Here is a 115343-nt window from a genome sequence, read left to right as displayed (position 1 = left end):
GGCGTCAGTGCGTGCGCGCGCAATGATGTCCTCGTGGTCAAGGACACGAAGCAGTTTCAGTGTGGAGCGGCCCCCGGATTGGGAAGCGCCAAGGATGTCGCCCTCCCTGCGAAGCTTCAGGTCCTCTTGGGAGAGCTCAAAGCCGTCAGTGGTTGAGGCAACGGCTTCCAGGCGGCGCCGGCTCGGGTGACCTGGTTCCAGGGTAGTCACCAACAGGCAAGTGCCGGGCAGTCCTCCGCGGCCCACCCGCCCACGCAGCTGGTGGAGCTGCGAAATCCCAAAGCGGTCAGCGTCCAGGATCACCATAAGGGTGGCATTGTGGACGTCCACACCCACTTCGATGACGGTGGTGGACACCAAGACCTTGGTCTGGTTGGCCGCGAACGAGGCCATGGTGTCGGACTTGAGCTGCGGGTCCTGCCGGCCGTGGAGCGGTGCCACCGGAACTCCGGACAAGGACGGCTCATCGAGGAGGCTTTCGACGACGGCAGTCACCGACGCGAGCTCCCGTGACGCACCGTCGTCCGCGAGGTCGGCGTCGCTTGGTTCCGCTTCACCCGGGCTGAAGTCGCCGTCGTCGTCCGATCCGATCTTGGGGCAGACGACGTACACCTGGTGGCCCGATTCGACTTCTTCACGGGACCGCTTCCAAATCCGGTCCACCCAGCCGGGGTTCTCGGCAAGGCCCACCACGTGGGTTGAAATGGGGGCGCGCCCCGCCGGAAGCTCATCAAGGATGGACGTTTCAAGGTCGCCAAACACCGTCATGGCAACAGTCCGCGGGATGGGCGTGGCCGTCATGACCAGCAAGTGCGGGGGCCGTTGTGCCTTTGCCCTCAGGGCATCACGTTGCTCCACTCCGAAGCGGTGCTGCTCATCCACCACAATCAAGCCGAGATCCTGGAAGCTCGTTTTGTCGCTCAGCAAAGCGTGCGTGCCGATCACGATGCCTGCATTCCCGGACGCGGCATCCAGCATGGCCTGTTTCTTCGCGGCGGTGGGCATGGAACCCGTCAGCAGCGTCACCTGGACGGTACCCTGAGCGGGATCACCACCAAGCATCCCAGCGCCGCCAAAGACGTGGTCCCGCGCAAGTTCCCCCAATGTCCGCCGGATGGAGTGGAAATGCTGGGCGGCCAGCACCTCAGTGGGGGCAAGCAGGGCGGCCTGGCCACCGGCGTCCACCACCTGCAGCATCGCACGGAGGGCCACGATCGTCTTGCCCGATCCCACCTCACCCTGCAGCAGCCTGTTCATGGGGGTGTCCCGTGCGAGTTCTTCCGCAAGCGTCTTTCCGACGGCGGATTGGCCGGCTGTGAGGGTAAACGGCAGGTTTTGGTCGAACTTACCCAGCAAACCGCCACTGATCGGCCGCCGGGCCGTTGCTTCCTCCGCCGCGAGCTGGGCCCGTCGGCGCGCCAGGGCTGTCTGCAGGACCAGGGCTTCCTGGTAACGGAAGCGCTCCTGTGCCCGCTGCCAGTCCTTGGGGGTCTCCGGCGAATGGATCAGGCGATATGCCTCGGCAACACTGAGGTGCCCGTCCCGATGAACGATACGCTCCGGAAGGGGATCGGTCATCGCATCCAGGTCCATGGTCTCCAGGAGGGCGCTGATGACTTTGTGGATGGACCAGCTGGTGAGTTTTGCGGTGGCCGGATACACCGGGATGGGCATCGCGGCGAGCTTTTCGGGGTCCATGGAGCCCTCAGCCCCGGGATCCTCGTCAAGCAGCAGGAAGTCAGGGTTGGTCAAGCCCAAGGCACCACCGTAGCGGGTCACCTTGCCCGAGAACATTGCCCGGCGGCCCGCGAGAAGCTCCGACTTGGCCCTGAAACCGTTGAAGAAACTGACCTTCAAAGTTCCAGGCACACTGGTTCCGCCGGCTTCATCGGTGACCACGACATCGGTAATGGAACCTCGCCGGGCACGCATTTGCCGGGTGGTGTTGGACAGCACCCGGGCAATCAGCGTGACTTCCTCGTCCAAGGGAAGGTTGCTGATGGGCGTCAGCTCACCCCGGCTCAGGTAGCGGCGCGGAAAATAGTTCAGCAAGGAACCGACGGTCTTAAGGCCCAGGTGTTTGTCGATGACGGAAGCGGACCGCTTGCCGATTCGGCGTTCCAGGGGCAGTTCGAGTTCAGAATTCATGCCGTGGCTGGCCCGGGTCACCGGGTACTTCCTTGTCCTGGGCGGCGGTGTCCGGGGCGGCGCCGGACGGAACCGCAAGCTGGCTGACAGCGATGTCCGTGGGTTCCCCCAACGAACGGATCAGGGCAACGGCGGGCTCAGGATCGGGGACGTGCACATGCACCCGCCAACGGTAGCTGGGCTCAACGGCTGGCTCGTCGTCATCCTCCGGGCCCTGCGCTCCGCCAACCTGGCTCATGATCACGGAGTCGCCCATTTCGTCCAGGCGTTGCCGGAGGATGGCCGCGTTCAGTGGAGACAGGCTGATGGTGCACATGACTTCAACACCGTCGTCGGCAGGCATGTGCTCATGGATATGGGGATCCTGCAGTTTGTAGCCGTGCAGGCCGTCCAACAGCTCATCCTGGAGCTCTTCGCCGAGGACAGCCGAGCGGAGGCAGTCGAGCACCAGCAGCATGCCAACGCCCCCGGCGTCGACCACGCGGGCTTCGTGGAGTTGCGCGAGTTCGTCTTCGGTGCGGACAACGGCCTGGTAGGCGGCATCCACCACGGCATCAAGCGAAAGGCCCAAGGCATGGTTGCTGTCATCACCGTTCTGGGCCGCTTCCACGGCCTGGGCCGCGTTGGCGGCTGCTTCGAGGACCGAGAGCATGGTGCCGGCAACAGGTTCACTCAACGCCGACCACGCCCGGATTTGCGCCCTGTTCAAGGCAGTTGCGAGCAGCGGCGCGCTCAGGCGTGACTTGCCGGCCAGGGGCTCAGCTGCTGCGCAGAGAAAGACGGCGAAGAGCGTTCCGGAGTTCCCGCGTGCCTGTTCCATGGCAGCCTGGCCGGCCCGCGAAAGAACCGCTCCCACGTCGTTGCCCGTTTCGGTGGAATCCGGCGTGGTGCCACCCAGGGCCGTGACAGCCGCCCGGACCGTGAGGTAAAGGTTGGTTCCGGTATCGCCGTCGGCTACAGGAAAGATGTTGATCGCGTTGAGGCGGTCACTATGGTTCCCCAGGACTACTTCCGCTTTGCCTAGCCAACGTTTCATGGCGTGCGCATTCGCGGCGATCTTAGTCTGCAAAGTGATCCCATCCAACGGTGTCAGCGGCTTGCCCGGCAATCCGGATACCGCTGCCTGGCGGCTCGACAACGGCTTGAACCGAGCCTATCGCAGTGAAGCCCTCCGGTAGCTGAATTCCAGCTGGGAACGTAGCCAGCAGCCCGTGATCCTCCCCGCCACCCAGGACCCAGGACAAGGGATCGGCGCCCAGAAGTGTTGCTGCCGGCTCCAAGGGTACCGCGTACGCCTTCAGGGCCGTGGGATCGAAGTCCAGGACTACCCCGCTGGCCGAGGCCAGCCGGTTGCCGTCGCGTAAAAGGCCGTCCGAGATATCCAACATGGCGGATGCTCCAGCCCGCGCGGCGGCAGGGCCCGCCGCCAGAGGAGGCAGTGGGCGGCACTGGTTGTCCACCAGGGCACGGAGTTCGCTTGCCAGGCTGCCCAGTGGAACATCGCTTTCAAGGAGGGCCCACCCGGCCGCGGCCCGGCCCAGTGTGCCGGCCACGGCGAGTTGGTGGCCGGGTTTTGCGCCCGAGCGCACCACCGGTGCAAGACCGTCCAGCGAACCCACGACGGCGACCGTCACCGCGATCTCGCGGCCACGGCCAAGGTCTCCCCCGGCAACGGAGCAGTCGATCGGGCCCAACGCAGTGATGGCCGCAGTCAGGCCGTCGGCAAAGGATTCGACCCATTGCACCGGCGTGCTCGGGGGCATGGTCAGGCTGACAACCAGCGAAGTAGCCGTACCGCCCATGGCGTTGATATCGCTGAGGTTCTGGGCCGCAGCTTTCCAACCGACATCAAACCCTGTGGTCCGGTAACCGTTGTTCCATTGCAGCCGGAAGTCCTGGTCCTGGGTCTGGGTGTCGATGGAGATCAAGGTGCGGCCATCCGGAGCGGCAACCAGGGCAGCATCGTCCCCGGGCCCCAACAATATTCCTGGACTGCGGTTCAGGCGCGGAAAGATCCGGGCAAGGAGCTCGGACTCCGAAAGGTCTTGGACGATCAATTGTTCTGCTGGCACGGCTCTACGCTATCGCGATCCACCGACAGGATAGCGTCGGGGCCGTTTCCACGGGTCATCCCGGATTGTGACCCGGACAACGCGAATCTGCGGGCCAGCACACGCGGGATAGGCTTGATCCATGCACCACAAGACCCTCCGACGGACTGCCATGTCCGCGTCACTGGCCGTTGCTTCCACCCTCGCCATCACGGCCTGCTCGCCGGCCGTGGACGTCACGGCAGCTTCGGATGCGGCCAATCCTGCCTGCGCCCCGATGATGGTGGCCCTCCCGGACCGGATCGGGGACGCCGCGCTCCGCAAGACCAACAGCCAGGCCACGGCGGCATGGGGTGACCCGTCGCAGGTGATCCTCCGGTGCGGCGTGAATGTTCCCGGTCCCACCACAGACCGCTGTGTGAGCGTCAACGGCGTCGATTGGGTCATCAAGGAAGGCGACCCCGTTTACACCTTGACGACGTTCGGCCGGGAACCGGCCACGGAAATCCTGATCGACCCCGCCAAGCTGGAAGCGGCCAACATCAGCTCCGCCACCGTCCTGACCGAACTCACCGCTGCAGTCGGCAAGATCAAGGCGACCGGCAAGTGCGTGGGCCAGGAAGACCTCCAGAACCTGCCGACCGGCAAGTAGTTGGCGCAGGCCAGTCTTGAGTTAGCGCAGGCCGGTCTTGCGGGTCAGCGCCAGCTGGATCAGTTCATCGATCAGTTCGGCATAGCCCAGCCCTGATGCCGCCCACATTTGCGGGTACATGCTCTTGGGGGTGAAGCCAGGCATGGTGTTGATCTCGTTGATGATCAGCTCGCCGGCAGGGGTGTAGAAAAAGTCGACGCGGCTGAGTCCTTCGGCGCCAACGGCGTCGAAAGCGACGGCGGCCAGCTCCCGTACGCGGGCGATGGCCTCGTCCGGCATATCGGCCGGGCAACTAAGTGCGGCAGCGCCGTCTTCCACATATTTGGCAGCAAAGTCGTAGAACTGGTGCTCTCCGGCTGCCACCGCAATTTCGCCGGGCATGGAGGTTCGGGGAACGTCGGTGCCACGTCCTTGGAGTACGGCGCACTCAATCTCGCGGCCAACGATTCCTGCTTCGATGACCAGCTTGAGATCGTGCCGGCGGGCTTCCTCGATGGCGGCGTCGAGCCCCTCCAGTGAATCCACTTTGGAGATGCCCATGGAGGAGCCGGCCCGGGCCGGTTTGACGAACACCGGGAACCCCAACTTGTCGACGCGCTTCCGGACAGCCTCCGCATCAGTGAGCCAGTCACGGTCAGTCACAGCCACATACGGCCCCACGGTCAATCCGGCAGCTTCGAAAACCACCTTCATGAAGTGTTTGTCCATGCCCACCGCTGAGGCCAGTACACCGGCGCCAACGTAGCGTGTATCGGACAATTCAAGGAGACCCTGGACAGTTCCGTCCTCGCCCCACGGCCCGTGCAGCAGCGGGAAGACGACGTCGACCGAACCCAGCTCCTGAGGAACCGCATTGGGCTCGGTGACGATCAACTGGTGTTCGCCCCCGACCTCCGCCAGGGTCACAGTCCGGCCCGACGGCGTTACCTCGGGAAGCGCTGCCGAGCTCAACGACCATTGGCTGGTGTCGCCTGACGCCAGGACCCATTGTCCCGACTTCGCGATACCGATGGGAATGACCTCATACTTTTCCCTATCGATGGCACCCATGACACCGGCCGCCGTGACGCAGCTGACCGCATGCTCACTTGAGCGCCCACCAAAGAGGATCGCGACCCGGGGGCGGTGTGTAGCGGGAGTGGAATCTTCAGTCACCATCAGTAGTCGCCTTCGGACTTCAGTGCCCGGGCCAGCAGTCGCGGCCCCAGGTCATCAACGGACATTCTGCCTTCAAGCACGGCCACAACGGCTGCCGTGATGGGCATTTCGACATTCAGTTTGCCGGCGAGCTCGTGGACGGCCGGGCCTGATTTGATGCCCTCGGCAGTCTGGGTCATCTGTTCTGCCACTTGTTCCAGGCTGAGCCCTTCGCCGAGCAGCCGGCCGGCAGTATGGTTACGGGAAAGCGCCGACGAGCAGGTGGCCACGAGGTCACCGAGACCGGCAAGCCCGGCCATGGTGAGGGCCTCTCCGCCCAAAGCCAGGGCAAGACGGGAAGTCTCCGCCAGCCCGCGGGTGATGACCGATGCCTTGGTGTTGTCCCCCATCTGGCGTCCCTCGCAAATACCCACCGCCAAGGCAATGACGTTCTTGACGATTCCGCCGATCTCCACACCAACCACATCGGTGCTGGTGTAAGGGCGGAAATACGGCGCGGTGCAACAAAGCGCAATGGCAGCCGCTGTTTCGTTATCGCTGCAGGCAACAACTGAGGCGGTGGGCTGCTCCCTGGCGATTTCCATGGCCAGGTTTGGTCCGGAAACCACGGCTACCCGTGAATCGGGGAGCCCCAGTTCCTGCGCAATGACTTCACTCATGCGCGCATCCGTGCCCAGTTCAAGGCCCTTCATCAGGGACACCACCACGGCGTCGGGTGCCAGGAGGGCTTTCCACTCCCCCAGTTGCGGTCGCAGGGACTGCGCGGGGACGGCCAGGACCACCAGCGTTGCGTCCTTCAGCACTTCGGCGACGTCGGTGGAAGCCGTAATGGACGCAGGCAGTTCGATGTCCTTGAGGTACTGCCCGTTACGGTGAAGCGAGTTGATCTCAGCCACGACCTCTGCGCGCCGCCCCCAGATCCGGATGCTGCGTGTGTCACCGGACGCGGCAGCCGCGTCAGCCAGGATCTTGGCGAAGGTGGTCCCCCATGATCCTGCCCCCAGGACAGCAATGGTCTCCGGAATCCCGGCAGGGCTCTCCACGAGGGTCATTCGCCGTCCTCCGGTTCCGGAGTGCCCGTGGATCCACGTTCGACAAAACGGCCGTGCTTGGACTGCTTGTGCATCGCGGGGTCCCACCGTTCCTTGGGAGCAGTCTCGCCCCGAAGTGTTTCAAGCAGCGAGGTGATGGCATCCATGATGACGTCCGTGGCCTCGGACAGCGTGGCCCGATCCAGCGGCCGGTCTGCGAAGGCGCTCAAGTCCACGGGTTCTCCCACGAGCACCCGCGCAGTCTTGCGCGGGAAGACGTGGAAACGCTTTGCGTACCTGGGAAAGACTTCATGGGCACCCCAGTGGGCTATCGGCACCACGGGCGCCCCGGTCTGCAGCGCCAGCCTGGCAGCACCAGTGTGCCCCTTCATGGGCCACAGGTCCGGGTCACGGGTCAGTGTTCCTTCGGGATAGATGATGATGGCGCCACCGGCGTCCACCACCTCCTTGGCGATCTGCAGCGAACGGTTGGCGCCGGCCGTCGAGCGTTCAACCGGAATCTGTTTGGTGGCCTGGAGCAGTGCACCCAAAACCGGGACTTTGAACAATCCGGCCTTCGCCAGGAAGTGCGGCGGCCGCTTCTGGTTGTAGACCATATGCCCCACGACGATGGGGTCGATCTCGGTGCAATGGTTGGGTACCGCGATGAAACCGCCCTGCGGCAGTTTCTCCAGCCCCTCCCATTTTTTGTTCATCAGGATGTTCATCAAGGGGCGCGCCAAGCCCGCCAGCAAGATAAACGTGGCACGGCTCTTGGCCGATTCCTTCACAGGATCTCCCGCTACTTGGTGGTAGTGATGTCGAAATCGGCGCCCAGGCCAGCCAGTTTCTCGGTGAAGCGCTCGTATCCGCGGTTGATGATGTCAATCCCGGTCACCTTGGAGGTGCCCGTCGCAGCAAGGGCTGCGATGAGGTGGCTGAAACCGCCGCGCAGGTCCGGGATGTCGATGTCCGTTCCCCGTAAGGGAGTGGGTCCGGAGATGACAGCCGAGTGCAGGAAGTTCCGTTGTCCGAAGCGGCAGGGGACGCTGCCCAGGCATTCGCGGTGTACCTGGATGTTCGCACCCATACGCGCCAGGGCTTCGGTGAACCCGAAACGGTTCTCGTAGACGGTCTCGTGGACGATCGAAACACCTTCGGCCTGGGTCAGCGCAACCACGAGGGGCTGCTGCCAGTCCGTCATGAAGCCGGGGTGAACGTCGGTTTCCAGGACCAGCGGGCTGAGCTTGCCGCCCGGGTGGTAGAAGCGGATGCCGTCGTCGCCGATGTCCATGCCGCCACCGACCTTGCGGTAGGTGTTCAGGAAGGTCATCATGTCGCGTTGGGAAGCGCCCTCGACGAAAATGTCGCCACGGGTAACCAGCGCAGCAGAAGCCCAGGAAGCGGATTCGTTGCGGTCCGGGAGCGCGCGGTGGTTGTAGCCCCCAAGGTCCTTGACGCCTTCGATGCGGATAGTGCGGTCCGTCTGGACGCTGATGATCGCACCCATTTTCTGCAGCACCGCGATGAGGTCGATGATCTCCGGTTCCGTCGCCGCCCCGATGAGTTCGGTGATGCCCTCGGCCCGGGTGGCACTGAGCAGTACCTGCTCGGTGGCTCCCACAGACGGGTACGGCAGGGAAATCTTGGCGCCATGCAGGCCATGGGGAGCAGAAATGTGGATCCCGCCCGGACGCTTTTCCACCACTGCACCGAACTGGCGGAGCACATTCAGGTGGTAATCGATCGGCCTGTCGCCGATTTTGCATCCGCCGAGATCCGGAATGAAAGCCTCGCCGATGGCATGGATCAACGGCCCACACAAAAGGATGGGAATCCGTGAGTCTCCGGCGTGCGCGTCAATGGCGGTACTTGAAGCAGTTTTGGCACCCTGGGGATCCAGCGTCAGGTCACCTGTCACGGGGTCCTTCACGACAGTCACCCCGTGGAGCTGCAGCAGGCTGGTGACAACCTCTACATCCTTGATTTCCGGCACGTTCCTCAGCACCGATGGTTCACTGCCCAGCAACGCCGCCACCATGGCTTTGGGCACCAGGTTCTTGGCACCGCGAACGGTCACTCGCCCGGTTAACGGGACGCCACCGCGGATTGTCAGAACACTACTCATCTATACCGGTTTCCTCACGACTACTCGCCCCCCAAACTTACAAAGGCTCCAGCTAAGCATAGAAGCTCGCGTTACCGAACCGAAATGGACGCACCCGGCGATCCAAGGATCGGTGTCGCTCCGAAGTCCAGTGACAAGGCGGTCATAGGCCCACGAAAAAGGACCCCCGGGCCCCAACAGGGCTCCGACGGTCCTCTCTCAGCGCAATTCCGAGGTCCCAGCTGCTACTGGACCTTCGCCGGCAGCGTCTTGGGTTTGAACGACGGCCGCGTTGCCTCGTATGCCGTGATGTCTTGCTCGTGCTGGAGGGTCAGCCCGATGTCATCCAGGCCTTCCAGGAGGCGCCAGCGGGTGTAGTCGTCGATCTCGAACGGAGCTACGACGTTGCCGCACTCCACTGTCTTGCTGACGAGGTCCACCTTTACCTCGGTGCCGGGCTGGTTCTCCAGGACCTTCCAGATCAGCTCGATGTCGTCCTGGGCAACCTGGGCTGCCAGCAGGCCTTGCTTCCCGGAGTTGCCGCGGAAAATATCGGCGAACCTCGAGGAGAGCACGGCCTTGAACCCGTAGTCCTTCAGGGCCCAGACAGCGTGCTCACGGGATGACCCCGTGCCGAAGTCAGGGCCGGCCACCAGCACGGAACCGGCATTGAACGGCGCCTGGTTGAGGATAAAGGACTCGTCCTTGCGCCAGGCAGCGAACAGGGCGTCTTCGAAGCCGGTCCGTGTGATGCGCTTGAGGTAGACCGCAGGGATGATCTGGTCGGTGTCGACGTTGCTCTGTCGCAGCGGTACACCAATGCCGGTGTGGGTTGTGAATGCTTCCATGGGATCCTCCTAGACTGCGGTTCCGGTCAGTGTGCCCGCGGAAACGGACTCGAGGTCCGAAGGCGAGCTCAGTGTTCCCCGGACGGCTGTGGCTGCTGCCACCACGGGCGAGACCAGGTGCGTGCGCCCGCCCTTGCCCTGGCGGCCTTCAAAGTTTCGGTTGGACGTGGACGCGCAACGCTCTCCCGGCTCCAGCTGGTCCGGGTTCATGCCCAGGCACATGGAGCAACCGGCGAAGCGCCATTCAGCTCCAAATTCCTTGAAGACCTTGTCCAGGCCCTCGGCTTCGGCTTCCAGGCGGACCCGCGCGGATCCCGGGACAACCAGCATCCGGACGTTGGGGTCTTTGGCCCGGCCGCGAATGATGTCCGCGGCGATACGGAGGTCCTCAATGCGGGAGTTCGTGCAGGAGCCCAAGAAGACGGTGTCCACGCGGATGTCCTTCATGGGCGTGCCTGCTTCCAGGCCCATGTACTGCAGGGCGCGTTCGGCGGCAGCCTTTGCGTTCTCGTCGCCAAAGTCTTCCGGGGAAGGAACCTTGGCGGAGAGCGAGACGCCCTGGCCGGGGTTGGTACCCCAGGTCACGAAAGGTTCCAGGGTGTCGGCATCGAGGTCGACCTCGACGTCGAAGGTCGCGTCCGCATCCGTGTGGAGCGTGTTCCAGTACTCGACGGCGGCATCCCAGTCCGCACCTTCGGGCGCGTGGGGGCGACCCTGCATGTAGTCGTAGGTGGTCTGGTCCGGGGCCACCATGCCCGCACGTGCACCGGCTTCGATGGACATGTTGCAGATGGTCATGCGCGCATCCATGGACAGGGACCGGATGGCCGAGCCGCGGTATTCCAGGACGTAGCCCTGTCCGCCGCCTGTGCCGATCTTGGCGATCACAGCCAGGATGATGTCCTTGGCTGTGACGCCGGGGCGCAGGGTTCCCTCAACGTTGATGGCCATGGTTTTGAACGGCTTGAGCGACAACGTCTGGGTGGCCATGACGTGCTCAACCTCGGACGTGCCGATGCCCATGGCCAGCGCACCAAAGGCGCCGTGCGTGGAGGTGTGCGAGTCGCCGCAGACTACTGTCATGCCAGGCTGGGTGAGGCCCAACTGCGGACCGACCACGTGGACGATGCCCTGCTCTTTGTCACCCAGGGAGTGCAGGCGGACGCCGAATTCCTTGCAGTTGGCACGCAGCGTTTCAATCTGGGTGCGGCTGGTCAGGTCGGCGATCGGCTTGTCGATGTCCAATGTTGGAGTGTTATGGTCCTCCGTGGCAATGGTGAGGTCCACGCGGCGCAGCTTCCTGCCCGCCAGGCGCAGGCCTTCGAAGGCCTGCGGAGACGTCACTTCGTGAACGAGGTGCAGGTCGATGAAGAGAAGGTCGGGCTGGGCATTGGCTCCTTCGCCCTCACCTTTGCGCACGATGTGCGCATCCCAGACTTTCTCGGCCAGTGTCTTTCCCACGGCCTGCTCCCTTCACTGCGGTTTGGTTGTTCCTAGACCACTGAAGCAGCACCGCTGCGAAATAGGCCAGTGAAACAACTTGCATCTCAGATATTGAGACGGCAATATCATTACATGGACAATTCTAGTGGAGTCGGTGTCATTGATAAAGCGGCCCAGGTCCTCGATGCCCTCGAGGCCGGACCAACGACGCTCGCCCAACTTGTAGCCGCCACGGGCCTCGCCCGGCCAACGGTTCACCGGCTCGCTCTGGCGCTGGTTCATCACCGTTTGGTGAGCCGCGACATTCAAGGCCGATTCGTCCTCGGCAGCAGGCTCGTGGAGTTGGCATCCGCTGCCGGAGAAGACCGGCTGATCGCCTCGGCAGGCCCCGTGCTCATCCAGTTGCGGGATGCCACCGGCGAAAGTGCCCAGATTTTCCGCCGGCAGGGCGACTGGCGCGTGTGCGTGGCTTCCGCGGAACGCCCCATCGGCCTCCGGGACACGATTCCCGTTGGTACCCAGTTGTCCATGAAGGCCGGCTCCGCCGCCCAGGTACTCCTGGCATGGGAAGATCACGACCGTCTTCTGGAGGGGCTGCAGAATGCCCGCTTTACGCCCACCGTGCTGGCAGGAGTACGACGCCGGGGCTGGGGTCAGAGCCTCGGCGAACGCGAACCCGGGGTCGCCTCGGTTTCGGCCCCCGTCCGTGGGCCTTCCGGAAGGGTGATCGCGGCCGTCTCCATCTCGGGTCCCATTGAGCGCCTCACCCGCCAACCGGGCCGCCTGCACGCCGAAGTGGTCTGCAACGCTGCCCGTGTCCTGACCGAAGCACTACGGAAGAACAACGACTAGTCCCCCACTGGTCTACGCTGTTCCAGCATCCACCCCTCCGGACGGGAGCCCAACATGAACAACTACGCGATATTCCTCCGGGGCATCAACGTCGGCGGGATCAACATCAAGATGGCCGACCTCAAGACTGCGCTCCACGACTACCCTTTCACCAAGGTCAAGACATTACTGGCCAGCGGAAACGTGGTGCTGCAAACCGAACTCAGCGCCAAGGACGTCAAGGACGAATTCGAGAAGTGCCTCAGGGATGCCTTCGCCTACGACGCCTGGGTGGTGGTTCTCTCTGCCGATCGGGTTGCCGAACTCGTAGAGGCTTGCCCTTACCCGGCCGACGACAAATCCACCCACAGTTATGTGACTCTGGCATCCGATACCGCCCTGCTCGACGAACTTTTCGACGCAGGGCAGGCATTGGACGGCGTTGAACAAGTACGGCTCGGCCCCGAAGCGTCCGCCTGGTTGGCGCCCGCGGGCGGCACGCTGGACAGCCCTTTCAGCAAGCTCTCTTCGAAAGCGCGCTATAAAGCCAGCACCACCACCCGGAACCTGCGGACCCTCATCAAAGTCAGGGACGCGGTCGCAGCACTCTAGGTCGAACGGGCATCCTTCAACGCCGCGTTATAGGCCTTGAGGCGTGTCATCTCCACCTCGACGGGCTCAACGATCCGCTTCTCCGCCACTGCGGCCACGGACACCTTCAATCGTTTCGCCGCTCCGGAAGCCCGCAACTTAGCTGCCCAGCCACCCAGGAAGCGGCCAACAATAGCCAAGAGGATTCCCAACGCCACTCCCCCGGCCACCATCAAAGTGGGCCACGGCCAGCCCTCCGATCGCGGGACGTCCGGCACCGGCATCTGGAAGTAACCCAGCGCGGCCAGGACTCCGAGCCAGCCAAGTCCACCCACCGCCACCACGAACGCCAACCATTGCAGGGAGTTGAACAGCGCCCACCACACGGGCCTCTTTGCGGCCTTCAGGTCGGTTCCGGCGATGGCCTGGTCCAAGGCATCGGGCAGTTGTTCGCGGCCGTCCCTGGCGACAGCGCGGATAGCGGCGCGCCACGGTCCCGGAGCACCTGTGGACGCGTCATCCACGAAGTCCCGGACAGCGGCATCCGTCCGCGCCCGCTCGGGCGCGCCTGCCGGAGGCAGGGAGGTCCGGCTCAGCTCCGGCCTAGTATCACCCCGGCCCAGGTTCAGCCTCCGCAAGGGGTCCGGTCGGAAGCGGAGCAGCCACCGGGTCACGGGCCATCCTGTCCTCCGGGCCGACTCCCTCTTGAACGAGCGCTGGACCGCGTCCACTACAACGGGCACGTTAGCTGCGGCAGCCAACTCCGACGCGAGCCGTGCCTTGGCATTTGCCTTGATCCCGCGCGCTTCGCCCTCTCCTGAGGCTCTGGCCAGTTCCGTGGCCGCCTTGGCTACATCGGCCGCGAGGCGCTGTGTCGTTGCCTCCCGCTGGACCACGACGTTCCTGATCGCATCGCGGACGGCCGCTACGCCGTCGCCCGTCAGCGCGGAAGCACTGAGCACGCGGACCTTCCCCAGGCCATCGCGGGCCAGGATGCCCCCCAAGGACTGCATGACGGCGGAGGCGTCCGTGGGGCTGAGCCTGTCCACCTGGTTCAGGACCACCAGCGTGACGGCGCCATGGGAGGCCATGGGCTTCAGGAAATCATTATGGACCGCCGCGTCTGCATACTTCTGGGGATCAAGGACCCACACCAGGACGTCCACCATGCCCACCATGCGCTGGGCGATCTCCCTGTTCTCTGCGCGGGTGGAGTCGAAGTCCGGCAGGTCAAGGAGGACCAGGCCTGTGTCTTCGTCCGCAAGCCCGGCCACCGGTGGCAGGGTGTGGCGCTCCTTGACCTCCAACCAGTCCAGGAGTGGACCGCTGCCGTCTTCTCCCCAAACTCCCGCCAAGGGCTCTGAAGTGGTGGGACGCCTCGCCGTCGCTGTCGCCAGCTCACTGCCGGAGACTGCGTTGAACAACGAGGACTTGCCGCTGCCGGTGGCACCAAAAAAGCCCACCACCGTGTGTCCTGCTGATAACGAACGCCGGGACGCTGCCCGCTCCAGGACGTCGTAAACCGATTGAAGCTCTTCGTCAGGAAGCACTCCTTCGGCAAGTTCCCGGGCTTCGTTGAGCGATTCAAGCCTGCGCTGCAGGCGGGAGGATTCACGGACCTGGCTGTGGCGGCTCATGCGGCTTCCGCCATGCGGCGAAGTGCGGTGGCGTGCCGGGCGAGGTCGTTGCCGGACCGTGGATGCGCTGCATCAAGGCGGCCCAGGAAGCGTTGCTTTTCATCGTCCAGGAGCCGTTGACATTGTGTGTGCAGGTCTTCCCTGGCCTGTTGCGCCAAGCGCCTGACCGCATCCTCCCCAAACACAGCTTCCAAGAGTTTCTGCCCCACTACTGCCGTTCCACCCGCGATCCCGATCTCAAGGCCTGTCAATCCGGCGGTCATCGAAAACACCACCACCATGAGCGCGGCACCCAGCCCGTTGATGCCGAAAGACAGCCAACGCGCCTGGGTCCGCTTGCCCTGTCCCTGCGTCCGGATCATCTCCATGAGGCCTTCCTGCCACGCGCGGATGGCGGCGGCAGACCTGGCATCGAATCCTTCGCTGGTGCCGGACAGGTCATCGGGGCCCAGCAGCTGGCGCCCCGCGGGATACGAACGCCATCGCCTGTCCACGTTCTCCGCGGCGTTGGCAGCCTCGTCCAGGATCACTGCCTGCAGCCCGGTTTCGATGGCCGTCTCCACCTTCACGGCGGGGGCGGGTTCGCCCCGGAAGAAGGCCCCCATGCGGTCACGCATGCGGCCTATATTCTGCTCAAGGGTCCGGAAGAACTCACCCGTGCCGACAAAGTCCTGCCACCGTGCCAGGACTTCACCCCGCAGGAGCGCTCCGTCTTTGGTTGCGGCGAGAATGCGTGAGAGTGCCAGCTCATATTCCTCCACGCAGCCTCCCTCGAGTTCGCGTGCTGCGGTGTCCTGCGCTGCCGCCGCGCCGGCTATTCCGTCGAGGCGGACGCTCACTGCCTTAACGGCTCCGTTGAGTGTTCGGCGGGCGACGTCGGCGCGGCCAGCTGCATTGGCGGCCAAGGCTCCCAGCCACTGGCGCAAGGGGGCCGCTGCGTCGTGGGGCAGCATTCCGAGTGCGTCCAGTTCGCTTTCCGGAACAACAAAGAGCTTCGCTTCGCCAAGGCCCTGCCGGTCCAGCATTGCCTGCAGATCGGCCCTGACCTCTTCCTCGGCGGCGGCCGGCACCCGGTCCAGGACAACGGCGACGGTGATGTCCCGCGAGGCCGCGTCAAGAAGCAGCCGCCAGGGGACGGCGTCGGCGTATCGGTTGGCGGTGGTGACAAACACCCAAAGGTCCGCGGCGGCCAGGAGCTGTCCGGCCAGCCTGCGGTTGTCATCGGAGATGGAGTCGACGTCGGGCGCGTCCAGCAGTGCGATGCCTTGGGGCACGTTGTCATGGCCCACCAGTACCAGTGACGTGATCGCCTGCGCGTCAGGGGCAGCTCCGGCCTGGTTGGCCGGCACAGGGTTTGCCGACACCGTGCCGCGGATCCGGTGCAGGTTTGGCAGGATGCGGTTCCCTTCGAACCACTCGGCATCCTGAGGGTGGTGCAACAGGATGGGCTGGCGCGTCGTGGGCCGGATAGCCCCGGCGCGCGTCACCGGAAAGCCGACCAGCGCGTTGACCAAGGTGGATTTGCCGGCTCCGGTTGAACCGCCGACGACGGCCAGCAGCGGAGCGTCCAGGCTCCGGTAGCGGGGAATGACGTAATCATCGAGCTGGGCCAGCGACTCCCGGATCCACTGGCGGGCTTCCTGCGCCTCAGGCACCGCCAGCGGCAGGGTGGTGGCCGCGAGTTCGGCGCGTGCAGCTTCCAGGGTTTCGACGGCGGCCGCAGCCCCTCGGGGTACTGGACTGGCCCCGGATGCTGATGGGTCTTGGTTTGCGATCACAGCATCATCATGCCAGCCCGATCACTACATGCCAGCCCGATCACTATAGGACGCTCGGGGCAGGCGCCAGGGCAAAAAGAAATCCCCCGGAACCGTGAAGTTCCGGGGGATTCAACTGTGACCCCAGCGGGATTCGAACCCGCGTTACCGCCGTGAGAGGGCGGCGTACTAGGCCGCTATACGATGGGGCCTCGCACTTTTGTCACCGTTTCCGGCGATCAAGCTGAATGAGTATTTCATACTTTCAGCTCCGCTCCAAATCGCTTCAGCGAAGTGGAAGGTTCCGATTTTCCGCGTATTCACGCGGATTTTCAGAGCTGGGATACCAGGACTCGAACCTAGAATGACGGTACCAGAAACCGTAGTGTTGCCAATTACACCATATCCCAAAGTGACTTTCGGACCGGAGTTCCTCGCCGCGGTTTCCCTTGGCTTTTCCCTCCGTGCCCCTCAGCACGAGTAATGACTCTACCGGAGTCTCGCCACCTGCACAAATCGTAAAGCCGTTACCTGCATCACACGGATCTCAGGCTGCGGTCGGAGCCGTCATCAGCAGGCGGGATAGGGAATCCACCTGCCGTCCAGTGAACTCCTCCACCACTTCCCCGGTCCTGTTCAACCACACGCCCACCAGTCCCGCCGCGGTTGCTCCGTCCGCATCGAGGAGTCGGTTATCGCCAACGTAGAGGGTCTCCGCCGGCGAAGTCCCCAGGAGGCGCACACCTTCGAGGTATATGGCGGGGTCCGGCTTGGGCACGCCAACGGTGTCCGTTCCCACCAGTGTCGCGATCCTGGCCAAACCGGCACTGTCCAGCTTCGCGCGCTGGTAGTCGTGGACGTTGTTACTGACCGCACCGTAGGGAATCCCCGCCGCATCCAGTGCGTCCAGGACCTCTTCAACGTCGTCGAAAGCCCGCACGTATGACGTCTGGCGCCGGTGATACTCGGCCACCCATGCCTGGGACTCCTCGCCGTCCCCCAGTTCCACGCCAAAGTGGCCCAGGGCAGCCCTGCCGCGAAGCAGCCGCTGCTCGTTGAACGTCAGCTCCCCTGCCAGGTAGCGGTCATAGAAATGCGTGGTTTCGTGCGTGAAGATACGTCCGAACTTCACCCACCCGGCCTGGTCCAGGCCGGGCAGGAGATGTTCGCTGACATCGCGCAACGCCGTCGTCATGGCGTACTCAAGGTCCACCAGGGTGTCATCAATATCGAACAGGACACCACGGATAGTGCCAAAAGTGCTTGCTATCGCCATGACGTCCGCCGTTACTGGCCGCGGAAAGCGCGGACGCGCGCCAGTGCGGAATCCTTGCCCAGGATCACCATGGACTCGAACAGCGGCGGGGAAATGCGACGACCGGAGATGGCAGTGCGCACCGGGCCGAACGCGGCGCGGGGCTTGATGCCCAGGTCCTCGACCAACGCCTGCTTAAGTGCAGCCTGGATGTTCTCGGCAGTCCAGTCCGTAATGGGCTCCAGTGCCGCCAGGGCCGCATCAAGGACCTCCTCCAGGTTCTGGGGCAGACCCTTCCGGGCATCGTCCGCGACGTCGATCGCGTCATCAGCCTTGAACAGGAAGGCCAGCATTTCCGGAGCCTCGCCCAGGAGGGTGATCCGTTCCTGGACCAAGGGAGCTGCCTCTGCGAGGATCTCCTCCTGCCGGGGGGTGAGGATCTCACCGACGAAACCGGCAGCGCGGAGGTAGGGAACCAGCCGCTGCTTGAAGTCTTCCGGAGCGAGCATGCGCACGTGGGTTCCGTTGATGGCTTCGGCCTTCTTGATGTCGAAGCGTGCCGGGTTGCCCAGGACGTCATGGATGTCGAAGTTGGCAACGAGCTGCTCCACGGTGAAGATGTCCTCATCCGCGCTCAGGGACCAGCCGAGCAGCGACAAGTAGTTGAGCAACCCTTCGGGGATGAAGCCACGCTCGCGGTGCAGGAACAGGCTCGACTCGGGATCGCGCTTGGAAAGCTTCTTGTTGCCCTGGCCCATAACGTACGGAAGATGCCCGAACTCCGGCATGTACTCGGCAACCCCAATGGCGTAGAGCGCCCGGTACAGCGCAATCTGGCGCGGAGTAGAGCTCAGCAAGTCCTCGCCGCGCAGGACGTGGGTGATCCCCATCAGGGCATCATCCACCGGGTTGACCAGGGTGTACAGCGGCGCACCGTTGGCGCGGACTACTGCAAAGTCTGGGACCGAGCCAGCCTTGAAGGTAATTTCCCCCCGGACCAGGTCGTTGAAAGTCAGGTCCTCGTCGGGCATGCGCAGGCGCAGTACAGCCTCCCGGCCTTCAGCCTTGAACTGGGCGAGCTGCTCCTCCGTCAGGTGGCGGTCAAAGCCGTCGTAGCCGAGCTTGGGGTCGCGGCCGGCTGCCTTGTGGCGGGCTTCGATCTCCTCCGGAGTGGAGTAGGACTCATATACGTGTCCCCCGGCCTTGAGCTTGGCGATGACGTCCTGGTAGATGTCGCCGCGCTGGGACTGCCGGTACGGTTCGTGCGGTCCGCCGACCTCGACGCCTTCATCCCAGTTGATGCCGAGCCACTTGAGGGCATCCAGCAACTGGTGGTAGCTCTCCTCGCTGTCGCGGGCAGAGTCGGTGTCCTCGATGCGGAAGATCAGCTTGCCGCCGGTGTGGCGTGCGTAGGCCCAGTTGAACAGGGCCGTCCGGATCAAGCCAACATGCGGAGTTCCGGTCGGTGACGGGCAGAAGCGGACGCGGACCGGAGTCTCGGCGTTGACGGCAGGGATGACGCTGGGGGCAGCGTTGGACGCAGAAGCAGTAGTCATAGTGGTTCCAACTTTACCGCTTGGCGCAGCCTGGGTTTCCCGGCCCTTAAGGCTCGACGGCGGCACTCGCCTTTCGTGCGAAAGGCGGGTGCCGCCGTCGTGGTTTGGCTTTGAAATGAATGCCTAGCGGCGGACCACCGGGTTGGAGAGCCGGCCGATGCCTTCGATCTCCACTTCGAAACGATCGCCTTCACTGACCAAGCCAACGCCGGCCGGGGTGCCGGTCATGATGACGTCGCCTGGAAGAAGCGTGAAGGCGTGCGAGACGATGGAGACGAGCTCGCGTACGCCGCGGATCATCTGGTTGGTGCTGCCGTCCTGGCGGAGTTCACCATTGAGGCGGCCCTGGATGGACAGGTCTTCGTGATCCAACTCTGTCTCGATCCACGGCCCAAGCGGCGCAGAGGTGTCAAAGCCCTTGGCGCGTGCCCACTGAAGGTCCGTCTTCTGAACGTCGCGTGCCGTGAGGTCATTGCCGCAGGTGTAGCCGAAGATCACGTCATCCGCGCGCTCTTCGGGAACGTCCTTGCAGATGCGGCCGATGACGACGCACAGCTCGGCTTCGAAGGAAACTTCCTCCGAGAACTCAGGAAGGACGATGGGATCATTCGGGCCGATCACGGACGTGTTGGGCTTGAGGAACAGCAGCGGCTGCTGGGGAACTTCGTTGCCAAGTTCCGCGGCATGCTCAGCGAAGTTCCGGCCAACACCGATCACTTTGCTGCGCGGAATGATCGGGGCGAGGAGCCGCACGTCCTCAAGCTTGTGCTTTACGTGGGTACGTTCGACGCCATTGAAGAAGGGGTCGCCGTTGATGACAGTGATTTCCTCACTGCCGGCCTCGCCTTCAACAACGCCGTAAAGGGGATCAGAATCAACTACAAAACGGGCGATACGCATGGGCCCAAGCCTACCGTCACGGCTCAGCTTCGCAGGTAATCCAACTGGGCAGCCACGGACGTCTCGGCGGCCCACCTGACGGAAGGGTCGACGTCGGGATACACGGCGTCGGTGACTGCCGCGATGGACGCGTCTTGGCCAAGGCGGTCAAGGGCTGTCCTGATCTGGTCCAGTCGCTGCTCACGGTGATTGCGATACTCCCGGCACTTTTCGTCCAGGGCAGGTAGCACGGGGCCATGTGCCGGGAGGAGTATCGCGGGCCCGAGTGCCTCCAGCCGATCCAAACTGGCCAGGTAGTCCCCCAGCCTGCCGTCCGGATAGTCCAGTACGGTGGTACCACGGCCAAGGATGGTGTCGCCAGTGAGGACCGAACCCGTCGGTCCGTCGTCCGGCAAGTGGAAGCACAATGAGTCGGAGGTGTGGCCGGGCGTAGCGATGACGCGGATTTCGACGCCGCCAATGGTCAGCACCTCGCCGTCGGCGAGCGGTTCTCCACCATGGCAATACCCGGGCAGGAAGGCACGCACCGGCGCGCCGGTCAGTTGGTGGAATCGAATTGAAGCTTCAGTATGGTCCGCGTGCCGGTGCGTGATGAGTACGACGTCGACACCTCCAGCCGCCGCCAGCTCGGCCAGGTGCTGCTCGTCGTCGGGTCCCGGGTCCACAACGGCGACACGGGCGGAACCGGGTGCACCGATGACGTAGGAGTTGGTGCCATCCAAGCTCATCGGACCCGGATTGGGGGCCAGCCGGAATCGCGTCAACCCACTGCTGCGCTGCAGGGAAGAGGAGGCGCCGCCCAGGGGTGCACTGCCTGGTGTGGGGTCAGCCGTTGTCGGGCTGCTGGAGGGTGAGTTGCGGGAAGGTGAGTTGCCGGAAGTCGCCATTGATTCAGAAGTCACCAGTCCATCTTGGCACTTCCCAACCCTCACTCACATCCCACCCCCTTCAACCCAACCCTCACTCACATCCCACCCCCTTCCACCCAACCCTCACTCACAACCCACATCCCACCCCCATCACCCCAACCCTCACTCACACCCCACCCCATCACCCCAACCCTCACTCACTTACTGGACAGCCGAAGTACGCTCGACGGCGATATTCGACGCCTACGGTTTGTGGCAACTTTGGCCGCTTGTACGCGGAAGGTGAGAGAGCGTCCACCGCAAACAGGCGGAAGGTGAGAGAGCGTCCACGGGAAGCAGGCGGGACGTGAGGGAGCGTTTGGATCAAACGGGTGGGACGTGAGAGAGCGTCCACGGGAATCGGGTGGGATGTGCCCGAGCGTTTGGATCAAGCGTCCGGGAAGCAGAACGGCGGCCCTTCCGCTTGATAACCAAGGGAAGGGCCGCCGTCGTGTGACCGGGGCTAGACCAGGCGGGTGAGCCAGCCGTGGGTGTCCTCAACGGTTCCGGTCTGGATGCCCAAGAGCTGCTGGCGGATGGCCATGGTGGTCTCGCCGGCCTTGGCGTCCTCGGCACCGATGAACTCGGTGGCGTCCTTGAGGACACCGATGGGGGTGATCACCGCAGCGGTACCGCAGGCGAACACCTCGGTGATCTCGCCGGAGGCAACGCCATCGCGCCATTCATCCAGCGTGATCTTGCGCTCGCTGACTTCGCGACCCATGTCCTTCGCCACCTGGATGACGGACATGCGCGTGACGCCTTCGAGGATGGTTCCGCTCAGTGCCGGGGTGACAAGTGAGCCGTCCTTCATCACGAAGAAGACGTTCATGCCGCCGAGTTCTTCCACGGCGTCGTCGTTGAAGTGGTCCAGGAAGAGGACCTGCTTGCAACCGTTCGCTTCGGCTTCCTGCTGGGCGATCAAGGACGCTGCATAGTTACCGCCGCACTTGGCCGCTCCGGTCCCGCCGCGGCCCGCACGGGCGTATTCACGGGAGATCCAGATGGAGACCGGCTTGAGTTCGCCACCGAAGTAGTTACCGGCGGGGGAAGCAATGACGCGGAAGGAAACCTCGCGCGCAGCACGGACGCCAAGGAAAGCCTCGGTGGCGATCATGAACGGACGCAGGTACAGGGCTTCGCCGTCACCGGAGGGAACCCATTCCTGGTCCGCCTGGACGAGTTCACGGATCGCTCCGAGGAAGTACTCTTCCGGCAATTCGGGAAGGGCGAGCCGGCGGGCCGACTTGTTGAGGCGGGCGGCGTTGGCTTCCGGACGGAAGGTCCAGACGGAGCCGTCAGCGTGGCGGTATGCCTTGAGGCCCTCGAAGATTTCCTGGCCGTAGTGCAGGACCGCAGCCGACGGATCAAGGGAAATCGGTCCGTAGGGCTCGATCCGGGCGTTCTGCCAACCGCCATTGCCATCGGCGTCGACTTTGTAGTCGACGACGGCGGTGTGGTCGGTGAAGTAGTCGCCGAATCCCGGGTTCGCCAGGATGGCTGCACGCTCCTCAGCAGACTTCGGTGTTTCCGAAAGCTGCTGGCTGAATTCGACGCCATGGGCAGTCTGAGTCATGTTTCCTCCACAGTCAGCTACCTGGCAGGGCGAACGCGGCCCCGAAGGGTGTGGTTCAGCGATGGACCAGGGAAGCAGGTAAATAATTCAAGACAAGCTTACGCCTGAGATTTGGGCCTAAAGTGCGGCCGCAATGGCGTCACCAACGGCAGCTGTGCTGCGCGGCTCGCCGGTGCGGCTTTCGACGTCGGCGACTACTGCCGCTTCAATCTTGCGGGCCGCCGTGGTGTAGCCAAGGTGGTCCAGGAGGAGCACTGCGGAGAGGATGGCCGCAGTGGGGTCGGCTTTCTGCTGTCCGGCGATATCCGGGGCGGAGCCGTGGACGGGCTCGAACATGGACGGTGCTGTGCGGTCCATGTTGATGTTGCCCGATGCCGCCAAGCCAATGCCGCCGGTAACGGCTGCCGCGAGGTCGGTGAGGATGTCGCCGAAGAGGTTGTCAGTGACGATGACGTCGAAGCGGGAGGGCTCGGTCACCATGAAGATGGTGGCGGCGTCGATGTGCAGGTAGTCGTGGGTAACCTCGGGGAATTCCTTGGCCACTGCCTCGACGGTCCGCTTCCACAGGTGCCCGGCGAAGACGAGCACGTTGTGCTTGTGGACGAGCGTGACGTGCTTGCGCGGACGCTCGCTGGCGCGGCGGAAGGCATCGCGGACGACACGCTCGACGCCGTGTGCCGTGTTGAGGGAAACCTCGGTAGCAACTTCGTGCGGAGTGCCGCCACGCAAGGTTCCACCGTTGCCCACGTAGGGACCCTCGGTACCCTCACGGACCACGATGAAGTCAATGGTGCCTGGGTTTGCCAGGGGGCTGCCGACGGTTCCGTACAGCCGGGACGGGCGCAGGTTCACGTAGTGGTCCAGGCTGAAGCGGAGCTTGAGCAGCATCTCGCGTTCGATGATGCCCGACGGGATGCGGGTATCGCCGGGAGCAGCTCCGACGGCGCCGAATAGAATGGCGTCACGGGTACGCAGGTCCGCCAGGACCTCCTCCGGAAGGGTCTCGCCGGTCTCAAGCCAGTGCTGTGCACCGAGCTTGTAGTGGGTCTGCTCGAGGGTGACGCCTTCCGCGGTGACGGCCTTTTCGAGGACCTTGACGGCTTCGGCGATGACCTCTGGGCCAATGCCGTCGCCTGGGATGACAGCGAGATTGATGGACGTTGCACTCATACGTCTATCTAGCCAAGCAATCCACATGCTGGTCAAAATCGTCTCACTCTGCGAACACCCCGTTACGCCGGGTTCAGACCACGGCATGATGCCCTGACACTCCAGCTCCGCATAGAGTCGTATGCGTGGATAGCAGGCATGCAATATACGAATGGTTCCGGGTCAACCGCTTCAAAGTGGACCTTACGGCTACGTGCCTCCTGATCCTGCTCTTTGGGCCGGTCTATCTCCTTGCCGGGCACCCGTGGCTCGCCCTCCTTTCCTGCAGCCTCCTGTTGCCCCTCGCTTGGCGACGCACCCGGCCGGCCATGGCCGCCGTCGTCGTTATCCTTGTGTGCCTCCTCCAGTGGGCGGTGGGTGCGGAACCCGTGGCGGGCCAAATCGCGGTTCCGCTCGTCATTTACGCCACCGCCGCTTACGGACCTGCCTGGGCAAGCCGGACAGTGTTGCTCGCAGGGATGCTTGGCGGCATCATGCTGACCACACGCGAGTTCTCCAGCAGTGCCGAGTCGGGCATCATGGGCCTGACCATCGGGGCCCTCTATACGGTGCTGATTTGGATGCTGGTGCTGGTGAGTTGGACGTTGGGGGACCTCACCCGCGTTCGACGACTCCAGCTCCAGGCATTGGAGGACCGCACCCGGCGCCTTGAAGTAGAACAGCAGCAGGAGCGCCAGTTGGCCGCAGCTGACGAACGATCCCATATTGCGCGGGAAATGCACGACATCGTGGCCCACTCTTTGTCCGTAATCATTACTCAGGCAGACGGCGCACGTTACGCAGCCGCAGCGAAGCCCGAACTCGCCACCGAAGCGCTGGCCACCATTGCCGCCACAGGCAGGGATTCCCTGGCAGAGATGCGACGGCTGTTGGGCATCCTCCGCTCCGACGACGACTCCCCCACCCGCCCGCAACCCCGGCTTTCCGATCTGGACGAGCTCCTTCTGGGTTTCCGCGCCGCGACGCTGCAGGTTGCCTTCGACCAAAGCGGCGTCCCCCGCAGGGCGCTTCCCGCAGGAGCGGAGCTGACCGCCTACCGCATCATCCAGGAGGCGCTGACCAATGTCATGAAACATGCCGGCCCGAAGGCCAGTGCGCGGGTGACGCTCGCCTGGCAAGGCAGGGGCCTGCAGCTGGACATCCTCGACGACGGGCGGGGCGCCGCCGCTGATCCGCCGGCGGCAGGTGGCGGCAACGGCCTGCGGGGCATGGGCGAGCGCGTGTCCCTCTACGATGGTTCCTTGACTGCAGGCCCCGAACAGGGCGGCGGTTTCCGCGTATCCGCTTTCATCCCCTATTCGGAGGCCTAAAACCATGTCCGATGTTCCTGCGCCCATCCGGGTTGCCCTGGTTGACGACCAACACCTGGTCCGCTCGGGATTTGGCATGCTGATCAACTCCCAGCCGGATCTGGAAGTCGTGGCCGAAGCGGCGAACGGCATCGAGGCTGTCCAGGCTTTGGGGGCCACAGCGGCCGACGTCGTCCTCATGGATGTCCGCATGCCCGGGATGGACGGCATTGAAGCCACCCGGCGCATCCTTGAGCAGGCAGCAGCCCAACCCGCGGGATCGCAGCGTGCAGAGGTCAAGATCGTGGTGCTCACCACCTTCGATCTTGATGAGTACGCCTTGGCTGCCATCCAGGCCGGCGCGAGCGGGTTCCTGCTCAAGGATGCCCCGCCCGAAGAGCTCCTGGAGGCGATCCGCACCGTGTACCGTGGTGACGCCGTGATCGCACCGTCCACCACCCGTCGATTGCTGGACCATGTGGCGCCCCTTTTGAGGACGCAGACGCCTGAGCAGAGCGAGCACGCCGCGGCGGTCGAAAGCCTCACCGCCCGCGAGCGCGAAGTGTTCCAGCTGATCGCCCAGGGGCATTCGAATCCGGAGATCGCAGCGGGCTTGTTCTTATCCGAGGCCACTGTGAAAACGCATGTCGGGCACATCCTGGCAAAGCTCGGCGCCAGGGACCGCGTCCAGGTTGTGGTCATCGCATATGAGACCGGCGTGGTTGCGCCCGGGGCATAGCCTCATCCCGGGTTCCTCCCGGGCTCAGACCACGGTATGAGTTGGCGTCCGCGGGAATCGGTCCCCGGCCCGATCCGGCAAGGGTGCACTGAAACCTAGCGTGGAACCATGACAACATTCACGCCTCTCCCCCACCCTTCAGGAACGAACCCGCCGCAGGGATCGGACGCCGCCCAAGCCCGTCCCGCCGTCGAAGCATTTGAGCTGACCAAAAGCTACGGACGCGCCGATACAAGCGTTACGGCCCTGAACAAGGTGTCGGTAAGTTTCGACGCCGGGAAGTTCACGGCCATCATGGGACCCTCCGGATCCGGCAAGTCCACCCTCATGCATTGCCTGGCGGGCCTGGACTCGGCGGATTCCGGGCGCATTGTCCTGGGTGGCACGGAGCTGACTGGCCTCAACGACCGCCAGCTCACGGCACTGAGGCGTGAACGGATCGGCTTCGTCTTCCAGGCTTTCAACCTGGTGCCTACTTTGACAGCCGAGCAGAACATCACGCTTCCGCTTGCGTTGGCGGGTACAACGGCCGACGCCGGATGGCTCGATACCGTTGTCAGCACGCTTGGTCTGAAGGATCGCCTGAAGCACCGTCCACATGAGCTCTCCGGGGGCCAGCAGCAACGCGTGGCAGTAGCCCGAGCACTGTTGACCCGGCCCGACGTCGTGTTCGGTGACGAACCTACCGGCAACCTGGACTCGAAGGCCGGCGGCGAGGTTCTAGCTCTGCTTCGCCGGAGCAGCAAGGAAATGGGCCAGACCATCATCATGGTGACCCACGATCCCGTGGCTGCAAGCTACGCGGACCGTGTGGTGCTGATGAGCGACGGCGGCCTGGTGGGGGAAATCCACGATCCCACGGCAGATTCTGTCCTGGCGGCCCTTGGCAAGCTGGGGGCGTAAGGCATGTTGCGCGTTGCACTGTCCCAACTGACTACGCATTACCGGCGCTTCGTGGCGATCGGCCTTGCCGTGATGTTGTCGGTGATGTTCCTCGCTGCCACACTCATGGTGGGCGCAAGCACCAACGCGTCCTTGGGTGCGAGTATCGGCGAGGCCTACCGTAAAGCGGACCTCGTGGCGACGTCCAAGAACGGCGAACCTTTCACCCAGGCCGCCGTGGACGCTGCTGCTTCTTCGCCCGCTGTGGCTGAGAGCTACGCGGAGCGGTCGACGTATGTGACCTTCCAGGCCGGCGGGGGTGAACAATTCGGCCGGCTCCGGAATGCTGCCCCTGTTTCCTTGGAGGGCGCCGTCCTCTCATCGGGGTCCATGCCCTCGCAGCCTTTGGAAGCGGCCGTGGATGTCAAGACCGCAGAGCACCTGGGTCTCACCGTCGGCAGCACCCTGGAATTGCACGGGGCCGGTCCGGTCAAGAACGCCAAGGTGACCATTACTGGGCTGACGCAGGCCACGAACGACCCCTTCTCTTCTTCGGCAGCCCAACTAATAGCCTCCGAGTCGGTACTCAACGCGGTGCAAGACGCCGGAGCCGGCTATACGGGCTTGCAGTTCGCACTGAAACCGGGCGAGGACGTGTCCGCGGCGAAGGACTACATTTCCCGCCGGATGGACGCTGCCGGGGTGGTGTCGCCCGTCGTTGAAACGGCCGAGGAGAAGGTCACCTCAACGGTCGCGATGCTCAGCGCCGGGCAGGACCAGTTGACGGTGGTCCTGCTCGCCTTCGCCGGGGTGGCCATCCTCGTTTCAACCTTGGTGGTAGCCAATACGTTCTCTGTGCTCGTGGCCCAACGGACCCGGGAATTGGCCCTGCTGCGTTGTCTGGGCGCCGGGCGTTCCCAGATCCGCGGCTCTGTCATGCTTGAGGCCTTCGTGGTCGGGTTCGTTTCCTCCGTGCTGGGTGTCCTTGCCGCCACTGGCCTGATGACGGCGCTGATCGCCTGGGCCAAGTCACAACCGGAGCAGGCTTTCGCGACCCTGGCAGTCCCTCCGTCGGCCATTGTTGCCGGCATGGTGGCAGGCACCTTGTTGACCGTCGTTGCGGCGCTGGTTCCGGCCAAGGCGGCAACCGCCGTCGCGCCTCTTGCCGCCTTGCGTCCCGCCGATGACGCGTCCGTCCGGAACCGGCGTGGCAAGCTCCGGCTCCTCATCGGACTGCTGGCTTTTCTGGGCGGTGCCGGCCTGCTGGCCTACGGCAGCCTGAACGTGGCGCTGCCGGTTGCGTTGCTGGGTGGCGCCGCGTCGTTCGTGGGCATCCTGCTCTGCTCCTCCCTTTTCATCCCCTCTGTGGTCGCCTTGGCAGGCCGGCTCGCGGCACCGGCCGGCGTGCCCGGCAAGCTTGCCGCCGTCAATGCCACCCGTAACCCGGCGCGTACTTCCGCGACGGCCGCGGCCCTGCTGATTGGCGTGACCTTGGTGTCCCTCATGATGACGGGCGCCGCGACGTCCCGGCAGGCGTTCAACGACACCCTTGCGGAGAACTACCCCCTTGACCTCTCCGCCCAGACTGCCGTGGACGGCACGGCCAACCTTTCCCAGGCAGTGGACAGGATCAAAACGCTCGACGGCGTCAGCGCGGCGGTCCTGCTGCAGGCCGTGGGAACCTTGAAGGACGCGTCCACCCCCGATGGCGGACAGACCGTGTACGCCCTCCCGGGAGCCGACGCAGGATCGGTGGTGCGGGATGCCAACCTGAAGCCGGCCCCTGGCGTGGTGTACCTGCCCGAAGATTCCGCCGCCGGGCGCGCGAGTATCGGCACGACAGCCGGCGATATTTCGCTCGATGCGAAGGTCCTGCGCACCCGGAACGTCCCTGCCTTCGTCGATGCAACCAGCATTACCTCCGCGGCGCTCCCGGAGACCCCTGGCATGGTGTGGGTGAAGTTGGACGACTCCGTCCCGGCGGACCGGGTGCAGGCAATCCAGAAGGAGATTGCGTCGGCCCTCGGTGTCCAGGAACGCACTGTCAGCGGCGCAGCGATCGAACGTGTGACGTTCAACAGCATCATCGATGTCCTGCTGCTCGTGGTCACAGGGCTGCTGGGCGTGGCCGTGGTCATTGCCTTGATCGGCGTGGCTAATACCCTGTCGCTTTCGGTTCTTGAACGGACGCGCGAAAACTCGCTGCTCCGTGCCTTGGGGCTGACCAAAGGCCAACTCCGCGGGATGCTGGCTATCGAAGCTGTGCTGGTGGCCGGAGTGTCAGCCCTCCTGGGCGCAGGCATGGGCATCGTCTATGGCTGGCTCGGCGCGCAGGCAACCCTGGGCGGCATGGCTACGGTGGTTCCCGCCGTGCCATGGCTCCAGCTGCTGGCAGTCTTTGGCGTGGCTGTGGTGGCCGGTCTCCTCGCGTCGGTGATTCCGGCCCGTCGAGCTGCACGTTTGTCGCCGGTGGAAGGGCTCGCCACTGCCTGACGCTCCATCACCAACTGGCGCTTAAACCCGAACGCTCCCGCATTTCCTCCGGTCCTGCCGGGTCGAAATGCGGGAGCGTTCCGCTGATGGGGATGGTTCGTGGAAGAGCGCTAGGCTTCGGCGGGTTCCTCGAAGCGCGGGAAGACAGGGGCAGGTGCCGGCAGTTCAGTGCCAGCGACAATCGGCGTGGCGATCGCAGCGAACTGGCGCGCGTCACCTTCCGGCTGTCCGAGGACCTCAAGGAGCTTGGCCGACGACGACGGCATCACGGGTTGGGCGAGGATCGCCACGATCCGGACCACTTCCAACGTGACGTAAAGGACCGTGTTCATCCGTTCCACGTCCGTTTTGCGCAGCACCCAGGGGGCCTGTTCTGCGAAGTAGGCGTTGGTATCACCGAGCACAGCCCAAATAGCTTCAAGGGCGCGGCTGAATTCCTGCTTTTCGAACGCAGAACGCGCGATGTCCAACAGTCCACCGGCCCGGGCCAGCAGGGCGTTGTCCTCGTCGGTGAACGCACCGGGCGTGGGTACCTTGCCTTCGCAGTTCTTTGCCACCATGGACAACGAACGCTGGGCAAGGTTTCCGAAGTTGTTGGCGAGGTCCGAGTTCATCCGGCCCACGATCGCTTCGTGGTTGTAATTGCCGTCAGCGCCGAACGGAACTTCGCGCAGGAAGAAATAACGGCACTGGTCCAGGCCGTACTGCGCCACGAAGTCCTGCGGTGCCACAACGTTGCCCAAGGACTTGGACATCTTGACACCGTTATTGGTCAGGAAGCCGTGGATCATGACGCGCTTGGGCAATTCAAGCCCTGCGCTCATCAGGAAAGCAGGCCAGTAAATGGCGTGGAACCGCGAAATGTCCTTGCCGATCACGTGAACATCGGCCGGCCAGAACTTCCTGAACTGTTCGGACTCGACGTCAGGGTACCCCACACCCGTGAGGTAATTGGTCAGGGCGTCCACCCAGACATACATGACGTGCTTCTCGTCACCCGGGACCGGAACACCCCAGTCGAAGGTGGTGCGGCTGATGGACAGGTCTTCGAGGCCACGCTTGACAAAGCTTATGACCTCGTTGAAACGGGACTGGGGAGCACCGAACTCCGGCTGCTCGCCGTAGAGCTCCAGGAGCTTGTCCTGGTAGTTGGAGAGCCGGAAGAAGTAGCTTTCCTCAGCCGTCCAGGTCACCAGCGTGTCCGTCTCCTTGGAGTAACGGAGGCCGTCCTCCTTGACCACGGTGTCGTCCTCGACGTAGTACGCCTCGTCGCGGACCGAATACCAGCCCTCGTACTTGGACAGGTAGATGTCGCCGTTGGCTTCCATCTTCTTCCAGATGGCCTGCGATGCGGCGTAGTGGTCCTGGTCCGTGGTGCGGATGAAGCGGTCATGGGAGATGCCCAGGTCCTGGCTCATCTGCTTGAACGCCGCCGAGTTCCGGTCCGCGAGCTGCTTGGCAGTGATGCCTTCCTTCTCCGCGGACTGCTGCATTTTGAGCCCGTGCTCGTCCGTTCCGGTCATGAAGAAGACTTCATGTCCATCAAGCCGCTTGAAGCGCGCCATGGCATCGGTCGCAATGACCTCATAGGCGTGGCCGATGTGCGGCACGCCGTTGGGGTAGCTGATTGCGGTGGTGATGTAGAACGGGGATTTCTCTGGAGACGTCACTCTAAAAAGTTACCTTTATTTCGGATGAAAGAGCTTAGTTAAGTTCGGTCAGCGTATCGCTGAGGCGTACCAACTCGTGGTCGTGGGAAGCCACCATGACAGCGATACCGTCGCTGGTGGTGTCCTTCAGGATTCCGATAATGCGGTTGGCCGCGGCACGGTCGAGGCTGGCTGTGGGCTCGTCCACTACCAGGACCCGGGTGCCCAGGATCAGTGCGCGTGCAATGGCCACGCGCTGGCGTTCGCCACCCGAGAGCTGGGCGGGACGGTGCCGCATCCGGCGGCCAAGCCCCACCAGGTCCAAAAGGTCCTTGGCCATTTCCGTGCGCTGTTCCACCTCGCCGTCGGGAACGGCAGGAAGCAGGACGTTCTCCAATGCACTCATGCCATCGATCAGGGCACCGCCCTGGTCCACGTAACCGATGAGAGCACGACGACGGTCGGCAATTTCGTCGTCGCCCATCGTGTCCAGGGGGACGCCTTCCCAGAAGACCTTGCCCGACGTCGGCAGCGTCAGACCGGCGCTGACCGTCAGGATACTGGTCTTGCCCGAACCGCTTCGGCCGGCGATGCAGTGCATCTCACCGGCGTGCAGCGTCAGGTTGAAGTCGTCGACGACGTCGACTTCCTCGGCTCCGCCTTTGTCGCCACCGTAGTGGATGGTGACGCGGCTCAGTTCCAGGGGCGTGGCGTGGTCCGCTGCCCGCACGATCGTGTTGGCGCGGGTCTGCAGCGACTCTTCGGGGGATTCCGGGGTGGCCGCCAGCTCGGGGTTGGGAGTCTCGGTCATTTGACTACTTTCGTTGCGATCGGAATCCAGCAAATAACGGCCAGCAACCCGGCCAGGCCGGCCCAAAGGGCCGCGTAGGGGGCAAGGAGAAGACCCAATCCCAGTGCGCCAAGGACGCCCAAAGGAAGAGCCACGGTGCCCACCAGTGCATTTTCGAAGAAGCGGACCTGTCCCAGCATGTCCGGGTTCCAGCCCATGGCACGCAGTGTGCCCAGGTACTCACGCTTGGCATGGAGCTCAAAGCGGCCGGTCACAAGCGTCAGGAGAAGCCCAACCACCACGCCAAAGACGGCAAGGATCACGCTGGGAGCCGCAATGCTGGCAGTCGCAAGACCACTCAGCGCACTGGCGCCTGCCGCACGGGGAATGTCGATCAGCAGGGCGATCAAGGCACCTACCGCGGCACCGAAAACGCCAACGGCCACAGCCAGCGAGATGGAGTTGAACCTGTTGGTGGTGAGCTGCCTGTTGGCGAACGTCAACGGGGAATCCACGGTAACCAGGCGCTCATCATGCTGCGGTTCCTGGTCAACCACGACGCGGTGGCGCAACTGCTGGGCGGCCAACAAAGCCGCTCCGATGTAAATGACCAGCATGGTCGCCGAGACGATCACGGTGGCAATGTTCCAGCTGAGGAGACTGAGGACCACTCCGGCAACCGTCAGTGCAGCGGCACCCACGGCGAACTCTTCAAGGACCCAGGACCGGATCCGCTTCTGGGTCCAACCCATGGCCCGCAGGATGCCGGCCTCGCTTCTCCGCTGGCGTATGTAGCTCACCGTTGAGGCACCGGTCAGGAGCGTGGCGCCCAACAGGGTCAGGAACAGGAGGGTGATGTTGGTTCCTGTCAGGGACCCGGAGACTGCGTCGGCAGCATCCTGGCGTACCCATGACTGCTGGACGGTGCCCAGGGGCGACTCCTTGCCGGCGTCGTCCTTGCTGTAGCCGGGAACAAAGATGTTGGCGTCTTCGCGGGCGGATCCAGCCACCACGGTGGCTTCGAGGCCGAGTTCGCGGATCTGGGTGGCCAGCTTCTCAACCTCGGGCTGGGCTGTCTTCCAGTTTCCCGCGGCGTTGGCACGGACGCGGACGGCGTCGATCACGTTGGCGTTGGAATCGTAACCACGGGCCGCGGCCAGGCCGTAGTAGTCAGTGATGGCGCCGGCAGACTGGCTGACCAGGCCCGTAGCGCTCAAGGAAGGCTTCAGGGCCGTGCTTTGGACGTCCTTGCCGTTGGCGTCCTTGCTCAGTGTCATCGGGGCGGGGTCGTAGCCACCCAAAGGCAGCTTGTTGACGTCACCGGCTGCGGCTTGGACGGCGGCCGGATCAAAGGTGCCATAAACCATGGGCAAGGGAGCAGCGGGCTTCTTGCCCGTTTCGAGGTCTTCCCGGTACGACCGTTCGTCGACCGGCTTGCGCTGGGTTTGGTCCACAGGCGCTCCGAAGGAGGACTTCTCAGGCAAGCGGTTCACAGTGACCCAGTCCCCCGGCGTGGCACTCTTGTCCGAAGCGCCGTTGGCGGCGTCCTCGCCGTCCTTGTACTTCGGCGCAGCTGCGAAAGCGGTGCTCCAGGTGGCCGGGTTGTACAAACCCTGGCTGAACGACGCCGTGCTGCCAAGCAGTTGGCTGTGGTCGGTGGAACCGGGCCACTCCAGGGCAAACGGGGACTTGGAAACGAACGGGAGGTAGTCCTTGTCCAAAGAACGGGTGACCGTGCCGACGTCCTTGACGACCTTGCCGCTTGCGTCAATTTCCTCGATCTTGACCGAGTACTGCAGGTCCAAGGAAGTACCCGTGCGCACGATCAGCGGGATCGCCTTGGAGTCGTTCGTCAGCAGGCCATCACGCTTGGCTTGCTGGTACTGCGTCATAAGCGGTGCCCAGTACTTGAGCTTGACGCCCAGGAAATCAGGGCCCTCCTCGAGCTGTTGCATGCTCAGGCCTGTGGTGAAGAGGCTCTCAAAGTGGCGTCCAATGGCTCCCGCGTCGCGGGCGTCCGCCGGGGGCGCCTTTTCAAGCGGCGCCAGGAAGTCGCCCGCTGAGCCCAGCAGGGCCCTTTCGGCAGCAGGATCGACGGCGACGACGGACTCAGTCACCTCAGGTGCCAGGGGAAGCGCGACAGAAAGGTTGAACAGGTTGTGCTCGGACCCGAGAGCCGGAGCCGGGAACTTGACGCCAGTCTCTCCCTCAGGACCGGCGATCCGGACGTTGCTGCCGCCGGCAGCTTGCTCCTGCACCAAGCGGCCCTTACCCAGGGTGCCCTCGGCACTGGTCTTGAAAAGAGTCTGCTGGTTGACTCCGTCAGAGCTGGTTGCCGATGCTGTCAGGCGGTACTTCTTCGGTGAATCGGACAACACGGACTCGGCCGCAGGCCACTTGCTTGAATCCATGGCGGAGGGGTCGCCCGCAGTGATAGCGCCGGCAAGGCCGGCGTTATATCCCAGGTAGTCCATCGCATTCAGCCGGGGGGCTTCCAGGTTCTGGGACACGCGCGAGACCAGGCTGATGGGAGCCGCTACGGCCGTCTGGCCCATGCCGCGGATTTTGTCCAGTTGATCAAAGCTGATGCCGCCCTGACCATTGGCAATCTCCGGCTGGATCAATGCACCGCCGTCGCCGTTCCGGGACTGATCCGGCTTTGCCTGGACCAGGATGTCGTAGAGTCCCCGCGAGTTCTCGTCCACTGTACGGTTCAGGGCTGCCTGTGACTGGCTCTGAACTAGGACGGACAAACACATGGCGACGATCAAAATGGCCGCGGTCAGCAGCAGCACACGGCTTCTGATGAACCTTTGGACGGCGTTCATTGGGCTCCCTGAGACCTTGATTGCGGGCGCGCACACATGGTCCGGCATTTTGCGAAAAACGCGGGAAATACCGGGCTGTATGTGCAAAAAGTTTGTGGCCGGCCTGCTGCCGGGTCCGAATCCCGGACCCAGCCATTGTAAGCAGACCGGCCACTCCTGCGTGCCTTAGGGTGTGTCGCAGGCACGCGAACATCAGCTGATACGGATCAGTCCTAGTCCTCCAGGTCCACTTCCCGGACCATGTCTGCACCGATCCCGGCCTTGATGGCTTCCAGGACCTGCTGCGGAACGGAGCTGTCGATGGTCAGGAGGGCAAGGACCTGCCCGCCCTCGGTCTGGCGTGCAACCTGCATGCCGCCGATGTTGATGTTATTCATGCCCAGGATGTGGCCAATGGTGCCGATAACGCCCGGGCGGTCTGCGTATGCCACGACCACCAGGTGTTCGCTGATGGGAATTTCAACGTCGTATCCGTTGACGCCCACGAGCTTCTCCACCTGCTTGGGGCCCGTCAGAGTTCCGGCAACAGAGATCTGCGAACCATCGCTGAGAGCTCCGCGGATCGTCAGGACATTGCGGTAGTCCTCAGCGTCCGGTGTGGTGATGAGGCGGGTGTTGATGCCGCGCTGCTCGGCGATGACAGGGGCGTTGACGTAGGAAACCTGCTCGGTGACCACATCGGCAAAAACGCCCTTCAGGGCAGCGAGTTCAAGGACCTTGACGTCAAGCGCAGCGATCTCGCCTGCCACCTCAACATCGATCTGCGTGAGGGAAGCATGGGTCAGGGCGGTGAAAATGCGCCCCAGCTTTTCGATCAGCGGGATGCCTGGACGGACGTCCGGTGCAATGACTCCCCCGGCGACGTTGACGGCGTCCGGCACGAGCTCGCCGGCCAAGGCAAGGCGCACCGACTTGGCCACGGAAACGCCTGCCTTTTCCTGTGCCTCATCCGTTGATGCTCCAAGGTGCGGAGTAACCACCACGTTGTCGAGCTCGAAGAACGGCAGGTCGGTGCTCGGCTCCTTGACGAAGACGTCCACGCCGGCACCAGCGATCTGGCCTTCCTTCAGTGCGGTGTAGAGGGCTTCCTCATCCACCAGTCCACCGCGGGCAACGTTGATGACGTACGCCGATTCCTTCATCTTCGCAAACGCATCCGCTCCCAGCATCCCCACCGTCTCCGGCGTCTTGGGCATGTGGATGGTGATGAAGTCGGAGTTTTCCAAAAGTTCATCGAGGGTGACCAGCTTGACGCCGAGCTGGGCTGCGCGCGCCGAGGTGATGTAGGGGTCGTACGCGAGGATCTCGGTCTCGAAGCCCTGAAGACGTGCCGCGACCAAGGCACCAATACGTCCGAGGCCAATGATGCCGATCTTCTTCTCGAAGAGTTCGATCCCGGTGTACTTGGAACGCTTCCACTCGCCGTTCTTCAACGCCGCGCTGGCCTGCGGAATGTGGCGGGCCAGGCTGAGGATGTGGCCCACAGTAAGCTCAGCGGCCGAGACGATGTTCGACGTCGGGGCATTAACCACCATGACGCCGGCCTGTGTTGCGGACTTGATGTCCACGTTATCCAGTCCAACGCCGGCACGGGCGATGATCTTGAGGTTCTTGGCAGCGGCGATCGCTTCGGCATCCACCTGGGTGGCCGAGCGAACCAGGATGGCGTCGACGTCGGCGATTGCGGACAGCAGCTGGGAACGGTCGGCGCCGTCGGTCTGGCGGATTTCAAAGTCCGGGCCCAATGCCTCGACGGTGGCGGGCGAAAGTTCCTCGGCGAGGAGGACGACGGGTTTGCTGGCTGACACGGGGTGGCACCTTACTTTGGACAACTTTGGGACAGAACTGGACAAGGAGCGGATGCGTGGCCCGGGCACGGCACCGGGACCAGCCCAGAATATCGAATCCGGGCTCTGTTTCCGGTGCCGGGGAGGGATGTTACGACCGGCCGGACCGTTGCTGTGAAGAAGTTCACAGCCAGGTTGCTGAGTAACCGGAAGGGAAAAGTGTGGGGAAACAACGACGCCCGCCCGGTTGTGTAGGCCGGACGGGCGTCTGCTGCAGTTCTTGGGCCGTAGGGTCCAATCAACCGGAAATCAGCGGGCTGCGGAACCCTCGACGTAGTCGGCGTCCTGCTGCTGCCAGGAGAAGAGCGAACGCAGTTCACGTCCAACTTCCTCGATCGGGTGCTGCTCGGCCTTGGCACGGAGTTCCTTGAACTCGACACCGCCGTTGTCCTGGTCGTCGATGAAGCGCTTGGCGAAAGCGCCGCTCTGGATGTCCGCGAGGACAGCCTTCATGTTTTCCTTCACCTCGGGGGTGATGACGCGGGGGCCGGAGACGTAGTCGCCGTACTCAGCGGTATCGGAAACGCTCCAGCGCTGCTTGGCGATGCCACCTTCCCACATGAGGTCCACGATGAGCTTGAGCTCGTGAAGTACCTCGAAGTAGGCGATCTGCGGCTGGTAGCCGGCTTCGGTCAGGGTTTCGAAGCCGTACTGGACGAGCTGGGAAACACCACCGCAAAGAACGGACTGCTCGCCGAACAGATCGGTTTCGGTTTCTTCGGTGAAGGTGGTCTTGATGACGCCGGCGCGGGTGCCGCCGATGGCCTTGGCGTAGGACTTGGCCAGGTCCCAAGCGGAGCCGGAAGCGTCCTGCTCAACAGCGATGATGTCCGGGATACCGCGGCCGGCTTCGAATTCGCGGCGGACGGTGTGGCCCGGAGCCTTCGGGGCGATCAGGATGACGTCGACGCCGGCAGGAGCCTCAATGTAGCCGAAGCGGATGTTGAAACCGTGTGCGAAGGCAAGCGCCTTGCCTTCGGTCAGCTTGTCCTTGATGGAGTCGTTGAAGATCGACCGCTGGTGCTGGTCCGGAGCCAGGATCATGATGACGTCTGCCCATTCGGCGGCGTCGGCAACGTTCTTGACCGTGAAGCCTGCGTCTTCTGCCTTGGCGGCCGACTTTGAGCCGTCCTTGAGTGCGATGACTACCTCGACGCCGGAATCGCGCAGGTTGAGGGCGTGGGCGTGGCCCTGGGAACCGTAGCCGACGATGGCTACCTTGCGGCCCTGGATGATCGACAGGTCTGCGTCGTCGTCGTAGAACATTTCAGTCACTTGCGTAACTCCTCTTGAGTGGTTTCTTAGATATTGATGGTGGTGCTGCGGTACTGGGCGCGTGCTCACGCGGAGCGGAGCGCCCTGTCACTCATGGAGCGGGATCCCCGTCCAACGGCCAAGGTGCCGGACTGCACTATTTCACGGATGCCGAACGGCTCCAGCACTGAAAGCAGCGCTGCGAGCTTCTCGGGGGTACCGGTTGCCTCAATCACCAACGAGTCTGTGGACACGTCGACGACGGCGGCACGGAACAGGTCTGCAGCCTGGGTAACCTGCAGACGTGTCGCGGCATCCGCACGTACCTTAACCAGGATGTGGTCGCGTTGTACGGAAGATTCAGAAGTGAGCTCCACAATCTTGATCACGTTGACCAACTTGTTGAGCTGCTTGGTGACCTGCTCGATCAGGTCGCCGTCGGCGTCGACGACGACAGTCATGCGGGACATGCCTGGAACCTCGGTGGGTCCCACAGCAAGGGAGTTGATGTTGAATGCGCGCCGGGCGAACAGGCTGGCCACGCGGGTCAGCACGCCGGGCTTGTCTTCTACCAGAACCGACAGTGTGTGGCGGGTCATGCCTAGTCCTCCTCTTCCCATTCGGGGGTCATGTTGCGGGCAACCTGGATCTGGTCATTGCTGACCCCCGAGGGCACCATGGGCCAGACCATCGAGTTGGGGCTGACGACGAAATCGATCACCACTGGTCGGTCATTGATTTCGAGGGCCTTCTGGATGGTGGCGTCGACGTCCTCGTCACGCTCGCAGCGCAGGGCTGCGCAGCCGTAGGCGTCAGCCAGCTTGACGAAATCCGGAATCCGGATGGTGTCGTGGCCTGTGTTCAGGTCCGTGTTTGAGTAGCGGCCTTCGTAGAACAGTGTCTGCCATTGGCGGACCATGCCCAGCGAGGAGTTGTTGATAATGGCGACCTTGATCGGGATGTTGTTGATGGCGCAGGTGGCCAGCTCCTGATTGGTCATCTGGAAGCAGCCGTCGCCGTCGATGGCCCAGACCACGCGGTCCGGCTCACCAACCTTTGCGCCCATGGCAGCCGGAACGGAGTATCCCATGGTTCCTGCACCGCCGGAGTTCAGCCACGCGTGGGGGCGCTCATACTTGATGAACTGTGCAGCCCACATCTGGTGCTGGCCGACGCCTGCGACGTAGATACCGTCCGGACCGGTCAGCTCGCCAATGCGCTTGATCACGCGCTGGGGTGCAGTCAGGCCGTCCTCGGGCTCGGTCCAGCCCAGCGGGTAAGTGTCCCGGAGGTTGCCCAGGAAAGCCCACCAGGAATCCAGGTCGGGGGTTCCGCTCAGCTCGAACTGCGTCTTCACGGCCTCGGTCAGTTCCGGAATGATTTCCTTGACCGATCCCACAATCGGCACGTCGGCGGTGCGGTTCTTGGAGATTTCCGCAGGGTCTATGTCGGCGTGGATGACCTTTGCGAACGGCGCGAACGTCTTCAGCACGCCGGTCACCCGGTCATCAAACCTGGCACCGAGCGTGATCAGCAGATCGGCCTGCTGGAGCGCGGTAACAGCGGACACGGATCCGTGCATGCCGGGCATGCCCACGTGCTGCGGGTGCGAGTCCGGGAATGCACCCCGTGCCATGAGGGTCGTGACGACAGGAGCGCCAGTTGCCAGGGCGAGCTCCATGAGCTCCGCCGAGGCGTGGCCCTTGACGACGCCACCACCGACGTAGAGGACGGGCTTGCGTGCTGCGGCGATCAGCTTGGCAGCTTCGCGAACCTGCTTGTTGTGTCCGCGGACCACCGGACGGTAGCCCGGCAGGTCCACCTTCGGAGGCCAGGAGAACGTCATCTGGCCAACCTGGGCGTCCTTGGCGATGTCCACCAGCACCGGGCCGGGGCGGCCCGTGGAAGCGAGGTGGAACGCCTCGGCCATGACATGGGGAATGTCGTTGGGGTCGGTGACCAGGAACGAGTGTTTGGTGATGGGCATCGTGATGCCCACGATGTCCGCTTCCTGGAAGGCATCGGTGCCGATGACTCCACTGGAGACCTGGCCGGTGATGGCCACCATCGGCACGGAGTCCATGTGGGCATCCATGATGGCGGTAACGAGGTTGGTGGCGCCCGGGCCTGAGGTGGCGATGCAAACGCCAACCCGTCCGGTAACCATGGCGTAGCCTTGCGCGGCGTGGCCGGCTCCCTGTTCGTGACGGACCAGGATGTGGTTCATGCTGGAGGCCATCAAGGGGTCATAGGTGGGCAGGATCGCGCCACCGGGCAAACCGAAAATATCATCCACGCCGAGTTCTTCGAGCGAACGGACAATTGCTTGCGAGCCGGTCATCACCGTTGGGGGTACAACGTTGTTCGGCCCAAGTACAGGAGAGAGAGGTGCAGCAGCGTCGACGACGACGGCCTCAGCCGTGCGGTCGACCTTTTCCGGAGCTTTGTGGGCTCCAGCGGACTTTGCAGCCATCAGCGAGGGGCTGATCGGCGATCCTTTGCTCATCGGACTCTTCCTTAGTGGATCTTCATTGGTGGGACTTGGGAATAAAAAAACCCCTCAGCCTTCCGGCTCTTCGAGGGGTTTGCGCGTGACGGTTCGTTACCAGTCGGGCTAAGCCACGCGCTTGGTAAGGACGACGACGCCGACGGTAACGAATGTGATCATGCGTTCAGTGTTCCCTCTTAGGGAGATACGTGTCAATTGACGACTATCGTATCTCACTATTTGGACAGCGATGTCCGCCTGCCGGACTCCGACTGTCTCAAAACAATCGGAGCCCCCGGCAGGATTCAGCCGCAGTAAGCCCCAGTGGAGGCACTGTGGACCAGCTTGGCGTACTTGGCGAGGACACCCTTGGTGAACTTGGCCGGCATGGGCTCCCAGCCGACCTTGCGGGCTTCGAGCTCGGCTTCGTCGACCAAAAGGTCGAAGGAACGGGCCGCGATATCAACCCGGATCCTGTCCCCGTCCCTGACAAAGGCGATGGGACCGCCGTCGACCGCTTCCGGTGCGACATGGCCGATGCACAGGCCGGTGGTACCGCCCGAGAAGCGGCCATCGGTGAGCAGCAGGACATCCTTGCCCAGGCCGGCGCCCTTGATGGCTCCCGTAATGGCCAGCATCTCGCGCATGCCCGGACCACCCTTGGGACCCTCGTAACGGATGACCACAACGTCGCCCTTGTTGATTTCGCCGTTGTCCAAGGCATTCAAGGCACCCTGTTCGCGCTCGAACACGCGGGCCGAGCCTTCAAAGACATCCGCGTCGAAGCCTGCGCTTTTCACGACGGCACCTTCCGGGGCCATCGAACCGTGGAGGATGGTGATGCCACCGGTCTTGTGGATCGGGTTGTCCAGGGCGCGGAGGATCTTGCCGTCGAGGTCCGGGGGGTTGATCGAGGCGAGGTTTTCGGCCAGCGTCTTGCCCGTGACCGTGAGGCAGTCACCGTGCAGCAGCCCGGCGTCGAGCAGTGCCTTCATGATGACCGGCACGCCACCGATCTTGTCCACATCGGTCATCACGTAGCGACCGAAGGGCTTGAGGTCGCCCAAGTGCGGGATTTTGTCGCCGATGCGGTTGAAATCGTCCAGTGTCAGCTCGACCTCGGCCTCGCGGGCAATGGCCAGCAGGTGCAACACCGCGTTGGTGGAACCGCCAAAGGCCATGGTCACCGCAATCGCATTTTCGAAGGCCTTCTTGGTCATGATGTCGCGGGCGGTAATGCCCAGGCGCAACAGGTTGACGACAGCTTCGCCGGATTTCCGGGCAAAGTCGTCACGACGGCGGTCTGCCGAGGGCGGCGCCGCGGAACCCGGGAGTGACATGCCGAGGGCTTCGCCGATGCAAGCCATGGTGTTGGCTGTGTACATGCCGCCACACGCACCCTCGCCGGGACAGATGGCCTTTTCGATGCGGGTGAGGTCTTCCATGCTCATCTTGCCGGCCGCGCAGGCACCCACCGCTTCGAAAGCATCAATGAGGGTGACTTCCTTTTCGGAGCCGTCTTCCAGCTTCACCCAGCCCGGCATGATGGACCCGGCGTAAAGGAAGACCGACGCGAGGTCCAGGCGGGCGGCAGCCATGAGCATTCCCGGAAGGGATTTGTCGCAGCCGGCCAGCAGCACGGAGCCGTCAATGCGCTCGGCCTGCATAACGGTCTCCACGGAGTCGGCAATGACTTCGCGGGAAACGAGGGAGAAGTGCATGCCTTCATGCCCCATCGAAATGCCGTCGGAAACGGAGATGGTGCCGAACTGCATGGGGAATCCGCCACCTGCGTGGACGCCTTCCTTGGCTCCCTGCGCCAGGCGGTTCAGCGAGAGGTTGCAGGGCGTGATCTCGTTCCAGGAACTGGCGACACCAATTTGCGGTTTGGCGAAGTCGTCGTCGCCCATGCCGACCGCGCGGAACATGCCGCGGGCGGGCGCCGCGTGGATGCCGTCGGTGACGACCCGGCTACGGGGCTTGATGTCCGGAGTGCTGTCTGTCGCATTGTGGGTGGTGTCACTCATGGAGCAAAGTCTATGTGCACCCGGTGCCGCAGCACGCCGTTCGCTCCCGGGTTAAGCGCCACCATCCAATTGTTGCGGACGTCCGCCGTCAGGCCCCGCCCGCTCCCCGGGCGACGGGAGCGGACCCGTCGAGTTCCCCGGCAAGAGCGGCCGCTTCACTTTCGAGCATGTCGAGGACGCCCCTGATGGTGGTGCGGGCAGCAACTTCCTGGCGCGCCAACGCCACAATGCTCCTGCTCGCCTTAACATCCGCGAGCGGGCGGAGCACCAGGCCCCTACGGGCGCTCGCCCTGGCCGTGTACCGCGGCAGCAGGCAGATTCCGTGGCCTGCGCCCACCAACGCCTCCAAGACCCGGAGGTCGGGATAGCGTTGCCCTCTTTGGGCAGGTCGCCCGGCATGCAGCTCGATCTGGCGAAGGACCGTATCGAAGGGAAACCCTTCGGGCACGCCTATCCAGGGAAAATCGATGACATCGTCCGGGCGCAGCTCGTTGCGGGCAGCCAAGGGATGCCCGGCAGGCATGGCCACGTCCAGGGCCTCTTCCAGGAGCGGCACTACGGTGAGCCCGCTCCGGGCGAACACGTCCGGCCCATCCACGCTGTGGGCAAGCACAATATCGTAGTCAGCTACCAAGGGGGCGAAGTGGGCCGTCCCGGGGTCCTCGAAGTGGGCATCGAAGGCTAGCCCTTCCACCGCTGCCACACGGTGAAGCACGCCAGGCAGCAGCATCTCGGCGGCACTGGGAAAGAAGGCAACGGACACCCGTGCCTGCCAGCCCTTCCTGTAACTGTCCACGGTGGACTCCGCCCTGGCCATGGCCGTGGCTATATCAGCGGCAGCGGCGGCCATGGCTTGCCCCGCTTCGGTCAGTTGCACACCGCGCCCGACTTTCTCCACCAGGACAACCCCGATTTCGGCCTGCAATGTCTTCAACTGCTGCGAGACCGCCGAAGCCGTGACATTCATGGCGTCCGCTGTGGCGCCAACACTTTGCCGGTCCGCCAATTCACGCAAAATCTGCAGCCTTTTGAAGTCCATGCAGCCAGACTAGGCGACCTGCGGGAATTCGGAGACCGTGAACATAAAAGCCATAATCACTAAGGAGACTGACAAATTTGGGTAAACCAGCAGGTCAAACGCTGGACAGCCCAAAGGCGGACACGTAACGTCGGAAATACCACGAGCTGCACCCCTGTGAGCAGAAGGGCATCCGCCATGGATTGGTTAATTTGGGTCATTGTCATTGTTTTGGTCGTCGCGATTATTTGGTGGCTCATGAGCCGCAACAAGGCGCCGGATTCAACCCCCACCCGGACCGGGGCAACAATAGCCCCAGCGGCCATGGAGCCGGGAAACCGGGGGGCCATCCCCGATACCGCAGCAGCAGCCGCGGGCGTGGCAGGTTTGGCAGGCGTAACGAACCTGGGCACCACAGCTGCCGAGGGCAGCGGGCCTACCCGCGAGGAACGTACGGCCGAGGAACCTGACGTCGTGGCGGAACCTGAGGTGGCCGAGGAAGCTGTGGTCGTCGAGGATTCGCCCTCCGCCGGTTCGTCGGACATTCAGCAGGACCAGACTCCCGGCCTCACGGTGGAGGAGCCGGTTGTTGCCGCGCCTGTTGTGGATGAGCCCACGGTGAGCGAACCCAAGGTGGACATCGAACCCAGGGTGGACATCGAACCGGTGGTGGATACGGACGTTCAGGTGGATAGGGACGCCGTTGTTGATACAGACTCAGCGGTGAATACGGACCCGGCAGTCGATCCTTCCGTGGCCGGCGGCAGCCACGCCGACAAAGAAGCCGACAATGCAGAGTGGGAATCATCGTGGACGGATGAGAGCGGGGCGCCCGTGCATCACCACGAGTACACGGACTCCCACTCCCCCACCCTGCCGGGCGCCGAAAGTGCAGCGGCGGAAGAAGCGGTTCCTTCAGGGCACCTGGCAGTTGAGCATCCTTACGGGACGGGATCCTCGAGCTCGCCGGGCGACGGCTACCCCGTGAAGGCGAGTGCTTCTGCCATGACCTATCACGATGAAGATACGGCTGGCTACGAAGACGTTGCCGCGGATGTCTGGTTCGAATCCGCGGCGCATGCGGAAGCTGCAGGCTTCCGGCCTCCCCGGCGAAGCCGGCATTAGCGGGCGCGCCCTGCCTTGTTCCGGCGGCAGCGGGCAGGACAGGACCGTCCACCAGCAGGCGGGCGGGCGGGACTGGCGTGTGCCATCGCCACGGCCCTTGTCCTGACCGCCTGCACCGGCAACCCGTCGTCGCCCGGTTCAGCTGCGACTCCCGGTGGCAGCGGCGGCCCGGTGTCGCACGAAGCTCCCAAGGGCCTTCGGGTGGAGCAAAAGCTCGACGTCGGATTGCAGCTGCCGTGGTCGGTCATCTTCCTGCCGGGCGGCACAGCGCTGGTCTCCGAACGCGATTCAGGCATGATCAAGAGCATTCGTCAAGGCAAGGCAGCCACCGTTGGCCAATTACCGGGCGTGGTCCCTGGCGGGGAAGGCGGACTTCTGGGGCTCGCGCCGTCCCCCACGTTCGCATCCGATCACTGGCTGTACGCCTACCTGACAGCCACCAGCGACAACCGGATTGTGCGGGTCCGGCTCAAGGGCGATGCGGACGGCAGCTTGGCCCTGGGCGAAACAGAGGTGATTTTCTCCGGAATCCCCAAGGCGTCCACACACAACGGTGGCCGCATCCGGTTCGGCCCGGACGGGCTCCTGTACGTGGGCACCGGTGACTCCCAGCGGCGTGACCAGCCACAGGATCCCAGCACCCTCGGGGGAAAGATCCTTCGCCTGACACCGGATGGCCGGCCGGCACGCGGAAACCCCTTCGGCGATGACAACCCCGTCTACAGCTACGGACACAGAAACGTCCAGGGCCTGGCGTGGGACAGCGGAGGGCGGCTCTGGGCCAGCGAGTTTGGGCCCGATGTAGACGACGAGCTAAACCTGATTACCCCTGGCGGCAACTACGGGTGGCCAACAGTAACCGGAGCACCAGGACGGAAAGGCTTCATCGACGCCAAGGTGGTCTGGCCGTCAACATCGGATGCCTCACCCAGCGGGTTGGAGATACTGGACGACGTCGCCTACACGGGCGCACTCCGCGGGCAGCGGTTATGGGCCATTCCCCTCGAAGGCGAAGCGACGGGCGCGCCTGTGGCCTATTTCACAGGAGAATACGGGCGCTTGAGGGACGTCGCCGGCGCTCCGGATGGGACCTTGTGGGTCATCAGCAACAACAAGAACCCCGATTTTGCGCTGATTTTGAGGCCTTGACCCCGGGGCAATCCTCCAGGTGGGCCTCGATTTCACACCGACGGGCAAATCGTGTAGAGTTACTTGTCGTTGCGGAGATCGCCGGGGAAAACAAAGCCCAGTGCGATCGAAGACAACAGATGCACCTCTAGCTCAACTGGCAGAGCAATTGACTCTTAATCAATGGGTTCCGGGTTCGAGTCCCGGGGGGTGCACCATTGGAAAAGGCCTTGGAGATCATTGATCTCCAAGGCCTTTTCTTTTTAAGTATTGGCAAAAGGATCGCAATCCCCGAAGCGGGACGGGTCACTAGGCCGATGGTCATTAGCGCCCAAAAAGTAGTGTAGAGTTATTTGTCGTTGCGGAGGTCAACGAGGAATGCGAATTCTTCGAATTGGTCTTTGTAATTGCTGCACCTCTAGCTCAACTGGCAGAGCAATTGACTCTTAATCAATGGGTTCCGGGTTCGAGTCCCGGGGGGTGCACCACGAAGAAAGGCTCCGGATCGTTATGACGATCCGGAGCCTTTCTGTTTCCCGCACAGGCTGAACCCGGCGAGGGGCGTGTTGTTACAAGGGGGCCGGTACGGGCTCAGCCTTGGGACGGCTCGGCGTCGTCGTCATGGACCTTCTGCTCCGGCGCCGGGATGCCGGCAAGCCCCCGGACCACAATCCTGAGTTCTTCACGCAACCTGGCGGTGTCCACTGCTACAGGCGACAGGACATCCTGTTCGAGCTTCACGGCTTCCGCGAGGGCTGCCGTGCCGGCCTCCGTCAATGTCACCACGTGGCTCCTGCGGTCGGAATCACTGCGGTGGCGCGTGACGTGACCGTGGAGCTCGAGCCTCGCGAGGGTAGTTCCCATGGTCTGGGCCTTAACCCTTGCAACCTCGGCAAGCGCGGCCTGGGTTATGGCACCCTTGGCGGCAAGCACCTGCATGGCAATGACGCCGGCGTGGGTAAGGCCGATGGACTTCAATTTTTCGTTCCACGAGATTTCCACCAGGCGCGCAGCCGTTGAAAGCAATCGGGTAGTGGGCCATCTCTCCATATCTGGCATGCCGACAGTATATGCGCGCAACAGGCCAGGGCGTGCCTTTTCCCCACTAAACTGGTAAATCGCGATCGTTAGCAAGGAGATTATTGTGGCTGAACGACTTATGCCGGGCGACACCGCACCGGACTTCACCCTTCAGGACCAAACCGGCAATAGCGTGGGATTATCGGACTTCCGTGGGCGAAAGACCATCGTCTATTTCTACCCGGCGGCCTCCACGCCCGGGTGCACCAAGGAGGCCTGTGATTTCCGCGACACGCTGGCTTCACTGCAGGCCGCTGGGTACGGGGTGGTTGGCATTTCCCCCGACCCGGTCAAGGACCTGGCCAACTTCGCGGAAGCGGAGGCCCTGACATTTCCACTGCTCTCGGATGCTGACCACGCGGTGGCCGATGCGTACGCTGCCTGGGGAGAGAAGAAGAACTATGGCAAGACCTACATGGGGCTGATCCGTTCCACCGTCGTGGTCGACGAGGACGGAAAAGTGTCGCTGGCGCAGTACAACGTACGGGCCACAGGGCATGTTGCCAAGCTCCGGCGCGATCTGAAACTGGATACGTAGCGGGTACACTGGAGGCCGGTAGATGGCGGCCCAGTGCTGCCAGGCTGCCGCCGGCGCGAGTGGTGAAATTGGCAGACACGCAGGATTTAGGTTCCTGTGCCTTCGGGCGTGGGGGTTCAAGTCCCCCCTTGCGCACAGATGCAGTGAAGAAGCACAGCGGCTTCGGGCCGCAGGAGTGCCCCCTGGCGAGACATCCGGGGGCACTCTCCTCCAGCAGCCGGGGAGCTTCCTGAAGGCGCGCTGGGGAGCGCGCTCAGGACGTTCATTTACACTGGAATGCGGTCTGGCCGAAGCCGGCCACAGCACTTCCAACCGGCTTGAGGGGACAACAGTGGCAAGCAGCAAAAGGCGGCGCCTGACCGTACAGTTCGGAGCCGTGGTTGTGGCACTGGGGCTCTCAGCATGTACTGGATTAACGGGCCCCTCGCCTACCCCAAGCAGCACCACCACCGCTGAGCCCACCGCCACGTTCAACTTCGGAACATCCTCCATGCCGTTGGGCCTTGATCCGGCCTTGACCTCCGATTCCGAGTCCTACCGCATCACGCGCCAGGTCCTCGAAGGCCTGGTAGGCGTCGACGGCGAGACCGGGCAGACCACCCCGTTGCTGGCGACGGAATGGAAAGACAGCAACAATGGCCTCAGTTACGATTTCACGCTCCGCTCCCAGGTCACCTTTCACGATGGAACCCCGCTGGATGCGGCCGCTGTCTGCGCCAACTTCGACCGCTGGTTCACCTTCTCCCCGGACCTCCGGAAACAAGCCCCGGGGATTTCCTTCCAGAGCGTCTTCAAGGCGTACTCTGACTCCCCCGTCTTCTCCATCTTCAAGGACTGCAAGGCAGTTTCAGCCAACAACGTCCAGATCAACCTGACGCGTCCCTTCACCGGATTCCTGAAGGCCCTCACGCTGCCGGCATTCGCGATCTCCTCTCCGGCAGCTTTGGCAGCCCAAAAAGCAAACGTCCTGGACCAGGTCCGCAACGGCGAAGCGATCTCCACCTACGCAAGCCACCCTGTAGGAACCGGCCCTTACGAATTCAGCGCCTGGGACGACAAGCACGTCACCCTCAAGAGCTACAGGAACTACTGGGGTAACCGGGGCCAGATAGCCACCATCAACTTCATTCCTTACGACCGCGCCGAGACCCGCCAGCAGGCTTTGCTGGACGGAAAAATCGACGCCTACGACCTCGTGACGTCCGGAACCTTCGACCAATTGGTCAAGAAGGGAGTCCAGATTATCCAGCGGGATCCCTTCTCGGTGATGTACCTCGGTATCAACCAGGCCGTCGCGCCCTTGGACAAGCCGGAGATCCGCCAGGCGATCGAAATGGCCATCGACAAGGAATCGCTGATCCGGAAGTTCTTCATCGACAACACCACGCAGGCGTCACAGTTCGTTCCGCCCAAGCTCAGCGGCTTCAACAACAATGCCCCATCTCTGGGGTACAACCCGGACAAAGCCAAGGACCTGTTGTCCAAGGCGGGCTATAAAGGCGAAGAGTTGAAGTTCTACTATCCGCTGAACGCCACCAGGGCCTATATGCCAACGCCGGAGAAGATCTACGCCGAAATCAGCCGTCAACTGGTTGCCGTGGGCTTCAACATCAAGCCTGTGCCCGTGGACTGGGAGGATGGCTACCTCCAGAAGGTGCAGTCACCCGGAGACCGTGCCCTGCACCTGCTCGGCTGGAACGGCTCCTACGCCGATGCCGACAACTTCCTTGGGCCCCTGTTTGGGGAAACCCGCGCCGAGTTCGGATACAGCGATTCGGACGTCTTCCACAGGATCGAGCGGGCACGCGCACTGCCCGACGGCGATGAGCGCAACGCGCAGTACCAGGCCATCAACGCTGCCATCGCTGCGTCCGTGCCGGCTGTCCCGATCGCTTTCCCCATCTCAGCGCTGGCTTTGTCCGACAAGGTCGAAAGCTACCCGGCCTCCCCGGTACTTAACGAAGTTTTCACGAACGTCCGGCTAAAGCCTTGACGAGCGGCCGTAATTTCAGTATTGGGACTTCGCGGGGATATTCTGTAGCAGCCAGTGCCGCCGCTAACGGAGATTGATTGTGACCTTCATTTCCAAGACTCAACATGCCGACGTCGTCCTTATTGGCGGCGGAATCATGAGTGCCACCCTGGGTGCGTTCATCAAGCAGCTTGAACCCTCCTGGACCATCTCCATGTTCGAACGACTCGACGAAGTGGGGCTTGAGAGTTCCGGACCATGGAACAACGCAGGCACCGGACACGCCGCGCTGTGTGAGCTCAACTACTCCCCGGCAGCCAAGGACGGCTCCGTGGACCCGTCAAAGGCGCTGCACATCAACGAGCAGTTCCAGCTGTCCCGGCAGTTCTGGTCCCACTTGGTGGACAGCAACGTCATTGGCTCCCCCAAGGGCTTCATCAACACCGTTCCGCACATGAGCTTCGTCATCGGCGATGACCACGCGAACTTCCTGAAGACCCGTTACGAGGCCCTTAAGCCCAACACGCTGTTCCGCAGCATGGAGTACACCGAGGACCAGGCCCAGATCGCCAAGTGGGCGCCCTTGATCGTCAAGGGACGTGACCCCAAGCAGCGCGTCGCCGCCACCCGCGCGGCTGAAGGCACCGACGTCGACTTCGGTGCCCTGACTCGCGAACTGACCGGCTACCTGCAAGCCGCCGGCGCCGAAGTCAACTACGGACACGATGTCACCAACATCAACCGAGCAGCCGGCGGCGGCTGGGACCTTTCCCTCAAGCACGCCAAGTCGGGCGAGCACGGGCGTATCCACGCGAACTTTGTCTTTGTCGGCGCCGGCGGCGGTGCGCTTCACCTGCTCCAGGCCTCCGGCATTCCGGAAAGCAAGGGCTACGGTGGATTCCCGGTCTCGGGCCAGTTCTTCCGCTGCACAGATGACGCCATCACCTCCCAGCACAGCGCGAAGGTCTACGGCCAGGCATCCGTTGGCGCCCCTCCGATGTCCGTCCCCCACCTGGACACCCGGTTCGTGGATGGCAAGCGCTCCCTCCTGTTCGGCCCGTACGCAGGTTTCTCCACGAACTTCCTGAAGACCTCCAGCTACCTGGACCTTCCGCTGTCCATCCGCCCCGGGAACATCATTCCGATGCTGGCAGTGGCCAAGGACAACATGGACCTCACGGCCTACCTCATCAAGGAAGTTGCCAAGCGGCACGAAGCCAAGGTCGAGTCCCTGCGCGAATACTATCCGGAGGCTTCCGGCGGCAATTGGGAACTGATTACTGCCGGCCAGCGTGTGCAGATCATCAAGAAGCACCCGCAAAAGGGCGGCGTGCTCCAGTTCGGCACCGAAGTCATCGCCTCCCGCGATGGATCGATCGGCGCCCTCCTTGGCGCATCCCCGGGAGCTTCCACTGCCGTGCCGATCATGATCGAACTGCTGCAGAAGTCCTTCCCCAAGAACTTCAAGGGCTGGCAGTCCAAGCTCAAGGACATGATGCCGGGTTACGGTGTCAAGCTCAACGAGAACCCTGAATTGGCTGCCGAGCTGGAAGCAAGCACCGCACGTTCCCTGCAGCTGGAAGTGGCCAACGCCATCCAAAGCTAGGCCATACCCGGGGCTGCGGCCGGTTCCCGTCAGACGAATCGTTACGTAGACCCTGGGAGTCAATGCAATGTTCCGCCTGGCCAAGCTTTCTCTGGGAAACCGGGCCCTGATCGCGCTGATCACCGTCTTTGCGGCGGTGTTCGGCGTGATCACCATGGGATCGTTGAAACAGGAACTCATTCCTTCGATCGAGTTCCCGCAGATCACCGTGGTGACCTCCATGCCGGGCGCCTCCCCGGAAGTAGTGGACAAGCAGCTCAGCCAGCCGCTTGAGACTGCGCTGAACAGCGTCGAGGGCCTTGAGTCCACTACCTCAACGTCCCGCAACGGCGTTTCCCAGATCACCATGGTGTTCACCTACGGTTCAAATCTGGACCGGGCCAGGAACCAGATTGACCGGGCAATTTCCAACGCCAAGCGGGCGTTGCCCGCCAATGTGGAACCCCAGTCCATCGCCGGGAACATCAGCGATTTCCCGATCGTCTTCCTGGCGGTTTCCTCGGACAAGCCGCTCAGCGAACTCAATGCCGACCTGCTGCGGCTCAGCGTTCCCAGGCTCCAAAAGATCGACGGCGTCCGCGGCGCCGATGTGACCGGTGGCGCGAGCCAGCACATCCTGATCCAGCCCCGGCCGGCCGATCTTGCCAGCACAGGGGCGTCGGTCCAGTCCATCAGCAGCGCGCTGAAGAACAACGGCACCCTGGTCCCCGTGGGCACCATCGAGGACCAGGGCAAGACGTTGTCACTGCAGTTGGGCAGCCCGGTGGACTCCCTGGAGATCATCAAGGGACTTCCCTTGGCTGGCGCCAAGAACGCCGCAACGATTGGCGCTGTAGCCGATGTCAGCATCCAGGATGATGCCGCGACGTCCATCACCCGCACCAACGGTAAACCCACGCTGGCGTTGTCGGTCACCAAGAAACCCGACGGCGATACCGTCGCCATCTCCCATGCCGTGCGGGATGCCATCGGACCCATGCAGGACGAGCTGGGCAACAATGCGGCGTTCACCCCGGTCTTTGACCAGGCTCCGTTCATCGAAAAGTCCATCAAGGACCTCACTACCGAGGGCCTCCTTGGCTTGGGCTTCGCTGTGGCCGTCATCCTTGTGTTCCTGATGTCCGTGCGGTCCACCCTGGTTACGGCGGTCTCGATTCCGTTGTCGCTGTTGATCACCTTCATCGGCATCTCCGCCACCGGGTACTCGCTGAACATCCTGACGTTGGGCGCGCTCACCATTGCGATCGGCCGCGTTGTGGACGATTCCATTGTGGTGATTGAGAACATCAAACGGCACCTCAGCTACGGGGAAGACAAGCTGACGGCCATCCTGACATCCATCCGGGAAGTGGCCGGGGCGATTACCGCATCCACGCTCACCACCGTGGCAGTGTTCCTGCCCATAGCGTTCGTCGGGGACCTGGCCGGCGAATTGTTCCGCCCGTTTGCCTTGACGGTGACCATCGCTCTGTTGTCGTCGCTGTTGGTCTCCTTGACCATTGTTCCCGTCCTGGCCTACTGGTTCCTCTCTTCCAAGGGCAAAGGCGTGGAGGATCGCTCCTCTGCCAGGGAGTCCGCGGAAAAGGCCAGGGAGGCGGAACAGCGAAGCCGCCTCCAACGCGGCTACCTGCCCATCCTTGAGAAGACACAGAAGCACCCCGTCCTCACGTTGTCCGCGGCCGCAGTGGTCCTCGTCGCCACCATCGCGGTTTCGCCGCTGCTGGCTACGGATCTGTTGGGCCGCTCGGGCGAAAACAGCATGACGGTGCGCCAGGTCCTTCCCGCCGGAACGAGCCTCCAGGCCACCAGCGATGAGGCCGCGAAGATAGAGGACGCCCTCAAGGGCATGGATGGCATCAAGGACGTGCAGGTCACCTCCGGAAATGCGCAGACGGGCTTCGCGGCGCTGACGTCCACAGGATCGTCCAACTCCACGTTCACGATTGTCACTGACGAGAAGGCGAACCAGGCCAAGCTCCAGGACGCAGTCCGCGCCAAGCTCGAGGGAGCGGCCGGCAAGGTCACTGTTGGATCCCAGCAAGGTGGCTTCGGTACGTCGTCCACGGTGGACATCACCATCAAGGCCGCCAACTCAGCAGACCTGCGGACGGCCAGCGATGCCATGGTCCAGGCGATGACGGGAGTACCGGGAAGCACCGAGGTGGCTACCAACCTTGCCTCAACCCAGGCGGTGGTCCAGGTTCGCGTGGACCGTGCCAAGGTGGTAGCTGCCGGGCTGACGGAGGAGCAGGTGGGCGCCTTCCTTGCTTCCACGGTCAGCCCCATACCTGCCGGCACGGTACGCATCGACACCAACGACTATCCGGTGCAGATCGGCCAGGGAACCCGCTTCACCAGCATCGCCGCCGTGCGCGCGCTGCAATTGCCGACGGCGCGTGGTCCCGTAACGCTGGAAAGTGTAGCCGCCGTCGAACAGGTGGACACGCCCGTGTCCATCACAAGCAGCAACGGTCAACGGACCGCAAAGGTGACTGTGACGCCGTCGGGTTCCAACCTTGGCAGCGTCAGCAGCGCCGTCCAGCAACGGCTGGCTTCTGTCGAATTGCCGTCGGGTGTTACCGCCACGATCGGTGGGGCCACCACACAGCAGGCAGAATCCTTCCGGCAACTCGGCCTGGCGTTGCTTGCTGCCATCGCGATTGTCTACGTCATCATGGTGGCGGCCTTCAAGTCCCTGATCCAACCGTTGATTCTTCTGGTTTCGGTCCCCTTCGCCGCCACCGGTGCCGTCGGCCTGTTGCTGCTGACCGGGGTTCCCCTGGGCCTCCCCTCACTGATCGGCATGTTGATGCTGGTAGGCATCGTGGTCACCAACGCGATCGTGCTCATCGACCTCATCAACCAGTACCGCAAGCCACAGGATGGCCGTGCCGGCATGAACGTGGCCGACGCCATCACGCACGGGGCACGCCAACGCCTGCGCCCGATCCTGATGACTGCCCTTGCCACCGTGTTTGCGTTGACTCCCATGGCGCTGGGCCTGACCGGAGGCGGCGGCTTCATCTCGCAGCCCCTGGCCATTGTGGTCATCGGTGGCCTGGTCTCCTCTACCGCACTGACCTTGATCCTGGTTCCGGTGCTCTACAAGCTGGTCGAAGGGCGGCGTGAGGAAAAGCAACTGCTGAAGGACCTTCAGGATAAGCCAACTCCGCATCCCCAAGAGGGCGCGGGCGGAACCGCGGAATTCCAGGACTGGACCACGGGCATGATTCCCCGGGTGAAGGGCCGCCGCGCGGCCCACAATCCCGCGGAGTAACCGCAGACAACCCATCAGGCAGGGCCGGGAACATTTCCCGGCCCTGCCCTGTTACAGACAGCGATACATGCAAATGCATCTAGTTTGAGGTACACTGTTTACAACGCCCGGGACTACGGGCAGGGAGAAAGGCACATCATGCAGATCGGTGTATTCAGCGTCAGCGACATCACGACTGACCCCACCACGGGCCGCACGCCCACGGAAAACGAGCGCATCAAAGCCTCGGTGGCCATCGCCAAGAAGGTCGAAGAAATCGGCATGGATGTCTACGCCTTGGGCGAGCACCACAACCGCCCCTTCTTCTCCTCCTCCCCCACCACCACCTTGGCCTACATTGCGGCACAGACTGAGCGCATTACGCTCTCAACTGCCACCACCCTGATCACCACCAACGATCCGGTCAAGATCGCTGAAGACTTCGCCATGCTCCAGCACCTCTCCGATGGCCGCGTGGACCTGGTTCTCGGGCGGGGCAACACCGCGCCGGTCTACCCGTGGTTCGGGAAGAACATCCAGGACGGCATTGAGCTGGCCATCGAAAACTACAGCCTGCTGCGCAAGCTGTGGGATGAAGATACCGTGAACTGGTCGGGCAAGTTCCGCACCCCGCTGCAGAACTTCACCTCCACGCCGCGGCCGCTGGATGACGTCGCTCCCTTTGTGTGGCACGGTTCCATCAGGACTCCCCAGATCGCAGAAGTTGCCGCCTACTACGGTGACGGGTTCTTCGCCAACAACATTTTCTGGCCGAAGGAGCACTACCAGCAGCTGATCGGCTTGTACCGCGAACGCTACGCACACTACGGCCACGGGACTCCGGAGCAGGCCATCGTGGGCCTGGGCGGTCAGTTCTTCATGAGGAAGAACTCGCAGGATGCGGTCAAGGAATTCCGGCCGTACTTCGACAACGCTCCGGTCTACGGCCACGGACCGTCCTTGGAGGACTTCACCTCCCAGACGCCGTTGACCGTGGGCAGCCCGCAGGAAGTGATCGAAAAGACGCTCACGTTCCGCGAAGCATTCGGGGACTACCAGCGCCAGCTGTTCCTGATCGACCACGCTGGCCTTCCGCTGAAGACCGTACTGGAGCAGTTGGACCTCTTCGGTGAAGAGGTGCTGCCGGTCCTCCGCAAGGAGTACGCGGCCATGAAGCCGGCCAATGTACCCGACGCACCCACGCACGCTTCCCGTGTTGCGGCAGCGCTGGAGGCCAAGGTCAGCGAGTCCGCTGCTGCCGGGGCCGCGGGTCAGGACGCCTGATGTCCGCCCCAACAGGCACTGCGTCTTCCGCTGTTCGCCTCGCCGCAGAAACCTGGGAGTCGTTGTTCCGCTCCCAGGTGGCGGTGATGCGGAAGCTTCAGTCCGGACCGGCCTTCAAGACGCTCCCCGTCAAGGAGTACGACGTCCTGTTCACGCTGTCCAGGTGCCCGTCCGGGCAGCTTCGCCTCAACGAGATCAACGACAAGGTCCTGCTGAGCCAATCCAGCTTGAGCCGTCTGGTTGACCGTTTGGAGAAGCGTGGTTTGGTGGAGCGGACCGCAGCGCCCGACGACGGCCGTGGAGTCCTGCTCTCACTCACCGAATCAGGACGCGAGTTACAGAAAACCATCGGCCGGGAGCATGTGCGCGACATAGCCCACCTGGTGGCTCCCGCGCTAACGCCGGAGGAGCAACGCGAGTTGTTGCGGCTGACCGAAAAGCTCAGGGCTTCGGTAGCGGGCCATTAGCGCAGGCTGACAAGCTCCCGGGGGTTCTCCACCGGGAGCGTCCCGTTAACGGATGCGCTGACTTTGAGTGTCTTCAAGGACAGGCTGCCGCCCACCGTGGACAGGAACGCCGTGTCCGAGGAGTCGCGTCCCGCGGTGATGCGCAGCATGGATCCGCGCGGTGCCAGGCCAGTGGGGTCGATGACGTGCCAGGCACCGTCGATGAAGGCCTCAGCCACCGCATGGAAATCCATGGGGCTCAGGCCGGGTGCGTAGACAGCTGCCAAGCGCGCCGGAACATCCTTGGATCGCAGCAGGGCGATGGCCAGATGGGCAAAGTCCCGGCAAACACCCTTGCGGTGGAGCAGGGTCTCCACTGCCCCGTCGGTTCCCCGTGATGAGCCACTGACGTAGCGCAGCTCACCGTTGACCCAATCGCGGACGGCCTGGAGCAGTTCCGCGCCGTGCAGTCCGCCGAACTCAGCGTAGGAGGTCGGCAGCAGCCTGTCAGACTCCGCGTATCGGCTGGGCCTGACGTACCTGATCAGTTCCATGGGATCCGAGGTAGTGGGCTGCCCTACCCCGAGGACAGTGGCCCGGTAATCCACCGTGACTTCCGTGGGTTCATCGAATTCCAGGTAGTGGAAGCGGCCCCCGTGGTGGTCGCTGAGTTCGGCATACGGAACCTCGTTGCCGGCGGCGGTAATGGAGAGGCTCTCCGTGACCGAGTCGTAGCCTGCGTTGCTGGCCACGGCAATGGCCATGGCCACTTTCGTGCTGGCTGCGGTCTTGAAAACGAGCGTGGCAGCTACGTTGCGTTCCATTAATCTCCGGAGTGGGTTGCGGCAGGCAGGCCCGTGCCGCCGTTTGCGTGAATCAGCCAAATCGCTGGGCTACAAATTGACCTTCAGTGACAGTAGCATCCGCTGGACGTTCGCAAAATCGGAGCCGTGGACTGCGTATTTGGCGGCCAGGTCCAAGGTATCGAATGCCTTGGCGGGAGCCACTTTCTCGTCTGCGGCAAACGCATGGATGGCTGGAACGTCCGCGAAGGAATAATCGCCCTTGCCGGCCGGCCCCTGGACCCGGTTCCGGAGTTCGCAGGACTGCCCGTCCCTTCCTGCCACCACATTGGTGACGCCATAGGATCCAAAGAACTTGTAGCCCTGGATCACGCGGAAAACAACCCTGGGATCGATGGTTTCGGGACCTTCGGAATGCGGGAGGTCCAAGGGAACGCTGCTGATCACCACGTAGGGTCGCGACTGCCCGGCAGGGCAGCCAGAGGGGGCCTGTGCCGGCAGGCCCGTCTGGAGTGTAGCGACGTACTTTCCGGCCCCGTCCTTCACCTCGACCTTCACCGCGCCTGGCAGGGAACCTGCCTCCGGCGTGAGGGACTGGGCTATCCAGTCTTCGGGCAACTCGAAGCTGACCGTCTTCGCGGGGTCGGTAAAGGTCTTCCAGGACAACGCTGTCGCCACGGGGCTCGCCCCTGCGCTGGGCGATTCACCCTGACCAGCCGACACGGAAGGCGAGCTGGACGCGGACTCGGCAGCCGTCGTCGTGCTCTCCGGCGTTGCTGTCCCGGATTCCGAGCTGTTGGGTTTGGAACTGATGGTGGGGCTGACCTGCGGGCCCTTGTTGTCGGCCGAACAGGCAACGCCAGCCAAAAGAACGCCGCATGCCAGTACTGCCGCGGCAACAGGCCGCATTGCCGGCCGGGTCGGGATCATCAAGCCCTTCATGGTCCCAGCCTATCGGCGGGGATAGTGCGACACGCACAGGGCTAGGCTGATGGTATGTCTCCTGACCAGTACGACGAATTTGAGGACACCCTGCCCACCATGTCGGCGGTCGATATTGCCGACTGGCGGTTGCGGACCTTCGCCCTGTACGACAAGGTACGGCAACTCGCAGCCACCAACCCGTTCGACGCCCATGTGTTCTGGCGCCAGGAACGGGATCTGATGTTCGCCACGCACCCGGCGTCGGCGCTCACTGCGGACATGAAGGCGCGCTTTTCCGGATTGCGAACCGCCGACTACGACCCCTCCTTCCGGATGTACGCTGCGCTCTCGCCTGAAGGTACCGGCCAGGAGATGAACGTCGAAACGGGCACGGACGGCGTGGTGCCCTTCACCCGTATCGGCACCTTCGAACTTCCCGGGCTCGGTTCCCTGGCCGCATGGCGGCTGAGGAGCTACGGCGGAGGAATATTCGTTCCCTTCCGTGACGCCACCGCCGGGAAACCAGGCGGAAGTTACGGTGCTGGCAGGTACCTGTTGGATACGGTCAAGGGATCCTTCCACGGAACGAGGGGCTCTGGAGGGGAGCAGGAGTTTATTCTCGACTTCAACTTCGCCTATAACCCGTCCTGCGCCTACAACGAAGCCTGGGCGTGCCCGCTGGCAGGACCGGCCAACCGGCTGGCCGCGGACATTCCAGTAGGCGAACTGTATCTGGGCTAGCCAAAAAGCCCGCCCGGGCTTACCCCGGCGAGCGCAGCCACCGCCGCGACGATGGTTAAGGGGGCCACGATCAGGCCGAGCAGTGCATACCCTTTCCATTTGACCAGTACGTTCATGCGGACCAGCCGATCGTGCCACAGGAGGGTGGCCAACGACGCCCACGGCGCCACCAGCGGTCCGGCGTTGACGCCCACCAGCAACGCGGCCATCCTTTCCGGGGTTCCGGCCAGGGGCTCGGCCAGCAGGTAGGCGGGCAGGTTATTGACGACGTTGGAACCCAGGGCACCTGTCATGGCCAACCGCAACAGTTCAATGAAGCCATTGCCTTCGCCCGCTGCTTGCCCCAGCAGCGCTGATGCGCCAATGTACTGGGCGGCCTCCACCACCAGGAACAGCCCGCAGGTAAACAGCAGCAACGACCACGGGATCAGGGTTATCGTCAGCACCTTGGGTCGTCGGACGGCGAACGCCACTACCAGGATCGCGGCAGCTGCAGTTGCGGGAATCCAGATAGCCACGCCGGAAACCAGCGCCGGCAAGAGAAGTACCAGCACAATTGCGCTGACCAGCAGCAGGGTCTTGTCCTGCGACGCTTTGGACTGGGCCAGGACTGGCGGCCTTGTGGAATCCCGCGCATAGGTCCTGCGCAGATCGCGCCTGAAGACGATTGCTATGAAAGCCAAGGGGACCACAACCGCGGCCAATGACGGCGCCCACATCAGCTGGGCGAACTGTGCCGGGCTGATTCCGCCCAGGTTGTGTTGCGCCAGGAGGTTGGTCAGGTTGGAGATGGGAAGCAAGAGGCTGGCCGTGTTCGCCAGCCACACAGTTGTCAGGGCGAAGGGCAGGACAGGCAGGCCCGCCTGGCGTGCGACAGTGACAACCACCGGAGTGAGGAGCACGGCCGTCGTGTCCAGGGAGAGGAAGACTGTGCTGAGGGTGGCGAACAGGGCCAGCAGCAACCACAACAGGACTGCCCGGCCACGTCCCCACCCGCGCAAATGCCGGGCGATCCATTGGAAGGCACCGCCTTCGCTGACGAGCTCGGTCACCACCGTCATGGCCACGACGAAGGCCAGGATCGGGGCCACCCTGTCCACCAGCACCGTTACTTCGTGCCACGGGAGGATACCTGTCGCAACAGTGACCCCGCCCGCCACAAGGAGGATCAAACCAATTATCGCCAGACGCATGGAACGGATTCTAAGCCCGCGTTCTGTGTTCTTCCTGCGCGGCACGGCCCCACAGCCGCCTGCGGGCCCGTCAACCCCGACGGGCCCGAGTACTTCGCCCACACCGAGCGGACCGAGAACCTGGCCTGCAGCGACGGTCCGGACGTCAAAGTCTGTCTCAGCTGCTCACCGGATGCGCGTTGCGAGGCCCGCTCTGCGCGGATCGGATGGGATATGGGGCGTCAACCAGGCCTCACAACGCAGTGGACCTTCACAGAGGACGTAGGATGTCTTCATGACATCACGCCTTCCCCGTCGTATCGCCCGTGTTCGCCCTGTTGCCGCAGAATTCTCCACGGGCCAGGCTCCCGACGAACAATTCTTCGTGGCCAACGATGCCGCTGACTTCGACTCCGCTGGGGGCAGGACGTGGACGATCATCGACTCGCCGTTCCCTGCATCGCGGGCCAATGCGTCCAGCTTCAGCCGCGAAGGGTGGGAATTGGGCACCGAGGTCAGTGAAGACAGCTTCCATTTCCTGGCGCCGTCCGTACCGGTCAATGTCTTCGGGATGGCCCACAACACCGGCCAACCAGGCCGCGACCTGCCGCCCCAGGCATTCCACAAAGCGGCGTCCAGCGTGATCGGCCCGGGCGAGGCGATCCAGCTGGGCTCGACGGTGGGCCACGTGGACCCTGAAGCCGAGTTGACCGTCGTCGTGGGCCGTAAGGCGCGGGGCCTGACCCTCGAAACGGCGAGATCGGCAATCCTGGGCTACACCATCGGCAATGATGTCTCTGCCCGCGAGCTCCAGAAATCTGACGAACTGTGGATCAGCGCCAAGAGCCAGGACACCTTCACCCCGGCTGGCCCCTGGATCGTCACGGAGCTGGACGACTCAGCCCTCTCCATCGGTATTGTCCACAACGGCACCGAGCTGAAGACCGCCAGTTCGGCGGACCTCGGCTGGAAAGTGGATGAGATCCTGGTTTACCTGACCTCGTTCATGACCCTGCAACCCGGCGACCTTGTGCTCACGGGATTCCCGGCAGAGTCCGCGCGCATCCATCCCGGGGACACGGTGGTGTGCCGAGTGGAAGGCATCGGCGAACTCCACAACCCCGTCACCGGCGCATCCTGGGAGGAGCACCCGGCTTAGTGTGTCAGGCTTAACCCATGGAGATCGCCGCGGAAGCCACTGAGCTTCGCTCCTCTCCCCCACGCAAGCCGCCCAAAAAGCGGCATCGCGGCGTCCTGAAGTACCCGGTGGTGCGCCAACTGGTGCGATTCACGGGCGTCGGTATCGTATGCACAGCCAGTTCGTTGGCCCTTTATGCGTTGCTTCGTCCCGTGATTGACCCACAACTGGCCAACGCTGTTGCCCTGATCGTGACGTCCTTGATGAACACTGCGTTGAACCGGCGGCTCACCTTCAAGATCACAGGCAAAAAGAAACGGGCCAAGGACCACCTCAGCGGCGCCATCGTCATCGGCATTGCGCTGATCATCACGGGCGGCAGCTTGGGGCTTCTGCATCTGTTCAAGCCCGGAGCCACGGTAACCGAGGAGCTCTGGACCACCACATTGTCCGGGTTCGTGGCCACTGCAGTTCGTTTCACCCTGCTGCGGCACTGGATTTTCCGGCGCGCCCGCCATGTGTAGCCGGGCCGGCTACTGAGGGGCCAGCTTACGGACACGTCCGACGGCGGTTTCCACGGCTGCGGCGGCCTGCTCCAGTTCGGCGTCCGTAACAGCTGACGTGAAGCTGAAGCGCACGGCGGTTTGCGCAGTTTCGGGGGCAAGGCCGAGGGCCAGCAGAACGGGCGACGGCGCATCGGAACCGGCCGCGCACGCCGAGCCACTGGAGCACACCACACCCAGCCGCTCAAGCTCGAGCAGCACCGATTCGCCGCTGGTTCCCGGGAAGCAGAACGACGCAACCGAGGGCAACCGCAGGCTTCGGTGGCCTGTGAGCATGGAGTCGGGCACGGCCTGAAGTACCCGGTTGATGAACCCGTCGCGCAGCTCCGACACCCTGGCTGCCTGTTCCTGCTGCTCGGCGTGCGAGAGCCTCAGTGCTGTGGACAGGGCAACGGCCCCGGCCACGTTTTCGGTGCCCGAACGCCTGCCCCGTTCCTGGCCTCCGCCGTGGACCAGGGGCTCAACCCGCAAGCGACCCCTGATGAACAGCACGCCGGATCCCTTGGGTGCTCCCAGCTTGTGCCCTGAGATACTCATCGCGTCCACACCGAGGGCCTCGACGTCCACGGGGAGCCACCCTGCAGCCTGCACGGCGTCCGTATGGAACGGCACGTTGTACTCCCTGGCCACGGCAGCAAGTTCGGCGACCGGTTGGACGGTCCCGATCTCGTTGTTCGCATACATGATGCTCACCAGGGCGGTCTCCGGACGCAGCACTGCCCGCAGCGCCGCCACAGTGACCATTCCTTGGCTATCGACCGGGACGACATCGACGTCGAAACCGTGTACGCGCTGGAGGTAGCGAGCCGATTCTTCAACAGCCGGGTGTTCGATCGCGCTGATGACCACACGGCTCAGCGACGGATCCGTCGCCCGCCTGGCCAAGGCAATGCCCTTGACTGCCAGGTTGTCCGCTTCTGTTCCTCCCGAGGTGAACGTCACCTCGCCGGCGCGGCAGTTCAATACCTTCGCGACGCCGGTGCGGGCCTCTGCGAGCGCAGTGGCAGCGGCCTCGCCCAGGCTGTGATGGCTGGAGGGGTTGCCGAACTCGCCGCTCAGGTACGGCCACATGGCATCCAGGGCTTCGCGACGGATCGGAGTGGTGGCTGCGGCATCGAGGAAGATCATGGGAATGACGTTGTTCCTAGGGCTGCGATGTGGTGAGTTCGATGTCGAGGCCCAGGTCCAAAGCGTTCACGCTGTGGGTCAGTGCGCCGACGGAAATGACATCCACGCCGGCCGCTGCGATCCCGGTGACGGTGTTGATGTTCACGTTGCCGCTGGCTTCGACGATGGCACGGCCGTCCACCTGCTTGACACCGGCGCGGAGTTCTTCAACGGAGAAGTTATCCAGCATGATGGTGTCAACGCCGGCCGCCAGTACAGGTTCGATCTGTTCGGCCCTGTCCACTTCGACTTCGAAATGCGTGGTGTGGCCCAGCTGGGCCTTGGCCGCTGCCAACAGCTCGGTGAGTTTGGTGGTGTCACCGCCTGTCATGACAGCTAGGTGGTTGTCCTTGGCCAGGACAGCATCGGAGAGGCTGTACCGGTGGTTCGCTCCTCCGCCACAACGCACGGCGTAGCGTTCGAGCACCCGAAGTCCGGGAGTGGTTTTCCGCGTATCCGTAATACGTGCGCGGGTGCCTTCAACCAGCCTGACGAACTCGGCCGTCTTGGTGGCTATCGCGCTCATTCGCTGCACCAGGTTGAGCCCTACGCGTTCAGCCAGCAGCACCGAGCGGGCGCTGCCGCTGACCCGCGCAAGGTGCGTGCCGGCGTCGAACGCTTCACCGTCGGCGAGCAGCAGCTCAACGTCGGTGTCCGGGTCCACCAGCTTCATTGCGTCGCGGAATACCGTGCCACCGCTGAACACGCCAGGAACGCGCGCGTTCAGCACGGCCGTGGCCCTGGCCTCAGCAGGAATCAGCAGCTGGGAGGTGATGTCGCCGCTCGGCGCGTCCTCCGCGAACGCCCGTTCAAGAATCTCCCGGACTGGGGCTGCGGGGAGGGTCAGGTTAGTCATGGACGAGGCTCGCTTTCCGGCTCATGGTGTAAGTCTGGTCAAAATGTTCGACGGCGGCCGGTTCGGTCACGCTGTCGCTGCGGTAGTGCGCCCCCAGGGACCCACGCCGCTTCCGGGCAGCCTGCACCAGCAACTGCCCGGCGAGCAGCAGGTTCGCATCCTCATGCTCCCGCACCTCAAGGGAGTCAGGAACAGTGAACGGAAGAACGTGGCCCTCCCACTCACCAAGGGCCGCGGCAGCCTCAGCCAACAAGACCCCGTTGCGCAGGACCCCGGCCTTGGCTGTCATGAGTTTCTGGAGCGCACTCCGGGAGAACGCGGAGCGCGAAGCTTGTCCGGGTGACGTGCCGTCGTCGGCTGACGGGGTCCCGGCAGCGTGCGTAAAAGCGAGGCCGCCAGCGGCCGAGTTAGCACGCAGAGGGACCGCGTCAGCCGACCCAATGAACGCACTCACAGCCCGGCGCCCGAACACCAGTCCCTCAAGCAACGAATTACTGGCCAAGCGGTTGGCACCCTGCACACCGGTACAAGCGACTTCACCGGCAGCGAGCAAACCGGGAACAGAGCTCCGGCCGTGCAGGTCGGTCACCACCCCACCCATCCAGTAGTGCGCGGCCGGTGCTACGGGAACGGGCTCCCGGGTCCAGTCGACGCCGGCTTGGCGGGTGTGTTTGCTGAGGGTCGGGAATCGCTTTTCCAGAAATCCCTGCCCTCGTGCCTCTTCGACCACGGTGGCGTCCAGGAAGACGTGGCCGTTGGGGTCGTTGAGTTTTGCCAGGTGCAGGGCGATGCTGCGTGAGACCACGTCCCTGGGGGCGAGTTCGGCATCGGGATGGTAGTCGGGCATGAAGCGGTGGCCAGTGGCGTCCACCAGGGTGGCCCCTTCACCGCGGACTGCTTCGGAGATCAGCAAAGGGGCGGTGCTGCTCTGGCTGCCCGATGAGTCCCGGCCGATGCCGGCACGGACCATGCACGTGGGGTGGAATTGGAAGAACTCCAGATCGGACACAGCAGCGCCGGCGCGCCACGCCAGCGCCAGTCCGTCAGCCGTGGCCACGGAAGGATTGGTGGTCTGCGCGAACAGCTGCCCAGCGCCTCCTGTGGCGAGCAGTACGGCGTCGCCCTGGATGCTGTGGTGGCGTCCGTCCTGGATATAATCGGCACCCGAGATGCGAACCTCGCCAGCGAAGCCGACGCCCTGAGTCAGGGACGTGACAAACGCGTGGCTGATCACCTGGATCCTGCCGGCGGCCTGGAAGTTCAGGACAGTCCGGATCAGTGCGGCGGCAACCCCGGCTCCGGTGGCGTCGCCGCCTGCGTGAAGGATGCGTGGCGCTGAGTGGGCGGCTTCCAGGCCCAGGGCGTGGTCGCCGTCGTCGTCAACGTCGAAGCGGACCCCGAACCGTTCCAGCCCGGCTATATCCAGCCTTGCCTCGGTGCAGAGCACCCGCACGGCTTCTTGATTGCAGTGCCCGGCACCCGCTTTGAGGGTGTCGGCGATGTGGGCTGCCACCGTATCCCCTGGCGCCGGTTCGCCCAGGACCGCTGAGATGCCACCTTGGGCGTAATAGGTGTTGCTGTCCGCAAGGGCCCCCTTGGTCAGCAACACCACCTCAGCGCCCGCTTCCGCGGCCAGCAACGCGGAGTACAGTCCCGCGATACCGCTTCCGACGACGATCAGCCGCTTGGGCCGGGGCCCTCCAGCAACGCTCTCTGTGGTCATGCGAGGCTCTCTTCAGCTAGGGGTAATGCCTGGTGCTAGGCAGGCTTGGCGGCCAGCATGCGTTCCAGGGCAACTTTTGCGTTGTCCTGTACGGCGTCGTCCACAGTGATGCGGTTGACGATGCGTCCTTCGACGAGTTCCTCCAGCACCCAGGCGAGGTAGCCGGGGTGGATGCGGTACATGGTGGAACACGGGCAAATGACGGGGTCGAGGCAGAAGATGGTGTGCTGCGGGTTTTCCGCGGCAAGCCTGTTGACCATGTTGATTTCTGTGCCGATGGCGAAAGTGGTGGGTTCGGTGGCGGCGGCTATGGCCTTCTTGATGAAGTCGGTGGACCCGGCGGAGTCAGCTGCGTCCACTACCTCCATGGGGCATTCGGGGTGCACGATCACGTTGACGCCCGGGAAGTCCTGGCGGGCTTTTTCGATCTGGCCTACGTTGAACCGCTTGTGCACCGAGCAGAAACCGTGCCAGAGGATCACCCGGGAATCGAGCAGTGCCTGCTCATCGTTGCCGCCGAGTTCCTTGCGCGGGTTCCACATGGGCATCTGCTCCAGCGGGACGCCAAGGGCTTTGGCCGTGTTGCGCCCGAGGTGCTGATCGGGGAAGAAGAGGACGCGCTGTCCGCGTTCGAAAGCCCATTCCAGGACCACTTTGGCGTTGGAGGACGTGCAGACAATACCTCCGTTCCGGCCACAGAAGGCCTTGAGCGCGGCAGAGGAATTCATGTAGGTGACGGGAATGACCGGTACCCGGCCGTCAGCATCCGGTTCTGTGCCGAAGATTTCCTCCAGCTGCTCCCAGCATTCCTCCACGGAGTCCTCATCTGCCATGTCTGCCATGGAGCAGCCGGCGGCGAGGTTGGGCAGGATGACGGCCTGCTCGGGTGTGGAGAGGATGTCCGCAGTCTCGGCCATGAAATGGACGCCGCAGAAGATGATGGCTTCGGCATCGGGCTTGGTCAGCGCGGCGTTGGCCAGTTGGAAGGAGTCGCCCACAAAGTCCGCGTACTGGATGACTTCGTCGCGCTGGTAGAAGTGGCCAAGGATGACCGCCCGGTCCCCGAGCGTGGCCTTGGCGGCCCGGATGCGGGCGTCAAGTTCGGCGTCGGAGGCTTTCTTGTACTCTTCCGGCAGCTGGCCCTGGCGTGGCGTGGCCTTGGGCGCGACATCATTGCTGGAGGCACCCGGGCCGTAGGCCGGCTCGCCTGCGAGTGCCTCGGCAAGGTCGTATTCCCATGGGCCCCTGGCCAATGCCGGGCTGCACGTGGACCCTGCGCGGGAGAGGCCCTTCTCGGCTTCTTCGCGAGTGATCAGCTGGACGGCAGTGTTGACGCTGCTCATGGTGTACTCCTGTTATCTGGCCCGAGGCCGGGCGTGCCGGTGAAGCGGTAGAGGCGTGGCGGACGGTGTTTTCCGCCTTGCAGGTATTCACCGGTTTCTTCGATTTCCGGTGTGGCTTTGATGTGTCGGCGGAAGTTTGCGGGATCGAGCTGGCGGTCCAGCACTGCTTCGTAGACTTCCCGGACCTGGGCGAGGGTGAAGAACTCCCCCAGCAGGTGGTAGGCAATGGACCCGTAAGCCATCTTGTTGCGCAGCCGCCACAGGGCGTAGTCGACGATGGTGTTGTGGTCGAACGCCAACTCGCCGAGTTTGTCCGCGCGGAACCACCGGACATTCTCCGACTCGTCCGCCAGTGCGGCCTCGGTGGGTTGCACCAAGGCCCAGTACACAATGGACACGACGCGCTGGGTCGGTGATCGATGGAGGCCGCCAAAGGCATAGAGCTGCTCAAGGTAATGCGGGGTTAGGCCCGTGGTGTCCCGCAGGTTCCGGGAGGCTGCATCCTGCAGGGACTCATCATGCGCCAGAGGGCCGCCGGGCAACGCCCACATGTCCCTGTACGGTTCACGGATCCGGCGGACGAGCGGCAACCACAGTGTGGGGCGGCCGGATGTCTCGCTGGGACGGAGGGCGAAAATCACCGTTGAGATAGCCAACGACGGCGGCGCGAGCCGCCGTTCGGCGACATTGGCTGAGCTGGTGTTCACGGCGTTCACCTCGCTTCGTCGCCGCGCGATCCTGATCGGATCCTAGTTAAAGTCATATTGACTAGAACTAATGGTACGACTCAATCCGCCGTCCCGCAAAATGCTTTGCGTCACACTGAATTGGCCGCCGCCTCCATCAGGGGAAGGGTCCGTCCCTGAATGTGGCTGTTCAGCACAATGACCGAGGAACAGCGGACCACCGACTTCGTGGCGATCATGGCATCGAGCACCCTCTGCATGTCGGGATTGGACCTCGCGGCTATGCGGACCATAAGGTCTGAGTTCCCCGTGACCGTGTGGACCTCGATGATCTCCGGAATCGCGCCCAGGCTTTCGATGATCGCGTCGTGGCCGATTTCCTGCGTGATGGTCACCGAACAGAAAGCCACTACGGGGAACCCGAAGTTTGCCGGATCCGGCTGCGGCACCCAGGAACCTATGACCCCGCTTTCGATCATTCGGTCGATCCGGGACTGCACTGTAGCCCTCGCGACCTTCAGCACCCGCGACGCTTCCAGCACCGAAGATCGCGGCGAATCGGTGAAGAAACGTACAATTTTTGCATCTAGCGCATCGACCAGCATCAAAGTTCCTGTCCCCTGGGTTTCATACCCATCACATCGCCACGGCAAAAAGTGATGTATCTTACAAACTGCGAGAATTATTCCACGGCTCTTGCTGCGTCGTCGACGCCCGCGTGCCAAGCCTATGAAGCCGGCACGCCAAACCAGCATGAAATCCATAGAAGGTAGACACGTATGACAACGAAGTCCATCGCGGCTCCTGCATCAACGGCCGGCCTCGGCCACTCACTCAAACCGCGCCAGCTGACCATGATGGGACTGGGCAGCGCCATCGGCGCCGGCCTCTTCCTTGGGTCAGGAGCGGGAGTTCAGGCCGCCGGGCCGGCTGTTCTCATTTCCTACCTCGTCGCCGGAACGCTCATCATCCTCGTCATGTGGGCGCTGGGTGAGATGGCAGCCGCGAACCCCAACAGCGGGGCATTCTCGGTCTACGCCGAAAAGGCCCTCGGCAAAACGGCCGGCGGCACCATCGGCTGGCTCTGGTGGCTCCAGCTCGTGGTGGTCATCGCCGCGGAAGCCCTCGGGGCGGCAGGGTTGCTGTTCTCCGTCTGGCCAGTCATCCCGGTATGGATACTGGCCCTGGTCTTCATGGTGGCCTTCACCGGGATCAACCTCGTAGGCGTCCGCAACTTCGGCGAGTTCGAATTCTGGTTCGCCATCCTCAAAGTCGCCGCGATTGTCATCTTCCTGCTCATCGGCGCAGCGCTGCTGTTTGGCTGGCTGCCGAACGTCCCCTCACCGGGCCTCTCCGCGTTCGGGGATTTCGCTCCCCACGGTATTGGTGGCATTGCCGCCGCACTGTTCGTAGTGATCTTCGCCTTCGGTGGAACCGAGATTGTCAGCGTTGCCGCCGCGGAAACCGAAAACCCTGCCCACAGCGTCGGCAAGGCGATCCGCACTGTCGTATGGCGCATCCTTGTCTTCTACATCGGATCGGTCTTCGTCATCGCAGCCGTCCTCCCCGTGGGTTCAGAAGGACTGAAGTCCCCGTTCGCCGGAGTCCTGGACCTCGCAGGGATTCCCGGCGCCGGCGCAGCAATCACCCTGGTAGCTGTTGTCGCGTTGCTCTCGGCACTGAACGCCAACCTCTACGGTGCCTCGCGGATGATCTTCTCCCTCTCCGAGCGCGGGGAAGCTCCTCGGCTCCTGTCCCGCCTGAGCGCTTCGAAGGTTCCGGTAGCCGCCGTCGGCGTTTCAGTTGCCTTCGGCTTCATCGCAACCATCCTGGAACTACTGTTCCCGGACAAGATCCTGCCGGCGCTCCTGAACCTGGTCGGCTCCACCTGCCTGGTGGTCTGGGGCACCGCACTGGTGTCCCAGTTCATCCTGCGCCGCAGGGCGGACCGGGAGGGGACCGAATTGCCGCTTCGGATGAAAGGCTTCCCCTACCTCACCATCGTTGGCCTGGTCCTGCTGGGCATCATCCTTGTGGTGGGCTTTGCCAATCCCGAAAGCGCCGGCCAGCTGGTGGGCACCTTCCTGCTGATCCTGGCCATTGCTGCCGGCTGCTTCCTCAACGCGAGGGCAAAAGCCGCCAAGGACGCAGCGGGCGCCTAAAAAGCCTCCTGCTAGCAAGCATCCAGAAGCCCTGCACAGTTTGTACTGTGCAGGGCTTCTTCGTGTGCCCAAATTGTACAAAGTGCTCCGTTTAAAGTGAGCTGATTGCGCACAGTCGAGGGCGGTGACTAAGGTCACAGCCATGACTCTCAAACCTGTGCTGGCCGCACTCGATGATGATGCGGCCCCGCTCACCCACCATCAGCTCCGTGAGCTGTACACCCTGATGGTTGCCGTCCGCCACCTCGACACTGCCGCAGTCGCCTGGCAGCGTCAGGGCATCATTCCCGGCTACGCCCCCGAGCTTGGCCAGGAGGCCGCCCAGGTGGGCAGCGGATACGCAGTGGACCGCGTCCGTGACTTCGTTTTCCCCACCTACCGCGAAATGGGCGTTGCCCGCGCCATGGGCGTGGACATGGTGGGCTACATGTCCACACACAAGGCCACCTGGCACGGCGGCATGTACAACCCGCTGGAATCCAGGTTCGCGCCCATCCAGGCAGTGGTTGCGGGTTCCGTCCTGCACGCCGTCGGGTGGGCGCATGGCCAAACCCTTGCAGGAGCACAAGAGACGGGGGTTGCCGTGACATACTTCGGCGACGGCGCCTCATCACAGGGTGACGTCCATGAAGCCATGAACTTCGCAGCCGTCATGAAGGCCCCGGTGGTGTTCTTCATCCAGAACAACGGCTGGGCCATCTCCGTCCCGACCGAACGGCAGGTTGCCGGCGGTTCCGTCGCCGCCCGCGCCGCCGGATACGGCATCCCGTCACTTCAAGTGGACGGCAACGACGTAGTGGCAGTCTTCGAAGCCACCCGTTCGGCCCTCGCACATTGCCGCGCCGGCAACGGCCCCGTGGTGATCGAAGCCATGACCTACCGCCGCGGCCCGCACTCCACCGCAGACGATCCCGGCAGGTACCGCACGCTCGATGAAGAACGGCTCGGCGCGGGCGAGGACCCGCTGGAACGCTTCAAGCAGCGCTTGCTCGCAGACGGGGTGGCCGACGAGGCCTTCTTCGCCGAGGCTCAGCGCAAGGCAGCCGAGGAAGAGGAAACCATCCGGGCGGGGATCGCAGACCTCGGCCCGCGCCCAGGCGCTGAGATGTTCAGCCTGGTCTTCCAAGAGCCAACGCCCGCCCTTCAATCCCAGGCCACCGCGTGGCGCGAGGAGTCCGAACATGCCTGAGACCACCACCGCTGAGGCCACGGCAACCACCGCCGTCGGCATTCAACAGCTTTCCATGCAGCAGGCCCTGAACCGGGCCCTCGACGAAATCCTCAACGAGAACCCCAAGACGGTGATCTTTGGAGAGGACTGCGGCCAACTCGGCGGAGTGTTCCGCATCACCGACGGCCTCCAAGCCAAACACGGCGAGGCACGCGTTTTCGACACCCCCCTTGCCGAGTCGGGCATCCTGGGCATGTCCGTTGGCTTGGCCATGGCCGGCTTCCACCCCATCCCGGAGGTCCAGTTTGACGGTTTCGCATACCCGGCGATCAACCAGATCGTCTGCCAGATCGCCCGGATGAACTACCGAAGCCGCGGCACGCTGCCCATGCCGATCACGCTGCGCGTCCCCAGTTTCGGTGGCATCCGCGCCCCCGAGCACCATGGCGAAAGCCTTGAAGCCCTGTTCGCCCATGTGCCCGGCCTGAAGGTGGTTTCGCCGTCGAACCCACACGACGCCTACCATCTCCTCAAGTACGCTGCCACCCGTCCGGATCCGGTCATCTTCATGGAACCAAAGTCCCGGTACTGGCAGAAGGGACCGGTGGACGTCGCGTCCGCGGACCCAAACACAGCACCGCGCGACGGCGGAACGGACGACGCCGGAAGCCTCACCGGCGCCCGGGTGGCCAGGGAAGGCCGGCACCTTACGCTGGTGGCCTGGGGAGCCATGGTCTCCCGCTGCCTTCAGGTGGCTGAACTGGCGGCCGAGGACGGCATCGACGTCGAAGTCCTGGACCTGCGCTGGCTCAAGCCCATCGATGCCGAAGCACTGGCAACATCCGTGGGCAAGACGCGGCGCGCCGTCGTCGTCCATGAAGCGCCGCTCACTTCCGGCCTTGGGGCCGAAGTTGCGCAACTGATTACCCAGAGCTGTTTCGCGACACTCAAGGCACCGGTGGAGCGTGTGACCGGCTTCGATGTCCCCTACCCCTCCGGGGACCTGGAGGACGAATACATCCCCAACATCGATCGCATCCTCTTTGGGATCCAACGAGTACTGGAGTACCGCCGTGGCTGAAATTTCCTTCCCGCTTCCCGATCTTGGTGAAGGCCTCATCGAAGCAACCGTGCTCGAATGGCTGGTCGAACCCGGCCAGCAGGTCGAACGCAACCAGGCGATCGTCGAGCTCGAAACCAGCAAGTCAGCCCTCGAATTGCCCAGCCCGCAGGCAGGTAAAGTGGTGCGTATTCACGGGGCGCCCGGTGAGACCATCAACGTTGGCGAACCGCTGATCGTGTTCGAGGTTCCGGATGACACCGCCGGAATCGTGGGCACTGTTCCGAAGGACGAAGCACCCAAGCGCCGGGTCCGCCTGAGCGCCGTACTCGATGAGGACTGACACCATGACCGGCAGGCACACCGTGGAACACAGCAGGCACACCGTGGAGGGCACAGACCCGGGACTGTTCGTGGAAGTCCATGAGCCAAGTGCCGACGCCGGACTACGCCCGGTGCTGCTGATTCACGGTTTCTCCTCCTCCAGCAAGCTGAACTGGGTAGACAGCGGATGGCTTGCAGCCCTCCAGGATGCCGGCCGCAGGGCGATCACCGTTGACCTTCCAGGCCACGGCCGAAGCCACTCCCCCGAAGACCTGGACTCGTACACGCCCAGCCGCATCCGGGCGGACCTCCTTCAGATAGTCACCGACGTCGGCGCCCGGCCGCTGCGCGACGGCGACCCGTCCACCGGGCTGGACATCATCGGCTATTCGCTGGGGTCCCGCCTGGCGTGGGAGTTCGGCGCGACCCAGCCGGACCTGGTCCATCGGATCGTCCTGGGTGGGCCCAGTTCGGCTGATCCTTTGGCCGCTTTCGACCTCGCAGCCGCGCAACGGCACCTGGCCGACGGCACGCCCATCGCGGACGAATCGACGGCCGGACTGCTGAAGATGGCGCAAATGCTGCCGAGCAACAACCTGTTCGCCTTGCTCTCACTCATCGAGGCCATCAAGGGGGAACCTTTCGATCCGGCCGAGGCGGCCCCGCATATGCCTCTCCTGCTGGTTGCCGGCGAGAAAGACGAACGTGCTGCGACGATGCCGGAACTGGCCTCCATTGCGGGCAAGCACGGTGGCATGGTTGAGACCCTGGTGATTCCGGGGCGGACGCACACCAATGTGGTAACCAGCCGGGCTTTCAAGGAAGCTGCCCTCGAGTTCCTGGGAGTGTAGGGCCCACGCCCCCTTGCAGGCGGCTGGTGCTGCTGGCTGAGGTCAGCGGGCCAGCCGCTCTGCGTTGAGGCTCATGCGCTCCAAGACGCTGAGCGCCATGGCGTACTCGTCGATGCCGATGCCCAGGGACAAGTCCTGGCGGGCATCTTCGACGAGCCGTTGGGCCTCGTGATACGTTTCCCGGCCCCGCTCACTGAGCGTCAGCCGGTCATCGACCATGGTGATCAAGCCCCGGCCCACCAAGGCAGCGAGCTCCCGCTCACGCAAACGGATATCGTTGCCCCACAACGGTCGCAGGCTTTCCTCGAGTTCGTCAGGAAGCATGGCACCCCCCGAAAGGGTTCCCAAGGTATGCCACTGACGTTTGCTGAGTTTGATCCGCGCCAACGTCCTGTCCAACTGGACGTCCAACGAGGCGTCGAGCCTCTTGATCCAGTATCCGATGGGCTTGTTCACACTGCCATGCTTTCAGTGGAGGCCTCGCCCGGCAAGGCATGGACGGTAGGCTTGGGAATGCAACGAATTTCGTGGAAGTGGAGCAGATGGGCATGCGTTTCAAGGACCGTGCGGAAGCCGGTCGCCGCCTGGCCGAAGGGCTCCCCCAGCTCAGGGAACGCCCTGACACCATAGTCCTGGGCCTCGCCCGCGGGGGGATTCCCGTCGCTGCCGCCGCGGCCTCCGAACTTTACCTGCCCTTCGGAGCCGTACTGGTCCGTAAGCTCGGCATTCCGGGCCGGGACGAGACCGCCTTCGGAGCCTTGGCATGGTCCAACGGGGACGTCCTGCGAATCGTCAACAAGCCGCTCAAGGAACTCATTCTCTCCCGCGGCATTTCCCAGTCCGCGCTTGACGCCGTGGAAGCCCACGAGCGCTCTGAGCTCCTTCGACGCGCCAAGCAGTACCCGGGAACAAGCCATGATCTCCGGGACAAGACCGTGGTCCTGGCGGACGACGGACTCGCCACCGGAGCCACCATGCGCGCTGCCGTGGAAGCCGTCCGCGCCAGCGGGGCCAGCACCGTGATAGCGGCCGTTCCGGTGGCATCACTCGAGGCGTCAACGTCCCTGGGCCGGGTATGCGACTACGTGTTTGCCCTGCACACACCCGGTAAGTTCCACGCAGTCGGCGCCTTCTACGAACGGTTCGAGCAGTTGTCCGACGCCGACGTCGTGAGCCAACTGGAAGGTGCCGGTTCCAACGGTCGGCGGTAACCGCCGTCGTGACGCTGCAAGACCTGAGGCGACAAAAGGGTGCGGCCCAGAGGACCGCACCCTTTTGATCCGCCTGATAGCGGAAGAGCCTAGTGGTGGACGCTGTAACCCAGCGGCCGTCCCTTCGTCTCCTTGGCGAGGATGACGCCCACCGAGGAGATGATGCAAAGACCCATGATGTACAGCCCCACTGAACCCGACCATTTCGTGGAATCCAGGAGTGCTTGGGCAATCAACGGCGCGAAAGCACCACCAAGGATGGCACCGAGGGCGTAACCGATGGAGATGCCTGAGTAACGGACCTGTGCCGGGAACATCTCGGCGTACATCGCAGACATCGGACCGTAGGAGAGTCCGAGTCCGATGGTCAGGACAACCAGCGCCGTCCCGTACAGCAGGATGTCCTTTGAATCGATGAGCACGAACATGGGGATCATCCAGGCGAAGACAAGCCCGTAACCAATCAGGAAGGTCTTCACGCGTCCAATCCGGTCCGAAAGCCAACCCCCCACCATGGTGAAGATGAGCCAGCCGAAGGAAGCAATGGTTGTCGCCAGGAGGACCTGGGGCGCGGGCATCTTCAAGGTCTTGGTGGCGTAGGAGATGAAGAAGGCAATGAGCAGGTAGCCGGCGGCGTTGTTGGCAATGAAGATCAGCGCGGCGAGGACGACTTCCTTCTTGTTCCTGCGGAAGAGTTCACCAAGAGGTGCTTTGCTTTCTGCCTTGCGCTGGGCAAGCTCCTTGAACACAGGGCTCTCGCCAACGGCGCGGCGGATCAGGTACCCCACCACGATCAGGACCACCGACAACAGGAACGGCACGCGCCAGCCCCAGGCCGCAAAATCCTCCTTGGACATCCCCGACTGCAGGAAGAACAGCAGCCCGGTAGCAAGGATCATGCCGATGGGCACGCCAATCTGGGGGTAGGCACCGAAGAGGCCGCGCTTCTGGATAGGCGCGTGCTCCACGGCCATCAGGGCCGCTCCACCCCACTCGCCACCAGCCGAGAAACCCTGGAGGACACGCAGGAAGATCAGCAATACCGGTGCCCAGAGCCCGATGGTGTCGTAGGTCGGGAGGACGCCGATCAGGGCGGTTGCTGCACCCATCATGACCAGCGTCATGACGAGCACTGCCTTGCGTCCCATTCTGTCGCCCAAGTGCCCGGCAACGAACGCCCCCAGCGGACGGAAGAGGAAGCTGATGCCAATGGTGGCGAAAGACAGGAGCTGGGCTACACCCGGGTTGGACTTTTCCAAAGGAGAAAGAAACAACGGAGCCAGCAAGGTGGCCGTGAGCTGGGCGAAGATGAAGAAGTCGTACCACTCGATAGTGGTGCCTACCAGCGTCCCGGCAAGCACCCGGCGCTCTTCGCGCTTGCTGCTGGGGCCTGACGGTGAGTCGACAGTGGAAGTTGCGGTCATTGGAACTCCATGTGGGGTGAGGGTGCGGTCAGCGAGTGACGTACATAAACCGACAGAACGGTCAGTTAGGAAAGGATACTACATGCTGTGACCCAAGGCACAGGCACGCGCCGTGGCCGGTCCAACATAGGATGGTTCGCATGAATCCCCGCAGCGGCACCCAGGGCACCACCGACGCGTCCACCCAGGCGCCGCCGTCGCAAACCCTCTCCCGGGGGATTCGTGCGCTGGAAATACTGGCAGCAGCAGAGCGTCCCCTCAGCATCGCGGAACTGACCGAGGCCCTGGGAGTGCACCGCTCGGTGGCCTACCGCATCCTGCGGACCCTCGAAGACCATTCACTGCTGGTCCGCGACGACTCCGGACGGGTCCAGCCCGGGCCGGGATTGGCCGTGTTGGCCCGGGGCGTGTCACGGAACCTGCAAGCGGCAGCGCTGCCCGAACTGACCCAAGTGGCCAACGAACTGCACATGACCGCGTTCGTCGCGGTCTGGGACCACCAGGAATGCGTCACCCTCGTAACGGTGGAGCCCCGCCACTCCGGTGCGGCACTCGCCCAGCATCCGGGCAGCCGGCACCCCGTTGGCACAGGCGCCCCAGGGATCGCCATCCAATCCACCATGACCGAGGAACGGTGGCAGCAGGTGGGAGCCGGCATCCCCTACCGGGAAGAGGCCCGGGAGGCGCACCGCCTGGGCTATGCCACCAGCCACGACGAAGTCATCGCCGGACTGTCCTCCATTGCCGCTCCCATCCGGGTTCCCGGCGGACGGCCGGCCGCGATCGCCGTCGTCTACATCCGTCTGGACCAGGATCCGGACGCCGTGGGCCAGGCACTGGCGGCGAGCGCAGCGCGCATCGAAAGCCAACTCGCCTGAACCATTCCTTCCACGCCAAGCAGCGTGCCGGGCAGCACAAGACGGCAGCCGGGGCCGGACCGAATACTCGAAGAAGGACCGGACACGCTGTCCCGTCCTTCTCCCGAGACTGAGAAGGAACCATGAGCCTGAATCTTCTTGACACCTCCAACTGGCTGCCTTTGGATGGCCTGGCACCTGGCTTCGACGCCAACAAAGCCCCCACCGTGCAGGACCTTGCCGGGCAACGGTTCTCCGTCCACAGCGACGGCGGATCCATGACGTTCAGCTTCGACGACGAAGCCGTGCAATGGTCTGCGGCGGGACATGCCGGAACATCCACTTATGAGGCCTTTGCCGTGGCCGAAGATCTGTACTACGCCCAATGGCAAAGCGCCCTGAAGCCGGAACTCGCCGTTTCCCTGGTCCTGGACCTTACCCACGGCCGGGCACTCTACATCGGCGCCCTCCTTGGCAGGGCAACGCCTTCCAGCGTTGCCGTCAGTCACGATTTCCGTCCGGGCACCCTTGACGAATACCAGGCCACTGGCCCTGACATCACTGAAAGCACCGGACTCATCGGCCGCCGCGTTGAATGGGTCTACAGCGGATCGCATGCGTACGAGCACATCTACCTCAGCCCCACTTGGTACACCTGGCAATGCCTGGCAGGTCCGGAGCGCGGATTGGCCGACACCGATTCCAACACGGTCTTCGAGGTCCGCCCCGGGATTTTCGTGTTCACATGGCGGGAAAAGGTCATTCCGTGCGGCTCGGTCACCATTGCCGACCACCGCGACCCGAACGCCATCCGCTCCCATGGAAGCCTGTTCGGCTGGGATGAGGCAGGAACCACCCCCGTGCACTTCACGTTCGGCGCGCACGGCCGCCTGATCAGCATGACCCTGCACAGCCCCGAACTGGACCCGGCCCAAGGGCTCTAACCCCCAGGAGGCAGGCCCGGCACAAGGAAGCCCCGGCGCGGAATGCGCGCCGGGGCTTTCTTGGCAGATCAGGGTCAGTCTTCGGCGCCGTGGCCGATCCGGGCGTAGAGTGCCGGTTGCGAGCGCCTGAGGCGCAGGCCCCAGATGATGCCCACGACGCCGGGCAGCAGGACCAGCGCGGGCAGGACAAACGTGGCTGGTGTCGATTCGGTTTGGCCCAGCAGGACGTTGAAGTTGGTGGCGATCAGCACAAATACCACAGCCAGGAGAACGAAACCCAGGCCCGGGGCGACAACCCTGACCCACAGGCTTGCCCCATGCTGCTGCCGGCGGAAGAAACCGATCACGGCAACGGAGACCACGGTCATGAGCAGCACCAGGCCCATGGCGCCGCTGTTGGTCAACCACGTGAACATGGTCAGCACGGGGTACAGTTCGCCCAGCTCGGAGCCCGATCCCGCGATGGCAAACCCAACGGTCACGACGACGGCAATCACCGTTTGCGCCAAGGAACCGGCGAACGGTGCCCCGCTCTGCGTGCGAACCTTGGCCAGCGCGGCCGGAAGGACCCGTTCGCGGCCCAGGGAGAAAAAGTAGCGCGCCACTGCATTGTGGAAACTGACGAGCGCGGCAAAGAGGCTTGTGACAAACAGGACCTGGGCGATATCGCTGAGCAGCACACCACCGTTGGCGCCCAGGAAAGCAAAGATCATGTCCGGGCCGGAGGTTGCCGCGGTCTCAATGACAGCTGACGGCCCCGTTCCTACGGTCATCGCCCAGGAAGATACCGCATAGAAGACGGCGATGATGCCCACGGCGGCAAAGGTGGCACGGGCGACGGTCCGCTGGGGGTCCTTGGATTCCTCGCCGTAGATAGCTGCCGATTCAAAACCCATGAAGGCGGCGATGCCAAAGGACAGTACCGCGCCGATGCCGGGAACGAACAGGCTCTCAGGGCTGAAGGCAGCTGCGCTGATGCCCTCAGGGGCCACGGCGAGGCTGATGATGTCGTACACGATCACCACCAGGAACTCGAGGGCCACCAGGACACCAAGGACCTTCGCCGACAAATCCACCCTGTTCACGCCCAGCCAGCCCACGATCGCGATGCACACCAGCACGGGTACCCACCAAGGAACGCTGATGCCCAGCCGCACGGACAGGAGTGATGAAACTGTGAAGCCGAAGAGTCCGTAGATCCCCACTTGCATCAGGTTGTAGGCCATCAGGGCAACCAGGGAAGCGCCCACTCCGGCCGGCCTGGAAATGCCTTGCGCTATGTACGCATAGAACGCGCCGGCGTTGGTGACGTAGCGACTCATAGCGGCGTAACCCACAGCGAACAACGCCAGGATTCCGCCGAGGAGCAGGAAGGACAGCGGGACGCCGGTCACCCCCGTGACGGCGAACGTGGTGGTTACTCCGCCTGCCAGGACGGTCAGCGGCGCGGAGGCCGCGATGATCATAAAGGTCACTGCCGGTACGCCCAGCCGCTTCTTGGTGACGGCGGCTGCGGGGGTCCTGCCTTTGACGGGGTTGTCCACGCTCATAGTGTGCTCCTGCCTCGGTGCCGCGGGAGAGAGCGCGGCACGGTGTCTGTCATTCCGCAATCTTCCACCGCCGTGCCACCGCGTGACTTGTCTCACACGGCAAGGTCGTTGTCGCTGGACGCAGGCACAGTGCCACATGGTCCCCGGTGTAGAATCGTGGGCAAGCTCACGTCCCGCAGTGCCGGCCCTCCCGGCCCACTCGCAGCGGCACCGCGGGCCTCTGAAAGGGAGTTTGATGACCGTCGCGGCCGAAACCGGCCCCGCAACCGTGGAAACCATCGTGGCGGAGTCGTTCCAGGAGTGGAGCAGGGCAATCTCCGCATCCTTCGTGCCATTGCTGGCCCAAGGCCCACGCAACTCAGCCTTCCACGGAACCATGCGGGCACGTGTCCTTGACCAGATCTCCGTAGTTGAAGTCACCGCCGGACCCCATGCTGTCCTCCGCACTCCTGAGTTGATAGCCAAGTCCACCGGCCGCTTCTTCAAACTCAGCATCCAGCTCAGTGGGTCCGGTCGCCTGGTGCAGGACGAACGCGAAGCCGTGTTGCGCCCCGGCGACCTCTCCATTTACGACACCTCACGCCCGTACCAGCTAACGTTCGACGACGACTTCCGCACTTTGGTGCTGATGTTCCCTCACGTCCTGCTGGACTTGCCGGCCGAAGCCATGGGCCATGTGACAGCTTTGCGGATTCCCGGTGACGAGGGGCTCGGCGAACTCATCAGCCCCTTCCTGGTGAAACTGGCCGACAACCTTGAAGCCCTGTCCGGCACCAACGGCCTGCGGCTGGTCCGCAATGCCCTGGACCTGGTGACAACGCTCTTTAACGGCGAACTCGACCAAATGATCGAGACGGGCCGCGATCCCCACCTGCTGTTGCTGGGCCGCATCCACGACTACATCGAAGCCAACCTCGGCGATCCCGGACTCTCCCCCGGAACCATCGCCGCAGCCCACTACATCTCCACCCGCCACCTGCACGATCTTTTCCAGGAGATCGGCACTACGGTGGCTTCGTCGATCCGGCAACGGCGTCTTGAGCGGTGCCGCCGGGACCTGATGGATCCGGTGCTGGCAGAACGCCCTGTCACGGCCATCGCAGCGCGGTGGGGATTCACTGACGCAGCCCATTTCAGCCGCATCTTCAGGGCCGCTTTCGGCAACTCCCCCACCGGCTACCGCAATGCCGGAGCGTGACCAGCCCTAACGTCGGGGCTTGGAAGGTCAACCCTGGGGCCGACGCTTCATCACCAGGAACGTGACGACGCCCAGCATGAAGAGTCCTGCTGCTGCGCCCATGGAAACCACGAACGCCGCCCCGGAGCCCTGGGTTTGGGCCAATTGCCCGGCCAGGTAGGAGCCCAGTGCGGTACCCGCTACGATTCCGCTGGCCAGCGCCGTCATCACGGTTGCCATCCGGCCGGCAGGCGCCACCAGGCCACCGATGCTGAAGACGGTGACCATGACCGGTCCCACAGGAATGCCAAGGACCAGCAGCACCAGGACCATGGGCCAGATTCCGCCCGGGAGCAGCAACAGCAACGACAACACCGACATCGCCAAGGCAGCGGCTACCCAGCGCGCAGCCAAGCTGAACCGTTGCGGCCAGAAAGCGACAGACAACGCCGCAACCGCTGAGCTCATGCCCATGACCGCGTACAGAAGCCCGGCGATCTCGGCTGTAGCGTATTGCGCCGAGAACGCGCTCAAAGCGTTCTGGGTCGCGCCGAAAAAGGTCCCCATGCAGACCATGGCCAGGACCGGAACTGCAACCACGGCACCGGCCCAGCGGTTACGCCGCTGTGGTTTCGCTCCGCCGTTTTGCCCTGCGGCGGGCACGACGCCGGTGCGCGCCTTTCGTGGGGCCGGCACCACAGCTTGTTGGCTGGGATGGACGGCAAAAGCAGGAACGAGGGTGATGGTCATGACAGCAGCCAGGGCAAGGGGCAGCCAAGGGGCTACGATGCTCGCCAGGACGCCCACCAAGGCGGGACCAAGGACGAAAGTGATTTCGTCCGCGGTGCCCTCGTAGGACAGGGCGGTATCCAGGTCGGCCCGGTTGGCCGCGACGCTCCTGCCCCCGCTGCCTGCCGCCGGCGAAAGGTTGCGTGTGGTCAGCGCCATCCAGCGGACCCTTGCCATGGGACCTACCTGGGGACAGCTCGCCCCGGCCAGGAACGCGGCGACAAGGACGGCGATCGCGTCAGCCGCCGATTCGTAGCCGGGAGTGAGGTAGGCCGCAGCAAGCAGTCCGGCAACGGCCAAGGTGTTGACGATGGCCGCAACGACAAGCACGATGCGTTGGCCGGCGCGGTCAGCCAGGGAGCCCAGGACCGGAGCACCCAGTGCAGAGCCGATGCCTACGGCTCCGGCTGCCATCCCGCCGATCGCGTACGAATGGCTGACGGCTGTCACCAAGGTCAAGGTACCCACGGTAAGCATGGCCAAGGGGAGCCTGGCGAAAAGACCCAAAGGCAGGAAGCCGGGTTCAGCCAGTTCGGGAAGCCGGGCGAAACGGCCTGGCAGGCGTGAGGGACGTGCTGGCGCCAATGACAAGGGCTCGGAGGCCACAGAAGATTTTTCCATTAATCCGGGTTCGCTAAAAGGTGCGCATCGTCCCTCCTCCCGATGCGCGCGACCCGGTGTAACGGGGTAAGTCTATCGGATATGGGTCATGAGGGAACTACCTCGGCAATCCGCACACTGGACCCATGGCGCCCCTTGACCACCTGGAGCTGGCTGGTGATGCGCTGCTTCATCTCCGCAACGTGGCTGACCAGTCCGACGACCCGGCCGCCGTCGCGTAGTCCCTCCAAAGCGTCCATGACCTGCTCGAGCGCTTGCTCGTCCAGGCTGCCGAAGCCTTCGTCGACGAAGAGCGTTTCAATGTCCACTCCACCGGCCTCATGCTGGACGACATCCGCGAGCCCCAACGCCAGGGACAGGGAGGCCATGAAGGATTCACCGCCCGAGAGCGTGGACGTGTCACGATGTTGGCCGGTCCATTCGTCGACTACTTCCAACCCAAGGCCGGACTTCGCGCCCCGCGCAGCCTTGGCATCGGTGTGCTGCAAGGTATACCGGCCATCACTCATGGCAACAAGCCTTTCGGAAGCGGCAGCGGCCACCTGCTCCAAACGAGCAGCGAGAACATAGGTGTTCAAGCTCATCCGGTAACTGTTCTCCCCGGCTCCCCGGACGGTTTCAGCCAGCCCGGCAAGCACGCGGGCCTTCCTGCGCGGTTCTTCAGCGGCCTGGGCAAGGGAACGGTACTCCGCCCGATAGCGGCGAATGGCGTCAACCGACTTGCCCGCGAGCCCTGCGGCCAGGGCAGCAGACCGGGCATCCTCTGCGGCCTTGGCAGCACGGAGCCGTGCTTCCGCGCGTTCGGATTCAGGCATGGGCAGTTCGCCGATGCTGGCTTCCTTGCCAGCCAGGACCAGGTCTTCGCTGGCAAACAGCTCGTCCAGCTTTGCTGCTTCGGCGTCGAAATCGGCGAGGTCCTGCTCGAGTCCAACGACGTCGGCGGGAGACAGCAACTCGCGACGGGCTTCTTCAGCGGTGGCAAACCCGGATTCGGGCAGCGCGCGTTCCAGTGCGGCCGCGGCCTCGCTCATGACATGCCGGGCGCCCTCCAGCTCCTGCTCCCCATCGACAGCCTCCTGAAGGAGGGCACTTTCCCTGGACAGCGCTTCCAGACGTTCGCGCAGGCTGGGGAAATCCCCCCTTAGACCTTCCAGTTCGGCTGTCAGCGCATCGCATTGCTCCTGCAGAAGCTGGACACTCGAGGCCGCCTGCGCTGCCGCGCCGACTGACGCGGAATGTTCTTCCTGCACCTGGGCCACTCGTTTGCTGAGGACCTCAAGCTCGCCCCGCAGCTCCGCCAGCAAGGTGGACGCATTCCGGGCTTCCAGCGCAGCAGCCTCAGCCGCCACAAGGCTGGCCTTAGCCTCGGCGAGGTCAAGTGAACCGCCTTGGGCCGCCAACCCGGCGACAACCTGGGCCGCAGCGGAAACGTGCCCGGCCAACTCTGCCAGGGCTTTCTCGCTGCCCTCAAAAAGCTGCCTGGCTTCTTCCTCGTCCTGGGCCAGAGACAGGGCCGAGCGCGCAGCTGCCGCAGGCTGCGGATGGTCCGCACTGCCGCAGACGGCGCACGGCTTCCCGTTCTCCAACGCCGCGGCAAGCTCCCCTGCGGCGTTGGCGAGGCGGAGCTCGCGGACATCAAGCCAGCGCTGACGAAGATCCTGCGACGCTGACCGTGCTTGGAGGTGTTGGCCGTTGAGGGTGTCGAGTTCGTGTGCTGCGGTGGAGTAGCGGGCTACGATGCCTACCAATTCGGCTGCTGACGCGGCGTCCCGTTCCCGGTCTGCGAGGTGGGCAGCGAGAGGTTCCAGCGGCTCAATCCTTGACTCCAACGTCGAGGCTTCTTCGCGTAATTGAGCCAGCAAGGACGTTGCTTCCGCCGCCGCAGCCAGATGGGTTGTCTCTTCAGTCCGCTTGGCAGCGAGACGTCCGGCGATTTCCTCCATGCGTTGCTCGTCCGGCAGCCGGGCTTGGAGTACCGCATGCGATGCCTTCGCTTTATCCAGGGCCACTGTGGGATCTTCGGTCGCCACGCCCGCCGCAGCCAGTTTGCCGCGAGCCTTTGCCACCCGTTCAACAGCGGCATCGACCTTTCGGGCCGCAGTTCCAACAGCGTCGAGCTGGCCGCTGAGAACGGCAGCACGACGGTGTTTGGCCAACGCTTCCCTGTTCTCAAGCGCCCGGGGTGCCGCCAATTCAGCAACAATCTTCCGCTGCAAGGCGGCAGCGAGGCGGGCATGCCGCAGTGACTTCTCCTCGGCTTCCTTGAATTCCTCGGCATACCGGACGGATCGCGTTTCCGCTTCGGTGGCCGCGGCCTCCCGGCGTTTCCGTTCGGCCTCAACGTCTTCTTCGACAACTTGGAGCCACGCCTCAGGGTCCCCGTTGTCAGCCTGGGGTGTCTCTCCAGCAGTAAGGGCAGGCCCGTCATGGTCGTCCGGTGCATCCTCCCCCGTGGCGCCGGAAACACCCAGCTGTGCCTGTTCTGAGGCAATCCTGTCCAGCAGCATCTGGAGACCCGATGCGTTCTCCCCAACCTCTTTGGCTGCTGCCGCCGCTTGCTGGGCGAGTTGCTGTTCGACGGCCTCGAACCGCTGAGTACCGAAGAGTTTCTGGAGGAGGTCCAGGCGGTCGCCGGCCTTTGACCTCAAGAAGGCTGCGAAGTCCCCTTGGGGGAGCATCACTACACGGGTGAACTGGTCCCGGTCCATGCCCAGGACGTCGGAGAGCTCGGCACCTACCTCGTCATTCCTGGATGACTTTTCCTCCCATGTGCCCCCGATGCGTTCCCGGAGAAGCGTCTTGGCCTGCTGGGTTGTGTACCCCTTGCGGCCACGGGCGCTGGGTCGTTCCCATGCCGGAGAACGGCTTACCTCGAAACGCCTGCCACGGGCTGTGAATTCGCAGACCACGCGCGGTTCGGCCCCCGGTGCCGCGTGGTCGCTGCGAAGCCGCTTACCTTCCTGGCGGGCGCCGGGCACAGATCCGTACAGGGCGAAACAGATGGCATCCAGGATGCTCGTCTTGCCGGCCCCGGTGGGGCCATTGAGCAGGAAGAGTCCCTGGGAGCTCAACTGGTCGAAGTCGATGTGCTGCGGGGTCGCAAACGGACCGAACGCTTCGATGTCCAGGCGGTGGATTCTCACAGCTCCGCTTCCTCCAACCGAACGGCCTCAAGGGCTTCCCGCAGCGCAGTTTCTTCGGCCTCGCCTGCGGTACGGCCGCGGACATGGTCCAGGAAGCCGCAACATACTCCGAGGTCGTCCTCAGCCTCGGCAAGCCGGGTGCTGTAGCTGGTCTTGGACCGGGCTTCGGCGCCTTCGGGGTCGAATGCCAGGACCAGGGTGTCTGGAAAACGGCTGCGCAGCGTCTCCATGGCTTGGGCGGGTCGCTGGGCGTCCGTCAACGTGATGTGGCAGTACGCAGCTTCCGCCCACGCATGCTCCGCGGACCCCAGCAGGTCATCGAGCTTTCCCCTCAACACGGCGAGTGTCCGTGGGGCCTCCCATAGGACTTCCTGGACGTCCGGCACGCCATCGGCACCGATCTCCACCAGCCAGGCGCCCTTGTGGTGCTTGGCCTCCGAAAACGAGTAGGCCAAGGGTGAACCGGAGTAACGGACGTGGGGTGCCAGCTCCTGGCGGCCATGGAGATGACCGAGCGCGGTATACGTGAAATCCTCGAAGAGATCCAACGGGACCGCGCCCAGGCCGCCGATACTCAGGTCCCGCTCACTCTCCGAGGTGATACCGCCGCTGGCGAAAGTATGGGCCAGGACCACCGGATGAACTGGCCCGGAAACGCGGCGTTGTGCAACGTCGGCCTTGATGCGCTCCACCGCAGCGAGCGTGACCTCAAAGTGGGTGGCGCTGGGGGCCTCCAACCGCTCAGCCACGAGCCGCGGTTCAAGGAACGGAATGCCGTAAATGGCCACTGTCGCAGGGTTTCCTTGGCCGTCCGGACGTGCAGGCAACATGACCGGTACGTCCAGGTCCTCGATCCGGGTCCGCAAATGCACTCCCCCACGTTCCAGTAACCGTGAGGCGAAGCCCAGCCTGATCGCGGAGTCGTGGTTGCCGCTGGTCAGCACAACATTGGCCCCCGCCTGGGTAATGCGCACCAAAGCCTCATCAAGCAGCTTGACGACATCCAATCCAGGCAGCGCGCGGTCATAGACGTCACCGGCAATCAGGACAACGTCTACGGACCTGGCTTCGACGAAAGACACCAGCTGGTCCACGAAGTTGCGCTGGGCTTCAAGCATCCCAACGCCGTGGAAAGACCGGCCAAGATGCCAATCGGAAGTATGGAGTAACCGCATATTCTCAAGTTATCCGGGAGCACCGACATTAAAGCGGAGGCGAGCCGACCGCCGTCGATCCTGTCCGGCTGCTAGCCTTTCTTGCCCTCGAAAAAGTCGCGTGCGTCATCGTCGGCGACGGGAGCAGCAGGAGCCGGACGGGCCGATGTGCTGCCTTCATCCTGGCTGCCCTTCGCCTCACGGGTCACTGCAACGTCCTCGGTGGGGTCCGCCTCCGCGTCGAAGGAATCGTTGACGCCGCCATCTGCGAGCACGGAGCTTGCTTCGGCACCCTGGTTGCCGGCAGAGAAACCCTGGAAACCCCTGAATGCCAGACCGGCGAGCGCGGCACCCATCAAGGGAGCCACCCAGAAGAGCCACAAACCGTCCAATGCCCAGGAGGGGCTGAAGAACGCCTGCCCTGTGGCACGTGCAGGGTTGAACGGAAGGTTGCCCAGGACCTGTCCAAACTGGAGCAGGACAGCCGTGGCGAGTCCTACTGCGAAAGGTGCCACTGCAGGAAGTGCGCGGCGGCCGGAGGTGGCCCCAAGGAACACGGCGACCAGCAGTGCCGAACCGATAACCTCAACGAGCAGGACCCCGGCCATCTGGGTTTGTGCAGCGGCGTGTTCACCATAACCGGCAGCCACAGAGCCGAAGGCTGCGCGGGCGTCCGTCAGCACGGGAACGGTCAGCACCACGCAGTATGCAAGGGCGGCACCCACAACACTGCCAATCACCTGGGCCACGATGTATGCGATCGCGGCCACCGCGCGGATGCGGCCCGCAATCAGGTTGCCCAAGGTGATCACCGGGTTGAAGTGGCCACCGGAAACGTACCCGAAAGCCAGCATCGCCACGGTAACCGTCAGGCCGGTTGCCAGTGCTGCAGGCAGCGGGGCACCGGAAGGGTTGGAGAAGATCGAGACACCGACCGCAACCAGCACGACGAACATGGAGCCCAAAGCTTCAGCCGACAGCCGGGCGATGAGTCCCGGTTGGGGATCGGAGGTGGCGTGCACAGGAGAGGTCATGACGAAGTTGTCCTTACGGTTGGTGTGCAGGTAGGTATGGCCTGCCGCGGATCGCGCTGCACGGTGGCGTGCCCATGGTTCGCCCGGAACGTCCGGAGTCCTTGAGCATCTTGCCAGCCGAATCTGGGCAGTTGCTGAATCCCGCCTCCGAGCTTATCCGCCCAAGGCTATCGCTGCGATGGCCGTGCCCCCGAGGCCCACCACTGCCAGCGTGCTGACCAGGACCAACCGTGCCGATGCCGCCTGGCTGCCAGCCTGGAGCTGGCGTGAGCGGACCCACACCACTGCGGCGAGGACTACCGTGGCCGCTGCGGCCATGAGAGCGCAAAGCCCTTGGTAGTCCAGCCCTGGCAGGCCGGCGACGACGTTGCCGGCGGCGGCCTCCGATGTCAGCCAGCTTCGCCAGATGAAAAGGTCCACCACCACCAGCGAAATCAGTGTGCGTCGCCATGCCAGCGTGGTGCGTTCGGGTTGCAGGCCAGGATCCCGGACTTCCACGCTCACGGTTCCGTCCTTTTCGATCCGACCATACTCAACGCGCCACGAGGATCAACACGGCGAAGGCGAAGGCGGCTACGGCCACCACGATGGTCATGAACAGCATCACCCGGGAGAAAGGGAGGGCCTTGTCATTGCGCATCGCGGCTTCCATCTGACCCCAGCGACGATACGACAAGGCGGCCAGCCCGGCCCCGACAAGCGCCAACAGTACACACAGAACCAAGCGCACCGGCGTAGGGGCGATGTTGGGGGCCAGTTGGTCAACCGCTACCGCGCCCGCGAGCAGCGCCAGGGATGTGCGGATCCATGCCAGGAAGGTACGTTCGTTGGCCAGCGAAAACCGGTAGTCAGGTGTCTTTCCGGTCCGTCGCCAAGCAGGTTCACGCACGTTGTCTCTCCAGGGTTTCATCGGTGCCGGCAGCTTCCCCACCATATCAGCGGGGGCCTGGGGGCACGGTAAGTTACTGGCATGAGTGTTGACGCTTCCTCCCCCGCCGTTCCGTCCTTCGAATCCCGGGTTTACGGGTCACTTTTGGGAGGGGCGTTGGGTGATTCCCTGGGTTACGAGGTGGAGTTCGATTCCCTTGCCGCCATTCGCGCACGGTTTGGGCCGAACGGCCTGACCTCGTTCACGCAGCTCGACGGCGGCAGCCACTTTTCGGACGACACCCAGATGACGCTGTATACGGTTGACGGGCTCGTAGAAGCCCTCGAATGGGCGAACGACGGTGTAGCTGCGGACGAGATCGCCTGCCTCTGGCTCGCTTACCTGCGTTGGCTTGCGACCCAGGATGTCGCCGTTTCGTCCTCCGCTCCAGCGCCGCAGCCCCGGTGGATTGACTCCCAGGACGTGCTGAAGCATCGCCGCGCGCCCGGCAACGCCTGCCTCAGCGGCTTGGCGACCGGCGACATGGGAACAGTAGCCCGGCCCGTCAACCCGGACTCCAAAGGATGCGGCACAGTGATGCGCTCAGCCCCGTTCGGGCTCATCCCCCACATCTCCCGTGAAGCGGTCTACAAGCTCAGCTCCGACGCCGCCTCGTTGACCCATGGACACCCCTCGGCACGGCTCAGTGCGGCCGCCTTCAGCCTGTTGATCCACAACATCGTGGCAGGCAGCGACATCCGTACTGCCGCCGTCGACGCCCTTGAGTACGTCAGCGCCGTTCCCACCAAGGCACCCGAGCTCGGTGAAAGGCTGAACGCGGCCCTGCAATTGTCCGCGGAGTCCGCAACGTTGGGTCCCGAGGAACTGACCGCGGAGCTCGGTGAGGGATGGGTGGCTGAGGAAGCACTCGCCGTCGGGCTGTACGCCGTCCTGTCCACGGGTGGCAGCGAGCCGGCAGAACATTTCCGCAACGCAATCGGCGTCGCCATTAACCACAGCGGTGACAGTGACTCGACCGGATCGATCGCGGGCAACATCCTCGGCGCATACTACGGCGAGAGGTGCCTGCCCGCGGATTGGCTGGAGGCATTGGAAGCACCGGAGGTCATCCGCGGTATGGCCGACCGTCTCCTGGCCGTCACCACCGGCTGAAGGCAGGGGCTAGGTTCTGCGAAGCGTGATGTTGTTGCAGGCCTCGCACACGTCCTCCGGAATGAGGCCACGGCGCTGCAGGAAACCGAAGATTGCACACCCCAGGCAGAAACCGGCGAATGCCTCCAGCGAGGCCGCAACGATCAGCAGAGCAAGCAGAATCCATGCAGCCGGCTGGAAGCCAGTGAAGAACAGCACGACGGCGGCACTGGTCAAGGCGGCCCCGATACCTTGGGCGAACCTCTTGGGAGGACCGGCAACCAGCTTGGCATGACCAATTCGCGGAGCCAGGACCTTGACGGACAACAGGGCCAACGGGGAAATCCGCGGACCAAAAAGCACGCGGAGCCAGAAACCTGCGGCGAGGGCAACCAACCCCCAGCCCCAGCCGGTCACCAACGTCACGACAGCGAGCACCACCACGAGCCCGGCCGTAATCCGGGCGGCGTACTCGTTGACGGGGTTGGGAAAGGCAAACACTGCGCGCCAATCAATCCCACCGCTAACGGGAGTGTCCGCAGCTTGGCGGGCCGGCGCTTGGGGAAAGCTTGGCTTGGTCATGAACCAAGGCTAGGAGCGCTGCTGCACGGACGGGAAGCAATATTGCGCAGTGTGACCCCCCGGCCGGTCAGGCGCCGCCCACCATCTGCAGGAACTCGCCCTCTGAGACTACCTCGATCTGCTGTCCCTTGGCGTGGAGCTCAAGGACCCGTTTCGCCTTGCCTGTAAGCCGTCCTGCCCGAAGGTCTCCAGCCACGAAACCGTCTCCGACAATCAGCACCGTGGTCCGGGCAGTCACACGGCTTTCGGGGCGGGCCCCCATGTCCGCGGCCCGGGACTTGGCTTCCGGCCGTGTAATGGCAAGATCACCGGTGAATACCACTGTTTGGCCGAAGAGCGGGTGTCCCGGCTCGGCCGCGGGGTTGGGCAGCGGGTTGGGGCCCTCCTCCGGCCACGCCGACCAGCCGCTTGGACCGCCCAGGGCCCCTTCCAGGGCACGTTCCAGGGAACTGCCGTTCTTGGCGGCCAACGCCGAGACTGTGGCTTTTGACAAGCCCACCGCGGAATCGAACGCCGGTTGATGGGGCAGGTTCAACCCCAGGGAAAGATAGAGTTCGGCGATGCTGTTGGCATTGTTGCGCCGGGCAATGTCCACCAGGATGCCTGCGCACGCGCGGGCGTCCTCGGCTGCGTCGTGGTGGTTCACCAGCGGGACCCCGGCTTCCTCTGCCGCGTACGGCAGGGAATTGGACACCAGGGAATAGCATCGACGCGACAGCATGACGGTGCAGACGTAGTGGTAGGCGGGCCCGGGCAGCCCGGATACTTCCAAGCCCGAGCGGATCACGCCGAGGTCAAAGGCCGCATTGTGGGCGGCAAGTACGTCCCCACCGATGAATGCCCCGATTTCGGGAAAGAGGTCCCCGAACCGTGGGCGCCCGGCGACGTCTTCAGCACGGATACCGTGGATCCGCGTGTTGTGGAACTCGAAATGATCGTGGTTCTCCGGAGGGCGCATCAGCCATGAGGCTTCTTCCACGACAACTCCGTTGCGGACCTTACTGAGTCCAACTGAACACGGGGAGCCCCTGAAGCCGTTGGCTGTTTCAAAGTCGATCGCCGTAAAGTCCAATGCCACTGGTCAAGATTACAGCGGGAAAAGTCCGCCCCCGCCGATTTGGACGGCGGGGCGGCCATTGCATGGGTGATTGTGGTGACATGCAGCCGTTCCGGCCTACGGAAATTTCCGCGGACTGGCTTCAAGTAGGCTTAATGGGTGATCTTTTCTGCGATAAGCGATATGGCCGTATCCACTTTCGGGGGCGCGGGCCCAGTGCAGCCGGCCATGGCGTCGTTCCTGCCGGACTGGTTGAACCCCGACGTCTTCCTGCGCGATTCACCGCTGGGACCCTGGGTGGTTCTCCTGGTCTGCGCCATCGTCTTCGCTGAGACCGGGTTGCTGGTGGGCTTCTTCCTGCCCGGCGACTCCATGCTCTTCACAGCCGGGTTGCTGGTGTCGACAGGCGCCATTGAGTTCAACCTGTGGGGCATGTGTGGCCTGATCATCGTCTCGGCCATCCTGGGTAACCAGACCGGCTACCTCATCGGAGCGAAAGCCGGGCCGGCGATCTTCAACAAGCCCGATTCCAGGCTGTTCAAGAGGGAAAACGTCGAAAGCGCCCACGCATTCTTCGAGAAGCACGGCGGCAAAGCGCTGATCCTGGCCAGGTTTGTGCCGATTATCCGCACCTTCGTGCCGGTCATCGTGGGCGTCGCCCAGATGGACAAGCGCAAGTTCTTCCTCTTCAACGTCATTGGCGCCGTCCTGTGGGGTGGCGGAGTTACCCTGCTCGGTGCATGGCTCGGCCAGTTCGAGTGGGTCGGCAAGAACATCGACATTATCTTCATCGTCATCGTCCTGATCTCCGTTATTCCGATCCTCATCGAGGTGGGCCGCGGATTCGTCGCCAAACGCAAGGCGGCCGCCCAGGGAACCGATCCCGTGGAGGAATTCATCGACGAGCACGACGGCGGCAAGACCGGCGAGCTCTAGGGCCGCCCGGCGTTCCGCTCAAGCAAGCAAAAAACGAATGGCACCCCGCCGCGCGGGGTGCCATTCGTTTTCGCATGTCCAGGCCTACTTCAGTTGCGGCTCTGACAATGCGTCCACGATGGCAGGCAGCAATGCCCGGAACGCCTGGCCCCGGTGGCTGATGGCGTTCTTTTCCTCGGAGCTGAGTTCGGCGCAGCTGCGGTCCATTCCGGCTGGTTGCAGCACGGGGTCGTAGCCAAAGCCACCCTCGCCGCGGGGTTCCCGCAGCAGGGTCCCCTCCAACTGGCCGTACTCCACGGTTTCATGGGCAATGCCATCGGCACCGGGCACCGCCAACGCAGCAGCGCAGACAAAGGCCGCTCCACGGAAGGAATCGGGAACGTCCGAGAGCTGCGCCAACAAAAGGTTCAGGTTGGCAATGTCATCGCCGTGCCGCCCCGACCAGCGTGCAGAGAAGATCCCGGGGGCTCCGCCCAGTACGTCCACTGCCAGGCCGGAGTCGTCGGCGATGGCCACCAGGCCGGTCGCTTCCGCCACCGCGCGGGCCTTCAGCAGCGAGTTCTCCGCGAACGTAACACCGGTTTCGGCGACATCCGGGGCACCGGCCGCAGCGGCGTCCACCACTTGGGTGTCGACGTCGAGCCCTGGCACCTGGCCCCGAAGGAGTTCACGCAGTTCCTTCAGTTTGCCCTTGTTGTGCGTGGCCAGCACCAGCCGGGGGCCGCCTGGCTCTACGGCGCTCACGGAGCCTCCGCCAGCGTTTCACGCTGGATGGCCGAAAGCTGCGTGGTGCCCAGCAGGGCGAGGTCAAGGAGGGCGTTGAGTTCGTCGCGATCGAAGGGTGCGCCCTCAGCGGTGCCCTGCACTTCAACGAATTTGCCGGAACCGGTCACCACCACATTCATGTCGGTCTCAGCGCGGACGTCTTCAACGTAGGGCAGGTCCAGCATGGGGACGCCGTCAATGATGCCGACAGAAACGGCCGCGATGGTGTCCACCAGGGGCTCGGCGTTGCGGGCAATGAGCTTGTTCTCCCGGGCGAAGCGGATGGCTTCCGCGAGGGCCACGTAGGCGCCGGTGATCGCAGCCGTACGGGTACCGCCGTCGGCCTGGAGGACGTCGCAGTCCAGGACGATAGTGTTCTCGCCCAGGGCCTTGGTATCGATGATGGAGCGCAGCGAACGGCCGATGAGGCGCGAGATCTCGTGGGTGCGTCCACCAATCTTGCCCTTCACGGACTCACGGTCGGATCGGGTGTTGGTGGCACGGGGAAGCATGGCGTACTCGGCAGTGACCCAGCCACGGCCTTCTCCTTTGAGCCAGCGCGGCACGCCCTCAGTGAGCGAAGCCGTGCACAGGACCCGGGTGTTGCCGAACTCGATCAGCGCCGATCCCTCGGCCTGCTTGGACCAGCCGCGGGTGATGCTGATGGGGCGCAGTTGGTCGGGGGTCCGGCCATCGGCGCGGATGACGGGTGTGGCTGTTGCTTCAGAAGTCATGCTCCAAGCTTAGCCAAGCCGACCAGGCCCCCCCGACGACGGCCCACCTAGATGGTGTAGTGAACCCCGGCGACAGCCACAGCCACGTCTCCGAATACCGGCTTTGCCTCCGAGAGTACTTTGGTCTGCGAGGTCCACACGGGAATGTGCGTCAGCAGCAGCCGTTTGGCCCCTGCGTTTGCAGCGGCCTCGCCTGCCCGCTTGCCTGTGAGGTGGACATCCTTGATGTCGTCGTCGCGGCCCTCCTCGAAGGCAGCCTCACAGAGAAACAGATCCGAACCCTTGGCAGCGTCCTCGAGCCCCTGGCAGGAATCAGTATCCCCGGAGTACGTCAGGACCTTGGTAACCGGAATGCCATCCTTGCCCGGTTCCGTAGCGGTAACACGCAAGGCGTATGCCTCTTCAACCGGGTGATTGACGGAATAGGGCGTGACGGTGAAGGGCCCCACAGTTACGGGCTTCTGTTCGGCCCAGTTGGTGAAGTCGAACTCCTCGTGCATCCCGGGATCAAGTTCCAGCCCATAGGCGGTCGCCATCCGGTCCGCGGTTGCCGCAGGCCCCCACACCGGAAGCCTGTCACGACCCCAACCGCCTGGTTTCCAACGGACGGCGACGTGCAGGCCGCACAAGTCCATGCAGTGGTCCGGGTGCAGGTGGGTGAGGAAAATCGCGTCTATGTCCTCAAGGTCCGTGTAGCGCTGGATCGCGCCCAAGGCTCCACTGCCGAGGTCCATGACTATTTTCCACTCACGTTCGCCATCGTGTGCGGTCACCAGGTAGCAGGACGCGGGCGAACCGGGGCCCGGGAAGGATCCGGTGCACCCCACGATCGTCAGCTTCACAGGCCACGTCCCATGGCCGCACCCGAGCCGAAGGCGGGGTTGCCCTCTGGCTGGACGAAGTAGGAACGTCGCGACAACCCGGATCCCGATCGGGCAGCTTCCAGCATCTCGGGGGTAATGCGGGCCAGGCTGCCAGTGGGGTACTGGGCAGCCACATGGTCAACGTGCTTGACGGAAAGGACCTCAGGTCCCAGGAAACGGCGGGCCAGGGTTTCGAAGTGTGCCGCATCCCCCGTGGCGATGAACTCGTGGCTGGGCGCTGCAGGCTCCGTCCGTTGGATACCGTGGTTGGCCAACGCACGGTAGACATCCTTGGCCGTCTCTTCGGCGCTGGATACGAGCGTCACGTCTTCGCCCATGACGAACGAGATGACCCCGGTCAGCAGGGGGTAGTGCGTGCACCCCAGGACAACTGTGTCCACGCCGGCCGCTTTGAGTGGTTGCAGGTATTCGTTCGCTGCCGACAGGAGGTCCGGACCGGTGGTGATTCCCGCTTCCACGAACTCGACGAACGCTGGGCAGGCCGCAGACGTGATGGTCAGGTCCGGTGCAGCAGCGAAGGTGTCCTCGTAGGCGCGGGAACCTACCGTAGCGGAGGTGCCAATAACGCCTATCCTGCCGGAGCGTGTGGCTGAGACGGCGCGGCGGACGGCCGGCTGGATGACCTCGATAACAGGGATACCGTAACGGGCCGTGTAGCGTTCACGGGCATCCCGGAGCACGGCAGCCGACGCGGAATTGCACGCAATGGTGAGCAACTTGACGCCGGAGTCCACCAGCTCGTCCATGACGCCCAGGGCGTTGGCCCGCACTTCGGCTATCGGAAGCGGGCCGTAGGGGCCGTTGGCGGTGTCCCCCACATAGAGGATCGACTCATTGGGGAGCTGGTCAATGATGGACCGCGCTACCGTCAGCCCGCCAACTCCCGAGTCGAAGATACCGATCGGGCGCGCCCCCACGATTTCCCCGTCGCTGAGGTGGCCGCCACTGGCTGAAGCGCCGCTTGGTGAACTGCCCGATGCTGAAGTCATAATTATTCGAGAATAAGGCTTCCCATGGCGTCCGGCCATTACCTGTGGTCTCCGCCTCGTGTCTGATGTGTCACAAGGCGGCAGCACCAACCCACGGGGCGGATCAGGATTTCGCCTGCCTGGCGGAGATCATGGCCTGCACCAGGGACTCCTGGAGCCACGTCGTGAAGTTGTAGACCAACGCCAAGTAGCTCTCAACGTCCTCCGCCTGGCTCCAGTCCTGCATGCTGTGGATGTGCTCCGCGTCAGCCTCATCGCGGATGTCCAGGCGTTCGGACAGAACAAGCCGCACATCGTTCAGTGCCATGGACCAGCGGGTGGCATCTTCGAGGGTCAGGACCAGTTCGTCCTTGTCCAGTCCCATGGCGGTGGCCCGCAGGGCGCCGACCTTGCTTTCCCGGACAGAGCGTTCGGTGAGCTGCCGGAACTCCAGCGAGCCGTCGTCGTCGTCCTTCAGGACATTGGGCAGAAGCCGTAAAAGGGCGCGGTCGCTGGGCTGCTTGACGTCCATGTCCAGGCCAATCAGGGCCGCCAACGGATCCTCGTTGTCCCGGGCATCGGAGTCCAGCATGGAGATGACATCGTCCAACAATCCACGCAGGAGGTCCCGCTCGGCCGGCTCCAGGTATCCGGTGATGCCCTTGAGTCCAAACTTGAATGCCTTAGCCACGCTGGCGGCCGCCCTTTCCGGGTGTCTCATTGCCGCTCGCGGCCTTTTCCACGGTGGCCCAGAGACCAAATCCGTGCATTGCTACGGCGTGCTGCTCAACTTGTTCCTTGCTGCCATGGGCAACAATGGACCGACCCTTCTTGTGGACCTCCATCATCAGTTTGTGCGCCTTGGACTCCGAATAGCCGAAGTAACTCTGGAACACATAGCTCACGTAGCTCATCAGGTTGACGGGATCATTCCAGATCACAAGGTTCCAAGGGATATCAGGGGCGGTCAGGACACCGGTGGACGACTGCTCCGCAGTTTCCGTCCGCTCATCGATGTCCGTGCCAAACGCAACGCTAGGGCTCATCTGTCCATTCTATGGCGGCTCGCACTAGAGTGAATTCGTGAGTAGAGCCACGTCGTGGGACCACCCCGCAACTTCCTTGTACACAGACCACTACGAACTGACCATGCTTCAGGCAGCCTTGCACTCCGGGGCCGCGCATCGCCGATCAGTGTTCGAAGCCTTCGCCCGGCGGCTGCCTGACGGTCGCCGCTACGGCGTTGTGGGAGGCACTGGACGATTGCTGGAGGGCATCGCCAACTTCCGGTTCGGCAACGACGAACTGGAGTTCCTGGAGCAAAACAACGTGGTCAACCGGGAAACCCTGGATTACCTCGCCAATTACAGGTTCAGCGGCGATATCTGGGGCTACGCCGAAGGCGACGCCTACTTCCCCAACTCCCCCATCCTCATCGTCGAATCAACGTTTGCTGAAGCCTGCATCCTGGAAACGTTCATCCTCTCGGTCCTGAACCATGACAGCGCCATCGCCTCCGCTGCCTCGAGGATGACCTCTGCCGCCGGCACCCGCCCGTGCATCGAGATGGGCTCCCGGCGCACCCAGGAGGAATCCGCGACGGCGGCCGCCAGGGCCGCTGTGATTGCCGGCTTTGCCAGCACCTCCAACCTGGAAGCCGGACGCCGCTACGGCATCAAGACCGTGGGCACTGCTGCCCACTCCTTCACGCTCCTGCACGACACGGAGCGGGAGGCCTTTGAAGCCCAAATTGCAACTTTTGGCCCGGGTACCTCGCTGCTCGTCGACACGTACGACGTCGAAACAGCCGTCCGGACCGCCGTCGACCTTGCCGGTGACAAGCTGGGCGCGGTGCGCCTGGATTCAGGCGACCTCGTCGCCCAGGCACAGTGGGTCCGGCAGTTGCTCGATGACCTGGGCAACGTCAACACACGCATTGTGGTGACCTCGGACCTCGACGAATTCGCCATCGCGGCCCTGCAGTCCGCCCCCGTGGACTCCTATGGGGTAGGCACATCCCTCGTTACCGGTTCCGGCGCACCGACGGCCAGCATGGTCTACAAACTGGTGAGCCGGACCAACGACGACGGCGAATTCATCCCGGTGGCCAAGGCAGCCAAGAACAAGGTCAGCGTCGGGGGCCGTAAATACGCCCTTCGCAAGCTCAACGAACGCGGCAAGGCAACCCACGAAATCGTGGGGATCGGCCACCGTCCCGACGACGACGGCAACGACCGGCAGCTGCTCCAGCAGTTCGTCAAGAACGGCGAGGTCCTTCCCGGCTGGACCGGCCCGGAAGGCGTCGTCCGTGCCAAGGAACGGCACGCCGCAACCATGGCTGAGCTACCCGCCGTCGTCAACCGGCTGCAACGTGGCGAGCCCGCCATTCCCACTGTCTATGAGGAGAACTGATGTCCAGGGCACTGATCATCGTCGATGTCCAGAACGACTTCTGCGAGGGTGGCACCCTTGCAGTTGAGGGAGGCGCAGCCGTAGCCGGCGCCATCACCGAATACGTCGATGCCAACCAGCATCTCTTCGATCACATCGTTGCAACCCAGGACTGGCACATCGAGCCGGGCGCCCACTTCTCGGACGAGCCCGACATGGTCGATTCGTGGCCTCCGCACTGCCGGGCAAGGACCAAAGGGGCTGAGCTCCACGAGGACCTGGACCCCGAGTACATCCAGGCCTATTTTCGCAAAGGGCAGTTCACCGCTGCCTACTCCGGCTTCGAAGGCATCCTGGCGCCCGAAGACGACGTTCCCTCCGGCGACCTCAAAGCAGGGGCCGCGGTGCCCGAAGTCCTGGATGAAGAGGCCATCGGCCTGGACGACTGGCTGCAGAGCCACGACGTGGAGGAAGTGGTGGTGGTAGGCATTGCGACCGACTACTGCGTCAAGTCCACGGCCTTGGACGCTGTCCAGGCCGGATACAGCACCACAGTCATCGCGGACCTCACGGCCGGTATTGCCGAGGACCTCACCGAGGCATTCGAGGAGATGGAAGCAGCCGGCGTCGAGGTTGAACACAACTGACCTGGACGCCATGAATGCCAAAGGGCGCCGCAACCGCGGCGCCCTTTGGCATACGTGCTGAAACTTGGGCCGGCTACTTCCGGCCTATGAACCAGTCCTGGAGTTTACGCAGGCGTGCCTGCAACTGCTCCTCATTGGCCTGGGCCACAGCCGGGCCACCGCACACTTCCCGCAGCTTGGTGTGGACCACTCCGTGCGGCGTTCCTGTACGGGCGGACCACGCGGCCACGTTCTTGGCCAGTTCGTTCCTCAGGTCCATGAGCATGCGGTGGTCCGGGATCGCCGGCGACGCGGCTGCCGCCAAGGGTGATTGCCGTTTCTTCCGCGACTGCTGTTCGTGTTGGCGCTGGCGCAGCAACGTGCCCACCTGCTCGGCGTCGAGAAGCCCCGGTATGCCCAGGAAGTCCAGCTCTTCATCGGAACCGATGTCGGCCCCCGTACCGAACTCGCCGCCGTCGAACAGGACACGGTCAAAGGAGGCCTGCGAGTCCAGCGCTTCGAATTTACCCTTGGTGAGCTCGTCCGAGGCCTTGTCTTCCCGGTTTGCTTCAGCCATGAGGTTCTCCTCGGGGCTGAAGAGTCCGTCGTCGTCCTTCTCCGGACGGTCAAGGGCGTGGTCGCGTTCCGCTTCCATGGTGTTGGCAAGGATCATCAACGGCGGGACCGAAGGAAGGAATACCGACGCCGTTTCGCCCCTTTTGCGGGCACGCACGAAGCGGCCCACGGCCTGGGCGAAAAACAGCGGGGTGGACGTCGAGGTGGCGTAGACACCCACCGACAGGCGCGGAACGTCCACGCCTTCGGACACCATCCGAACGGCAACCATCCAGCGCTTGTCCCCTGCAGAGAACTCTTCAATCTTGCTGGAGGCCTTGGAATCGTCAGAAAGAATCACTGTGGGCGACTGCCCCGTGATCTTCTTCAACTGTCCCGCATAGGCGCGGGCGTCGTCGTGGTCCGTAGCGATCACCAGGCCACCAGCGTCCGGAACCGTCCGCCGGACCTCGCTCAGGCGCTTGTCCGCGGCAGCCAGGACAGCCGGGATCCACTCGCCAGTAGGGTTCAGGGCCGTTCGCCAGGCCTGGGACGTAATGTCCTTGGTCACGGCGGCTTCGCCCAGCGAGGCCGCCATCTCGTCACCGGCGCTGGTCCGCCAACGCATCTGGCCCGAGTAAGCCATGAACAGGACGGGACGAACCACGTGGTCCCGCAGCGCGTTGCCGTAACCATAGGTGTAGTCGGCCTTGGAACGGCGAATGCCGTCACGGTCCTCGGCGTATTCGACGAAGGGAATGGGAGAGGTATCCGAGCGGAACGGCGTACCCGTCAGGGACAACCGCCTCGTTGCAGGATCGAACGCCTCGCGGAGGCCGTCACCCCAGGACAAAGCTTCACCGCCGTGGTGGATCTCATCAAGGATCACCAGGGTGCGAGCAGCTTCAGTCTTCGCTCGATGCAGCATCGGCTTGCTGGCCACCTGGGCGTAGGTGACGGCCACCCCAACGAACCCACGGCCGTGCTGCCCGTCGGAATTCTTGAAGTTGGGGTCGATGGCAATTCCGACCTTGGCTGCAGCGTCCGCCCACTGCCTTTTCAAGTGATCCGTGGGCGCCACGATGGTCACGCGGTTGACCACCCCGCTGTCCAGCAGCGTGGTGGCGATGCGCAGCGCAAAGGTGGTCTTACCTGCACCGGGCGTTGCCACGGCAAGGAAGTCCTTGGGATTGCGCGTCATGTAGAGGTCAAGTGCCTCCTGCTGCCAGGCACGAAGCTTGGGCGCGGTACCCCAGGCGGCGCGCTCCGGGTATGCGGGAGGCAGCGAGGGTCCACCAAAAAGTGTCTCGGTCATGCTGGTTTCCCCCGCAAGCTGGCAGCGTCAGCGACGCCCTGCTTTCCGGACACGCCGCAGCGGTCCGGAAAGCGGTAACGATCAGATTGGGCCTGTGTTTGCTTCCTGCCCACTACTTGGAGTTGTCCGGGCCGCCGTTTTTTCCACCGTCGTTGCCGGGGCGGAGGCCTTCGTAAATCTCCTTGCACTCCGGGCAGACCGGGAACTTCTGGGGATCGCGCCCTGGCGTCCACACCTTGCCGCACAAAGCGATCACAGGTTCACCGGTCAACGCCGATTCCATGATCTTTTCCTTGCGGACGTAGTGCGAAAACCGCTCACGGTCGCCGGGCTCCACTTCCTGGCGCGTTTCCTCGCGCTCAATGGTGGCAGTGGACGTTCCGGCTCCGGAAAGCTCGCGCATGGGGTCGTTTTCGAATGGATCCGGAGGAAGCGTAGTCATGCCAAACATCTTACCGTCTACAGCCCCTGCCACTCCGGCTTGTTGTCGTAAGTGTGCCGATAGTAGTCCGCCAATTTGAGTGAGGAAGCAGCAGCCTCGTCCACCAGGATGGTCGCGTGCGGATGCATCTGGAGGATGGAAGCAGCACAGATGGCGGCAACAGGGCCTTCGACGAAGTCACGGACGGCCTGCGCCTTTTGGGCACCGGTGGCCACCAGGACTACGTGCCGGGCATCCATGATGGTTCCAAGGCCTTGCGTCACCACGTGGTGGGGAACGTCGTCGATGCTGTCGAAGAAGCGTGCGTTGTCCTTGCGGGTCTGCTCAATCAAGGTTTTGATGCGGGTCCGCGAAGCCAACGAAGAACCCGGCTCATTGAAACCGATGTGGCCGTCCGTTCCGACGCCAAGGATCTGCAGGTCCACCCCGCCCACGGCCTTGATCGCGTCCTCGTATGCCTGGCACGCCGCTTCAAGGTCGTCGGCGGCACCATCGGGACCATGGACGTTCTCCGGCTTGATGTTCACGCGGTTGGTGAACTCGCGGCGGATCACTTCCCGGTAGGACTCAGGATGGCCGGCTTTGAGGCCCACATACTCATCCAAAGCGAAACCGTGGGCTTGGCTGAAGTCCAGTCCCCCGGCTTCGTAACGGCTCGCCAGTTCGTCATAGACGGGCAATGGCGAAGAGCCTGTTGCCAAGCCCAGCACTGCATTCGGCTTACGGCGCACCAGCGCCTCGATGGCATCGGCAGCGAGCGCACCGATCTGCTTGGTGCCAGGGAGAATGACAACTTCCATCGTCACGCCTTTCTACTTATGGGTTCTCGAAGTATCTTTCACAGAGGTTATCCCATGTCCCATCTATGGGCATGGATATTACGGAATCAGCGATTAACGCTGAGCTGGGCGAACATTTCCGGCCCGCGCGCGTCCAACCATTTTCCGCCCAGGCGCACGCCAAGAACGAAGAGGACCAGCCCCAACAACGGACCCACCGCCAGGTTGATCCAGCCCGCTTCGGGCCCACCGCTGAAAGCCTGGACAGCCACCAGCGCCAGTTCAGGCACCAGCAGGAGGGCAAGAAGTCCCATACCCACTGCCTGTACAGCCAGGGTCTGGGCAACATTTCCTGGTGGCTTCTTGAAGGGGCTGTCTCCTGGCAAGGGAACCGCAATGTTGTAGCGGGCCGAAATGACGGAAGCCAGGCCCAGACCGGTAAAGAGCGTCCCCAGCGACAAGCCCAAAAGGTTCGGCAACCAGTGCCAATCGCCCGTGACGAACAACGGGGCAACCGTAAACAGCAAGACGACGGGAAGCGAGATGGCCAGGCAAGCCAGTGCACGCCCCAGCCGATCATCAAGGCCGCGGACCCCAGCTGCGAGATGGAGGGCGAATGCCGTGTTGTCATACGAGACATCGGCGCAAATTGACCACGCCATGGTGAACGCCGTCAACGGTCCGAGGATCATGAGCAGGCCGTAGCTGCCGCTTTGGGACCCGGCAAAAAAGAACAGGACCGGGAACATTGGGACAATCACCAGGGATGCCGCATACCTGGGATCCTTGAACCAATAGATCAAGGCGCGGGCCGCTACCGCGCCTGCCGGCGTCCCAGGCAGAAGGCCGAAAAGTCCAAGTTTTCCGCCCTTCTTCGCCGAACCGCCGGAGTACGGCGGGGTGACCAACGCGCGTTGCAGCAACAGGTGCCAGCTAAAGAGCAGGACAACGATGGTCGCCACCGAGATCAGGAGCTTGACGGCCGCAGCAACAACATCGCCGGCCGCAAGGTCTCCACCCAAGGACCACGGGGCGCCAAACGGTGTCCAGGACACGGTGCGGGCCAGCGCTGGAAGATACTCCGCGCTTCCCCGGACGCCATCCACCACTCCCGCCATGATCGGACCGAGCAGGACAAGTGGGATGAACACGATAATGCTGCTGACGTCCTTGAAACGCCGCGAGGACGCCAGGCCGGCGGTGGCCGTAGTGACCACCTTGGACAGCACCACGCAGGTAACGGCACCAAGGACAGCGCCAAGCAGCGCCCCTGAAACGGCCGGGACGCTCCTCCACCAGGTCCCGACAGTTCCCAGGGCCGCGATCAACGTGGCCAGCCCAGGAATGCCTATGAATCCTGCGAGCGCCAGTCCAGTCAGCAGTTGCCGTGGTGGAATCGCAAAAGTCGTGAAGCGGGCGGGATCCAGGGTCATGTCAGCTGCCGAAGCGACCAGTGGAATGATGGCCCACCCCAGTACGGTTACCGCGCCGCCCAACACAACCACGGTGTGCGCGATCCCGGCGTCGGCCCAGCGCAGGGCCACCAAACCACCCACAAGGAGGGACAGGACGCCCAGTGCATAGAGCAAACCGAGGGCCATGCCCACCAGCTGCCAAGGACTGCGCTTGAAGCCGTTCAGCAGCAAACGCCACTTCAGGTTCAGAAGGTGCGCAACCATTCCAAGCCCTCCGTCCGGTGTCCGCCGCCCACCAACTGAACGAAACGGTCCTCCAAGGTGGAACCACCACGGACCTCGTCCACGGAACCGGCCGCCAGCACCCGTCCTCCGGCAACGACGGCGACGTGGCTGCACATGCGTTGCACCAGGTCCATCACGTGGCTGGAGACGATGACAGTGCCGCCGGATGCGACGTAGCTTTCCAGGATGCCGCGGATGTTTGCGGCTGAAACGGGGTCCACCGATTCGAATGGCTCGTCAAGGACAAGAAGTCGCGGGGCATGGATGAGCGCCGAGGCCAAGGCGATTTTCTTTGTCATGCCGGCTGAGTAGTCGACCACCAACGTGCCGGCGTCTGACTGGAGATCAAGGGCAGCAAGCAACTCGGTGACACGGGCACCGACGACGTCCCGGTCCATTCCGCGCAGCAGCCCCGAATAGGTCACCAACTGCTCGCCTGTGAGGCGGTCGAACAAACGCACACCATCAGGAAGAACACCCATGAGCTTCTTGGCCTCAAGGGGTTTGGCCCAGACATCCACCCCGTGCACGAACGCCGTACCGAAGTCGGGCCGGAGCAAACCGGTGGCCATTGACAGGGTGGTGGTCTTACCAGCCCCGTTCGGACCGACCATTCCATAGAACGAGCCCGCAGGGACCTCCAGGCTCACGCCGTCCACGGCAATCTTTTCGCCGAACCGCTTGGCCAGGCCCTGGATGGAAAGCGCGGCAATGGTGCCTCCAGCGGGGGAACCATCTGGTGCCGGCGGCGTAGCGTTGGCCTGGGCTGGTCGGTTTACGTGCGGCTCGGGTGCTTGCGGTGGTGTGGACATGGGTTCATGGCGTGGTTCCGTCATGTGACCAGCCTAACCTCGCTGGTGTGTACCTGCCCGGACGTCCTAGAAGCCGTGGCGGGGCACAGCGCGCTGGTATTGCGGCACCCATGGGATGTCATGTCCAAGTTCATATGCCGCCCGGAGCCACCAGTGGGGGTCCCGCAGTGCAGCACGGGCCATGAAGACGGCATCCGCACGCCCGTTGGCCACGATGTCTTCGACCTGGGCGGGGCTGGTAAGTAAGCCGACTGCCGCGGTGGGAACACCGGCGTCGCGCTTTATTTGCTCGGCGAACCCTGCTTGGTATCCAGGAGCAACCGTGATTTTCTGGTGGGCCACGGCACCTCCGCTGGACACATCCACCAGATCCACTCCACGCTCAGCCGCAGCGCGGGCCAGACGGACCGACGCGTGGACGTCCACTCCCCCTTCTGCCCAGTCCGAAGCCGATATCCGCAACAAAAGCGGCATTGACTCCGGAATGACCTTCCGGACGGCGTCCACCACGGTGAGCATCAGCCTGTTCCGGCCGTCTTCATCACCACCCCACCGATCGGTCCGGGTGTTGATCAGCGGGCTCTGGAACTGGTGCAGCAAGTAGCCATGGGCGCCGTGAATTTCGACGGTGTCGAACCCTGCGGCAACGGCGCGGGAAGCTGCCGCAGCGAAATCCGCCACCACTTGTGAAATGTCGGCTTCGCTCATGGCAGCCGGCGCGGCATATCCATCAAACGCATCCGTGGTCGGCCCAACGGTGGCCCAACCGCCGTCGGACACTGCAACTGATCCCGAACGGCCCGAGAAAGGCCAATAGGTTGATGCCTTGCGGCCTGCATGGGCCAGCTGGGCCCCGATCCTGCAGTCCACGGCGCCGTGTTGGTGCACAAAACGGACTATCCGTTCCCAACCCGCCGCTTGTTCATCGGAGTACAGGCCGGCGTCCAAGGGACTGATCCTGCCCTCCGCGTTCACCGCAGCGGCCTCGCTCATGATCAACCCGGCACCGCCCACCGCGAAAGAACCGAGGTGCATCAGATGCCAATCGTTGGGGACTCCTTCCCCGGTTTCGGGATGGCAGCTGTATTGGCACATGGGCGAAACCCAGCCCCGGTGCGGGACCGTGAGTGAACGCAGCTGCAGCGGGGTGAACAGTGCGGACGGCACTAGAAGAGCACCCTGGCGAGACCCTGGCGGGCCTTGGCGACCCTTTCGTCCTGCGTCCCGACAACTTCGAAGAGTTCCAGGAGGCGAACCCTGGCCGTCTCGCGCTCCGGTCCGAAATTCCGGCCGATGAAGGTGATGATGCGGTTGAAAGCGTCCTCGATGTGGCCGCCGGAAACATCAAGGTCGGCCACACCAAGCTGGGCTTCGATGTTGTCCGGTTCCTGGGCAGCCAGGTCGCGGAGCTTTTCGGCGTCGGGAGCAGACAGGCTCTCCAACCGTGCCATGAGGTCCACTTGGGCCAATCCGGCTTTGGCGTCGGCGTCGGCCGGTTGTTCCAGGAGAGCCTGCTTGTAGGCCTCAGCCGCACCCGCGTAGTCGCCTGCCTCAATGGCATCGATCGCTGCCTGGTGGAGCGGCGGAAGCGCTTCGGGTTCGTCCGTCCCTTCAGTCGGGGCGGAGTCGCCGATGCTGCCGGTAACGCCGTTGGCCGCAGCGACCTTCAGGAGTTCTTCAACAAGGTCCCGGATCTGCGCATCATCTGCGGGTCCTTGGAAGAGCGGAACCGGCTGGCCCTTGATGACCGCTACTGCGGTGGGCACAGCCTGGACCTGGAACGCCTGTGCAAGCTGGGGAAAGGCATCAACGTCGGCGGCAGCGAGCACCAGGCGACCGCCATAGCTTTCAACAACCCGTTCCGAGGCCTCAAGGACAGCGGGTGATTCTGCCGCATAGCGCGACCAGAGAAGGAACAGCACAGGGATCTGGGCGGAAAGCTGCGCCAGATCCTGGAAATTGGTTTCGGTAGCTTCCACACGCAGCGGAGCCCTGCCGGACCCGCCTTCGCCGGGGGTGCCCCCATCCGGTGACGCGGAAGCAGGCGGCGCGGGTGGCGCTGCCGGGCGGCGCAACGACGAAAGGTCTACTGCACCACGAAGGTTGAGCTGGCTGGCAGCGGCTGGAGTGGGTCGGTATCCGGGCGAACTCATACTGTCCACTCTAGCCGCTGCCCTGCCAGGGGAATGCTACTTAAAGCTGGCTCCCACCAGGCCACGCGTTGCTGCAACCAGCTTCATGGGATCAGCGGAGCCTGCCGGCGGAATGTAGACCGCAACGGACTCGGCAAAGTTCAGGACCATGCCCGTCGTGGTTTCCTTGCCTCCGGCAAAGACTGCGGAATCATCCTCCAACAACAGCTTGTCACCGGCAGCCTTCGGCGTGCCTTCGAAAGCGAAGTCCAGTCGCCCAACCACCAGCGCACCGCCGTCGGCCGTACGCAACACCACAGTCTGGTTGGTGACCGGGGTGTGGGTGAACTTGAAGTTGGCGCTGGTGCCGTTCTTCACGGTGTCTGCCTGGTAGGCCAACGCACCGGCGATGTAAGGCGAGGACTGCCCATCGGCGAGCTTGCTCCGGTTAGGCGAATCGGGGTTCGTCAACATCTCGCCGAGGATTCCCAAGGCCTCGTTACCGCTGTACGCAAGGCCGGTGCTGTCGCTGGCAGGAACGGGTTTGGTTCCTTCACGGGGTACGGGGAAGGACGGGAAGTTGGTGCCCGGCTGCAGCGGAGCGGTGCCCCACAGCTTGTAGTTTTCACGCGGGGACAGTTGAACCAGCGTCAGGACCTGCGGCACAACGTTTCCGTCGCCCTGGGTGAGGGCGAAGACCGTGCGGGGCCAGTCACGCTTGGTGCTGATGACGCTGCTCTGCAGCTTGGTGGCACGAACCGGCATACGCGGTTCGTAGGCGGACACTGTAGACCGGATCTTGTAATTCGCGGTCCGGACCTGCAGTTCCATCTTGTCCACCCGGGGAGCAAGCTTGGCTGCATCCTTTGCGGCATCGGCCGCATCAACGGTACTGGCAACCTGCTCCAGGATGCGCTGCAACTGGGATTCCAGCATGACCGGAGTACCGCCGTCCGCGGCTGCCGGGGCTGAACTGGCAGAAGGCTGGGGCGTGGTGGTGGCCTGCGCGGCGACGGCCGTTCCGCCGACCATGACAGCAGCCAAAGCTGCCGCTACTGCCGTAACCCGCAATGCGGGGCCTTCTTTTTTGGTCTCACGGACCGGTGTCGTGTCGTCCGCGGGCGACTGCACCGGCAGCGACGTAGTTTCTTCAGCGTTCCCCGGGCCGTCATTTTCGCCATCCCTGCGGCGGTTACTGAGGGCCTTGGCAATGAATGGAAGGGCGGCGCCAACCAGGATAATGATGATGCCCAGGACAATCAGCGGCACGGCCCAGGGGGTCGTGGCGTTGTTCGGGAAAGTCATGGAAATCGACGACGGCGCGGGCTTGGTTCCGTCGCTGGCTACCAGGAGAGACCACTCGCCATCAGCCGGCGGGTTCCAGGTGTAGTCAAGTTCGCCGCTGCCGTCTTCGGTGCTGACCCAAAGGTCGGATCCTGCGGGAGAAGGCGCAGTGGCCTCACCGTCGGCAGAGGAAACCTCCAGGGACTTCTGGTCGGCCGACACGCCCGTCAGGGTGGTGTGGGCAGTCTTGCCAACCCAGGCGTTGACGTCGTCCGGACGCCCGGTAGCAACCGTGAAGTTGCCTTCGCCCTGGATCTTGATCTTCACCGGCCCGTCGTGGAGTGCGATCAACTTCTGGTCGATCACGGTCAGCGGGGCAGCTTTGGTATCACTGGGTACCGAAGCCGTCACAGTCTCGGATGGAGCCCAAAAAGTCAGCTGGCCAATGCCGGCCAGCATCGTCAACAGGCCCAGCAGCACCAGCAAGGCTGCAGTCTTCAAACGCACAGGATCACCTATCATCAGCGGTCGTTGAACTTCAAGGGTAACCGTTTTGTTATCAGAGAGTCAGATCGGGCCGACGGCGGCATGGTCCCTTAAAGCGCGGGATGGCGCCGCTGCAGCGCGATTCCGCGGTCCTGATAGTGTGGCGATGATCATGAACACAGGACCTTCCTGCGTGCCGGTCAGCCCCGTACCACCAATGAAAAGGCAGCTAAACCGCGTGAAAGAACCGTTGGAGCCCCGTCCCGCCAATGAGCCCGGGTCAAGTGCGGTGGAAGCCACGTCAGACGGAACCGCCGCGACCGTTCCTGTCCGCACCGGGCGGCTTGCCGCCATCAGCCGGAGACTGAGGCAGCCGATCCCGGGAGCGCGTACCCGCGTCCGTTTCGAAATGCCTCCCGAGGAAGAGGGCACAGATGTCCGCGAGGACTTCCGTCCCGAGGACGATCATGGCTTCGGCTCCCCTGGCCCCCGGATGTCGTCCCAGCACCCGCTGTACGTAGGGTTCATGGGCACCGCCGGAGTCGGCGTTGCCCTTGCAGTGTTCTACATCGCAAGCAACACCACGCAGCTCATTCTGTGGATCGTTGCGGCCCTTTTCATTGCGCTCGGACTTGACCCCGTGGTCCGTTGGCTGGAGGGCCGCAAGGTCCCCCGCCCCGCCGGTATTTTGATTTCCGTTTCCGTGCTGGTGCTGGCGGTAGCCGGTTTCTTCGCCACCTTGATTCCTACGATTGTCGAGCAGGTTTCGGAAATCGTGCGCCAGGCCCCGGACTGGATCCGCGGCTTCCTCGACTCGGACTTCTTCCGGACAGCGGACAGCCAGTTCGGTGTCCGGGACCGGATCACCACGGAACTGGATAAGTTCGTCAAGGACCCTGAGACCATGGGCGGAATATTTGGCGGCGTGGTCGGCTTCGGTTCCACCGTGGCCAACGGGCTGTTCGGTTCCTTGATAGTGCTCGTCCTGAGCCTGTACTTCCTGGCAGCCTTGCCGTCCATGAAGAAATGGGCGTACCGCCTGGCTCCCCGTTCGCGCCGGCCCAGGGTCCAGGCTTTGTCGGAGGCCATCACTGATTCCGTGGGCAACTACGTGATCGGCCAGGCCTGCGTCGCCCTCCTCAACGCGATCTTCGCGTTCATCGTGATGACGATCCTCGGCGTTCCGTTCAGCGTGCTCCTCGCGTTCGTCGTGTTGCTGCTCGCGTTCATTCCGCTGGTGGGAGGCCTTATCGCCGCAGTCGTGGTCATCCTCGTTGCACTCACGGCCGGATGGCAGACCGCCGTCGTCTATGCCATCGCCTACTTCGCGTACCTGCAGTTCGAGGCATACTTCATCTCCCCCCGCATCATGCAACGCGCGGTCGCGGTTCCTGGCGCCGTTGCCGTGATTTCCGTGATCGCCGGTGGCAGCCTGCTCGGGGTGCTGGGCGCCCTGATCGCCATCCCGACGGCCGCGGCCATCATGCTTCTGATCAAGGAAGTCTTTATCGTCCGCCAAGACCGGCACTGACCTTCCGCTGTTTTAGTACAGAGAATGCCCCTAAACCCTCGGGTTTAGGGGCATTCTCTGCATAACCACCCAGTCAGGCGCTGGCCACCGGGTCAGGCGCTGGCGACCGGGTCAGGCGCTGGCGACCGGCCCCGCCCACTGGCGTGGCAGGCCGTCCACTCCGGCACCCGCGGAAGTGACGTCGTCGACAATTTCATCCAGGACGCGCGCCGCGTACTTCTCGCCCACCCAGAGGTGCTTGGCACCGTCGACGCCGACCAACCGGGCCTGCGGAACCAGGCTGAAGCGCTGCGCTGCCTCGGCAGGTTGCAGATAGTCATCGTGCTCGGGCACCAGGACTGTCAGCGGCTTCCCGGAAGATGCCCACTCTTTGAGGTGGACGTCAGTGGCACGATGCAGCGGGGGCGACAACAGCACAGCTCCCTGGATCTGTGAAGCGACCGGCTCCACCGCGCCGTACATCAGGGCGAGTTCGGTACCAAAGGACCAGCCGACCAGCCAGCGGTTCGGCAGGCCACGATCCACGGCAAACCGCACCGCCGCTTCAACGTCGTAACGCTCACCGATGCCTTCCTCGAATTGTCCGTCGCTTGTCCCCCGCGGCGACTGCGTGCCACGGGTGTTGAACCGCAGCACTGCAACGCCGGCCAACGCCGGAAGCCTGTAGGACGCCTTGCGGTAGACATGGGAGTCCATGAACCCACCGTGGGTCGGCAACGGATGCAGGGTGATCAAGGTAGCGGCGATTTCACCGGATTCGGGAAGCGCGAGTTCCCCGCGCAGGACTTTGCCGTCCTCGGTGGTGAACTCGATATTTTCACGCCGGGCAGGCAGGACCGTTGAAGCGCGGATCTCGGATGGCGCGTCCTGTGGCGTGAAAACAAGCGAGGCGGGATCGAAAGTCATGCGTCCAAGCCTATTCGAATCAGCGGTAGCGGTAAGTCCGCGACGTCCAGCAGTTGGTGTGCCAGTGACGGCGTTCGGCCAGGCCGGCTGCCTGTCCGAACAAATGGCTGTCAGACCACACCACCAGATGGGCGATGCCCGGCAGGATCGCCGTGGAGCAACCCGGGCAGATGTATTCCTTCTCTGCCTTCTTGGCCGTCATGGTCCGCACCATCCAGTCCCCGTCAGGTGCGCTCTCGCGCCGCGCAATGCCGCTGCGGGCGCGCTCCAGGTCAAGTTCGGGCACCGGCTCAGTCCACTTGCCGCCGTTGCCGCCCGAGCGTGTACCGGACGCGTTGCGACGGGGGCGGTTGGAGCGGGGCATGGTTCCATTCTGCCCCAGCCACCAGGTCCCAGGCGGTATTGTGGGGCGGGTGCGACTCGTCATAGCCCGTTGTTCTGTTGATTACGTTGGCCGCCTCAAGGCCCACCTCCCCCTCGCTACCCGGCTGCTGCTGGTCAAGGCGGACGGCTCAGTGCTGGTGCACTCGGACGGCGGTTCCTACAAACCGCTGAACTGGATGAGCCCTCCCGCCACGCTCCGGGTGACGTCACCCGAAGAGACCGAGGTTGAAGAAGGCGTGGTGGAGCAGTGGACCGTTCAATCAGCCAAAACCGACGACCGCCTCATCATCAACATTTACGAGCAACTCCACGACACGTCCCATGAGCTCGGAACCGACCCCGGCCTGATCAAGGACGGCGTGGAAGCGGACCTCCAGCGGCTGCTTGCCGAGCAGATCGAAACCCTCGGAACGGGCTACTCCCTGATTCGCCGCGAGTACTTCACCGCCATCGGTCCCGTGGACATTCTGGCCAGGGATGCCAACGGAGCCACGGTTGCCATCGAACTCAAACGGCGCGGCGACATCGACGGCGTCGAACAGTTGACCCGTTATCTCGAACTGCTCAACCGCGATCCCCTGCTGGCACCCGTGCGCGGTATTTTCGCCGCCCAACAAATCAAGCCGCAGGCCAAAGTCCTTGCCAACGACCGCGGTATCGACTGCGTCACGTTGGATTATGACGCGATGCGCGGCGTGGATGACAGCGAATCCCGCCTCTTCTGATCCCCTCTCTTCGGGGGACTGTGCGTTGGGCCACTAGAATCGAAACCATGACTGCCGCCACTTCCTCCGCGCCGAGCCATCAGATCATCAAAGGAACGCTTGTCAGCGACGGCGAGATGGTGGAAGACGGCCTTCTTGCCATCGACGGCGACAGGATCGCCTATGCAGGTCCTGCCGGCGGTTTTGATCCCGAGGCCTATGAGGGCTTCCAGAGCGCTGTCCGACTTGGCGTTCCCAGCGGCAGCTACCTCATTCCTGGCCTTGTCGACGTGCACTGCCACGGCGGAAACGGTGGAGATTTCCCGGGAGGCGATGAGGCGTCGGCACGTAAAGCCGTGGACTTCCTGCACCGCTCCGGTACCACCACTTTCCTCGCCAGCATGGTCACAGCGCCCCGGGAAGACCTGCTTCGTGGCATAGAACTGTACGTGAAGCTGGTGGACGAGGGGCTCGTGGCCGGCATCCACCTCGAAGGCCCTTTCCTCTCCCATGCCCGCTGTGGCGCCCAAAATCCCGACTTCCTGCTGGACCCTGACCTCGAACTCATGGCTGAGCTGGTCGGCGCCGCCGATGGCAAGCTCGCCACCATGACCTACGCCCCGGAGCTTCCCGGAGCCGGAGCGCTGGTGGACCTGATGACGTCCCACGGCGTCACACCATCGCTGGGACACACCGACTGTGACGACGCCACTGCGGCGGCGTCGCTGGCTGCGGCCCGGGAGGGGCTTGAGCTGGCAGGGTTCGACGGCGTCAGCTCGCTTCCCACGGTGACGCACCTTTTCAACGGGATGCCACCCCTCCATCACCGCTCACCCGGCCCTGTCGCCGCCTGCCTGCGCATGGCCCAGTCAGGCAAGGCCGTTGTGGAGCTCATCGCGGATGGCACCCACCTCGACCCAGACACTGTGGCGACTGTTTTCCAGCTGGTCGGTGCCGCCAACATTGTCCTTGTGACTGATTCAATGGCGGCAGCCGGCCTCTCGGATGGAAACTACATGCTCGGCCCGTCGCCCGTGACCGTCAGCGGCGGAGTAGCAACACTGGATGCGACCGGATCCATTGCGGGTGGCACCGCAACCCTTCTTGAAGTGGTCCGCAAAACGGTGGCAGCCGGCGTCGCACTTCCTGACGCCCTCTGCTCGGCAACAGCGGTCCCCGCCGCAGTCCTGGGACTATCCGATGAAATTGGCGGGCTGCGCCGCGGATTGCGTGCCGACGTGGTTGTCACCAATGCCGACCTGGAACTCACCGGCGTCCTTCGATACGGACAGTGGTTGCACCAGTAATGACGGCATGTGAATTCAAAGGTCGGCGTTACCTTCTTTTTACCGAAAATTTTCCCGAATTGCCCAAAAGACCGTTGACCTCCGGCAGGCCGCATGAAAGTGTTGTAGCAGTCTTTGTGTAGGTGGTTTTCATGCTCGCAAGACGAGTTGCGAGCGTGAAGCTCCTGCGGAACCAGCCGGGCCAGGCCTGGCGGGAATCCATGGTCTTCTCGCGGAGTAACAAAGCCGGTACGAGGTGTATCGGACTGCTTTTCCATAATGAGGAGAAATACATGGCACTGGGAACCGTCAAGTGGTTCAACGCTGAAAAGGGCTTCGGCTTCATCACCCCGGATGACTCGGATGGGGACGTTTTCGTTCACTACTCCGAGATCCAGACCGGTGGCTTCAAGACCCTCGATGAGAACCAGCGCGTTCAGTTCGAGATCGGCCAGGGCGCCAAGGGCCCCCAGGCAACCGGCGTTACTGTCGTCTAGCATTACCTGTTGAATTCTGCTTCCGGCAGGAACAACACCGTTGGCCCCGGCTTACCAGCCGGGGTCAACGCATTTAAGAAAAGCCTCCACCAATAGGCGTTGACAATTCAACCAACCAATGTTCGAAGAAGCCTTGCAGAATGTCGTACCGACAATCCCGGCAGATACGCGCGGCTCAGCGCACGTCCCATTGCGGGAAGGTGCAGCGGGTCTTGGTAATACATGTACAAGGACCGGTACTCAGGTTGGAATCGTGACTTAAAGGATGCCAATGACCGGAATCCATAAACCGGTTCCAGTGCCTGTCCCACGGCGTCGAGAATTCCGGCAAGGCCTTTCGCCTGCTGCTCGATTTCGCCCTTGTCACTGGCAAGGGGCGAGCCCGACAACGAGATGACTTCCACGGAGTCCCGCAAATGCAGGACGGCCGAGGCTATGAGGAACTCCATCACTCCGGGAAAGGCATCGCCGCGTCGCCGCATGAAGTCCAGCGTCCAGCTAACAACCTTCCCGTTCTGGTGCACCGGCAGCCAACTGGTCACCCCGTAGACATAACCCGCCTCGTCCACGGCCACGCAGCAGAGAACGTCGTCGTCCTCCAACTCGTCCAGGCCACCGAGCGTGAAGCCCATCTCGGGAATCTTCTTCTGCGCAGCCCACTCTTCGGAGACCTCGCTGACCTGGGCGCGGACTCCGTGCGGCAGCTCCGAATAGCGGCCCCAACTGGCTTTGATGCCGCGTTTTGCTGCGCGGTTGAGGGACGTCCGGACGTTCTGCCACTCCTTTCCCCGGAACTCCAGGTCCCTGATGCGGAGACGGGTTTCCTGGGCCACCGCGACCCTGCGAAAACCCTTGGACTGCAGCATGGGCCATAGCTCATCGGTGCAGGAGTAGAAGCACGGGATCAGGGCGTGCTGGGAGCAGAACTCAAGGAAGCCCTCAGCCGTAGCTACGTGGTGCTCTGCCGCGCCAAGGGGTCCGGCGAGCGTCAGCGCTACGTGGCCGTGTTGCTGGTAGGCAACACCCCCGCTGACATCTGCCGTGAACCAGTACTTGTTGGGCTCCCACAGCGCCATCCATGACAACGAATCGCCGCCTTGCTTCGCCAACGCCCGGGCCTTTTGACGTGATTGGTGGTCCAACCCTCCAGCCAGGTGCCCACGCACCAGGAGGACCCAGACCCCCGCCAGCGCGACGAGCCAAAAGACTGTGCCGGAGTAGGAAAAAAGGAAGACTTCAAGGACGTCACGGTCGGCAAAGACCTTGCGGTAGACGCCCGGCAGTGGGACCGGAAGGTACTGGCGGGCGAGTTCAGCCGCCAAACCAAGCAGTCCACCGTCGCGATCCATGCCGCCCGACGCCAGCCACACCGTTGTGTAGGCAAGGATGAGCGCACCGCCCGTCAACCCCACCCACCAAAAAACCTTCCGGCGTAGTCGCTCCGAAGACCCCACCCTGAAGTGCCCCCGGTATACGAACATCAGGAGCGCAAGTACCAAGGGAACGAGTACCAGCGGAATCAGGTGTACCACGGCCGAGTTCAGCATCCCCACGTGAGGACGTCCCTGCACCCGCGGCATTCCGGCGAAGAGGGCCAGGTAGATTGCCGACAACGCCACCACTACCAGCTGCACTCCGATGGCAATCCCCAGGGCCAGCCGGCGGCCCCGCCGCATTCCGTCCGCGCAAATGAGCAGGAGCACTACCGGCACCACAGCCAGCGCCAGTCCGAAAGGTCCCGTGTACGCTTGCCGTCCCGATTCAAGGCACGCGACGTCGATTGTTCCGCCACAGCTGGTTTCCAGCTGGCTCAGGGTGGGCAAGGGGTTCAGGATGACATCACGAAGCAAGGACAGCGGGCCAGAGGGGCTGTTGGCAACAGCCGTCACGATTGGCCCCACGGCGAAAATCGCCATGGTCAAGGAAAGCAGGTTACGTACTTCCCTGCCCGTGGAACGGTAGAGATAAAGATGGCCCTGGCTGCTCTGCATCCACCATCCGGCGGCGAGGCCAATCAGCGCACCGAGGAACCCCACGACCGTCTCTGCGTGGCCAACGTACAGCAGCAGGAGCAATGAAATGGATAGCGTCACCGTCCGCAGGCGTCGCTGCCACAGGGTGGGTAGAAGCGCACTCGCTGCCATGGCCGTAGCCAGAATGGCGCCGTAAGGACCAATCAACCGGGTGTCGGCCATGCGCGACAACCAGCCGTCGTCAGCTTGGCGGGCAATTTGGGTGACCAGCAAGAACGCGGAAACACAGGCAAACTGGCCGCCCAGAAAAACCCCCGCCGTCTTGAGTGGTCCGAAGCGCCGCTCAGCCAAACCAAGCAGGAACAGCATCATGAGGATGGCTGTGGCGTAGGCAAGGGGGTTGGTGGTGAAGAAAAGGGATGTCCAGATGGACCACCCCTCCCCAGCCTTCAGCCCGGCCAGTGAAACACCGGCCACTGGAAGCCACGGCTCCGGCGGGCCCATCAGCAGGCTTCCGGACGCTATGGAGAGCACGACAAAAAGCACCATGGCAAAGAGAGTGAAAGGTGTGGAACGCAGGTGCCTGCCCGCTTGCCTGATCGCTGGCATCACCATACGGCTCAGGGCGAGGCTCACTGCGGGATTCCCCACCGCTTGGCAAGGAATCCGAGCGCACCCGGCATCCCTTCGATGACGGCGTCCCAGGAGTGTCCGGCACGGGCAATGGACTGCTCATGGGTGTCGAATCCCGAGTTCCGCGCCGCGTCTGCCAGTTCATGCATGTACGCGGTGAACTCGTGGTCGGCTTCACCGGAAACCAGATACACCCCGCTGCCGGAATACCTGCGTTCAGCCATCAGAACCAACGGCGTCCTGGACTCGAAAGCTTCAACATCCCCGCCGAACGAGTCGGCAATCGTCTTGCCTCGGTCCTTGGCAAGGGCCGGCTCACGCTCGGCGGAGAACGCAACAACGGAAGGAAACAGGTTCGGGTGCAGGGTTCCCATTTGCATGGCGCACGTGCCGCCGAAGGAGAATCCGCCAACTGCCCATTGCCTGTGGTCAGTGGAGACGTCCAAAGTGCTGCTGATCCAGGCTGGCACGTCCTGGGACAGGTACGTGTCGGCGTGAGCGATGTTGCTGTCCATGCACATGGTGTTTGCGTTGGCCGACCCATTGGGATCCACCACTACCGTCACGGGCGCCAACCCCCCGTGGTCCTCGGCGAAGCGGTCCAGGAGCGCCCGGAGCCGCCCGCCACTCAGCCAGTCGGTAGGACCGCCGGGCTGTCCCGCATAAAGTATGAACACAGGAAGGCTGGGCCGCGGGGACGACAGGTAAGCAGGGGGCAGATAAATGTAGGCGTCCCGGGCATCGAAGCCTGAAGCCGTACCGGGAATGTGGGCTTTGCGGAGGACTCCGCCTCCAGGCAGGGAATCAGGAGCTTTCCATGCACTCAGCGACGGACCGGGCACACTGCCTGCTGACCGTTGGAGGCTTGGCTCCAGCGGCTGTATCCGCGCCACGGCCGTGCCGAGCAAATCGGCCACAGTCTTGTTGAGTCCGAAGTAAAGATTTACCTGGGCAACGCACAGGAGAACCACGCCCAACATCGCCACACAACCCAGCAAGCGACTTTTGGCGCCGT

General features: G+C 63.6%; 100 protein-coding genes and 5 tRNA genes (2 of these 105 cut by a window edge). 38 read left to right on the top strand and 67 right to left on the bottom strand.

Features of this window, described 5'->3' with window-relative positions:
• The 3 genes in view from ACNQOP_RS11820 to thiL are tightly spaced (at most 22 nt apart) and all read right to left on the bottom strand, a layout consistent with a single transcriptional unit that may run on beyond the window.
• Positions 1-2148, bottom strand: partial view of an ATP-dependent DNA helicase RecG gene (locus ACNQOP_RS11820; protein ID WP_416404569.1) — the 5' portion only. The gene continues 108 nt to the left of window position 1, outside the view; only the first 2148 of its 2256 coding nucleotides appear in the window; its start codon is at positions 2146-2148; its stop codon lies beyond the left edge, outside the window.
• Positions 2138-3184, bottom strand: coding sequence for a DAK2 domain-containing protein (locus ACNQOP_RS11815; RefSeq protein WP_416404545.1), 1047 nt, complete (start codon positions 3182-3184; stop codon positions 2138-2140). Before ACNQOP_RS11815 ends, ACNQOP_RS11820 begins: the two co-directional genes overlap by 11 nt.
• A 22-nt stretch (positions 3185-3206) precedes the next feature.
• Positions 3207-4220: a thiamine-phosphate kinase gene (thiL, locus tag ACNQOP_RS11810; RefSeq protein ID WP_416404544.1), complete on the bottom strand. Its 1014-nt coding sequence runs from the start codon at positions 4218-4220 to the stop codon at positions 3207-3209.
• Between the two features lie 121 nt (positions 4221-4341).
• Here thiL and ACNQOP_RS11805 point away from each other — a divergent pair, with 121 nt between their 5' ends.
• Positions 4342-4851 carry a DUF3515 domain-containing protein gene (locus tag ACNQOP_RS11805; RefSeq protein ID WP_257369070.1) on the top strand — a complete coding sequence of 170 codons (510 nt, stop codon included), beginning with the start codon at positions 4342-4344 and terminating at the stop codon, positions 4849-4851.
• A gap of 21 nt (positions 4852-4872) precedes the next feature.
• Here the strand turns inward: ACNQOP_RS11805 and ACNQOP_RS11800 are convergent, their stop codons facing one another.
• The 6 genes from ACNQOP_RS11800 to leuC form a co-directional block, all read right to left on the bottom strand.
• Entirely contained in the window at positions 4873-6009 is a 1137-nt protein-coding gene (locus ACNQOP_RS11800) for a D-alanine--D-alanine ligase family protein (RefSeq protein ID WP_235521517.1), read from the bottom strand.
• A complete protein-coding gene (locus ACNQOP_RS11795; RefSeq protein ID WP_257369071.1) occupies positions 6009-7061 on the bottom strand; it encodes an NAD(P)H-dependent glycerol-3-phosphate dehydrogenase in 1053 nt (350 codons plus the stop codon). Before ACNQOP_RS11795 ends, ACNQOP_RS11800 begins: the two co-directional genes overlap by 1 nt.
• Complete coding sequence (locus ACNQOP_RS11790) at positions 7058-7831, bottom strand: lysophospholipid acyltransferase family protein (protein ID WP_257369072.1); 774 nt, start codon at positions 7829-7831, stop codon at positions 7058-7060. The genes ACNQOP_RS11795 and ACNQOP_RS11790 overlap by 4 nt, the downstream gene beginning before the upstream one ends.
• 11 nt (positions 7832-7842) lie before the next feature.
• Entirely contained in the window at positions 7843-9168 is a 1326-nt protein-coding gene (gene murA / locus ACNQOP_RS11785) for a UDP-N-acetylglucosamine 1-carboxyvinyltransferase (protein WP_257369073.1), read from the bottom strand.
• Positions 9169-9392: 224 nt separating this feature from the next.
• Positions 9393-9995: a 3-isopropylmalate dehydratase small subunit gene (leuD, locus tag ACNQOP_RS11780; protein ID WP_416404543.1), complete on the bottom strand. Its 603-nt coding sequence runs from the start codon at positions 9993-9995 to the stop codon at positions 9393-9395.
• Between the two features lie 9 nt (positions 9996-10004).
• Positions 10005-11456, bottom strand: a complete 1452-nt coding sequence (gene leuC, locus ACNQOP_RS11775) for a 3-isopropylmalate dehydratase large subunit (RefSeq protein ID WP_235521522.1) — start codon at positions 11454-11456, stop codon at positions 10005-10007.
• A gap of 114 nt (positions 11457-11570) precedes the next feature.
• On the opposite strand from leuC, the gene ACNQOP_RS11770 reads away from it, so the two are divergent.
• A complete protein-coding gene (locus tag ACNQOP_RS11770) occupies positions 11571-12290 on the top strand; it encodes an IclR family transcriptional regulator (protein ID WP_014922101.1) in 720 nt (239 codons plus the stop codon).
• A gap of 54 nt (positions 12291-12344) precedes the next feature.
• Positions 12345-12881: a DUF1697 domain-containing protein gene (locus ACNQOP_RS11765; protein ID WP_416404542.1), complete on the top strand. Its 537-nt coding sequence runs from the start codon at positions 12345-12347 to the stop codon at positions 12879-12881.
• Here ACNQOP_RS11765 and ACNQOP_RS11760 read toward each other — a convergent pair.
• The 10 genes from ACNQOP_RS11760 to ACNQOP_RS11715 all read right to left on the bottom strand — a co-directional run bounded on the left by ACNQOP_RS11760 (position 12878) and on the right by ACNQOP_RS11715 (position 23619).
• Positions 12878-14497, bottom strand: coding sequence for a GTPase (locus tag ACNQOP_RS11760; RefSeq protein WP_416404541.1), 1620 nt, complete (start codon positions 14495-14497; stop codon positions 12878-12880). The genes ACNQOP_RS11765 and ACNQOP_RS11760 overlap by 4 nt on opposite strands.
• Positions 14494-16272 (bottom strand): dynamin family protein, encoded by a 1779-nt coding sequence (locus ACNQOP_RS11755; protein ID WP_416404568.1) that lies wholly within the window; start codon positions 16270-16272, stop codon positions 14494-14496. The genes ACNQOP_RS11760 and ACNQOP_RS11755 overlap by 4 nt, the downstream gene beginning before the upstream one ends.
• A gap of 121 nt (positions 16273-16393) precedes the next feature.
• A tRNA-Glu gene (locus ACNQOP_RS11750) sits at positions 16394-16466 on the bottom strand.
• 126 nt (positions 16467-16592) lie between these two features.
• Positions 16593-16664, bottom strand: a tRNA-Gln gene (locus ACNQOP_RS11745).
• Between the two features lie 137 nt (positions 16665-16801).
• Complete coding sequence (locus ACNQOP_RS11740; RefSeq protein ID WP_257369077.1) at positions 16802-17530, bottom strand: HAD family hydrolase; 729 nt, start codon at positions 17528-17530, stop codon at positions 16802-16804.
• Positions 17531-17541: 11 nt separating this feature from the next.
• On the bottom strand, positions 17542-19065 hold the full coding sequence (gene gltX / locus ACNQOP_RS11735) for a glutamate--tRNA ligase (RefSeq protein ID WP_284987097.1): 1524 nt from the start codon (positions 19063-19065) through the stop codon (positions 17542-17544).
• A gap of 123 nt (positions 19066-19188) precedes the next feature.
• On the bottom strand, positions 19189-19965 hold the full coding sequence (locus tag ACNQOP_RS11730) for a fumarylacetoacetate hydrolase family protein (RefSeq protein WP_257369079.1): 777 nt from the start codon (positions 19963-19965) through the stop codon (positions 19189-19191).
• Positions 19966-19988: 23 nt separating this feature from the next.
• A complete protein-coding gene (locus ACNQOP_RS11725; RefSeq protein WP_416404540.1) occupies positions 19989-20867 on the bottom strand; it encodes an MBL fold metallo-hydrolase in 879 nt (292 codons plus the stop codon).
• Positions 20868-21336: 469 nt separating this feature from the next.
• A complete protein-coding gene (locus ACNQOP_RS11720) occupies positions 21337-22449 on the bottom strand; it encodes a branched-chain amino acid aminotransferase (protein ID WP_257369081.1) in 1113 nt (370 codons plus the stop codon).
• A 117-nt stretch (positions 22450-22566) separates the two neighbouring features.
• Entirely contained in the window at positions 22567-23619 is a 1053-nt protein-coding gene (locus ACNQOP_RS11715) for a 3-isopropylmalate dehydrogenase (RefSeq protein ID WP_416404539.1), read from the bottom strand.
• A gap of 125 nt (positions 23620-23744) precedes the next feature.
• Here ACNQOP_RS11715 and ACNQOP_RS11710 point away from each other — a divergent pair, with 125 nt between their 5' ends.
• The 4 genes from ACNQOP_RS11710 to ACNQOP_RS11695 all read left to right on the top strand — a co-directional run bounded on the left by ACNQOP_RS11710 (position 23745) and on the right by ACNQOP_RS11695 (position 29022).
• The gene (locus ACNQOP_RS11710; protein ID WP_416404538.1) at positions 23745-24929 is read left to right on the top strand and encodes a sensor histidine kinase; all 1185 of its coding nucleotides are present in this window, start codon (positions 23745-23747) and stop codon (positions 24927-24929) included.
• Positions 24930-24933: 4 nt separating this feature from the next.
• Positions 24934-25647: a response regulator gene (locus tag ACNQOP_RS11705; protein ID WP_416404537.1), complete on the top strand. Its 714-nt coding sequence runs from the start codon at positions 24934-24936 to the stop codon at positions 25645-25647.
• Positions 25648-25755: 108 nt separating this feature from the next.
• Positions 25756-26550, top strand: a complete 795-nt coding sequence (locus ACNQOP_RS11700) for an ABC transporter ATP-binding protein (protein ID WP_416404536.1) — start codon at positions 25756-25758, stop codon at positions 26548-26550.
• Between the two features lie 3 nt (positions 26551-26553).
• On the top strand, positions 26554-29022 hold the full coding sequence (locus ACNQOP_RS11695; RefSeq protein WP_416404535.1) for an ABC transporter permease: 2469 nt from the start codon (positions 26554-26556) through the stop codon (positions 29020-29022).
• A gap of 110 nt (positions 29023-29132) precedes the next feature.
• On the opposite strand, the gene metG is transcribed toward ACNQOP_RS11695, so the two are convergent.
• From metG to ACNQOP_RS11650, 9 genes are all read right to left on the bottom strand, one after another.
• The gene (metG, locus tag ACNQOP_RS11690; protein WP_235521536.1) at positions 29133-30692 is read right to left on the bottom strand and encodes a methionine--tRNA ligase; all 1560 of its coding nucleotides are present in this window, start codon (positions 30690-30692) and stop codon (positions 29133-29135) included.
• A gap of 34 nt (positions 30693-30726) precedes the next feature.
• Positions 30727-31482: an ABC transporter ATP-binding protein gene (locus ACNQOP_RS11685; protein ID WP_235521537.1), complete on the bottom strand. Its 756-nt coding sequence runs from the start codon at positions 31480-31482 to the stop codon at positions 30727-30729.
• A complete protein-coding gene (locus ACNQOP_RS11680; protein WP_416404534.1) occupies positions 31479-34289 on the bottom strand; it encodes an FtsX-like permease family protein in 2811 nt (936 codons plus the stop codon). The genes ACNQOP_RS11685 and ACNQOP_RS11680 overlap by 4 nt, the downstream gene beginning before the upstream one ends.
• Before the next feature lie 212 nt (positions 34290-34501).
• Entirely contained in the window at positions 34502-36097 is a 1596-nt protein-coding gene (gene serA / locus ACNQOP_RS11675) for a phosphoglycerate dehydrogenase (protein WP_211711613.1), read from the bottom strand.
• A gap of 288 nt (positions 36098-36385) precedes the next feature.
• On the bottom strand, positions 36386-37411 hold the full coding sequence (gene ilvC, locus ACNQOP_RS11670; RefSeq protein ID WP_211711612.1) for a ketol-acid reductoisomerase: 1026 nt from the start codon (positions 37409-37411) through the stop codon (positions 36386-36388).
• Between the two features lie 65 nt (positions 37412-37476).
• Entirely contained in the window at positions 37477-37989 is a 513-nt protein-coding gene (ilvN, locus tag ACNQOP_RS11665) for an acetolactate synthase small subunit (protein WP_021470923.1), read from the bottom strand.
• A gap of 2 nt (positions 37990-37991) precedes the next feature.
• Positions 37992-39896 (bottom strand): acetolactate synthase large subunit, encoded by a 1905-nt coding sequence (locus tag ACNQOP_RS11660; protein WP_416404533.1) that lies wholly within the window; start codon positions 39894-39896, stop codon positions 37992-37994.
• Positions 39897-40183: 287 nt separating this feature from the next.
• Complete coding sequence (ilvD, locus tag ACNQOP_RS11655) at positions 40184-41905, bottom strand: dihydroxy-acid dehydratase (RefSeq protein WP_416404532.1); 1722 nt, start codon at positions 41903-41905, stop codon at positions 40184-40186.
• A gap of 88 nt (positions 41906-41993) precedes the next feature.
• The gene (locus tag ACNQOP_RS11650; protein WP_257369090.1) at positions 41994-42944 is read right to left on the bottom strand and encodes a LysR family transcriptional regulator; all 951 of its coding nucleotides are present in this window, start codon (positions 42942-42944) and stop codon (positions 41994-41996) included.
• Between the two features lie 177 nt (positions 42945-43121).
• Between ACNQOP_RS11650 and ACNQOP_RS11645 the strand changes: the two genes are divergently transcribed.
• From ACNQOP_RS11645 to ACNQOP_RS11630, 4 genes are all read left to right on the top strand, one after another.
• The gene (locus ACNQOP_RS11645) at positions 43122-44048 is read left to right on the top strand and encodes a hypothetical protein (protein WP_416404531.1); all 927 of its coding nucleotides are present in this window, start codon (positions 43122-43124) and stop codon (positions 44046-44048) included.
• 15 nt (positions 44049-44063) lie between these two features.
• A complete protein-coding gene (locus tag ACNQOP_RS11640) occupies positions 44064-45197 on the top strand; it encodes a PQQ-dependent sugar dehydrogenase (protein WP_416404530.1) in 1134 nt (377 codons plus the stop codon).
• A 121-nt stretch (positions 45198-45318) separates the two neighbouring features.
• Positions 45319-45394 (top strand) — tRNA-Lys (locus ACNQOP_RS11635).
• 194 nt (positions 45395-45588) lie between these two features.
• Positions 45589-45664, top strand: a tRNA-Lys gene (locus ACNQOP_RS11630).
• 103 nt (positions 45665-45767) lie between these two features.
• Here ACNQOP_RS11630 and ACNQOP_RS11625 read toward each other — a convergent pair.
• Complete coding sequence (locus tag ACNQOP_RS11625; RefSeq protein WP_284987079.1) at positions 45768-46235, bottom strand: MarR family winged helix-turn-helix transcriptional regulator; 468 nt, start codon at positions 46233-46235, stop codon at positions 45768-45770.
• A gap of 85 nt (positions 46236-46320) precedes the next feature.
• Between ACNQOP_RS11625 and bcp the strand changes: the two genes are divergently transcribed.
• The 7 genes from bcp (at position 46321) to ACNQOP_RS11590 (ending at position 55379) form a co-directional block, all read left to right on the top strand.
• Positions 46321-46794: a thioredoxin-dependent thiol peroxidase gene (gene bcp / locus ACNQOP_RS11620; protein ID WP_416404529.1), complete on the top strand. Its 474-nt coding sequence runs from the start codon at positions 46321-46323 to the stop codon at positions 46792-46794.
• A 53-nt stretch (positions 46795-46847) separates the two neighbouring features.
• Positions 46848-46929: transfer RNA gene (locus tag ACNQOP_RS11615), tRNA-Leu, on the top strand.
• 196 nt (positions 46930-47125) lie between these two features.
• Positions 47126-48787, top strand: coding sequence for an ABC transporter substrate-binding protein (locus tag ACNQOP_RS11610; protein ID WP_257369094.1), 1662 nt, complete (start codon positions 47126-47128; stop codon positions 48785-48787).
• 79 nt (positions 48788-48866) lie between these two features.
• Positions 48867-50372: a malate:quinone oxidoreductase gene (locus ACNQOP_RS11605; RefSeq protein WP_257369095.1), complete on the top strand. Its 1506-nt coding sequence runs from the start codon at positions 48867-48869 to the stop codon at positions 50370-50372.
• A 67-nt stretch (positions 50373-50439) separates the two neighbouring features.
• Positions 50440-53649 (top strand): efflux RND transporter permease subunit, encoded by a 3210-nt coding sequence (locus ACNQOP_RS11600; protein ID WP_416404528.1) that lies wholly within the window; start codon positions 50440-50442, stop codon positions 53647-53649.
• 138 nt (positions 53650-53787) lie between these two features.
• Positions 53788-54912: an LLM class flavin-dependent oxidoreductase gene (locus ACNQOP_RS11595; RefSeq protein WP_235521551.1), complete on the top strand. Its 1125-nt coding sequence runs from the start codon at positions 53788-53790 to the stop codon at positions 54910-54912.
• Complete coding sequence (locus ACNQOP_RS11590; RefSeq protein ID WP_235521552.1) at positions 54912-55379, top strand: MarR family winged helix-turn-helix transcriptional regulator; 468 nt, start codon at positions 54912-54914, stop codon at positions 55377-55379. The genes ACNQOP_RS11595 and ACNQOP_RS11590 overlap by 1 nt, the downstream gene beginning before the upstream one ends.
• On the opposite strand, the gene ACNQOP_RS11585 is transcribed toward ACNQOP_RS11590, so the two are convergent.
• Positions 55376-56182, bottom strand: a complete 807-nt coding sequence (locus ACNQOP_RS11585) for a transglutaminase-like domain-containing protein (protein WP_416404527.1) — start codon at positions 56180-56182, stop codon at positions 55376-55378. The genes ACNQOP_RS11590 and ACNQOP_RS11585 overlap by 4 nt on opposite strands.
• A gap of 69 nt (positions 56183-56251) precedes the next feature.
• Positions 56252-57103 carry a hypothetical protein gene (locus ACNQOP_RS11580; RefSeq protein ID WP_416404526.1) on the bottom strand — a complete coding sequence of 284 codons (852 nt, stop codon included), beginning with the start codon at positions 57101-57103 and terminating at the stop codon, positions 56252-56254.
• 54 nt (positions 57104-57157) lie between these two features.
• On the opposite strand from ACNQOP_RS11580, the gene ACNQOP_RS11575 reads away from it, so the two are divergent.
• Positions 57158-57826, top strand: a complete 669-nt coding sequence (locus ACNQOP_RS11575; protein WP_416404525.1) for a DUF1684 domain-containing protein — start codon at positions 57158-57160, stop codon at positions 57824-57826.
• On the opposite strand, the gene ACNQOP_RS11570 is transcribed toward ACNQOP_RS11575, so the two are convergent.
• Complete coding sequence (locus ACNQOP_RS11570) at positions 57823-59019, bottom strand: SLC13 family permease (RefSeq protein ID WP_416404524.1); 1197 nt, start codon at positions 59017-59019, stop codon at positions 57823-57825. The two genes, ACNQOP_RS11575 and ACNQOP_RS11570, sit on opposite strands and share 4 nt — an antisense overlap.
• A gap of 274 nt (positions 59020-59293) precedes the next feature.
• Here ACNQOP_RS11570 and ACNQOP_RS11565 point away from each other — a divergent pair, with 274 nt between their 5' ends.
• Positions 59294-60157 (top strand): fumarylacetoacetate hydrolase family protein, encoded by an 864-nt coding sequence (locus tag ACNQOP_RS11565; RefSeq protein ID WP_416404523.1) that lies wholly within the window; start codon positions 59294-59296, stop codon positions 60155-60157.
• A gap of 17 nt (positions 60158-60174) precedes the next feature.
• A complete protein-coding gene (locus ACNQOP_RS11560; RefSeq protein WP_235521558.1) occupies positions 60175-60660 on the top strand; it encodes a GtrA family protein in 486 nt (161 codons plus the stop codon).
• A gap of 9 nt (positions 60661-60669) precedes the next feature.
• On the opposite strand, the gene ACNQOP_RS11555 is transcribed toward ACNQOP_RS11560, so the two are convergent.
• The 6 genes from ACNQOP_RS11555 to ACNQOP_RS11530 all read right to left on the bottom strand — a co-directional run bounded on the left by ACNQOP_RS11555 (position 60670) and on the right by ACNQOP_RS11530 (position 67079).
• A complete protein-coding gene (locus ACNQOP_RS11555) occupies positions 60670-61827 on the bottom strand; it encodes a cysteine desulfurase family protein (RefSeq protein ID WP_416404522.1) in 1158 nt (385 codons plus the stop codon).
• Positions 61828-61843: 16 nt separating this feature from the next.
• Positions 61844-62722 carry a carboxylating nicotinate-nucleotide diphosphorylase gene (nadC, locus tag ACNQOP_RS11550; protein ID WP_416404521.1) on the bottom strand — a complete coding sequence of 293 codons (879 nt, stop codon included), beginning with the start codon at positions 62720-62722 and terminating at the stop codon, positions 61844-61846.
• Positions 62715-64445, bottom strand: a complete 1731-nt coding sequence (gene nadB / locus ACNQOP_RS11545; protein ID WP_416404520.1) for an L-aspartate oxidase — start codon at positions 64443-64445, stop codon at positions 62715-62717. Before nadB ends, nadC begins: the two co-directional genes overlap by 8 nt.
• A 35-nt stretch (positions 64446-64480) precedes the next feature.
• Positions 64481-65788, bottom strand: coding sequence for a quinolinate synthase NadA (gene nadA, locus ACNQOP_RS11540; protein WP_416404519.1), 1308 nt, complete (start codon positions 65786-65788; stop codon positions 64481-64483).
• Positions 65785-66504 carry an NUDIX hydrolase gene (locus tag ACNQOP_RS11535; RefSeq protein WP_211711591.1) on the bottom strand — a complete coding sequence of 240 codons (720 nt, stop codon included), beginning with the start codon at positions 66502-66504 and terminating at the stop codon, positions 65785-65787. Before ACNQOP_RS11535 ends, nadA begins: the two co-directional genes overlap by 4 nt.
• Before the next feature lie 101 nt (positions 66505-66605).
• Positions 66606-67079 (bottom strand): Lrp/AsnC family transcriptional regulator, encoded by a 474-nt coding sequence (locus ACNQOP_RS11530; protein WP_284987068.1) that lies wholly within the window; start codon positions 67077-67079, stop codon positions 66606-66608.
• A 174-nt stretch (positions 67080-67253) separates the two neighbouring features.
• Here ACNQOP_RS11530 and ACNQOP_RS11525 point away from each other — a divergent pair, with 174 nt between their 5' ends.
• The 5 genes from ACNQOP_RS11525 (at position 67254) to ACNQOP_RS11505 (ending at position 72042) form a co-directional block, all read left to right on the top strand.
• The gene (locus tag ACNQOP_RS11525; RefSeq protein WP_416404518.1) at positions 67254-68636 is read left to right on the top strand and encodes an amino acid permease; all 1383 of its coding nucleotides are present in this window, start codon (positions 67254-67256) and stop codon (positions 68634-68636) included.
• A gap of 142 nt (positions 68637-68778) precedes the next feature.
• A complete protein-coding gene (locus ACNQOP_RS11520) occupies positions 68779-69825 on the top strand; it encodes a thiamine pyrophosphate-dependent enzyme (protein WP_416404517.1) in 1047 nt (348 codons plus the stop codon).
• Positions 69818-70888 carry an alpha-ketoacid dehydrogenase subunit beta gene (locus ACNQOP_RS11515; protein ID WP_416404516.1) on the top strand — a complete coding sequence of 357 codons (1071 nt, stop codon included), beginning with the start codon at positions 69818-69820 and terminating at the stop codon, positions 70886-70888. The genes ACNQOP_RS11520 and ACNQOP_RS11515 overlap by 8 nt, the downstream gene beginning before the upstream one ends.
• A complete protein-coding gene (locus ACNQOP_RS11510; protein WP_211711587.1) occupies positions 70881-71210 on the top strand; it encodes a biotin/lipoyl-containing protein in 330 nt (109 codons plus the stop codon). Before ACNQOP_RS11515 ends, ACNQOP_RS11510 begins: the two co-directional genes overlap by 8 nt.
• Positions 71211-71214: 4 nt before the next feature.
• Positions 71215-72042: an alpha/beta fold hydrolase gene (locus tag ACNQOP_RS11505; protein WP_235521566.1), complete on the top strand. Its 828-nt coding sequence runs from the start codon at positions 71215-71217 to the stop codon at positions 72040-72042.
• Positions 72043-72084: 42 nt separating this feature from the next.
• Here the strand turns inward: ACNQOP_RS11505 and ACNQOP_RS11500 are convergent, their stop codons facing one another.
• Complete coding sequence (locus ACNQOP_RS11500) at positions 72085-72498, bottom strand: MarR family transcriptional regulator (protein WP_416404515.1); 414 nt, start codon at positions 72496-72498, stop codon at positions 72085-72087.
• Positions 72499-72536: 38 nt separating this feature from the next.
• On the opposite strand from ACNQOP_RS11500, the gene ACNQOP_RS11495 reads away from it, so the two are divergent.
• Positions 72537-73253, top strand: coding sequence for a phosphoribosyltransferase (locus ACNQOP_RS11495; protein ID WP_416404514.1), 717 nt, complete (start codon positions 72537-72539; stop codon positions 73251-73253).
• Between the two features lie 89 nt (positions 73254-73342).
• Here ACNQOP_RS11495 and ACNQOP_RS11490 read toward each other — a convergent pair whose 3' ends face one another.
• A complete protein-coding gene (locus ACNQOP_RS11490) occupies positions 73343-74677 on the bottom strand; it encodes an MFS transporter (RefSeq protein ID WP_416404513.1) in 1335 nt (444 codons plus the stop codon).
• Positions 74678-74808: 131 nt separating this feature from the next.
• Between ACNQOP_RS11490 and ACNQOP_RS11485 the strand changes: the two genes are divergently transcribed.
• Together ACNQOP_RS11485 and ACNQOP_RS11480 are read left to right on the top strand one after the other, a co-directional pair.
• Positions 74809-75555: an IclR family transcriptional regulator gene (locus ACNQOP_RS11485; protein WP_235521569.1), complete on the top strand. Its 747-nt coding sequence runs from the start codon at positions 74809-74811 to the stop codon at positions 75553-75555.
• A 122-nt stretch (positions 75556-75677) separates the two neighbouring features.
• Positions 75678-76478, top strand: coding sequence for a MoaF C-terminal domain-containing protein (locus ACNQOP_RS11480; protein WP_416404512.1), 801 nt, complete (start codon positions 75678-75680; stop codon positions 76476-76478).
• Between the two features lie 74 nt (positions 76479-76552).
• Here ACNQOP_RS11480 and ACNQOP_RS11475 read toward each other — a convergent pair whose 3' ends face one another.
• Positions 76553-78028: an APC family permease gene (locus ACNQOP_RS11475; protein ID WP_416404511.1), complete on the bottom strand. Its 1476-nt coding sequence runs from the start codon at positions 78026-78028 to the stop codon at positions 76553-76555.
• Positions 78029-78263: 235 nt separating this feature from the next.
• Between ACNQOP_RS11475 and ACNQOP_RS11470 the strand changes: the two genes are divergently transcribed.
• Positions 78264-79226: a helix-turn-helix domain-containing protein gene (locus tag ACNQOP_RS11470; protein ID WP_284987059.1), complete on the top strand. Its 963-nt coding sequence runs from the start codon at positions 78264-78266 to the stop codon at positions 79224-79226.
• 27 nt (positions 79227-79253) lie between these two features.
• On the opposite strand, the gene ACNQOP_RS11465 is transcribed toward ACNQOP_RS11470, so the two are convergent.
• The 6 genes from ACNQOP_RS11465 to ACNQOP_RS11440 form a co-directional block, all read right to left on the bottom strand.
• Positions 79254-80615, bottom strand: coding sequence for an MFS transporter (locus tag ACNQOP_RS11465; protein WP_416404510.1), 1362 nt, complete (start codon positions 80613-80615; stop codon positions 79254-79256).
• Positions 80616-80701: 86 nt separating this feature from the next.
• Entirely contained in the window at positions 80702-83758 is a 3057-nt protein-coding gene (locus ACNQOP_RS11460) for an AAA family ATPase (protein ID WP_416404509.1), read from the bottom strand.
• The gene (locus ACNQOP_RS11455; RefSeq protein ID WP_416404508.1) at positions 83755-84933 is read right to left on the bottom strand and encodes an exonuclease SbcCD subunit D; all 1179 of its coding nucleotides are present in this window, start codon (positions 84931-84933) and stop codon (positions 83755-83757) included. The genes ACNQOP_RS11460 and ACNQOP_RS11455 overlap by 4 nt, the downstream gene beginning before the upstream one ends.
• Before the next feature lie 71 nt (positions 84934-85004).
• Positions 85005-85946, bottom strand: a complete 942-nt coding sequence (locus tag ACNQOP_RS11450; RefSeq protein ID WP_416404507.1) for an MIP/aquaporin family protein — start codon at positions 85944-85946, stop codon at positions 85005-85007.
• Positions 85947-86099: 153 nt separating this feature from the next.
• Positions 86100-86450: a DUF202 domain-containing protein gene (locus ACNQOP_RS11445; RefSeq protein ID WP_416404506.1), complete on the bottom strand. Its 351-nt coding sequence runs from the start codon at positions 86448-86450 to the stop codon at positions 86100-86102.
• Between the two features lie 28 nt (positions 86451-86478).
• Positions 86479-86835: a YidH family protein gene (locus ACNQOP_RS11440; protein WP_416404505.1), complete on the bottom strand. Its 357-nt coding sequence runs from the start codon at positions 86833-86835 to the stop codon at positions 86479-86481.
• Positions 86836-86916: 81 nt separating this feature from the next.
• Here ACNQOP_RS11440 and ACNQOP_RS11435 point away from each other — a divergent pair, with 81 nt between their 5' ends.
• On the top strand, positions 86917-87987 hold the full coding sequence (locus ACNQOP_RS11435) for an ADP-ribosylglycohydrolase family protein (protein ID WP_416404504.1): 1071 nt from the start codon (positions 86917-86919) through the stop codon (positions 87985-87987).
• Positions 87988-87996: 9 nt separating this feature from the next.
• Here the strand turns inward: ACNQOP_RS11435 and ACNQOP_RS11430 are convergent, their stop codons facing one another.
• Positions 87997-88548 carry a DUF4395 domain-containing protein gene (locus ACNQOP_RS11430; RefSeq protein WP_416404503.1) on the bottom strand — a complete coding sequence of 184 codons (552 nt, stop codon included), beginning with the start codon at positions 88546-88548 and terminating at the stop codon, positions 87997-87999.
• Between the two features lie 67 nt (positions 88549-88615).
• On the bottom strand, positions 88616-89626 hold the full coding sequence (locus ACNQOP_RS11425) for an exonuclease domain-containing protein (protein ID WP_416404502.1): 1011 nt from the start codon (positions 89624-89626) through the stop codon (positions 88616-88618).
• Positions 89627-89779: 153 nt separating this feature from the next.
• On the opposite strand from ACNQOP_RS11425, the gene ACNQOP_RS11420 reads away from it, so the two are divergent.
• Positions 89780-90541, top strand: coding sequence for a DedA family protein (locus tag ACNQOP_RS11420; RefSeq protein ID WP_257369291.1), 762 nt, complete (start codon positions 89780-89782; stop codon positions 90539-90541).
• 84 nt (positions 90542-90625) lie between these two features.
• Here ACNQOP_RS11420 and rdgB read toward each other — a convergent pair whose 3' ends face one another.
• The 6 genes from rdgB to clpS form a co-directional block, all read right to left on the bottom strand.
• Positions 90626-91285, bottom strand: a complete 660-nt coding sequence (gene rdgB, locus ACNQOP_RS11415) for an RdgB/HAM1 family non-canonical purine NTP pyrophosphatase (protein WP_284987052.1) — start codon at positions 91283-91285, stop codon at positions 90626-90628.
• A complete protein-coding gene (gene rph, locus ACNQOP_RS11410) occupies positions 91282-92040 on the bottom strand; it encodes a ribonuclease PH (RefSeq protein WP_011775233.1) in 759 nt (252 codons plus the stop codon). The genes rdgB and rph overlap by 4 nt, the downstream gene beginning before the upstream one ends.
• Before the next feature lie 47 nt (positions 92041-92087).
• Entirely contained in the window at positions 92088-92882 is a 795-nt protein-coding gene (locus ACNQOP_RS11405; RefSeq protein ID WP_284987051.1) for an MBL fold metallo-hydrolase, read from the bottom strand.
• The gene (gene murI, locus ACNQOP_RS11400; protein WP_416404501.1) at positions 92879-93952 is read right to left on the bottom strand and encodes a glutamate racemase; all 1074 of its coding nucleotides are present in this window, start codon (positions 93950-93952) and stop codon (positions 92879-92881) included. The genes ACNQOP_RS11405 and murI overlap by 4 nt, the downstream gene beginning before the upstream one ends.
• Positions 93953-94016: 64 nt before the next feature.
• Entirely contained in the window at positions 94017-94583 is a 567-nt protein-coding gene (locus ACNQOP_RS11395; RefSeq protein ID WP_211711568.1) for a DUF2017 domain-containing protein, read from the bottom strand.
• Complete coding sequence (clpS, locus tag ACNQOP_RS11390) at positions 94576-94938, bottom strand: ATP-dependent Clp protease adapter ClpS (RefSeq protein ID WP_235521586.1); 363 nt, start codon at positions 94936-94938, stop codon at positions 94576-94578. Before clpS ends, ACNQOP_RS11395 begins: the two co-directional genes overlap by 8 nt.
• 37 nt (positions 94939-94975) lie before the next feature.
• On the opposite strand from clpS, the gene ACNQOP_RS11385 reads away from it, so the two are divergent.
• On the top strand, positions 94976-96304 hold the full coding sequence (locus tag ACNQOP_RS11385) for a nicotinate phosphoribosyltransferase (RefSeq protein WP_416404500.1): 1329 nt from the start codon (positions 94976-94978) through the stop codon (positions 96302-96304).
• Positions 96304-96930: an isochorismatase family protein gene (locus ACNQOP_RS11380; RefSeq protein WP_349470363.1), complete on the top strand. Its 627-nt coding sequence runs from the start codon at positions 96304-96306 to the stop codon at positions 96928-96930. Before ACNQOP_RS11385 ends, ACNQOP_RS11380 begins: the two co-directional genes overlap by 1 nt.
• A 73-nt stretch (positions 96931-97003) precedes the next feature.
• On the opposite strand, the gene ACNQOP_RS11375 is transcribed toward ACNQOP_RS11380, so the two are convergent.
• From ACNQOP_RS11375 to ACNQOP_RS11340, 8 genes are all read right to left on the bottom strand, one after another.
• Entirely contained in the window at positions 97004-98779 is a 1776-nt protein-coding gene (locus tag ACNQOP_RS11375; RefSeq protein WP_235521589.1) for a DEAD/DEAH box helicase, read from the bottom strand.
• Positions 98780-98891: 112 nt separating this feature from the next.
• Entirely contained in the window at positions 98892-99230 is a 339-nt protein-coding gene (locus ACNQOP_RS11370; protein ID WP_211711563.1) for a DUF3039 domain-containing protein, read from the bottom strand.
• Between the two features lie 8 nt (positions 99231-99238).
• The gene (nagB, locus tag ACNQOP_RS11365) at positions 99239-100021 is read right to left on the bottom strand and encodes a glucosamine-6-phosphate deaminase (RefSeq protein ID WP_257369127.1); all 783 of its coding nucleotides are present in this window, start codon (positions 100019-100021) and stop codon (positions 99239-99241) included.
• Between the two features lie 86 nt (positions 100022-100107).
• A complete protein-coding gene (locus ACNQOP_RS11360) occupies positions 100108-101679 on the bottom strand; it encodes a transporter (protein ID WP_257369128.1) in 1572 nt (523 codons plus the stop codon).
• Positions 101661-102536, bottom strand: a complete 876-nt coding sequence (locus ACNQOP_RS11355) for an ABC transporter ATP-binding protein (protein ID WP_416404499.1) — start codon at positions 102534-102536, stop codon at positions 101661-101663. The genes ACNQOP_RS11360 and ACNQOP_RS11355 overlap by 19 nt, the downstream gene beginning before the upstream one ends.
• A gap of 42 nt (positions 102537-102578) precedes the next feature.
• On the bottom strand, positions 102579-103679 hold the full coding sequence (locus tag ACNQOP_RS11350; protein ID WP_416404498.1) for an NADH:flavin oxidoreductase/NADH oxidase: 1101 nt from the start codon (positions 103677-103679) through the stop codon (positions 102579-102581).
• Positions 103679-104665: a co-chaperone YbbN gene (locus ACNQOP_RS11345; protein WP_416404497.1), complete on the bottom strand. Its 987-nt coding sequence runs from the start codon at positions 104663-104665 to the stop codon at positions 103679-103681. Before ACNQOP_RS11345 ends, ACNQOP_RS11350 begins: the two co-directional genes overlap by 1 nt.
• Positions 104666-104701: 36 nt before the next feature.
• Complete coding sequence (locus ACNQOP_RS11340; protein ID WP_284987044.1) at positions 104702-106450, bottom strand: hypothetical protein; 1749 nt, start codon at positions 106448-106450, stop codon at positions 104702-104704.
• 202 nt (positions 106451-106652) lie between these two features.
• On the opposite strand from ACNQOP_RS11340, the gene ACNQOP_RS11335 reads away from it, so the two are divergent.
• Positions 106653-107945 carry an AI-2E family transporter gene (locus tag ACNQOP_RS11335; RefSeq protein ID WP_235521596.1) on the top strand — a complete coding sequence of 431 codons (1293 nt, stop codon included), beginning with the start codon at positions 106653-106655 and terminating at the stop codon, positions 107943-107945.
• 111 nt (positions 107946-108056) lie between these two features.
• Here the strand turns inward: ACNQOP_RS11335 and ACNQOP_RS11330 are convergent, their stop codons facing one another.
• Positions 108057-108851 (bottom strand): alpha/beta hydrolase, encoded by a 795-nt coding sequence (locus ACNQOP_RS11330; RefSeq protein WP_257369133.1) that lies wholly within the window; start codon positions 108849-108851, stop codon positions 108057-108059.
• Positions 108852-108870: 19 nt separating this feature from the next.
• The gene (locus tag ACNQOP_RS11325) at positions 108871-109215 is read right to left on the bottom strand and encodes an ATP/GTP-binding protein (protein ID WP_257369134.1); all 345 of its coding nucleotides are present in this window, start codon (positions 109213-109215) and stop codon (positions 108871-108873) included.
• A gap of 49 nt (positions 109216-109264) precedes the next feature.
• On the opposite strand from ACNQOP_RS11325, the gene nucS reads away from it, so the two are divergent.
• The 3 genes from nucS to ACNQOP_RS11310 all read left to right on the top strand — a co-directional run bounded on the left by nucS (position 109265) and on the right by ACNQOP_RS11310 (position 111722).
• Positions 109265-109960, top strand: a complete 696-nt coding sequence (nucS, locus tag ACNQOP_RS11320) for an endonuclease NucS (protein ID WP_235521599.1) — start codon at positions 109265-109267, stop codon at positions 109958-109960.
• A gap of 47 nt (positions 109961-110007) precedes the next feature.
• Positions 110008-111246 carry an N-acetylglucosamine-6-phosphate deacetylase gene (locus ACNQOP_RS11315; RefSeq protein WP_416404496.1) on the top strand — a complete coding sequence of 413 codons (1239 nt, stop codon included), beginning with the start codon at positions 110008-110010 and terminating at the stop codon, positions 111244-111246.
• A 272-nt stretch (positions 111247-111518) separates the two neighbouring features.
• Positions 111519-111722, top strand: coding sequence for a cold-shock protein (locus ACNQOP_RS11310; protein WP_018776337.1), 204 nt, complete (start codon positions 111519-111521; stop codon positions 111720-111722).
• Positions 111723-111829: 107 nt separating this feature from the next.
• On the opposite strand, the gene ACNQOP_RS11305 is transcribed toward ACNQOP_RS11310, so the two are convergent.
• Entirely contained in the window at positions 111830-114346 is a 2517-nt protein-coding gene (locus tag ACNQOP_RS11305) for a bifunctional lysylphosphatidylglycerol flippase/synthetase MprF (RefSeq protein WP_416404495.1), read from the bottom strand.
• On the bottom strand, positions 114328-115343 hold the 3' portion of the coding sequence (locus tag ACNQOP_RS11300) for an alpha/beta hydrolase (RefSeq protein ID WP_416404494.1). Its footprint extends 283 nt past the window's final position; only the last 1016 of its 1299 coding nucleotides appear in the window; the start codon falls outside the window, past its right edge; the stop codon is at positions 114328-114330. The genes ACNQOP_RS11305 and ACNQOP_RS11300 overlap by 19 nt, the downstream gene beginning before the upstream one ends.

Origin of the sequence: Arthrobacter sp. LFS091 (assembly GCF_047977885.1) — a bacterium.
Taxonomy (GTDB): Bacteria; Actinomycetota; Actinomycetes; order Actinomycetales; family Micrococcaceae; genus Arthrobacter.
The sequence above is the reverse complement of the archived record's forward strand: the minus strand, read 5'-3'. Positions and strand labels throughout refer to the sequence as shown.

What these genes read in the sequence shown, in the direction of transcription:
- ACNQOP_RS11495 (WP_416404514.1), top strand. Translation starts at nt 72,537, where the DNA reads ATGGACGGTAGGCTTGGGAATGCAACGAATTTCGTGGAAGTGGAGCAG.
- ACNQOP_RS11330 (WP_257369133.1), bottom strand. Translation starts at nt 108,851, where the DNA reads ATGACTTTCGATCCCGCCTCGCTTGTTTTCACGCCACAGGACGCGCCA.
- ilvN (WP_021470923.1), bottom strand. Translation starts at nt 37,989, where the DNA reads ATGACCCGCCACACACTGTCGGTTCTGGTAGAAGACAAGCCCGGCGTG.
- ACNQOP_RS11600 (WP_416404528.1), top strand. Translation starts at nt 50,440, where the DNA reads ATGTTCCGCCTGGCCAAGCTTTCTCTGGGAAACCGGGCCCTGATCGCG.
- ACNQOP_RS11805 (WP_257369070.1), top strand. Translation starts at nt 4,342, where the DNA reads ATGCACCACAAGACCCTCCGACGGACTGCCATGTCCGCGTCACTGGCC.
- ACNQOP_RS11770 (WP_014922101.1), top strand. Translation starts at nt 11,571, where the DNA reads ATGGACAATTCTAGTGGAGTCGGTGTCATTGATAAAGCGGCCCAGGTC.
- ACNQOP_RS11800 (WP_235521517.1), bottom strand. Translation starts at nt 6,009, where the DNA reads ATGGTGACTGAAGATTCCACTCCCGCTACACACCGCCCCCGGGTCGCG.
- ACNQOP_RS11705 (WP_416404537.1), top strand. Translation starts at nt 24,934, where the DNA reads ATGTCCGATGTTCCTGCGCCCATCCGGGTTGCCCTGGTTGACGACCAA.
- gltX (WP_284987097.1), bottom strand. Translation starts at nt 19,065, where the DNA reads ATGACTACTGCTTCTGCGTCCAACGCTGCCCCCAGCGTCATCCCTGCC.
- ACNQOP_RS11435 (WP_416404504.1), top strand. Translation starts at nt 86,917, where the DNA reads ATGAGTGTTGACGCTTCCTCCCCCGCCGTTCCGTCCTTCGAATCCCGG.
- ACNQOP_RS11760 (WP_416404541.1), bottom strand. Translation starts at nt 14,497, where the DNA reads ATGAGCCGCCACAGCCAGGTCCGTGAATCCTCCCGCCTGCAGCGCAGG.
- ACNQOP_RS11515 (WP_416404516.1), top strand. Translation starts at nt 69,818, where the DNA reads ATGCCTGAGACCACCACCGCTGAGGCCACGGCAACCACCGCCGTCGGC.
- nagB (WP_257369127.1), bottom strand. Translation starts at nt 100,021, where the DNA reads ATGGAAGTTGTCATTCTCCCTGGCACCAAGCAGATCGGTGCGCTCGCT.
- ACNQOP_RS11645 (WP_416404531.1), top strand. Translation starts at nt 43,122, where the DNA reads ATGGATTGGTTAATTTGGGTCATTGTCATTGTTTTGGTCGTCGCGATT.
- ACNQOP_RS11590 (WP_235521552.1), top strand. Translation starts at nt 54,912, where the DNA reads ATGTCCGCCCCAACAGGCACTGCGTCTTCCGCTGTTCGCCTCGCCGCA.
- rph (WP_011775233.1), bottom strand. Translation starts at nt 92,040, where the DNA reads ATGACTTCTGAAGCAACAGCCACACCCGTCATCCGCGCCGATGGCCGG.
- ACNQOP_RS11525 (WP_416404518.1), top strand. Translation starts at nt 67,254, where the DNA reads ATGACAACGAAGTCCATCGCGGCTCCTGCATCAACGGCCGGCCTCGGC.
- ACNQOP_RS11315 (WP_416404496.1), top strand. Translation starts at nt 110,008, where the DNA reads ATGACTGCCGCCACTTCCTCCGCGCCGAGCCATCAGATCATCAAAGGA.
- ilvD (WP_416404532.1), bottom strand. Translation starts at nt 41,905, where the DNA reads ATGAGTGACACCACCCACAATGCGACAGACAGCACTCCGGACATCAAG.
- ACNQOP_RS11565 (WP_416404523.1), top strand. Translation starts at nt 59,294, where the DNA reads ATGACATCACGCCTTCCCCGTCGTATCGCCCGTGTTCGCCCTGTTGCC.
- ACNQOP_RS11485 (WP_235521569.1), top strand. Translation starts at nt 74,809, where the DNA reads ATGGTTCGCATGAATCCCCGCAGCGGCACCCAGGGCACCACCGACGCG.
- ACNQOP_RS11530 (WP_284987068.1), bottom strand. Translation starts at nt 67,079, where the DNA reads ATGCTGGTCGATGCGCTAGATGCAAAAATTGTACGTTTCTTCACCGAT.
- ACNQOP_RS11310 (WP_018776337.1), top strand. Translation starts at nt 111,519, where the DNA reads ATGGCACTGGGAACCGTCAAGTGGTTCAACGCTGAAAAGGGCTTCGGC.
- ACNQOP_RS11570 (WP_416404524.1), bottom strand. Translation starts at nt 59,019, where the DNA reads ATGCGTCTGGCGATAATTGGTTTGATCCTCCTTGTGGCGGGCGGGGTC.
- ACNQOP_RS11815 (WP_416404545.1), bottom strand. Translation starts at nt 3,184, where the DNA reads ATGAAACGTTGGCTAGGCAAAGCGGAAGTAGTCCTGGGGAACCATAGT.
- ACNQOP_RS11580 (WP_416404526.1), bottom strand. Translation starts at nt 57,103, where the DNA reads ATGAAGGGCTTGATGATCCCGACCCGGCCGGCAATGCGGCCTGTTGCC.
- ACNQOP_RS11680 (WP_416404534.1), bottom strand. Translation starts at nt 34,289, where the DNA reads ATGAACGCCGTCCAAAGGTTCATCAGAAGCCGTGTGCTGCTGCTGACC.
- ACNQOP_RS11450 (WP_416404507.1), bottom strand. Translation starts at nt 85,946, where the DNA reads ATGACCTCTCCTGTGCACGCCACCTCCGATCCCCAACCGGGACTCATC.
- ACNQOP_RS11555 (WP_416404522.1), bottom strand. Translation starts at nt 61,827, where the DNA reads ATGATCTTCCTCGATGCCGCAGCCACCACTCCGATCCGTCGCGAAGCC.
- ACNQOP_RS11585 (WP_416404527.1), bottom strand. Translation starts at nt 56,182, where the DNA reads ATGGAACGCAACGTAGCTGCCACGCTCGTTTTCAAGACCGCAGCCAGC.
- ACNQOP_RS11355 (WP_416404499.1), bottom strand. Translation starts at nt 102,536, where the DNA reads ATGACGGAACCACGCCATGAACCCATGTCCACACCACCGCAAGCACCC.
- ACNQOP_RS11490 (WP_416404513.1), bottom strand. Translation starts at nt 74,677, where the DNA reads ATGACCGCAACTTCCACTGTCGACTCACCGTCAGGCCCCAGCAGCAAG.
- ACNQOP_RS11715 (WP_416404539.1), bottom strand. Translation starts at nt 23,619, where the DNA reads ATGAGTGCAACGTCCATCAATCTCGCTGTCATCCCAGGCGACGGCATT.
- ACNQOP_RS11475 (WP_416404511.1), bottom strand. Translation starts at nt 78,028, where the DNA reads ATGAGCGTGGACAACCCCGTCAAAGGCAGGACCCCCGCAGCCGCCGTC.
- ACNQOP_RS11575 (WP_416404525.1), top strand. Translation starts at nt 57,158, where the DNA reads ATGTCTCCTGACCAGTACGACGAATTTGAGGACACCCTGCCCACCATG.
- ACNQOP_RS11660 (WP_416404533.1), bottom strand. Translation starts at nt 39,896, where the DNA reads ATGAGCAAAGGATCGCCGATCAGCCCCTCGCTGATGGCTGCAAAGTCC.
- leuD (WP_416404543.1), bottom strand. Translation starts at nt 9,995, where the DNA reads ATGGAAGCATTCACAACCCACACCGGCATTGGTGTACCGCTGCGACAG.
- ACNQOP_RS11700 (WP_416404536.1), top strand. Translation starts at nt 25,756, where the DNA reads ATGACAACATTCACGCCTCTCCCCCACCCTTCAGGAACGAACCCGCCG.
- ACNQOP_RS11595 (WP_235521551.1), top strand. Translation starts at nt 53,788, where the DNA reads ATGCAGATCGGTGTATTCAGCGTCAGCGACATCACGACTGACCCCACC.
- nadC (WP_416404521.1), bottom strand. Translation starts at nt 62,722, where the DNA reads ATGACTAACCTGACCCTCCCCGCAGCCCCAGTCCGGGAGATTCTTGAA.
- ACNQOP_RS11720 (WP_257369081.1), bottom strand. Translation starts at nt 22,449, where the DNA reads ATGACTCAGACTGCCCATGGCGTCGAATTCAGCCAGCAGCTTTCGGAA.
- murI (WP_416404501.1), bottom strand. Translation starts at nt 93,952, where the DNA reads ATGGCCGGACGCCATGGGAAGCCTTATTCTCGAATAATTATGACTTCA.
- murA (WP_257369073.1), bottom strand. Translation starts at nt 9,168, where the DNA reads ATGAGTAGTGTTCTGACAATCCGCGGTGGCGTCCCGTTAACCGGGCGA.
- ACNQOP_RS11765 (WP_416404542.1), top strand. Translation starts at nt 12,345, where the DNA reads ATGAACAACTACGCGATATTCCTCCGGGGCATCAACGTCGGCGGGATC.
- ACNQOP_RS11695 (WP_416404535.1), top strand. Translation starts at nt 26,554, where the DNA reads ATGTTGCGCGTTGCACTGTCCCAACTGACTACGCATTACCGGCGCTTC.
- ACNQOP_RS11455 (WP_416404508.1), bottom strand. Translation starts at nt 84,933, where the DNA reads ATGCGGTTACTCCATACTTCCGATTGGCATCTTGGCCGGTCTTTCCAC.
- ACNQOP_RS11360 (WP_257369128.1), bottom strand. Translation starts at nt 101,679, where the DNA reads ATGGTTGCGCACCTTCTGAACCTGAAGTGGCGTTTGCTGCTGAACGGC.
- ACNQOP_RS11685 (WP_235521537.1), bottom strand. Translation starts at nt 31,482, where the DNA reads ATGACCGAGACTCCCAACCCCGAGCTGGCGGCCACCCCGGAATCCCCC.
- ACNQOP_RS11430 (WP_416404503.1), bottom strand. Translation starts at nt 88,548, where the DNA reads ATGACCAAGCCAAGCTTTCCCCAAGCGCCGGCCCGCCAAGCTGCGGAC.
- ACNQOP_RS11795 (WP_257369071.1), bottom strand. Translation starts at nt 7,061, where the DNA reads ATGACCCTCGTGGAGAGCCCTGCCGGGATTCCGGAGACCATTGCTGTC.
- ACNQOP_RS11345 (WP_416404497.1), bottom strand. Translation starts at nt 104,665, where the DNA reads ATGAGTTCGCCCGGATACCGACCCACTCCAGCCGCTGCCAGCCAGCTC.
- ACNQOP_RS11560 (WP_235521558.1), top strand. Translation starts at nt 60,175, where the DNA reads ATGGAGATCGCCGCGGAAGCCACTGAGCTTCGCTCCTCTCCCCCACGC.
- ACNQOP_RS11650 (WP_257369090.1), bottom strand. Translation starts at nt 42,944, where the DNA reads ATGGACTTCAAAAGGCTGCAGATTTTGCGTGAATTGGCGGACCGGCAA.
- ACNQOP_RS11520 (WP_416404517.1), top strand. Translation starts at nt 68,779, where the DNA reads ATGACTCTCAAACCTGTGCTGGCCGCACTCGATGATGATGCGGCCCCG.
- ACNQOP_RS11470 (WP_284987059.1), top strand. Translation starts at nt 78,264, where the DNA reads ATGACCGTCGCGGCCGAAACCGGCCCCGCAACCGTGGAAACCATCGTG.
- ACNQOP_RS11505 (WP_235521566.1), top strand. Translation starts at nt 71,215, where the DNA reads ATGACCGGCAGGCACACCGTGGAACACAGCAGGCACACCGTGGAGGGC.
- ACNQOP_RS11325 (WP_257369134.1), bottom strand. Translation starts at nt 109,215, where the DNA reads ATGCCCCGCTCCAACCGCCCCCGTCGCAACGCGTCCGGTACACGCTCG.
- clpS (WP_235521586.1), bottom strand. Translation starts at nt 94,938, where the DNA reads ATGAGCCCTAGCGTTGCGTTTGGCACGGACATCGATGAGCGGACGGAA.
- ACNQOP_RS11465 (WP_416404510.1), bottom strand. Translation starts at nt 80,615, where the DNA reads ATGGAAAAATCTTCTGTGGCCTCCGAGCCCTTGTCATTGGCGCCAGCA.
- nadA (WP_416404519.1), bottom strand. Translation starts at nt 65,788, where the DNA reads ATGAGCAGCGTCAACACTGCCGTCCAGCTGATCACTCGCGAAGAAGCC.
- nadB (WP_416404520.1), bottom strand. Translation starts at nt 64,445, where the DNA reads ATGACCACAGAGAGCGTTGCTGGAGGGCCCCGGCCCAAGCGGCTGATC.
- ACNQOP_RS11370 (WP_211711563.1), bottom strand. Translation starts at nt 99,230, where the DNA reads ATGTTTGGCATGACTACGCTTCCTCCGGATCCATTCGAAAACGACCCC.
- ACNQOP_RS11480 (WP_416404512.1), top strand. Translation starts at nt 75,678, where the DNA reads ATGAGCCTGAATCTTCTTGACACCTCCAACTGGCTGCCTTTGGATGGC.
- ACNQOP_RS11375 (WP_235521589.1), bottom strand. Translation starts at nt 98,779, where the DNA reads ATGACCGAGACACTTTTTGGTGGACCCTCGCTGCCTCCCGCATACCCG.
- ACNQOP_RS11625 (WP_284987079.1), bottom strand. Translation starts at nt 46,235, where the DNA reads ATGCCAGATATGGAGAGATGGCCCACTACCCGATTGCTTTCAACGGCT.
- ACNQOP_RS11340 (WP_284987044.1), bottom strand. Translation starts at nt 106,450, where the DNA reads ATGATAGGTGATCCTGTGCGTTTGAAGACTGCAGCCTTGCTGGTGCTG.
- ACNQOP_RS11740 (WP_257369077.1), bottom strand. Translation starts at nt 17,530, where the DNA reads ATGGCGATAGCAAGCACTTTTGGCACTATCCGTGGTGTCCTGTTCGAT.
- ACNQOP_RS11730 (WP_257369079.1), bottom strand. Translation starts at nt 19,965, where the DNA reads ATGCGTATCGCCCGTTTTGTAGTTGATTCTGATCCCCTTTACGGCGTT.
- ACNQOP_RS11380 (WP_349470363.1), top strand. Translation starts at nt 96,304, where the DNA reads ATGTCCAGGGCACTGATCATCGTCGATGTCCAGAACGACTTCTGCGAG.